At 66.7% G+C, this 113,972-nt stretch carries 101 protein-coding genes, 1 tRNA gene and 2 pseudogenes (1 of these 104 cut by a window edge); 51 read left to right on the top strand and 53 right to left on the bottom strand.

The window, feature by feature from the left end:
• From DSD19_RS04520 to DSD19_RS04465, 12 genes are all read left to right on the top strand, one after another.
• Positions 1–413, top strand: the end of a protein-coding gene (locus tag DSD19_RS04520; protein WP_113668668.1) for a hypothetical protein. Its footprint begins 1,345 nt before the window's first position; only the last 413 of its 1,758 coding nucleotides appear in the window; its start codon lies beyond the left edge, outside the window; its stop codon occupies positions 411–413.
• 142 nt (positions 414–555) lie between these two features.
• Complete coding sequence (locus tag DSD19_RS04515; protein ID WP_113668667.1) at positions 556–948, top strand: hypothetical protein; 393 nt, start codon at positions 556–558, stop codon at positions 946–948.
• Between the two features lie 325 nt (positions 949–1,273).
• Positions 1,274–1,534 carry a hypothetical protein gene (locus tag DSD19_RS04510; RefSeq protein ID WP_113668666.1) on the top strand — a complete coding sequence of 87 codons (261 nt, stop codon included), beginning with the start codon at positions 1,274–1,276 and terminating at the stop codon, positions 1,532–1,534.
• A 119-nt stretch (positions 1,535–1,653) separates the two neighbouring features.
• Positions 1,654–16,452, top strand: a complete 14,799-nt coding sequence (locus DSD19_RS04505) for a PLxRFG domain-containing protein (RefSeq protein ID WP_113668665.1) — start codon at positions 1,654–1,656, stop codon at positions 16,450–16,452.
• Between the two features lie 88 nt (positions 16,453–16,540).
• Positions 16,541–16,819: a hypothetical protein gene (locus DSD19_RS04500; RefSeq protein ID WP_113668664.1), complete on the top strand. Its 279-nt coding sequence runs from the start codon at positions 16,541–16,543 to the stop codon at positions 16,817–16,819.
• Positions 16,820–16,932: 113 nt separating this feature from the next.
• On the top strand, positions 16,933–18,642 hold the full coding sequence (locus DSD19_RS04495; protein WP_113668663.1) for a hypothetical protein: 1,710 nt from the start codon (positions 16,933–16,935) through the stop codon (positions 18,640–18,642).
• A 1-nt stretch (position 18,643) separates the two neighbouring features.
• The gene (locus DSD19_RS04490; RefSeq protein ID WP_133260352.1) at positions 18,644–21,613 is read left to right on the top strand and encodes a hypothetical protein; all 2,970 of its coding nucleotides are present in this window, start codon (positions 18,644–18,646) and stop codon (positions 21,611–21,613) included.
• 28 nt (positions 21,614–21,641) lie between these two features.
• Positions 21,642–21,953 carry a hypothetical protein gene (locus DSD19_RS04485; RefSeq protein WP_113668661.1) on the top strand — a complete coding sequence of 104 codons (312 nt, stop codon included), beginning with the start codon at positions 21,642–21,644 and terminating at the stop codon, positions 21,951–21,953.
• 113 nt (positions 21,954–22,066) lie between these two features.
• The gene (locus tag DSD19_RS04480) at positions 22,067–22,306 is read left to right on the top strand and encodes a hypothetical protein (RefSeq protein ID WP_113668660.1); all 240 of its coding nucleotides are present in this window, start codon (positions 22,067–22,069) and stop codon (positions 22,304–22,306) included.
• Complete coding sequence (locus DSD19_RS04475) at positions 22,299–22,868, top strand: lysozyme (RefSeq protein WP_113668659.1); 570 nt, start codon at positions 22,299–22,301, stop codon at positions 22,866–22,868. Before DSD19_RS04480 ends, DSD19_RS04475 begins: the two co-directional genes overlap by 8 nt.
• Positions 22,868–23,227, top strand: coding sequence for a hypothetical protein (locus DSD19_RS04470; protein ID WP_113668658.1), 360 nt, complete (start codon positions 22,868–22,870; stop codon positions 23,225–23,227). Before DSD19_RS04475 ends, DSD19_RS04470 begins: the two co-directional genes overlap by 1 nt.
• A gap of 75 nt (positions 23,228–23,302) precedes the next feature.
• Positions 23,303–23,566 carry a hypothetical protein gene (locus DSD19_RS04465; protein ID WP_165828038.1) on the top strand — a complete coding sequence of 88 codons (264 nt, stop codon included), beginning with the start codon at positions 23,303–23,305 and terminating at the stop codon, positions 23,564–23,566.
• Positions 23,567–23,577: 11 nt separating this feature from the next.
• On the opposite strand, the gene DSD19_RS04460 is transcribed toward DSD19_RS04465, so the two are convergent.
• On the bottom strand, positions 23,578–24,759 hold the full coding sequence (locus tag DSD19_RS04460) for a site-specific integrase (protein WP_243627677.1): 1,182 nt from the start codon (positions 24,757–24,759) through the stop codon (positions 23,578–23,580).
• A 131-nt stretch (positions 24,760–24,890) separates the two neighbouring features.
• Positions 24,891–24,974, bottom strand: a tRNA-Leu gene (locus DSD19_RS04455).
• A 317-nt stretch (positions 24,975–25,291) separates the two neighbouring features.
• Between DSD19_RS04455 and DSD19_RS04450 the strand changes: the two genes are divergently transcribed.
• A complete protein-coding gene (locus DSD19_RS04450; RefSeq protein ID WP_113668655.1) occupies positions 25,292–25,870 on the top strand; it encodes a YqaA family protein in 579 nt (192 codons plus the stop codon).
• Positions 25,867–26,343, top strand: a complete 477-nt coding sequence (locus DSD19_RS04445; RefSeq protein ID WP_075785875.1) for a disulfide bond formation protein B — start codon at positions 25,867–25,869, stop codon at positions 26,341–26,343. The genes DSD19_RS04450 and DSD19_RS04445 overlap by 4 nt, the downstream gene beginning before the upstream one ends.
• Before the next feature lie 22 nt (positions 26,344–26,365).
• On the opposite strand, the gene DSD19_RS04440 is transcribed toward DSD19_RS04445, so the two are convergent.
• Complete coding sequence (locus DSD19_RS04440; protein ID WP_113668654.1) at positions 26,366–26,635, bottom strand: usg protein; 270 nt, start codon at positions 26,633–26,635, stop codon at positions 26,366–26,368.
• Between the two features lie 195 nt (positions 26,636–26,830).
• On the opposite strand from DSD19_RS04440, the gene gyrA reads away from it, so the two are divergent.
• The 5 genes from gyrA (at position 26,831) to gluQRS (ending at position 32,768) form a co-directional block, all read left to right on the top strand.
• Positions 26,831–29,584 carry a DNA gyrase subunit A gene (gene gyrA, locus DSD19_RS04435; protein ID WP_113668653.1) on the top strand — a complete coding sequence of 918 codons (2,754 nt, stop codon included), beginning with the start codon at positions 26,831–26,833 and terminating at the stop codon, positions 29,582–29,584.
• A 191-nt stretch (positions 29,585–29,775) separates the two neighbouring features.
• The gene (locus tag DSD19_RS04430) at positions 29,776–30,246 is read left to right on the top strand and encodes a hypothetical protein (protein ID WP_133260350.1); all 471 of its coding nucleotides are present in this window, start codon (positions 29,776–29,778) and stop codon (positions 30,244–30,246) included.
• A gap of 46 nt (positions 30,247–30,292) precedes the next feature.
• Positions 30,293–31,636 carry a methylenetetrahydrofolate--tRNA-(uracil(54)-C(5))-methyltransferase (FADH(2)-oxidizing) TrmFO gene (trmFO, locus tag DSD19_RS04425; protein ID WP_113668651.1) on the top strand — a complete coding sequence of 448 codons (1,344 nt, stop codon included), beginning with the start codon at positions 30,293–30,295 and terminating at the stop codon, positions 31,634–31,636.
• Between the two features lie 64 nt (positions 31,637–31,700).
• Positions 31,701–31,895, top strand: a complete 195-nt coding sequence (locus DSD19_RS04420; RefSeq protein ID WP_113668650.1) for a hypothetical protein — start codon at positions 31,701–31,703, stop codon at positions 31,893–31,895.
• A 42-nt stretch (positions 31,896–31,937) separates the two neighbouring features.
• Entirely contained in the window at positions 31,938–32,768 is an 831-nt protein-coding gene (gene gluQRS / locus DSD19_RS04415) for a tRNA glutamyl-Q(34) synthetase GluQRS (RefSeq protein ID WP_075785869.1), read from the top strand.
• Here gluQRS and hisI read toward each other — a convergent pair.
• The gene (hisI, locus tag DSD19_RS04410; RefSeq protein ID WP_113668649.1) at positions 32,765–33,124 is read right to left on the bottom strand and encodes a phosphoribosyl-AMP cyclohydrolase; all 360 of its coding nucleotides are present in this window, start codon (positions 33,122–33,124) and stop codon (positions 32,765–32,767) included. The two genes, gluQRS and hisI, sit on opposite strands and share 4 nt — an antisense overlap.
• A 67-nt stretch (positions 33,125–33,191) precedes the next feature.
• Between hisI and DSD19_RS04405 the strand changes: the two genes are divergently transcribed.
• Positions 33,192–33,644, top strand: coding sequence for an iron-sulfur cluster assembly scaffold protein (locus tag DSD19_RS04405; protein ID WP_113668648.1), 453 nt, complete (start codon positions 33,192–33,194; stop codon positions 33,642–33,644).
• A 137-nt stretch (positions 33,645–33,781) separates the two neighbouring features.
• On the opposite strand, the gene DSD19_RS04400 is transcribed toward DSD19_RS04405, so the two are convergent.
• The 4 genes from DSD19_RS04400 to DSD19_RS04385 all read right to left on the bottom strand — a co-directional run bounded on the left by DSD19_RS04400 (position 33,782) and on the right by DSD19_RS04385 (position 37,690).
• Entirely contained in the window at positions 33,782–35,176 is a 1,395-nt protein-coding gene (locus tag DSD19_RS04400; RefSeq protein WP_075785866.1) for a TRAP transporter large permease, read from the bottom strand.
• 3 nt (positions 35,177–35,179) lie between these two features.
• Positions 35,180–35,875 (bottom strand): TRAP transporter small permease, encoded by a 696-nt coding sequence (locus DSD19_RS04395; RefSeq protein WP_075785865.1) that lies wholly within the window; start codon positions 35,873–35,875, stop codon positions 35,180–35,182.
• An 89-nt stretch (positions 35,876–35,964) separates the two neighbouring features.
• On the bottom strand, positions 35,965–36,963 hold the full coding sequence (locus tag DSD19_RS04390) for a TRAP transporter substrate-binding protein (RefSeq protein ID WP_113668647.1): 999 nt from the start codon (positions 36,961–36,963) through the stop codon (positions 35,965–35,967).
• A gap of 163 nt (positions 36,964–37,126) precedes the next feature.
• Positions 37,127–37,690: a Crp/Fnr family transcriptional regulator gene (locus DSD19_RS04385; protein WP_207802412.1), complete on the bottom strand. Its 564-nt coding sequence runs from the start codon at positions 37,688–37,690 to the stop codon at positions 37,127–37,129.
• Positions 37,691–37,711: 21 nt separating this feature from the next.
• On the opposite strand from DSD19_RS04385, the gene DSD19_RS22005 reads away from it, so the two are divergent.
• Together DSD19_RS22005 and DSD19_RS04380 are read left to right on the top strand one after the other, a co-directional pair.
• Positions 37,712–37,942 carry a hypothetical protein gene (locus DSD19_RS22005; RefSeq protein WP_207802411.1) on the top strand — a complete coding sequence of 77 codons (231 nt, stop codon included), beginning with the start codon at positions 37,712–37,714 and terminating at the stop codon, positions 37,940–37,942.
• Between the two features lie 290 nt (positions 37,943–38,232).
• The gene (locus DSD19_RS04380; protein WP_075785862.1) at positions 38,233–39,048 is read left to right on the top strand and encodes a ferredoxin--NADP reductase; all 816 of its coding nucleotides are present in this window, start codon (positions 38,233–38,235) and stop codon (positions 39,046–39,048) included.
• Between the two features lie 203 nt (positions 39,049–39,251).
• Here DSD19_RS04380 and DSD19_RS22535 read toward each other — a convergent pair whose 3' ends face one another.
• The 5 genes from DSD19_RS22535 to DSD19_RS04360 all read right to left on the bottom strand — a co-directional run bounded on the left by DSD19_RS22535 (position 39,252) and on the right by DSD19_RS04360 (position 44,897).
• Complete coding sequence (locus tag DSD19_RS22535; RefSeq protein WP_256359728.1) at positions 39,252–39,374, bottom strand: hypothetical protein; 123 nt, start codon at positions 39,372–39,374, stop codon at positions 39,252–39,254.
• A gap of 106 nt (positions 39,375–39,480) precedes the next feature.
• Positions 39,481–41,568, bottom strand: coding sequence for an ATP-dependent DNA helicase RecG (gene recG, locus DSD19_RS04375; protein WP_113668646.1), 2,088 nt, complete (start codon positions 41,566–41,568; stop codon positions 39,481–39,483).
• A complete protein-coding gene (gene ligA / locus DSD19_RS04370) occupies positions 41,565–43,685 on the bottom strand; it encodes an NAD-dependent DNA ligase LigA (protein WP_113668645.1) in 2,121 nt (706 codons plus the stop codon). Before ligA ends, recG begins: the two co-directional genes overlap by 4 nt.
• A 78-nt stretch (positions 43,686–43,763) precedes the next feature.
• The gene (ctrA, locus tag DSD19_RS04365) at positions 43,764–44,480 is read right to left on the bottom strand and encodes a response regulator transcription factor CtrA (RefSeq protein WP_113668644.1); all 717 of its coding nucleotides are present in this window, start codon (positions 44,478–44,480) and stop codon (positions 43,764–43,766) included.
• Positions 44,481–44,612: 132 nt separating this feature from the next.
• A complete protein-coding gene (locus DSD19_RS04360; protein WP_075785858.1) occupies positions 44,613–44,897 on the bottom strand; it encodes a DUF1153 domain-containing protein in 285 nt (94 codons plus the stop codon).
• 128 nt (positions 44,898–45,025) lie between these two features.
• On the opposite strand from DSD19_RS04360, the gene mnmA reads away from it, so the two are divergent.
• Both mnmA and DSD19_RS04350 read left to right on the top strand, forming a co-directional pair.
• Positions 45,026–46,183, top strand: coding sequence for a tRNA 2-thiouridine(34) synthase MnmA (gene mnmA / locus DSD19_RS04355; protein ID WP_075785857.1), 1,158 nt, complete (start codon positions 45,026–45,028; stop codon positions 46,181–46,183).
• 58 nt (positions 46,184–46,241) lie between these two features.
• Positions 46,242–46,718 carry a DUF2059 domain-containing protein gene (locus tag DSD19_RS04350; protein WP_075785856.1) on the top strand — a complete coding sequence of 159 codons (477 nt, stop codon included), beginning with the start codon at positions 46,242–46,244 and terminating at the stop codon, positions 46,716–46,718.
• Positions 46,719–46,724: 6 nt separating this feature from the next.
• On the opposite strand, the gene lpxB is transcribed toward DSD19_RS04350, so the two are convergent.
• From lpxB to pyrH, 13 genes are all read right to left on the bottom strand, one after another.
• Complete coding sequence (gene lpxB, locus DSD19_RS04345) at positions 46,725–47,906, bottom strand: lipid-A-disaccharide synthase (protein ID WP_075785855.1); 1,182 nt, start codon at positions 47,904–47,906, stop codon at positions 46,725–46,727.
• Positions 47,903–48,760 carry an LpxI family protein gene (locus DSD19_RS04340; protein WP_113668643.1) on the bottom strand — a complete coding sequence of 286 codons (858 nt, stop codon included), beginning with the start codon at positions 48,758–48,760 and terminating at the stop codon, positions 47,903–47,905. Before DSD19_RS04340 ends, lpxB begins: the two co-directional genes overlap by 4 nt.
• Positions 48,761–48,803: 43 nt before the next feature.
• Positions 48,804–49,604: an acyl-ACP--UDP-N-acetylglucosamine O-acyltransferase gene (gene lpxA, locus DSD19_RS04335; RefSeq protein ID WP_113668642.1), complete on the bottom strand. Its 801-nt coding sequence runs from the start codon at positions 49,602–49,604 to the stop codon at positions 48,804–48,806.
• Between the two features lie 6 nt (positions 49,605–49,610).
• Positions 49,611–50,081: a 3-hydroxyacyl-ACP dehydratase FabZ gene (gene fabZ, locus DSD19_RS04330; protein ID WP_113668641.1), complete on the bottom strand. Its 471-nt coding sequence runs from the start codon at positions 50,079–50,081 to the stop codon at positions 49,611–49,613.
• Between the two features lie 89 nt (positions 50,082–50,170).
• On the bottom strand, positions 50,171–50,821 hold the full coding sequence (locus DSD19_RS04325) for an OmpH family outer membrane protein (RefSeq protein WP_113668640.1): 651 nt from the start codon (positions 50,819–50,821) through the stop codon (positions 50,171–50,173).
• A 4-nt stretch (positions 50,822–50,825) separates the two neighbouring features.
• A complete protein-coding gene (bamA, locus tag DSD19_RS04320) occupies positions 50,826–53,150 on the bottom strand; it encodes an outer membrane protein assembly factor BamA (RefSeq protein WP_081382112.1) in 2,325 nt (774 codons plus the stop codon).
• A 276-nt stretch (positions 53,151–53,426) separates the two neighbouring features.
• Entirely contained in the window at positions 53,427–53,579 is a 153-nt protein-coding gene (locus tag DSD19_RS21625) for a hypothetical protein (RefSeq protein WP_165828036.1), read from the bottom strand.
• 131 nt (positions 53,580–53,710) lie between these two features.
• The gene (rseP, locus tag DSD19_RS04315) at positions 53,711–55,048 is read right to left on the bottom strand and encodes an RIP metalloprotease RseP (RefSeq protein ID WP_113668639.1); all 1,338 of its coding nucleotides are present in this window, start codon (positions 55,046–55,048) and stop codon (positions 53,711–53,713) included.
• Between the two features lie 21 nt (positions 55,049–55,069).
• Positions 55,070–56,254, bottom strand: a complete 1,185-nt coding sequence (gene dxr, locus DSD19_RS04310) for a 1-deoxy-D-xylulose-5-phosphate reductoisomerase (protein WP_113668638.1) — start codon at positions 56,252–56,254, stop codon at positions 55,070–55,072.
• Between the two features lie 5 nt (positions 56,255–56,259).
• A complete protein-coding gene (locus DSD19_RS04305; RefSeq protein WP_075785849.1) occupies positions 56,260–57,054 on the bottom strand; it encodes a phosphatidate cytidylyltransferase in 795 nt (264 codons plus the stop codon).
• On the bottom strand, positions 57,054–57,728 hold the full coding sequence (gene uppS, locus DSD19_RS04300; RefSeq protein WP_081382296.1) for a polyprenyl diphosphate synthase: 675 nt from the start codon (positions 57,726–57,728) through the stop codon (positions 57,054–57,056). Before uppS ends, DSD19_RS04305 begins: the two co-directional genes overlap by 1 nt.
• A gap of 87 nt (positions 57,729–57,815) precedes the next feature.
• Positions 57,816–58,382, bottom strand: a complete 567-nt coding sequence (frr, locus tag DSD19_RS04295) for a ribosome recycling factor (protein ID WP_075785847.1) — start codon at positions 58,380–58,382, stop codon at positions 57,816–57,818.
• 51 nt (positions 58,383–58,433) lie between these two features.
• A complete protein-coding gene (pyrH, locus tag DSD19_RS04290) occupies positions 58,434–59,171 on the bottom strand; it encodes a UMP kinase (protein WP_075785846.1) in 738 nt (245 codons plus the stop codon).
• Positions 59,172–59,213: 42 nt separating this feature from the next.
• Between pyrH and miaA the strand changes: the two genes are divergently transcribed.
• The 7 genes from miaA (at position 59,214) to DSD19_RS04255 (ending at position 68,262) form a co-directional block, all read left to right on the top strand.
• A complete protein-coding gene (miaA, locus tag DSD19_RS04285) occupies positions 59,214–60,137 on the top strand; it encodes a tRNA (adenosine(37)-N6)-dimethylallyltransferase MiaA (protein ID WP_113668637.1) in 924 nt (307 codons plus the stop codon).
• Positions 60,138–60,284: 147 nt separating this feature from the next.
• A complete protein-coding gene (locus tag DSD19_RS04280; protein ID WP_075785844.1) occupies positions 60,285–61,073 on the top strand; it encodes an AraC family transcriptional regulator in 789 nt (262 codons plus the stop codon).
• Between the two features lie 187 nt (positions 61,074–61,260).
• Entirely contained in the window at positions 61,261–62,925 is a 1,665-nt protein-coding gene (locus DSD19_RS04275; protein ID WP_113668636.1) for an ABC transporter substrate-binding protein, read from the top strand.
• Positions 62,926–62,973: 48 nt separating this feature from the next.
• Positions 62,974–64,029 (top strand): ABC transporter permease, encoded by a 1,056-nt coding sequence (locus DSD19_RS04270; protein ID WP_113668635.1) that lies wholly within the window; start codon positions 62,974–62,976, stop codon positions 64,027–64,029.
• Between the two features lie 10 nt (positions 64,030–64,039).
• A complete protein-coding gene (locus DSD19_RS04265) occupies positions 64,040–65,452 on the top strand; it encodes an ABC transporter permease (RefSeq protein WP_113668634.1) in 1,413 nt (470 codons plus the stop codon).
• 54 nt (positions 65,453–65,506) lie between these two features.
• Entirely contained in the window at positions 65,507–67,576 is a 2,070-nt protein-coding gene (locus DSD19_RS04260) for an ABC transporter ATP-binding protein (protein ID WP_113668633.1), read from the top strand.
• 56 nt (positions 67,577–67,632) lie between these two features.
• Positions 67,633–68,262, top strand: coding sequence for a glutathione S-transferase family protein (locus DSD19_RS04255; RefSeq protein WP_113668632.1), 630 nt, complete (start codon positions 67,633–67,635; stop codon positions 68,260–68,262).
• A 152-nt stretch (positions 68,263–68,414) separates the two neighbouring features.
• Here DSD19_RS04255 and rpsI read toward each other — a convergent pair whose 3' ends face one another.
• From rpsI to DSD19_RS04240, 3 genes are all read right to left on the bottom strand, one after another.
• Complete coding sequence (rpsI, locus tag DSD19_RS04250) at positions 68,415–68,906, bottom strand: 30S ribosomal protein S9 (protein WP_075785838.1); 492 nt, start codon at positions 68,904–68,906, stop codon at positions 68,415–68,417.
• Positions 68,906–69,370, bottom strand: a complete 465-nt coding sequence (gene rplM, locus DSD19_RS04245; RefSeq protein ID WP_075785837.1) for a 50S ribosomal protein L13 — start codon at positions 69,368–69,370, stop codon at positions 68,906–68,908. The genes rpsI and rplM overlap by 1 nt, the downstream gene beginning before the upstream one ends.
• A 243-nt stretch (positions 69,371–69,613) precedes the next feature.
• A complete protein-coding gene (locus tag DSD19_RS04240) occupies positions 69,614–70,642 on the bottom strand; it encodes a collagen-binding domain-containing protein (protein WP_165828035.1) in 1,029 nt (342 codons plus the stop codon).
• Positions 70,643–71,002: 360 nt separating this feature from the next.
• On the opposite strand from DSD19_RS04240, the gene speD reads away from it, so the two are divergent.
• The gene (gene speD, locus DSD19_RS04235; RefSeq protein ID WP_113668630.1) at positions 71,003–71,509 is read left to right on the top strand and encodes an adenosylmethionine decarboxylase; all 507 of its coding nucleotides are present in this window, start codon (positions 71,003–71,005) and stop codon (positions 71,507–71,509) included.
• 17 nt (positions 71,510–71,526) lie between these two features.
• Here the strand turns inward: speD and DSD19_RS04230 are convergent, their stop codons facing one another.
• A complete protein-coding gene (locus tag DSD19_RS04230) occupies positions 71,527–71,724 on the bottom strand; it encodes a DUF1127 domain-containing protein (protein WP_113668629.1) in 198 nt (65 codons plus the stop codon).
• A gap of 120 nt (positions 71,725–71,844) precedes the next feature.
• Between DSD19_RS04230 and DSD19_RS04225 the strand changes: the two genes are divergently transcribed.
• Complete coding sequence (locus DSD19_RS04225; protein ID WP_113668628.1) at positions 71,845–72,525, top strand: helix-turn-helix transcriptional regulator; 681 nt, start codon at positions 71,845–71,847, stop codon at positions 72,523–72,525.
• Positions 72,526–72,571: 46 nt separating this feature from the next.
• On the top strand, positions 72,572–73,432 hold the full coding sequence (speE, locus tag DSD19_RS04220; protein ID WP_113668627.1) for a polyamine aminopropyltransferase: 861 nt from the start codon (positions 72,572–72,574) through the stop codon (positions 73,430–73,432).
• Between the two features lie 165 nt (positions 73,433–73,597).
• Here the strand turns inward: speE and DSD19_RS04215 are convergent, their stop codons facing one another.
• A complete protein-coding gene (locus tag DSD19_RS04215) occupies positions 73,598–74,602 on the bottom strand; it encodes a DUF6456 domain-containing protein (protein ID WP_243627675.1) in 1,005 nt (334 codons plus the stop codon).
• 322 nt (positions 74,603–74,924) lie between these two features.
• On the opposite strand from DSD19_RS04215, the gene DSD19_RS04210 reads away from it, so the two are divergent.
• Entirely contained in the window at positions 74,925–75,227 is a 303-nt protein-coding gene (locus tag DSD19_RS04210; protein WP_075785830.1) for a DUF6477 family protein, read from the top strand.
• Between the two features lie 51 nt (positions 75,228–75,278).
• Here the strand turns inward: DSD19_RS04210 and DSD19_RS04205 are convergent, their stop codons facing one another.
• Positions 75,279–76,829 (bottom strand): trimethylamine methyltransferase family protein, encoded by a 1,551-nt coding sequence (locus DSD19_RS04205; protein ID WP_113668625.1) that lies wholly within the window; start codon positions 76,827–76,829, stop codon positions 75,279–75,281.
• 259 nt (positions 76,830–77,088) lie between these two features.
• Between DSD19_RS04205 and DSD19_RS04200 the strand changes: the two genes are divergently transcribed.
• From DSD19_RS04200 to DSD19_RS04175, 6 genes are all read left to right on the top strand, one after another.
• Complete coding sequence (locus DSD19_RS04200) at positions 77,089–78,144, top strand: delta-class carbonic anhydrase (protein ID WP_243627673.1); 1,056 nt, start codon at positions 77,089–77,091, stop codon at positions 78,142–78,144.
• Between the two features lie 67 nt (positions 78,145–78,211).
• Positions 78,212–79,768, top strand: a complete 1,557-nt coding sequence (gene guaA / locus DSD19_RS04195) for a glutamine-hydrolyzing GMP synthase (protein WP_113668624.1) — start codon at positions 78,212–78,214, stop codon at positions 79,766–79,768.
• On the top strand, positions 79,765–80,040 hold the full coding sequence (locus tag DSD19_RS04190) for a putative quinol monooxygenase (protein WP_165828034.1): 276 nt from the start codon (positions 79,765–79,767) through the stop codon (positions 80,038–80,040). The genes guaA and DSD19_RS04190 overlap by 4 nt, the downstream gene beginning before the upstream one ends.
• Before the next feature lie 10 nt (positions 80,041–80,050).
• On the top strand, positions 80,051–80,959 hold the full coding sequence (locus tag DSD19_RS04185; RefSeq protein ID WP_113668622.1) for a DMT family transporter: 909 nt from the start codon (positions 80,051–80,053) through the stop codon (positions 80,957–80,959).
• A 63-nt stretch (positions 80,960–81,022) separates the two neighbouring features.
• Positions 81,023–82,129 carry a hypothetical protein gene (locus DSD19_RS04180; protein ID WP_113668621.1) on the top strand — a complete coding sequence of 369 codons (1,107 nt, stop codon included), beginning with the start codon at positions 81,023–81,025 and terminating at the stop codon, positions 82,127–82,129.
• Between the two features lie 127 nt (positions 82,130–82,256).
• Positions 82,257–83,129 (top strand): ATPase, encoded by an 873-nt coding sequence (locus DSD19_RS04175; protein ID WP_113668620.1) that lies wholly within the window; start codon positions 82,257–82,259, stop codon positions 83,127–83,129.
• On the opposite strand, the gene DSD19_RS04170 is transcribed toward DSD19_RS04175, so the two are convergent.
• Positions 83,101–83,670 carry a hypothetical protein gene (locus DSD19_RS04170; RefSeq protein ID WP_133260349.1) on the bottom strand — a complete coding sequence of 190 codons (570 nt, stop codon included), beginning with the start codon at positions 83,668–83,670 and terminating at the stop codon, positions 83,101–83,103. The genes DSD19_RS04175 and DSD19_RS04170 overlap by 29 nt on opposite strands.
• A 166-nt stretch (positions 83,671–83,836) precedes the next feature.
• On the opposite strand from DSD19_RS04170, the gene metA reads away from it, so the two are divergent.
• From metA to ppk2, 3 genes are read left to right on the top strand one after another with little or no spacing between them, the layout of a single operon-like run.
• Positions 83,837–84,763 (top strand): homoserine O-succinyltransferase, encoded by a 927-nt coding sequence (gene metA, locus DSD19_RS04165; protein WP_075785822.1) that lies wholly within the window; start codon positions 83,837–83,839, stop codon positions 84,761–84,763.
• A 2-nt stretch (positions 84,764–84,765) separates the two neighbouring features.
• Positions 84,766–85,638: an alpha/beta fold hydrolase gene (locus tag DSD19_RS04160; RefSeq protein ID WP_113668618.1), complete on the top strand. Its 873-nt coding sequence runs from the start codon at positions 84,766–84,768 to the stop codon at positions 85,636–85,638.
• A gap of 35 nt (positions 85,639–85,673) precedes the next feature.
• Positions 85,674–86,549, top strand: coding sequence for a polyphosphate kinase 2 (ppk2, locus tag DSD19_RS04155; RefSeq protein ID WP_113668617.1), 876 nt, complete (start codon positions 85,674–85,676; stop codon positions 86,547–86,549).
• Between the two features lie 16 nt (positions 86,550–86,565).
• Here the strand turns inward: ppk2 and DSD19_RS04150 are convergent, their stop codons facing one another.
• From DSD19_RS04150 to DSD19_RS04135, 4 genes are all read right to left on the bottom strand, one after another.
• On the bottom strand, positions 86,566–87,675 hold the full coding sequence (locus DSD19_RS04150) for an ABC transporter ATP-binding protein (protein ID WP_243627672.1): 1,110 nt from the start codon (positions 87,673–87,675) through the stop codon (positions 86,566–86,568).
• Entirely contained in the window at positions 87,672–88,472 is an 801-nt protein-coding gene (locus DSD19_RS04145; RefSeq protein ID WP_108022969.1) for an ABC transporter permease, read from the bottom strand. The genes DSD19_RS04150 and DSD19_RS04145 overlap by 4 nt, the downstream gene beginning before the upstream one ends.
• Complete coding sequence (locus DSD19_RS04140; protein WP_075785817.1) at positions 88,469–89,356, bottom strand: ABC transporter permease; 888 nt, start codon at positions 89,354–89,356, stop codon at positions 88,469–88,471. Before DSD19_RS04140 ends, DSD19_RS04145 begins: the two co-directional genes overlap by 4 nt.
• Positions 89,357–89,512: 156 nt before the next feature.
• Positions 89,513–90,385, bottom strand: coding sequence for an NAD(P)-dependent oxidoreductase (locus tag DSD19_RS04135; protein ID WP_113668615.1), 873 nt, complete (start codon positions 90,383–90,385; stop codon positions 89,513–89,515).
• Between the two features lie 80 nt (positions 90,386–90,465).
• On the opposite strand from DSD19_RS04135, the gene DSD19_RS04130 reads away from it, so the two are divergent.
• Positions 90,466–92,934 (top strand): penicillin acylase family protein, encoded by a 2,469-nt coding sequence (locus tag DSD19_RS04130; protein WP_113668614.1) that lies wholly within the window; start codon positions 90,466–90,468, stop codon positions 92,932–92,934.
• Between the two features lie 299 nt (positions 92,935–93,233).
• On the opposite strand, the gene DSD19_RS04125 is transcribed toward DSD19_RS04130, so the two are convergent.
• From DSD19_RS04125 to dusB, 11 genes and pseudogenes are all read right to left on the bottom strand, one after another.
• Positions 93,234–94,070, bottom strand: a complete 837-nt coding sequence (locus DSD19_RS04125; protein WP_243627670.1) for a hypothetical protein — start codon at positions 94,068–94,070, stop codon at positions 93,234–93,236.
• A 90-nt stretch (positions 94,071–94,160) separates the two neighbouring features.
• On the bottom strand, positions 94,161–95,414 hold the full coding sequence (gene hflX / locus DSD19_RS04120; protein ID WP_081382294.1) for a GTPase HflX: 1,254 nt from the start codon (positions 95,412–95,414) through the stop codon (positions 94,161–94,163).
• 32 nt (positions 95,415–95,446) lie between these two features.
• A complete protein-coding gene (gene hfq / locus DSD19_RS04115; protein ID WP_042461931.1) occupies positions 95,447–95,680 on the bottom strand; it encodes an RNA chaperone Hfq in 234 nt (77 codons plus the stop codon).
• A 137-nt stretch (positions 95,681–95,817) separates the two neighbouring features.
• The gene (locus DSD19_RS04110) at positions 95,818–97,341 is read right to left on the bottom strand and encodes a TrkH family potassium uptake protein (RefSeq protein WP_075785813.1); all 1,524 of its coding nucleotides are present in this window, start codon (positions 97,339–97,341) and stop codon (positions 95,818–95,820) included.
• Between the two features lie 3 nt (positions 97,342–97,344).
• Positions 97,345–98,721: a Trk system potassium transporter TrkA gene (gene trkA / locus DSD19_RS04105; protein ID WP_075785812.1), complete on the bottom strand. Its 1,377-nt coding sequence runs from the start codon at positions 98,719–98,721 to the stop codon at positions 97,345–97,347.
• Positions 98,722–98,779: 58 nt separating this feature from the next.
• Positions 98,780–100,198: a sigma-54 dependent transcriptional regulator gene (locus tag DSD19_RS04100; protein WP_113668613.1), complete on the bottom strand. Its 1,419-nt coding sequence runs from the start codon at positions 100,196–100,198 to the stop codon at positions 98,780–98,782.
• 3 nt (positions 100,199–100,201) lie between these two features.
• A pseudogene (locus DSD19_RS22700) lies at positions 100,202–100,960 on the bottom strand (PAS domain-containing sensor histidine kinase); the annotation flags it as partial.
• Between the two features lie 84 nt (positions 100,961–101,044).
• Positions 101,045–102,370, bottom strand: a pseudogene (locus DSD19_RS22695) (HAMP domain-containing protein); the annotation flags it as partial.
• Between the two features lie 224 nt (positions 102,371–102,594).
• A complete protein-coding gene (locus tag DSD19_RS04090; protein WP_113668612.1) occupies positions 102,595–103,971 on the bottom strand; it encodes a response regulator in 1,377 nt (458 codons plus the stop codon).
• A complete protein-coding gene (locus DSD19_RS04085; protein WP_075785808.1) occupies positions 103,971–105,050 on the bottom strand; it encodes a nitrogen regulation protein NR(II) in 1,080 nt (359 codons plus the stop codon). Before DSD19_RS04085 ends, DSD19_RS04090 begins: the two co-directional genes overlap by 1 nt.
• Entirely contained in the window at positions 105,047–106,024 is a 978-nt protein-coding gene (gene dusB / locus DSD19_RS04080; RefSeq protein ID WP_371412529.1) for a tRNA dihydrouridine synthase DusB, read from the bottom strand. Before dusB ends, DSD19_RS04085 begins: the two co-directional genes overlap by 4 nt.
• 195 nt (positions 106,025–106,219) lie before the next feature.
• Here dusB and DSD19_RS04075 point away from each other — a divergent pair, with 195 nt between their 5' ends.
• From DSD19_RS04075 to DSD19_RS04065, 3 genes are read left to right on the top strand one after another with little or no spacing between them, the layout of a single operon-like run.
• Positions 106,220–107,365 (top strand): bifunctional 2-C-methyl-D-erythritol 4-phosphate cytidylyltransferase/2-C-methyl-D-erythritol 2,4-cyclodiphosphate synthase, encoded by a 1,146-nt coding sequence (locus DSD19_RS04075; protein WP_113668610.1) that lies wholly within the window; start codon positions 106,220–106,222, stop codon positions 107,363–107,365.
• Complete coding sequence (locus tag DSD19_RS04070) at positions 107,362–107,856, top strand: phosphatidylglycerophosphatase A (RefSeq protein WP_113668609.1); 495 nt, start codon at positions 107,362–107,364, stop codon at positions 107,854–107,856. Before DSD19_RS04075 ends, DSD19_RS04070 begins: the two co-directional genes overlap by 4 nt.
• Positions 107,853–108,338, top strand: coding sequence for a CinA family protein (locus tag DSD19_RS04065; RefSeq protein WP_113668608.1), 486 nt, complete (start codon positions 107,853–107,855; stop codon positions 108,336–108,338). The genes DSD19_RS04070 and DSD19_RS04065 overlap by 4 nt, the downstream gene beginning before the upstream one ends.
• Before the next feature lie 4 nt (positions 108,339–108,342).
• Here DSD19_RS04065 and DSD19_RS04060 read toward each other — a convergent pair whose 3' ends face one another.
• A complete protein-coding gene (locus DSD19_RS04060; protein ID WP_075785803.1) occupies positions 108,343–108,798 on the bottom strand; it encodes a type II toxin-antitoxin system RatA family toxin in 456 nt (151 codons plus the stop codon).
• 69 nt (positions 108,799–108,867) lie between these two features.
• On the opposite strand from DSD19_RS04060, the gene hpt reads away from it, so the two are divergent.
• On the top strand, positions 108,868–109,407 hold the full coding sequence (gene hpt, locus DSD19_RS04055; RefSeq protein ID WP_075785802.1) for a hypoxanthine phosphoribosyltransferase: 540 nt from the start codon (positions 108,868–108,870) through the stop codon (positions 109,405–109,407).
• A 6-nt stretch (positions 109,408–109,413) separates the two neighbouring features.
• Here hpt and DSD19_RS04050 read toward each other — a convergent pair whose 3' ends face one another.
• Entirely contained in the window at positions 109,414–109,845 is a 432-nt protein-coding gene (locus DSD19_RS04050) for a SufE family protein (protein ID WP_075785801.1), read from the bottom strand.
• 131 nt (positions 109,846–109,976) lie between these two features.
• Here DSD19_RS04050 and DSD19_RS04045 point away from each other — a divergent pair, with 131 nt between their 5' ends.
• Both DSD19_RS04045 and DSD19_RS04040 read left to right on the top strand, forming a co-directional pair.
• Positions 109,977–110,450, top strand: coding sequence for a hypothetical protein (locus tag DSD19_RS04045; RefSeq protein WP_075785800.1), 474 nt, complete (start codon positions 109,977–109,979; stop codon positions 110,448–110,450).
• Positions 110,451–110,561: 111 nt separating this feature from the next.
• Positions 110,562–110,861: a hypothetical protein gene (locus tag DSD19_RS04040; protein ID WP_113668607.1), complete on the top strand. Its 300-nt coding sequence runs from the start codon at positions 110,562–110,564 to the stop codon at positions 110,859–110,861.
• Positions 110,862–110,892: 31 nt separating this feature from the next.
• Here DSD19_RS04040 and rnd read toward each other — a convergent pair whose 3' ends face one another.
• The 3 genes from rnd to purM form a co-directional block, all read right to left on the bottom strand.
• Positions 110,893–112,056: a ribonuclease D gene (rnd, locus tag DSD19_RS04035; RefSeq protein WP_075785798.1), complete on the bottom strand. Its 1,164-nt coding sequence runs from the start codon at positions 112,054–112,056 to the stop codon at positions 110,893–110,895.
• 135 nt (positions 112,057–112,191) lie between these two features.
• Positions 112,192–112,791 (bottom strand): phosphoribosylglycinamide formyltransferase, encoded by a 600-nt coding sequence (gene purN / locus DSD19_RS04030; RefSeq protein WP_113668606.1) that lies wholly within the window; start codon positions 112,789–112,791, stop codon positions 112,192–112,194.
• The gene (purM, locus tag DSD19_RS04025; protein ID WP_113668605.1) at positions 112,788–113,834 is read right to left on the bottom strand and encodes a phosphoribosylformylglycinamidine cyclo-ligase; all 1,047 of its coding nucleotides are present in this window, start codon (positions 113,832–113,834) and stop codon (positions 112,788–112,790) included. Before purM ends, purN begins: the two co-directional genes overlap by 4 nt.
• Positions 113,835–113,972: the final 138 nt, after the last annotated feature.

The following is a 113,972-nucleotide window of genomic DNA, read 5'->3' as shown; positions in this document are numbered from 1 at the left end:
GCAACGTGACGGGGGCCGAACTCTCCTTCAAGGGAGAGGACGGCAAGGTATTCACGCGGCGCTACGAGAACATGGACGACGTCATCGAGGCAGGCATCTACGCTTTCTCGCCCGAACAGACCTTCGAATACCTCTGGGGGCTGAGCCAGCAGGCCCGCCAGATGCGGATCAACCGCACCAAGAGCGCGCTGCCCAGCCAGGGCGACATTCAGGCTGAGATCCGCCGAGAAGCACTGGAAATCCGCAAAGCGCAGCAGTTCGCGTCCGACCCGCTCTCCGAAGAGGACATCCAGCGGATGGCGGCCGAGAACGTGATGCGCCAACTGCAGAACGCGGGCTCGATCGTCTCCGGCGGGCTCAGCGTCGGCGGCAACGGGGCTGGCCCGAAGCCACCGGACTGGACGGGCCGGTAGTGAACATGTTACAAGATTTCCGCTAGGACCGATCTGCATCGCGCAATACCAGAGGGGTAGCGCCCCGACCCCCGACATGTGAACGCCGAAAGGCTGGGGGCGCCGAGCGGGTGAAAGGCCCGCAACGCCTCGGGGGAGAAGCATGCCGGCGCTGAATTTCAAGAAGCAGTTCGCAGATGACGTCGCCTACGGCATCAAGCGCCAGACCGTGCGGGCCCCCCGCAAGGATGGCCGCGCTCATTGCAAAGTTGGCGACACGATCAAGCTCTTTACCGGGATGCGGACCAAGTCCTGCCGTCTGCTTGGCGAGGCTCGCGTCACCTCGATCAAGACGATCTGGATGGATGGCGTGAGCATGAAGTTGAACGGCGAGGTGCTTCCTTCATGCATAGTCGACCGCGACGGCCCGATGACCGACAACGAATTTGCTAAAGCTGATGGATTTGAAGGCTTCACCGAAATGGCAAACTGGTTTGGAGAGGTCCATGGCTTGCCATTCGAAGGCGTCGTAATCCGCTGGTCAGAGCTCCGTTAGAAGGTCAGTATGAGCAGCAGCATAGTCTTTCACGCTCGGGCTCCGTGGGGAGTGCATGATTTCCAGGTTTCGGCACCTGACGATCTTCTTCTTCTGGAAAGCGACCAGGACGCCCTTGCTGCCAAGCTCTTTGGATGCTCGGTGTCTGATTATCTGGAATGGCTTCTTCTCGGTGGCGCCCCCTTATGCGGGGGCACAACGAGAAGAGGGAAGCCCTGCAAGAAACTGGTTGGCCCCACAAATCTGCCAGTCGCGGAATGGCGCAGCAGGCATAGGGCGCAGCTCTGCCATTGCCACTCGTGACGATCAGACCCATATTCCAGGAATGGACTCGCTCGATCGCTCCATCCGCCGCGAACGCCGCCTTATGGCGTTCCTCGTGTTCCCAGCTGCCGCCGCGACGCCGTTCGGCGTGATCTTCGCGCTGACCGGTTCATTCCCGGCCGCGCTCATTGGCGGCGCGCTGATCGGCTTCGGTCTCATGGTGCTCATGGAATATGTCGAGATCGGCGAGCGCCGGAGACGCTGGATTTCGGCGCTGCGCACGCGCGGAGCCCGGCATGACCGCGAGGATTTCGGGATTTGAAGGCCCGCCGCGCTTCCCGCCCCCAACCGCTTCTGGTATAACCGACCCACTTGGGTTTTCTGCCTGCGCTCTAGCGCGGCCTCTTTGCACTGAAACGAGACCGAGCAAAGAGGGCTGCCGTGAACCGCAACGTATTTGCGCTGAACCCCGTCGAGTATGAGATCAATCGCGGCCAGATCGAGGCGGATCGAAAGCGCCCTGATGGCCCGGATTTCGACGCACTGTCCCGTCAGCACCAGGTTCCGCAGAACGTCCTCGAGGCCCTGACCGAGGCGGCGGGCATTTCCGACCCCGCCCAAGTCGGCAAATTCGCGGATGAAGCCGCCGCCCGGATCGGCGCCCAGATGAAGAACGGCGCTGATGTGCCCGGCGCCCTGCGCAACGTGCTCGGCCAAGAGGCCCCGGTTCAGGAGGTTCTCGACCGCGCTCTGCAGATAGCGGGGGCCAGGCCGCAGGCGCAAGCTGGCCAGGAGGATCGCCCCGCCCCCACCATGTCGCGCGCGGCCTCGGCCGCCAACGCCGTGGCGCAGGGAGCGGCGGGCATCGGGGAAATGGGCCTCAAGGGCGTGGCGGCGGCCGACGAGCTGCGCGAGGGGCGTGAGCGTCGCCTCGATGCGGCCATGCAGGATCAGGCCGGAACCGGCGCGGGCTGGGCGGGCGCGCGGCGTGTCGCGCTGGAAGGCGCCCGCGAGATTGCAGCGCGCGACGGCAATGCGCAGGAAGTGGCGCAGATCGAGCAGCAACTCGCCGATCTCGCCAATTTCGAGCGGGACCGCGCTGCCCAGACCGCGCAGGACAGGCCCGCGTATCAGTCCGGCCAGCAGTTCGGCGACGCCGCGCGCGATCGGTTCAAGACCGATCCGGCTTATCAGGGCGACTTCTGGACCGACAAGGTGGCGCAGGGCGCGGGCTCCATGCTCGGGTTCATCGGCACGACCATCGCCACCGGCGGCACGGGGATTCTTCTCACCGGCGCGGCGGTCAATGCCGGATCGGTCTATGACGACGCGAAACAGAACGGCGCAACAGAAGATCAGGCGCTGCAAGCTTCTGGCCTCGGCGCCTATGTCGGAACCACTGAGGCCATCCCGATCCTCGAAGGCCTCAACCGCATCGCGCCAGGCGCCGGCGGCCGCCTTGTGTCTGCCCTTCGACACATTGCCATCACCGCCGGGGAAGAGGCCGCGCAGGAAGCGTTCACCGAGTTTTCGAACAACCTGATTGCCAAGGGTATCTATGACCCGGAGCGCGGCGTGTTGGAGAACGTCGGGGAATCCGCCCTGATCGGTGCCATTCTCGGCGCTGGAACGGGCGGCATCGGCGCGACCCGTCGCCCGGTCGGCCCGCGCGATGATGACGAGGGAGAAAAACCAGTCGGCTTCCTCCCCCACCCAGACCCTACGACTCCTTCCGAAACCGGCGCGGACGGTGGCAGCACCGCGCTGGAAGTCCCCGCCTCAGAGCAAGACACCCCCTCATTCGGCTCTGAGGCGGGGGCGCCTGACGTGCAGAACCAGCCCGAACATGGGCCGATTTCGCGCGCGGCGGCCCAGGCCCCGGCTTCCGTGGTGGGCAACTTTGAGGCGGGATCGGCCGTGACCATCGAGGGCGACGGCATCGACCCGCTGGACGCGACGTTCGTGGAAGAGACCGCGGGCGGCATCAAGGTCGAGGACGAAAACGGCCCCTACCTGATCCCCCGCGACGACATCGCCAGCGGGCGGTATCGGATCACGCGCCGAGGTGGTGACCCGCTGGCGCCGCTGGCCCCGGCGATAGAAGCGCAGCCGCCGCTCCCCGATCTTCCCCAGGGCGTTGATCGCGATGTCTACGACGAGCGCGTCGGGATCATGATGGATTCCGGTATGGATGAGGCCGAGGCGCAGAGGCGCGCTCTCGACGCGATCCTCGCCCAACAGAAAGCCGCCGCGCAGGCCCAGCAGCAAGAGCGCGCGCCGAAACAAGCGCCTGTCGAGCCGGTTTCGGATGCGGAGGCGATGGAGCAGGCGGACGCGGACGCGCAGGGCGCCTCTGCGCCTCAGGCCCAGGAAGACGACCGAACAATCAACCTCGACGGCATGGGCGAAGCCATGGCGGCGGGCGCTATCGGGGCGGTTCGGAAGCAAGCGGCATCCGATCGGCCGAATGCGGAAATCGAGACGGTCGCCCAGATGATCCGCGCCGCCGAAAAGCGCGGCTTCGAAGTGACCGATGACGACGTTCGGGAAATGGACCGCATCGCCAGCGAGGCATTCGGTGCTGACGATTTCGGACAGCAGATCCGGGCGGGATTGGGCCGCATTTTCGCCGGGCGGAAACCAGCCAAGGTCGAGCAGGAGACCCCGGTCGCGCAGCCCGTCAGCGATCCGGAACAAGCCATCTGGGACGCCCTGTCCCCGCGCCAGCGGCAGGTGTGGGCGCGCCGCGCCGGTCTGCCGGAAGAGGATATGGGGCTGGTCAAGGCGCGCTGGAGCGACGCCGGTGACGCGGGCCGCGCCAAGCTGCGCGCGCTCGCCGGATCAACGCCCCTGCCCGGCGCCCCGCGCGGCATGGAGCCCGATCGCGTGCCGCAGGATCCCGCCGCGCCGCCCGCGCCGCTGCCCCAGGAGCGCGGCCCGCGCTATCAGGAACCCGAAAAGCCGGTCGCGGCGCCCGATCCGGCACGGAGGCCGGAACCTCCCCTGCCCGGCCCCGAGCCGGTCGCGCCGCCGAAAAAGGCCTTGGCCGGTGATGATGCTGCCGCCCTGACCGAAGATCTGCGCGCCGCCTGGACGGCCCGCGAGGACATCCCCGACACCAAAGACCAGGTCGAGGCGTTCAAGAAAGCCAGCGAGCCGGTCAAGGAAGCCATGGAGCGCCTGCGCGCAGCGGTCGGGCAGAAAGAGGCCAACAAGATCCTCGAGCGGATCGAGAACGACTATGCGGCGGGGAAGAAAGATGCTGCGAAGGATCGTCCGCTTCCCAGCGGCGTGAAAGCCCGGCAGACCGGCCCGGATGTTGGCGAAATGACGGCCCGCCAAGCTTATGATGCCCTTCTGAAATGGATCGTGGACGGTCACCCGGAAAGCGGCGGCTTCTTCACGTTTGGAGGTGTGTCCTTCTCGCTGTCCTTCGACCAGTGGTGGGGCAAGAACCGGGTGAAGGAGCCCGAGGGAAAGGTCTTTGTCTCGGACGGTGACTCGCTGGATGCGATCTATTTCGATACGGCGGCAGTGAAAGCCTCGATCGAGAAGCCGTCCGAGCCTGCGGCCGAAGCCCGGCCTACGCAACAGCAGGAGGTCGAGGGCCGCGAGAAGATTGAGGACGTTGGCGAAAAGATCGGTGGCGCGCGCAAGGATCTCGCCAAGCGGTTCCGCGACAGCCTGACCGACCTGGACAGCACCGACGAGCTGCGCGGCTACACGCTCAACGAGCTCATTCCAGAGCCCGACTATGTGGCGCTGATCGAAGAGGGCATGGACCGCGAGACGGTCGCGGCAATCGCGTGGCTGCGCGGCCAGATCGGACGCAAGCCGGCGAAGGGATGGAAGCAGCTCGATTGGGCCAGCGACGTGAAGGCCGCCCGCAACGAGATCCGCCGCTTGATGGATGGCGAGATTTCGGCTGCGGAATGGGGCGTCGAGCTCGAGAGCGGCCCCAAGCGCGATGCGCGAGAGTCATTGACCCGCAAAATCGCGATGGCGACCATCTCCAAGATGCACGCAGTTGATTTCGCGATCGCCGGGCGCGCCATGTTCGGCGGGCGGTCGACGAAGAAGTCCGACAGCGACGAGGTGGACCTGTCCTATGAGGCGTGGCTGCGCATGCCGGGCGACCGCAACCGCTACGCCCGCGGCGCGAGCCCAACGGCTCTTTCCAATGATCTGGCCGACGCCATCCGCGAGTATCGCCGCCACCTTGAGGCCAAGCGCGCGGGCGAGAAGCCGTTCGATTTCCGCTTCCATCGCCGCTACCGCCGCAGCGGCGGGGAGCATTACATCTACGCGCGCAAGCCCAGGCTGGTGAAGATGCGCACCTTCCAGAGCAGCGAGGCCGCCCAGGCGTTCCTGAACGATCCCGAGAAGATGGCCGAGCTGCAGAAGGAAGCCGAGCGCATGCGCACCGGCGCCCGGGAGCGTCGTGACGAAAACCGTGATCGTGTCGGCCCGGAACGGCGCAAGGGCGATGTCTCGGCTGACGATTTCCGCAAGGCGTTCGGTTTTCGTGGGGTCGAGTTCGGCAACTATGTCAAGCAGGGTCAGCGCCAAGACCTCGTGAACGACGCCTATGATGCGCTCATGGACATGGCGGGCGCGCTCGGCATCCCGGCTGAGACCCTCTCGCTCAAGGGAAAGCTCGGCTTCGCCTTCGGTGCGCGAGGTCAGGGCCGCCGCGGCAACTTCGTCGCCGCCGCCCATTACGAACCGGCCAAGACCGTCATCAACCTCACGCGCGACGCGGGCGCTGGCTCCCTCGCTCACGAATGGTGGCATGCGGTCGACAACCACATCGCCGAGATCAACACCGGCGCCAGATCCTACGCGCTCTTCACCGAGGGGCAGATCAACCGACAGGTTCAGAACCTCGATGGGGATTTCGCCAAGGCGCTGCGCCGCCTGGTGCGCGAAATCGGCAAGACCGAGTGGCATCGCAAGATGCGCCAGCTCGACGCGATGCGCGAGAAACCCTACTGGTCGACCAACGTGGAAGAAACCGCGCGCCTCTTTGAGGCGATGGTGGTGGAGCGCCTCGAGGATCGGGGCATGTCAAACGACTTCCTCGCCAATATCGACAAGAGCGGCGGGGCCTACCCGAGCGAGAAGGTGATCGGCGAGCTCCGCGACCCGTTCAACAGCGTGATCGGCTTCGTGGAGGCCGAGTTCACGAAGGACGGGGGCACCGTCCCCGACATGCCCGACCTGTTGCCAATGGCGCGCTCCCGCCCGCCCGAGCCGGGCCGGGAATGGTCTTCGCCGCAAGGTCTGCGCCGGATCACGCGCGAGCGCGACATTGAAGGCACGCCCTATTTCGAGATCCTCACCGTCGATACTGGCGCCAAGACCACCGTGCCGAAGGACGAAGTGGCGCGGATCATCGCGCGCGACGAATACGACGCGACGCCCGAAGGCCAGAACGAGGCCAAGGATCTGCGCGATAAGAAAGAGGCCGCGCAGAAACGCCGCGACGAGTATGAGCGGGTGGAGCGCGAACTAGAGGCCCGGCGGGAGGCTTTCATCGCAGATGAGGTCAAGCGCCGGGGCACTCCCAATGGCAAGGACGAAACCAGCTTTGCCTATCGCATCCACGACACGCTCACCAAGCAGGTGCAGAACGGCCAGACCCGGCAGCAGATGGTGGACGATTTTGTCAGCCGCGGTGGTCGCGTGACCGATGAGGGTGTGAAGCTCGAAAATGGCGTGATCTTGCCGGCCGACTGGATCACGAAACAGATCGGCTTGGACTACGCCCGCTGGGCGGCGCGCGAGCACAACATACTCGGCGCGGCGGAAGGCTTGGGGGCCGCCGTCGAGAAGGCGCAGGCGCGCATGCCCAAGGGCTTCACCCTCACAGCGCAGCGCAACGAGGTTGTGGTGCGCGACGGCGACCGAAAGCTGGTTGGCTCTACCATTGCCGATCGCGCAGAAGAGGTCGATGCCGCGGTGGACCGGGCTGTCGCGATGGCGGGAGATAGCGCGGCTGAGAATAGCGCCATGAAAAATCCGGCGCCGAAATCGGTGAAAAAATCACCCGCGAAACGGCTCACGCCGAAGCAAATGCGCGAGGCAGAAGCTGCAAAAATCAAAGACTACTTCACGCCTGGGAACGTCGTAAGCCCCTATGGAGGCGGCGCAGACATTGTGATCTCCTACAGGGAGGATGAAAGCGGCAACCCGATTGTGCGGGTGCAGCGTGCCGTAAAAGATGGCGACACTTGGATTCCCGATCCGAAAGAAGGAATCCGCACTCATGGCACCAGACCAAATGCGAGAGAGCTTCAGCAGGGACCGATCTGGCGGGCCGACCCGACGCCGGAAGCGGAGAACGAGCCTGCGCCAAAACCCGATGCCGGGCCGAAGAAAGGGCTCGCAAACCTCTCGGAAGAAGAGAACGCCCAACTCGCCGATCTCGAGAAGCTGCTTGCCGGCAAGCTGCGCAACGAGGTCCGCTCGGGGCTCGACCCCGAGCTCGTCACCATCGCGTTCAAGATCGGGCACCTCTATGTCAAAGCGGGCATGCGCCGGTTCCGCCAGGTGCTCGAAACCATGATGGACCGCATGGGCCTGACGCTTGAAGAGGCCCAGCCCTACGCCCGGAACGCCTATGGTCAGATCCGCGACGATCTTGAGCTTGCGGGCGAAAACGTGGCCGACATGGACGGCGCCGCCGAGGTAATCGCCATCGTCCGCGCCATGCGGGAGGAGGAGAAAGCGGCCGAGGCGCAGAAGCCGAAGGCACAGGAGCCCCCGGCAGATGAGAGCGAGCCCGCGCTGCTGGCTGGTGCTTTCGCCCGCGCGTTCACGCTCAGACAGAACTTCAAAAACATCGTGGAGGCCCGCAAGTTCGCTGGCGAAACTCTTGAACGCGCCATCGAAAAGGGCGATCACAAGATGATCGAGGAGGCCTTGGAGATAGCCCTTGTGGCGCGGGCCCGCGCAATTGCCGCGACATCGGATAGCCATGCCGCCGCCTTCGACGCCCTTGTCGATCTCTACAAGGCGCAGCCGAAGCTCAACCAGCGCACATCGACCAGCATGGAGCAGCAGGCCTATTCCACGCCCGCGCCGCTGGCCTATCTCGCGTCCCGACTGGCCGGGATCGACGCCGGAAAGGCCGTCTACGAGCCCGCGGCCGGAAACGGCATGCTACTGATCGAGGCAGACCCGGAGCGCACAGCAGCCAATGAGCTCAACCCCGACCGCTTCGCCGGGCTAAAGCGCCTCTTCGGCGCCAAGGGGAGGATCACCAACGAAGACGCGCTCACGGTCAACCAGCCTTCTGGCCGCGATGTCGTGATCGGGAACCCGCCCTTCGGAAAGGTGAAGAGCGATACGGGCGAGACGCGGGAGTTCGCGGTGCCGCTCTTCGGCGCAGAGACCTTCAAGACCACGGAAATCGACCAGGCGATCATGCTGCGCGCCTTGGAAGCAATGAAGCCTGACGGGCGGGCGGTTTTCATCATCGGCAGCCATCAGGGCGATCAGGACACGCGCAAGTCGAAGTACCGCGCCAAGCGCAGCCGCATGTTCATGAACCGGCTCTACGAGAACTTCAATGTGACGGAGCATTTCACGATCGACGGAAAGCTCTATGATCGGCAGGGCGCAGGGTGGCCCGTCGATGTGATCGTGATCGAGGGGCATGGGAAGGCGAGCAAGCCCTTGCCCATGGCAGAGCCCCCCGTCGTTTATGACGATTGGGCGCAGTTGAAGGAGAGGCTCGATGGCCAAGACAGTCTGGACCCCCGCAGCGGCCGAAATGGGGATGGGGGCGATCTGGGTGACGGACCCGGCCGGTCCCCTGACGAAGGAGGCGTATCGCCTGGCGCTGAGCAGCAGGATCGACCGGCTGGTCAGGTTGGCGATGAGGGACGGCCTGGATCCTCTGGCGATGGCGGAAGAACCTATGTGGGAGAACGACAGGCTGACGCCGCCGAAGAGCCCGATGGCGCTGGGGCTTCTGCTCGCGGAGGACAGCGAGACGCTGGCAATGGCGAGCGGGATGGACGCGGAGACCTGGCCGGTGAAGGAGATCAGGCCCAACCCGCAGATGGCGGCGACTCTGGAAGCCGAAACCTGGGGGGAGTTCCTCGAGGCCTTGTACGGGTAGAGCGCCACAACACCGAGGCCGAGACAAGCCTGCAGGTCCAATATGCCCACCGGTCGAACGCGCAGTTCGCCGTTGGCACGGTGATGCCCAGGAACATGCAGGAAGCCATTGCCCGGGCGCTTGACGATTTGTCGTCCCGCGTCGGTGACATTGATGATTTCGTCGCCGCTGAACTTGGCTACAGCCGTGACGAGCTTCTCGGAACGCCCAAGAGCAAGGGGTATTTCTCTGCCGAGCAGGTGGATGCCATCGCGCTTGCGATCGACAATATCGGCAAGGGTGCGGGCTTCATTGTCGGTGATCAGACCGGCGTGGGTAAAGGTCGCGTGGTCGCGGCGATGCTGCGCTATGCCATGCGCAATGGAAAGATCCCGGTGTTCCTAACCAAGGAGCCGGGCCTCTACGCTGACATGATGCGCGACCTGCGCGACATCGGAATGGGGGATGTGCTGCCGCAGATCCTCGTTACCAACAACGACCTGCGCGGCAAGAAGGCGCTCGACGTCGGCAATGGCGAGGCCCTCACCTCGCGCCCGAAATCGCAGATCAACGATGCGCTGTCGACTATCATGCGCACCGGACGGCCCCCGCAGGATGTCGGCCTCATCTTCACGACCTACTCGCAAATGCAGCTTGTCAAGAAGCGGCCGACCCCGCGGATGAACGCGCTGGAGGCGCTGGCGCCGAATGCGATGTTCGTGCTGGACGAAAGTCATGAGGCGGGCGGCACAGCTGCGGGCGGGCGCGCTCCGTCCGACGAGATGAACCGGTCCACGTTCATTCGCGGGCTCCTGCGCAACAGTGGTGGGACGATGTTCAGTTCGGCCACCTATGCCAAGAACCCGCATGTGATGTCGCTCTACTTCAAGACCGACCTGTCGCTCGCCGTGGACAATATTGACACGCTGTCAACCGTGATTTCCGAGGGCGGCGTTCCGCTGCAGCAGGTGATTGCGAACATGCTGGTGGAAGCCCGCCAGTACGTGCGCCGCGAACGATCCTTCGAAGGCGTCGAAATGCAGCTCGAGCAGCTCGCGACGGATACCCAGGCGGGCAAGGACGGTGCGCGGGCGTTGCGCGAAGTGTTCGCGCTCGACCGCGATTTCATGCAGGACGTGCGGGAAGCCTTCGCCGAAGAACTCGCGGAGAAGGGCGAGATCGGAGCCAAGGATGGTGCCGTGGGCGAGGAATCGGCTTCGTCCGTCAACTTCGCTTCGATCATGCACAATGTCGTCTCGCAGCTCCTTCTGTCGCTCAAGGCGCAGTCCGCGGTGGACATGGCGGTCGAGGCCCACAAGCGCGGCGAGAAACCGATCATCGCCCTGTCGAATACCAATGCCAGCATCATGTCGGACTACGTGGACGATCACGGGATCGGCGAAGGCGATCCGCTCGACGTGCCGTTCAATGCGATCCTCGATCGGTATCTAGCGCGGCTGCGGCGGATCACGGTCAAGGATGCGCAAGACAACAAGCGCCATGAATGGCTGTCCGATACCGACATCGTGCGCCTCGGCGGCAAGAGCGCGCTCGATGCCTTCCAGAGGGTCGAGGCGTCGATCAGGGGCATGAAGTTGAAGGGGCTCAGCGGATCGCCCATCGACTTTATTCTTGAGGGTCTGCGCGCGGCAGGTGTCAGGGTTGCCGAGATCACCGGTCGCAGCCTGACAATCGAGAATGGAAAGCTGGCCAGGCGCGAGGCCAGCGCGGCGGCCAAGCGGCGCACGATGAACGCCTACAATTCGGGTGAGATCGATGCGCTGGTCATCAACAGGTCGGGCTCCACGGGGTTCTCGATGCACGCGACGGCTGCGCCCGACAATGATGGCAAGCCCCGGCACATGTTCATTCTCCAGCCCGAGCCGAACATCGACGTGTTCATGCAGATGCTCGGACGGATCCACCGCACCGGGCAGATCAAGCTGCCGCGCTACACCATCGCGGTCTCCGATCTTGCCGTGGAGAAGCGCCCGGCGGCCGTGCTCATGCGCAAGATGGCCTCGCTCAGCGCCAACACCACCGCGTCGAAGAAGTCGGCCGTCAATCTCGACAACGTGGTCGACTTCCTCAACATCTACGGCGATCGGGTTATGCGGAATTACCTGCGCGAAAACATGGATGTCGCGCAGGAACTTGACGTGATCCCGGGGAAGGAGATCGACGGGCTCGCGGCGCGGGCGACGGGGCGGATGGCCATCCTTGAGCCAGAACAGGCGGCCCGCATCTACGAGGACATCGAGACGATCTACACCGAGTATATCGAGACCCTGGACCGGCTGGGACAGAACGGGCTCGAGGCCAAGACGCTCGAACTGGACGCCAAGACGCTGCACAAGGCTGAAATCGAGCCCGGCATCGAGAATGGAAGCCCGTTCCAGCGCCCGGCCTATATCGAGCGCGTCGATGTGAAGGTGATGGGGCGCCCCTACAAGCCTGAAGAGCTGCAGGCCGAGCTTGACAAGGTTCTGGCCGGGCGCGCGCCGGGCGATGTCACGCGCGAAATCGTCCAGCAGCTTCGTGGCGACCTTCCGGCCGAGCTCGACAAGATTGCCGAGACCCGTTCCGCTGCGGTGAAGCGTCTGGATGCGGCCAAGACCGAAAAGCAGAAGGATAGCGCCCAGGACGCGATCAATCGGGCAGACACGCGGCGGCAGAACGCGCAGGAGTCGCTTCGGCAGATCGTCAGCATGGTCGAAACACACCTCGCGCCCGGAGAGCCGTTGCGGATCCGCACCGCGCCGCCGGAAGGCGGTGGCGCGGCCGGCGATCCGGTCGCGGCCGTGTCGCTTGGGGTCGACGTGTCCAGGGCGAAGGGAACGCCGCTCGCCCCGTCCCGCATGATGGTACGTCTTGCCATTGCGAACCCCGGCCGGGAGATCCGCGTGCCGCTGTCGCGCCTGATGGGGGATGATCGCGAATACGAGCTCGACAGCCTGTCGAGCTCGTGGGACGCAGTGATGAAGGCGTTTGAGGAAGGCAACGCCGAGACTCGCGAAACCCGGCAGATGGTGACGGGCAACCTCGTCTCCGGGTTTGCCAAGTTCAAGCAGGGCCAGATCGTCATGTTCACCCGCAAGGATGGCACGATCGACCAGGGCATCCTCATGCCGCAGAACTTCGATCCGAAGCGGAAGCTCGAGAGCCTTCCGGTGCGGTTCACCGACCCGGCCCATATGATCGAGTTCCTGCACGCCGAGGTCGACAGTTCGGCCCCGCCGATGCTCATGACCAGCGACGGCATCGTCGGCCTCGTGCGCAGCAACGGCGCCTATTCAATCACGATCAAGACCAGCGGCGGCCGGCCCTATGTTCTGAACCGCGCGGTGCGCGATCTTGTAGGTGATTTCGAGCAGCGCCGCGGGGCAAAGGTCTTCGCCAAGTCGATCACGAGCCCGTCCGACCTTCGGAAGCTAGTCGCGCTGTGGCAGGACAACATCGGCGCAGAGTTCCAGGCGGAAGCCTTCAAGGATGTAGCCCGAATGATCACCGGGGAAGAAATCCCAGACCTGGGCGAGGATGGCGATCAGGCTGGGCTCGACCTTGGACCGCGGGCAAAGCGTCGCGAGGGTCCGGCCCGGCCCGCGCCGAAGGCGGGCGCGCGGCGTCGGCTTGTCGCCGACCTCAAGCGCGAACTGCGCCAGCTCGTGCCCGGGCGCGACGTGAAGCTCGACGTGCGCGACGGCTCCATCGACATCGGCGGCGAAACCGATCTGGACGGCTATTTCCTCGACAACGTGATAGGGGTCTCGACCAGCGCCAAGGACGGGGCAAAGGGCGTGATGCGCCATGAGGTGATCCACATGCTGCGCAGCTCCGCGCTCTGGGGCGGCACGCATGGGCTCTTCACCCGCGACGAATGGCAAACGCTCGTCCGCGCGGCCCGGGCCGACCAGAAGACGCGCAAGAAGGTGCGCGATCTCTACCCGGATCTCGGAGAGAACGCCCAGATCGAAGAGGTGATCGCGGAAATGTTCCGCGAATGGTCCGAGAAGAAGGATGCGCAGCCGGCGGTCATGCGCGCTCTCGAGAAGGTCGGGAAACTGCTCAACGCCTTCATCCGCGTGCTGCGTCAGAACAAGGCCGACCAGGCGGCCGATGTGTTCCAGCGCGTCCGCTCGGGCGAGATTGGCGGTCGCGGCGGCCCTGATGGCCCGCGCGGCCCCGGCGGCGGGCTGAAAGCCAAGCGTCGAAAGGGCGAGAAACCGACAGCGGATTGGGGCCACGCGCCTGTGGTTCAGGCCGAGAGCATCGAAGCCGGGGAAAAATCCATCGTCAGCCACGCCCTGACGCAGGCGATGGATGGAATCGGCGGTTTGGGCCTCCTGTCCATGGTTCCGGGGCGCCCGCTCTTCACCGAGCTCGGCCGCGGCATACCATCGGCCAAGAAATATCTGCGCCTTAAGGAGCAGATGGACACGCTGCGCAACGAACTGCATGCCGAAAGCGACAAGATCGCGCAGAAATGGCGTCAGCTGGCCAAGCAGGACCGAAAGGCGAACAACCGCCTGATGGACTTGATGCACCGCTCGACCATCGAGGGAATCGACCCTTCCGAACCGTTCAAGCGGCGCGCCGAGCTGCGAGACAAGGATATTCTGGGCACCTCTGCGCAGTCATCCAAGACGTGGAAGGAGGCCAAGAAACGGCTGGACGAGGACGCCCGGCGGGAGCCGATCCATGCCGAGCTCAAGGCAGAATATCAGGCGCTGCCCGAGGATTACCGGGCGATGTATCGCACCGTGCGCGACGAATACGCCCGGCTGGCCGACGAGTTCGAACGCGCGATCGCGCAGAACGCGCAGAAGGCCATGGAGGTGGCGGTGCGGCGCGCTGAACGCGCCCATACCCGCGAGATGGAGCGGATCGAAGACGATGGCCTTGAGGGGCAGGAGCGCGCAGATGCCATCGAGGCGGCCGACCGCGCGCTCAAGACGGCAAAGGCCCGCGGCGGGTGGAGCAAGCAGGCTCGGCTCAACCAGCTCCGCGAGCGGTTCGAGAGCAATCGTCTGGAAGGCCCCTATTTCCCGCTGCAACGGTTCGGGAAATACTACCTGACGCTGCGCGATGAGAACGGGAAGGTCGAGAGTTTCTCGCTCTTCGAGAGCGAACGCGAGCTCGACAAGGCGGCCAAACAGGCGCGGCGCGAGGGATACGAGATCCGCTCCGGCGACATGGGGGTGCGCGATAAGGCCGAGTTTCGCGACATGGTTGACCCGAATTTCGTTGCCGATGTCGAGGCGTTGCTCGAAGAGATCGACGCCGATTCCACCGTCATGGACACAATCTGGCAGCGTTGGCTGGAAACCCTGCCCGATGCGTCCCTGCGCAAGAGCCGGATCCACCGGAAGGCCACGCCGGGATATTCCACCGACGCCCTGCGGGCGTTCGGCCACAAGATGTTCCATGGCGCGCACCAGCTCGCCCGCCTGAAATACGCGCTCGACATGAGCGAGGCGCTCGATGTGGCCCAGGAAGAGGTGAAGGCGACGGTCGATCCGGTGCGCAACGGCCTCATCCTCGAGGAAATGCGCCGCCGGCACGATTTCACCATGAACCCGACCGGCTCCGTCTTCGCCCAGGCGATGACCTCGGCGGCCTTCTTCTATTACCTCGGCATGTCCCCGGCCGCCGCCATCGTGAACCTGACGCAGACCACCATTGTCGGCGTTCCGGTGCTCGGGGCTTTCTACGGAAAGGGCGGCATCACGGCGGCCAGCCGCGCGGTGACAAGGGCGCTGGCCGATTTCACGCGCGGCAAGGGCCACGCGGCCGAGAGCGCGCGCCTGACGGCCGACGAGAAGGAGGCGATGCAAGCGGCCTACGACATGGGCGTGGTGGACAAGACGCAGGGCCATGACATCGCCGGAGTGGGCGAGACGGGCGTCGAATACAGCCCCACGCGCACCCGCGTCATGGCCTTCGTGTCCTGGTTCTTCCATCACGCCGAGCGCCTGAACCGCGAAGTCACCTTCCTCGCCGCCTATCGCCTGGCGCGCGACAAGGGACAGCCGCATGCCGATGCGGTGGACGCCGCGGCCGATCTCACCTGGAAAAGCCATTTCGATTATCAGAACACCAGCCGCCCGCGGATCATGCAAAGCGACTGGATGAAGGTGATCCTCGTCTTTCGCAACTTTCAGGTGAACATGCTGTGGCGCCTCTTCCGTGACACGCATCAGGCGTTCCACGGCGCCAGCCCGGAGGTCCGACAAGAGGCGCGCCGCCAGCTCGCCGGGATCACGACCATGATGCTCTTCCATGCGGGCGTGAAGGGCGTCTGGGGTTATTCCCTTCTGATGATGCTCATGGGCATGTTCTTCCCCGGCGGCGACGACGAGGCCGAGGAAAGCCTTGAGAAGATGCTGTTTTCCATCCTCCCCAAGGATGCGGTCGGCGCGCTGCTGAACGGCGTGCCCGGTCACCTCTCCGGTGTCGATCTGCGTGCCCGCGTTGGCATGCCAGATCTGTGGTTTCGCTCACCGGATCGTCAGCTCGAGGGCGAGGACGAGTATGCCTATTGGCTCCAGGAGCTCGTCGGCGCGGCCCCGGGAATGGTCGAGAACCTCTGGCGCGGCGGCGACATGATCCTCGATAGCCGGTTCTGGACCGATCTCGATGAACTTTTGCCCGGCGGCCATGCGTGGCGCGGGGCCGAAACGGCATCGCCGAAGTTCATCCGCGACCAGATGCGGACCATCCGCTATCTGCGCGAGGGTGCAGAGACCTATAACGGCGACCCGATCATCGAGCATTTCAAGCCGCTGGAGACGCTGTTGCAAGCCATTGGCTTCACCCCTGCCCGGCTGTCGGAGCGATATGACGCGAATACCCGCCTCAAGAACCGGGAACGCGCGATCCTGGACGAGCGGAAAAGCATCATGCAAGACGCTGCGGAAAGCGTGATGGCGGGCCGAGGCCTGTCCGATGCGGTGCGCGACGAGATCCGCCTCTTCAATGCCGAGAACAGAGACTATCCGATCACACATGAAAGCTTGATCCGCTCGATCCGCGGCCGACAGTCGCGCAGCGCGCGCAACGAGTTTGGGGTGCAGCTCAATCCGAAGCTGAACGAGAGGCTCCGGCGGGAAATGGCTCCCCTCGTCTACGACTAGCGGGCTACCTCTAGATGTGGTAGGGTTCCGCCAAATAGCGCGCATGATGCGCGGTCCCTTGGTGCCACGAGCGCAGGAGCCGCCCATCATGCCGACTAAACTCTACCCCCTGTCGAAGACCTGGACCCCCGTCGCCCGCATCACAGCGGTCGGGGATACCGGGGTTCTCATGACGAACCCGAGCCCGGCCTACCCGATCTTCTACGCGATCAGCGCGGACGACACTGCTCCCCTGCTCTCTGCGGAGCAGGGGCATTCGATTGAAACGAATGGTGAGCGGGCGTTGACGCTGCGGGATGGTGAGCGCCTCTGGGTCGCGGCGCGCGTCGCTGGCCAGGATGCCACGATCACGGACGGCCCGGCCTGATGTTCCGCGCCGGCATATCGGGCCGGCTCAAAGGGAGCCGGATGTCTGGGGCGCGAACCGCGGGTTCGCGTCTCATTGGCGATCCTGTCGAGACAGCGGATTCAACCACACCTATGCTGTCGATCGACAGCGCGCCGATCCTGGGCACCGCCGCAGCAGTCGAAGGCAATGAACTGAACGCGACAGCCGGATCGGTTTCGGGAGGGTCCTCGGTCAGAACTTGGCAATGGTATCGCGGCAGCGACGCGATTTCCGATGCAACCGAAGACAGCTATGTGCTGACCGAGGCCGACATCGGTCACCAGATCAAGGTCCGCCAGATCGAAACCCCAAGCGGCGGCAGCCCGGTCACCCGGGACAGTACGGCCAGCCCGGTGGTGGTGGCGCTGAACTTCCAGGCCCGGGACAATGGCGACGGCACCTTCGGTGTCAGCTATGCCGACGGGGCCCGGTCGACGGTCGAGTTCGTGCTGTCCCAGCCCATGGTCTATGCGGGCAGTTTCAGCCTCGATCTGGCCGCGCTCGAAACCGGTCCGGTCTGCCTTGTGCAGCCGGCGCTGTCGGGCACGCCCGCGCTGGGTGAGACGCTGAGCGGGCTACCGTTCCTGTGGGTCTATCAGCAGACGCTGGGCGCCCTGACCATTACGTCTCGCTGGCTGCGGAACGGCACGGTGATCACGGGCGAGACCGGGCCCACCCATGAAGTTGTCGCAGCTGATGTCGCGAACGGCCTCTCCTATGGCGAGGTAGGCACCCAATCCGGCGCGGCGGCCCCGGTGGCGGCGGCCACCGAAGGAATTCAGATTTCTGGGACCGTGGTCGCGAGCCTGACTGCGGTTTCCGGTGCCCGCACAGCGTCGGGGCAAGTCTCCGTTGCCGTGACCACGAACCGCTCCGCCGGGTCGATCTTCTATGTGATCACCAGCGGAGCCGCGCCCTCGGCCGCGCAAATCGTGGCCGGGCAAGATGCCGCTGGTGAAGCAGTCGCGGCGCCCTATGCGGGGTCTCGTGTGGTCTCGGCCGCGGGCCAGCAGACGCTAACGATCTCGGGACTGGCCGAGCCGATTTCGGCGACGGTCTATCTGGTGCAGAAGCAGGATGCTTCGGACGCTCTGTCGAACGTTGCTGCAACCGCTCAAATAGTGAGCCCCTCGTCCTCCGGCTACAGCCCGCGAAGCTCGGCCAGTGCTGTGGCCTGGTGGGATGCCTCGGACGAGGCGACCATCACCCATACCGCGGGTGCGATCGGTCAGATCAGCGACAAGATCGGCAGCGCGCATCTGACCGGGACCGGGACAACCGGCGTAGCGGCCAGCGATGTGAACGGGCTCAACACCGTCGTCATGGACGGGGTGATCGATCGCCTCGAAACGGATGCAATCGCTTTCCCTGACGATGGCAATTGGGTTCTGTCGCTCGTTGTCTATATCGGGGAGGTAGACAATATTTTGGACAGCCTGTTCCAGACTCTGGGCGCTGGAAGCACGGTCAATGCGTACATGAGCGCCGCGTCTGATGCGTATTTCAGGGGGCGGTTCTATTTCGGGCAGGAAAACGCGTTCCCCTCTGTCGAACCCGTCTCCGGGCTGCACTGCGTCCAGATCTTGGCAGACAAAAGCAATAGCGTAGCTCGGTTCATGCTGAACGGGGCGCAGGTCGCCGGGCTTGCATACCCAACTGCTTTGGATGCGACCATGCTTAGACTCTTCCGCTTTGGCGAGTCCCGAGGGCTTGGTGGACGTTTCTGCGAGGGCATTCTCGATGGAGATACGGCAACTCAATCCCCCGCCCATGACTACCTGAAATTGAAATGGGATTTGTGATATGCCCAAGATAGATTTTTCTGGAATTCCGACAGGGTCCGAGGTTGATTTGTCCGTCCGGAATTCCGCCGGGAATACCCTCGTTGCAGGGCGCAGCCCGGCATGGGCAGAATATACCCCTCCGACCGAGGTTCCCGATCAGGTTAACGAGGCTGCGGACCTCGGGATCGTCTCACGCATCCCGTTCGATGCCATCGCAGCCGACATCGAGTCCATCGAGGTGTTCTCCCAGCCCTCGGATTACGGGCATGTGTCGATTGTGGACGACGCGGTGATCGTGAACACCGTTGACATCCCCGAGACCCGGAAAGTCTCCGACGAGCCAACGGTTCTGTGGAACCCAGAGAACCCGCTGTCAAAGATGGTTACGGACCGAGTTCTGAGCACCAACCCTATCACGTTCACGCTGCGCGTGAAGCAGGTGGGCAAGGGCGCACAAGACACCACCATCTCAGCCCGTGTAGACGCCCATAGGACGTTGTGCGGCTGGTCCTGCGGGCGCGGGATCAAGCTGGCGGTCGACAGCAACGACGCGACCGTGCTGGAACCCGGCGAGACCCATGCCGACATCCATATCAGCCTCTCGGCCAGCGCCTATGAGCTTGCAGATGTGGTCTCCGAGGTGGGCTCATGGATGGCCACGGGCCGCGTGGACGATTACATCGCCGCGCAGCTTACCCCCGGGGGTGGCACCGTCCTCGACCATGCCGTGAGCTACGATCCGACGACTTATTTCGGATCACAGGCCAAGCCGCTCACACCTCTCGCGGCTAAAGGCGTCGTCTCCGCACTCGTCAATGATCACGGCTTTAAGACCGTCTATGTCTATTACGAGCGGGGCTACGACTACAGCGGTGAGAAGGGGGTCGCATTTCCGGGTGGAGATGGCCTGTTGCATCCGCATGCCGTCCTCACGTGGGGGGAAGGACCCCGTCCGATCTTGGGGCTCATGAAATTCAACGGTTCTATCAAGGTACATGGGCTGGTCATCCGTGGAGTAGATTTTCCGTTGGGGCAAGGCGTGGAAAGTGCTGCCGGGTCCAATGTCATCATCGAGGACTGCATCGTCCTCGGTAGCGTCTACTTCTACAATCAGGATACGTTTGGTTATCCGGCTAGGTTCACGGTCCGAAACAGTATCATCCCGCATGCGTTCAACCCGGATGATGTTAAGGAGGGGAGCCCAAACAGTTGGGCGGGCAACTACCGTCCATCTTGTGTCAAACCCGGCGGCGGCTGTAGCGGCATCATACTCCAAGGGAATTTCATCAGTTTCGGGGGTTTCGCTCCTGATTTCTCGATAGACAATAATGTTGACGGCTACCCGTTCATCGAGAATAGATCGGACGAAAGGTGGGGACTGGAAGGCTTTGCGCCCCCCGGCCCCAACCTGCTGACACACCCGATCTATTTCGACAGCTACACCCGTCATATCCTGCTGCGCGACAACTTCGTCTTCGGGTCGGGCGGGTCGCTGATCCAGCTTCGCGCGGGCGCGGTGATGCGTAACTGCGCATTCACTTGGGGCAATCAGGTGTTTGCGTTCGGAAAGGGCGTTTTCGACAACTATTCCGATCCGGTCTACCCGGGTTACGCGGATGGCCACCGGTCGCTGGGACAAGACGTGGTTGTGACCCATGCGGGCTACCACGACGGCCCCAAAGCGGGGAATGCACTCAGCGAGGGCGTCAAGGTCTCCGCGCCGTTGGTGGCGTTCGACCGGTTCCTTGTGCTGCACGATCTCAATCCGAACGACCCTGCTGACGCGGGTCGGCTGGTCAGCGACTGGAACGGAGATGTCCATGCTCGCAGGGACGGGCTGATCTATGTGGAAGACGAGTTCAGCGAGGGCGGCATCTTCGAACACTACAAGGGACGAGAGCGGCAGACGCTGGCCTATTGGGGGGCGAAAACCTACAACCCGGACGGTGTCGACCTGAGCAATGTCAACGATGCCACGATCTTCCGCTGGTACGATGCGCAGCGGGGCAACGCCCCCGACACCACGACCGACATCATGGACATCTACTGGTGGCTCCGCGAGCATCAGGGCCCCGAGATCAAGGCACTGGTGCGCAGTTTCATCGCCTTCATGCAGGCCCCTGTGGGAATCGCGCCGACCTGGCGGACGAAAGCCGCGGCCTGTTCCTTCGTGCCGGATCTGGCCGAGGACGGCTGCCGCTGGGACAATCCCAACAACTGGGGCGGCGACCTGATCCCGGGCAGCTTCGCGGGCGATACCGTGAAGCTCAACGGGCACAAGGTGTTCTTCCAGGACCACACCCTGACCGTGGCCGATCTGGATCTCGGCGCGGGCGGGCATCTGCAGGCGGTGAACGGACGGTTGAACGTCTCGGCTGGGCCGGTCTGCAGCGGAGGCGGGGCGCTTACTACCGACGAAAGCGGCCAGATCTGGATCAAGGGCTATCAGGGCGCGGCGCCGCTGGCGGTGACGGTCAAGGGTGGTCGGTTCGCCAATACCGGCACCTTCTCGGGACCGGCAGATATCCATGTGGACGGCTCGACCGATCCGCACGGCAAGGCCGAGTTCCTCTGTGCTTATGGCGCCGCCGCGATGACGGTCAGGTCCGGCCGGAAAATGGAGATCGTCGGCGGCGGCCCGCGCGTCGGGTTCGACGGGACCGGCGGCGAAGCCGCAGTGCTGACGGTGGAGGCCGGGGCGACACTCCGGTTCGTCGCTGGGGAAAACGGCGATCTGGCAACGATCCGCGAGTTCCGGTCCGGCGTGAACGGGACCGCGGCGCCCAATGTCGTCTCCTCGGTGATCCTTGAGGCCGGGTCCAACCTCGAAGCCGACTGCACTGGAAGGGGCCCAGGGACGCACACGTTCGTCAATGTCGATGCGCTTTCCAATGGCGCGACCTGCACCGCCATCAAGGTCGATCCCAACTTGGTCGCCTCGTGGGACACCAGCGGCACCGAACTGAAGCTCACGCTCGCCCCTGCGTAAGCACCGTCAAGGCCCGAAGGAGACGGGGATGATCGAAACGACAGAGAACGTGGTCAGAACTGCGCTGGCAGTATTCGCCGCGCTGGTGCTGGTCTGGATCCGCACCGATGGCATGGCGCTGATAGGCCGCCTCGGCGTCACCACCGCCTCGGCCGCCGCGGGGCTCGCGGTCGGCTCGGAGGTTTCCGAGTGGTTTGGCACGCCCGAGCGCCTGACCATTGTGGGCGTAACCGTGCTGGGGCCGCTGGCGCTCGAGGTCTGTGCCGCGACGCTTCTCGTCATCAAGAAGAACCCCGCCGCCGCGCTCGAATTGCTGCGCCAGTGGAGGGGCGGGAAATGAGCCCGGCCCTGTACCTCACCATCACTGCGGTCATCTGGCTCGCGCTGATCGTCTGGCCCTGAGGTCGGGGCCAGACGGCTTCACCATACCTGACAGAGCCCAAGGAGGGCCAAATGCTGAACTTCATCATGAAATACCTTCCCGCGTTGATTCCGAACTGGCGGGCGGTTCTGTGGCGGTCGCACTCGATGCGCGCGCTGATCCTCGGCGTGATCTGGACGGGCCTCGTCTCGATCATCGCCATGCTGCCCTGGCTGCCGATCCCGCCCATGCTGGTCGCCTGGATCTATCTGGGCCTGCTGGCCTACGGCGCGGTCGGTCGGCTTCTGGCGCAGGGGATCGGCGATGAATAAGATCCTGATCGCCGTCGCCGGTCTGGTGCTGATCGCCGTCTTCGCCTTCCCTCAACCCCAGCCCGATATCGGAATTCCGACCTCGGCCCCGGAAAGCGCCCAGACGCAGGAGGCCCGCGCGCTGGCGCTCGCCGTGCCGCTGATCGCGAAATGGGAAGGCAAGCGGAACGCGGCCTACCAGGACCTCGTGGGCGTCTGGACGATCTGCTACGGCCACACGCGCACCGCGCGGCCGGGCATGGTCCTGTCGGATGCGGACTGCGAGGCCCTGCTGCGCGCCGAGGTGCGCGAGTACCGCGCCCGGCTTCTGCCCCACTTCTCGGCCGAGACCCGTGCCCGGCGCCTGCCGCCGCCCCGGGATGCGGCCTTTACCAGCCTTGCCATCAACGTCGGCGTGGCCGGGGCGGGTCGATCCACCGCGACCCGGCGCCTGAACGAGGGCGACGTGCCGGGTGCCTGCGAGGCCCTGACCTGGTGGAACAAGGCGGGCGGGCGCGTCGTCGCGGGGCTCCGGAACCGCCGGACCGAGGAATACGGCTATTGCATGCGCGAGGCGTCGTGATGGGCTGGCTGGTGCAGATCCTCGGCGGCGGGCTGGCGGGCCAGCTGCGCGAGGCCTACGAGGCGCGGCTGCGCGCCGCCAACGATGCCGACCGGATCGCGGCCGAGATCCGCATCGCCGAGCTGCAGGAGCGCCAGGCGAACCGAGCGCTCGGCGGCCGCCTGACCGCCTGGGTGCAGGCCGCCTGGGCGGCGCCGTTCATCCTCTACAACGCCAAGCTGCTGATCTGGGACAAGGTGCTGGGGCTCGACGCCACCGACGCGCTGTCTGCCGACCTGCTGGACCTGCAGCTGAGGATCGTGACGTTCTATTTTGGCGGGGCCGCGGCCATCGGAGTGGTCCGGGAGCTCAGGCGGTAGCTGATGGGGGTCTGCAGCATGAGGAACCGGAGCGCGATCGCTGTCTGGACCGTCGCGGGCGGGCTCTTGTCCCTCGTGTCTCGATTTGCCAACGTCGTTCTCTTCGCTGGTTCACCTGATCAGACGCTTTCCGCCCGGGCCTATGCTGAGGCCGTTCTCGGCGCCGGAGACGGACGATGGGACTGGCGCTACCGTGCCATCAACGCCACCTTTCAGCCGCTCTCGGCTATCTGGCCAAGCCAGTCCGATCATTGCCGCTGGGCGTGGGAGGAAGAGGTGAGCCGCGCCATGGAGACGCTCAAGCAGAACGACGCGCTCGACAGGTCTATGGGAAGCTAGGCCACACTCCATCAGCCCGACAGCCGCACCACATTCTCTGCCTCGCCAGTGACGAACCGCGCCCATGCCTCCATCACCGGGCGGCGCCGCTCCAGCAGATCCGAGCGGGCATAGGTCCTCTCGATCCGTCCGCCGACAGTGTGTCCCAGGATCGTTTCGGCCACATCGAATGAGCAAGCATCGGTGTCTTGCACCCACATGCGGAACGACGACCGGAAGCCGTGTGGCCGACCATCCTCCTTGAGCACGCGCAGGGCCTTCTCTATCGCCGCGCTCGAGATCGGCGCACCGCGGCCGCCGGTGAACAGGACATCCCCAAACGCCTCTTTCTGCCGCTGCACGATCGCAAGGGCTGGATCGGTCAGCGGCACGCGAAATTCGCGAACGTGCTTCAGCGTCCCTTTCATCCGCTCCGGCGGGACGGTCCAGACATCGCCGTCCACCTCAGCCGCCCTCGCGCCGGCGCATCCCATGTACCTGACCAGCGTCAGCATCATGAAGCGCAGGCACTCGTGCCCCACGGTCCCTGCGCTGAGCTTGGCGTAGAGCGCTGGCATGTCCTCCCATGGGGTAGCGGGGATGTGCTTCGGCGTGTGGATGACTGCCCCGAGCATCCGCTGCGCCGCCTCGGCCGAGAACGGGTCGCAGCCGAATCCCATCAGCCGCCCCTCATGCAGCACAATCCTGGTGCGTTGCAGCGCCTTCTCGGCAGTCGGGAATTTCGTCCGCCAGATCGGGGCCAGGGCCCCCTTGATGTCCTGAGGGGTGATTTCGGAGACGCGCATCTTGCCGATGTGCGGTAGAACATGCCGCTGAAGCGGGGAGAACCATCGGCCACGCTCGCCGCCGCCGCGCAAGGTTGCCTTCCGCGCCTCGAAGACAATCTGCGCCATCTCTGCAAATGTGGGATCTGTCTTGTCGCGCTGTGCTTTCGTGGCGGCGCGCTCTTCGTTCCGCTCGGTGATCGGGTCTCGCCCGGCTCGCAGCACGGCCGCCCAGCGGTCTCTCTCCCGGCGCGCGTCGGATAGACCGACCTCAGGCCATGAGCCGAGCCCCATGTTGCGCCGCGTCCCAAGAAACGAATAGCGGAAGTTCCATTTCCCAGCGTCCGGGCTCGCCTTGATGAGGGACAGACCGCCCGCGTCCCCGTAGCGCCCCGCGGGCGCCGCCTTGATTTCCCTGACCGTCAGCATACCACCTAGCATACCATCTTGCAGCGTGTTCCCTTGAAATCCTGTGGGTCACTCTGGAACAGTCCGGCCCCTAACCCCCGGTAGGTATGCCTTATTCCCATGGCGGTCTGCAATGCCCTGAAACGCTAGTTTGGTGCGGGTGGTCGGACTCGAACCGACACTCCTTGCGGAAAGGGTGTTTGAGACCCTCGCGTCTACCATTCCGCCACACCCGCACTCTGCACCCCGCCGGTAGCCGCGGAGGCCGGAGCCCTGGTCGTTCCGCCATCCCGCCGGGCCCGGTCCGGGAAAGCGCGCTCGTGCGGGGCCGCGGGCGGATCGCTCGGCGCAAGGCCTTGGCAACGATTCGCGTATCGGGCGAGACCTCGGGGACGCGCGGTGGCGCCCCCCCCCCCGGCCCGCCTGTCGGGCCCCTCGCGTTCCTCTACCCCGACCGCCGCGGACGGTCAATCGTCCGTCACCGCCTGCGGCTCGGCTTGACGCAGGCGCCCCCGCATGGCTTCTAGGCGGCAGACGATGCCCGGGAGCCTTCATGATCCGACGCCTGTACGACTGGACGCTGTCGCTCGCCGACAGCCGCAATGCGATGTGGGCGCTTTTCATCGTGGCTTTCGTCGAAAGCTCGGTCTTCCCGATCCCGCCCGATGTGCTGATGGTGCCGATGATCCTGGCGCGCCCCTCGCGGGCCTTCGCCATTGCCGGGGTCGCACTGGCGGGGTCGGTGCTGGGCGGGCTTGCGGGCTACGGCATCGGCTGGGCCTTCTTCGAGCAGATCGGCCGCCCGGTTCTGGAATTCTACGGCAAGGACGCCTATTTCGACGAATTCGGCGCGCGCTATAACGATTATGGCGCCTGGGCCGTGCTGATCGCGGGCGTGACGCCCTTCCCCTACAAGGTGATCACCATCCTGTCAGGCTCGACCGGGCTCAATCTCTGGGTTTTCATGACGGCCAGCGTCATCGCCCGGGGCATCCGGTTCTTTCTGGTGGCGGCGCTTCTGTGGAAGTTCGGCGCCCCGGTGCGCCGGTTCATCGAGAAATATCTGGGACTTCTCTTCACGCTTTTCGTCCTGCTGCTGATTGGCGGCTTCTACGCTGTGAGGTACCTGTGACGGTCACGCGCAACCGGTTGATCCTTCTGGCGGCGGCAGGGTCCGCGGCCATCCTTCTGGCGGCCTTCGGGTTCCAGTATCTGGGCGATCTCGCGCCTTGCAAGCTGTGCATCTGGCAGCGCTGGCCGCACGCGGTCGCGGCGGTGCTGGGCCTGCTGGCGGTGGCCGTGGGCGGATTCATCCTGACCCTGAGCGGGCTGAGCGTGATGGCCGCCTCGACCGGGCTTGCGATCTATCATTCGGGGGTCGAGCGGCACTGGTGGGCGGGGCCGTCCTCCTGCACCGGCGACGGTCCGAGCCTGTCGCAGATGACGCCCGAGCAGATGCTGAACCCGAGCCTCGTCGAGCCCATCGTGCTGTGCGATCGCATCGCCTGGCAGCTGTTCGGCCTGACCATGGCCAATTACAACGTTCTGCTGTCGGCCGGTCTGGTCGCGGTCTGGGCGATGGCGCTGACCCGCGGCCGCAGCTGAGGGCTGCGGGCGCAACAAGGCCTCAATTCACGCGGAATTCACCCACGACATTGCGCCACTCGCCGGGCGAGATCAGCTTGCGATGGGTGAAGCGGACCGAATGCAGCGGCCCCTCAATCGAGTCCTGCCAGAACTCGATGAACTTGAAGAGCCGCGGATGATCCGGGGCAAGATCGTAGTCCTGCCATATGAAGCTGTTGAGAACGTTTCTGAAATCGGGCATGCGGTAATAGAGTTCGGCGGTGGTGAGGCCGTAGCCCCGGAGCATCAACTCGGTCTCGGACTGCTGCACGTCTGGTCTCTCCTGTCGCGTGGATCTTCGGAAAGCATGCCAAAGCTCGATTGATTTTCAATGAAAACAGGGTGTTGGCACTCTTTCCCGGGGGCTGCCAGATCCTGGGCCGGTCTGCGGTTGCACCCCATATGAAGGTTCTGATAAAGTTCGCTCAACAATATCTAGAATGACGCCGAAAGGCCGGGCCCCAAGTTGAACGACACGCCGGAAATCCCTGAAAACGAAGACGAAAACGGTTCTGGAAAAGGACCTGCGCGACCCTCGTATGACGGGCCGGTCATCGCAATCGAGAAGGAGATGCAGAAATCCTACCTCGATTACGCGATGAGCGTGATCGTGAGCCGGGCGATCCCGGATCTGCGGGATGGCCTGAAACCTGTGCACCGCAGAATCCTGTTCGCGATGCACGAGACCGGCAACACCCATGACAAGCCCTACCGCAAGTCGGCGCGGGCGGTGGGCGACACGATGGGGAAATACCACCCGCACGGCGATTCCGCGATCTACGATGCCCTGGTGCGGATGGCGCAGCCCTTCTCGATGTCGCTGCCGCTTCTGGACGGTCAGGGCAACTTCGGGTCCATGGACGGCGACAGCGCGGCGGCCATGCGTTATACCGAGGTCCGGATGGCCAAGGCGGCGCAGGCGCTGCTGACCGATATCGAAAAGGATACGGTCGACTTCCAGGACAACTATGACGGCAAGGACAAGGAACCGACGGTCCTGCCGGCGCGGTTCCCCAACATGCTGGTCAACGGCGCGGGCGGCATTGCCGTCGGCATGGCCACCAACATCCCGCCGCACAATCTGGGCGAGGTCGTCGATGCCACGCTGGCGCTGATCGAGGACCCCGACCTGACCAGCGAACAGCTGATGCAGTACGTCCCTGCCCCCGACTTTCCGACCGGCGGGCTGATCCTCGGCCGGTCCGGCGCGCGCAAGGCCTATCTCGAGGGGCGCGGGTCAGTCATCCTGCGGGCCAAGACCCGGGTCGAAGAGATCCGCAAGGACCGCCACGCCATCGTCATCGACGAGATCCCCTATCAGGTGAACAAGTCGACGATGATCGAGAAGATCGCCGAGGCCGCCCGCGACAAGCGGATCGAGGGCATCGCCCATGTGCAGGACGAATCCGACCGGGTCGGCGTCCGTGTGGTGATCGAGCTGAAACGCGACGCGACGCCGGATGTGGTGCTGAACCAGCTGTTCCGCTTCACGCCGATGCAGACGTCCTTCGGCTGCAACATGCTGGCGCTGAACGGCGGCCGGCCCGAGACCCTGACGCTGCGGGGCTTCCTGACCCATTTCATCGCCTTCCGCGAAGAGGTCGTGGCCCGGCGCACCGCCTTCGAACTGAGAAAGGCGCGCGAGCGCAGCCATATCCTGTGCGGTCTGGCGGTCGCGGTGTCGAATGTCGACGAGGTGGTGGCGACGATCCGCGCCTCGGCCGATGCCGCCGAGGCCCGCGTCAAGCTGATGGAGCGGCGCTGGCCCGCCCAGGACATTGCCGATTACATCCAGCTGATCGACGATCCGACCCACAAGATGAACGAGGACGGCACCTACAACCTCTCCGAGACCCAGGCCCGCGCGATCCTCGATCTCAGGCTTCAGCGCCTGACCCAGATCGGCGTCAAGGAGGTCACCGACGAGCTGGAAGAGCTGGCTGCCAAGATCAAGGACTATCTCGACATCCTGCGCTCGCGCGAACGGATCATGGCGATCATCGGCACCGAGCTGCGCGAGGTGCGCGACCAGTTCGCGGTGCCGCGCCGGACCGAAATCGCCGACTGGTCCGGCGACATGGAAGACGAGGACCTGATCGAGCGCGAGGACATGGTGGTGACCGTCACCCAGTCCGGCTATATCAAGCGCACGCCGCTGGCCGAATTCCGCAGTCAGAACCGCGGCGGCAAGGGGCTCGCCTCGATGGCGACCAAGGAAGACGACGTGGTCACCACGCTGTTCGTCGCCAACACCCATACCCAGCTGCTGTTCTTCACCACCGACGGCATGGTCTACGAGCTGAAATGCTGGCGCCTGCCCCAGGCGGGGCGCACCGCCAAGGGCAAGGCCATCGTCAATATCCTGCCCATTGCCACCGGCATCTCGATCGCCGCGCTGATGAAGATCGACGAGCCCGAGGACGAATGGGAGAACCTGCAGGTCGTGTTCGCCACCTCGGCCGGCGACGTGCGGCGCAACCGGCTGTCGGACTTCACCAATATCAAGCGCAACGGCAAGATCGCGATGAAGCTGCCCGAGGCGGTCAGCCTCGTAAATGTCTCGATCTGCGACGCCGAGGACGACGTCATGCTGGTCACCGCCATGGGCCGCGCGATCCGCTTCGCGACGACCGATGTGCGGGTCTTCTCGGGCCGTGATTCGACCGGCGTGCGCGGCATCCGGCTGGGCGAGAATGACCGCGTCGTCTCGATGTCGGTCATCCGCCATTTCGAGGCCGATCCGGCCGAACGCGTGGCCTATCTGAAACAGCGCCGCCTGATGGCGGGCGTCACCGACGAGAATGGCGAGGCCGACGAGGACGAAGAGGCGGTCGAGGCCGGCCAGCTTTCGCCCGCGCGCTATGCCGAGATGTCGGCGGCCGAGGACGTGATCCTGACGATCACCGCGCGCGGCCAGGGCAAGATCAGTTCCAGCCACGACTATCCGGTGCGCGGTCGCGGTGGCCAGGGCGTGCAGGCCATCGACAAGGCGCTGCGTGGCGGGCCGCTTGTGGCCTCCTTCCCGGTCGAGATGGACGATCAGGTGATGCTGGCCACCTCGCGCGGGCAATCGATCCGGGTGCCCGTGGATCAGATCAGCTTCCGGTCGCGCTCGGCGGGCGGTGTGCGGGTGCTCGATGCGGGCGCCGGCGAAGAGGTTGTCTCGGTCGCGCGGATCGCCGATCAGGGCGAGGACGCCCCGGAAGACCCGGCCACCTGAGGCTCGGCCCCTCGGTCAGGGACCCCGCGTGGACCGGGGTCCCGACAAGACGGCAAAAATCCGAAACATCTTCCTTTGTGCTGCCACAATTGAGGCGTGCACGGGTCAGACTTTGACGTCATTTCGGAAAGACGCCGTATCTCGAACGAGGAATGAGGGGCCTCGCCGTGATGTTTGGGCATCAAAATCTCATGGGGGTTTCCCCCAACCGTTTGCATGCGCTGTTGCGCGTGACCCTGGCGCTTTGCGTGATCGCAGCGTTCCGGACCGGTGCGCCGCACCTGCAGGTGCTGCCGCCCGATCCGCGCAGCGTTCTGGACTGGGCCGGGGCCACGATCATCTGGCTTTGCACCGCCGGGCTGCTGTCCGGCGTCGGAGCACGCCCCGCGGCGCTGCTGCTGGCCTTCTACCTGCTGACGACGGCGGTCGCGATCCGCCTCGGCATCGCCGCCCTGCCGCCCGATCCCGACCGCCTGTCGCTCGATATGGCGCTGGCCGCCGGGCTTCTGGCGGTCGCGCTGGGCGCCGAGCCCCGGTCCGGACGCGCGGCGGACGGGCCCGGATCGGCCGAGCGGGCGGCCTATCAGACCGCACTTGACCAAATCGTGGCCGATGAACGCGGTCTGGACGCTGCCGGGATGGGCCGGGCCCAGTCGGGCTGAACGGCCCCCCTTTCCTTCGCCCCGCCCGCCCGCTAGATCGGGCGCCATGACAGACACGCTTCATATCGTCGGCGGCGGCATGGCCGGGTCCGAGGCCGCCTGGCAGGCCGCCTCGGCCGGGATCGACGTGGTGATCCACGAAATGCGCCCCCAGACCGGCACCTTCGCGCACAAGACCGGCGATCTGGCCGAAATGGTCTGTTCGAACTCGTTCCGCTCGGACGATGACGAACAGAATGCCGTGGGCCTTCTTCATTGGGAGATGCGCGCGGCGGGCAGCCTGATCATGGACATGGCCGACACCCACCGCCTGCCCGCAGGCGGCGCACTGGCCGTCGATCGCGAGGCGTTTTCGCAAGGCGTCACCGAACGGCTGATGCGCCACCCGAAGATCCGGCGTGAAGGCTCTGAAATCACGTCGCTTCCAGAGGACGGCCACTGGATCTTCGCGACCGGCCCGCTGACCTCGGACGCGCTGGGTCAGGCGATCCGGGCCGAGACCGGGGCCGAGGCGCTGGCCTTCTTCGACGCCATCGCCCCCATCGTGCATTTCGACAGCATCGATCTGTCGAAGGCCTGGTTCCAGTCGCGCTATGACAAGGGCGAGACCGAAGAGGAACGCACCGCCTATCTGAACTGCCCGATGGACCGCGCGCAATATGAGGCCTTCATCGACGCCCTGCTGGCAGCCGAGAAGGCCGCCTTTCACGAGGGCGAGACGGCGGGCTATTTCGACGGCTGCCTGCCCATCGAGGTGATGGCCGAGCGCGGCCGCGAAACCCTGCGCCATGGTCCGATGAAGCCCGTGGGGCTGACCAATCCACATGCGCCCGACATCAAGGCCCATGCCATCGTCCAGTTGCGCCGCGACAATGCGCTGGGGACGCTCTACAACATCGTGGGCTTCCAGACCAAGATGAAGTATGGCGCGCAAGCCGATGTTTTTCGGATGATTCCGGGGCTGGAGAATGCCCGTTTCGCGCGGCTGGGCGGCATCCACCGCAACACCTTCCTGAATTCGCCGACCCTGCTTGACGCCGAATTGCGGCTGAGATCGAAGCCACATATCCGCTTTGCCGGACAGGTGACCGGGGTCGAGGGCTATGTCGAATCCTCGGCCATGGGACTGCTGGCCGGACGGCTGGCGGCGGCGGCGATAAAGGGCCGCAGCCTGCCTGCGGTGCCTGCCACCACGGCGACGGGCGCGCTCGTGACCCATATCACCGGCGGAGCCGAGGCCAAGACCTTCCAGCCGATGAACGTCAATTTCGGGCTCTTCCCGCCGGTCGAGGGGCTGAAGGGCGGGCGGCGCGGGCGGCGCGACCGTTACAAGGGCTATACCGACCGCGCCAAGGCAGACTGGACGGCCTGGCTTGGGGCCGAAGGCTGAGCGCTTCACATCCGCGTCGCACGCCCCATATAGGGCGGGACCGTTTCCGATGCGCCGAGGCCCGATGCTTTACATTCTCGCCCTCTTCCTGCCGCCGCTTTCGATCCTGCTGATCGGGCGCTGGTTCGTCGCGCTGGTGACGCTGGTGATCTGGATCCCGGCGATCATCTTCTCGGGCGGGCTGACCCATCCGATGTTCATCGTCCTGGCCTGGATTCTGATCTTTCAGCGCGGGGCGGACCGCCGGGCGGGGCTTTAGGCACTCTGGCCCTTCCCTCCGGCGCGCGCTAGCAAACGCGCCATGCGCACCCGCTTCGCCCCGTCTCCGACCGGCCCGCTGCATCTCGGCCATGCCTTCGCGGCGCTGACCGCCTTCGAGCGCGGCCGGATGCTGCTGAGGATCGAGGACATCGACACCGCCCGGTCGCGCCCCGACTGGGAGACGCAGATCTATAACGATCTGGCCTGGCTCGGGCTCGACTGGCCGCGCCCGGTGCTGCGCCAGTCCGGTCGGCTCTCGGCCTATCGCGCCGCGCTCGACCGGTTATGCGCCATGGGGCTGACCTACCCCTGCCGCTGCCGCCGTGCCGATATCCGCGCGGCCCTGTCGGCCCCGCAGGCGGGCGCGCCGGTCATCGGGCCCGACGGGCTCGTCTATCCCGGCACCTGCCGCGAACGGCCGCTGTCCGAGGCCGGACCCGAGGACGCGATCCGACTGGACATGGCGCGCGCGCTCGACCGGCTCGGCCCCCACCTGCCCGCCTTCACCGAGACCGGCCCAATGCACCCCGGCCCGCACCGTCTCGACGCCAGGGCGCTGATCGAAACCGTCGGCGATGTGGTGCTGGCCCGACGCGACCTGGGCACATCCTATCACCTGGCCGTGGTGGTCGATGACGCCTTCCAGGAGATCGACGAGGTCACGCGCGGCGAGGATCTTTTCGAGGCGACCCCGATCCATGTGCTGTTGCAGGCGCTGCTGGGCCTGCCGACCCCCGCCTATCACCACCACCGGCTGATCCTCGACGACGCGGGCAAGCGGCTGGCCAAGCGCGACGACGCCCGCGCCATCGCCCTCTATCGGGCCGAGGGGGCGAGCCCTGCCGACATCCGCCGCATGGTCGGGCTTTAATCCGCCATCGGCGACAGGATCTCGACCTCGGCGCCATCGCGGATCGCGGTATAGAAACAGCTGCGGCGGTTGGTGTGGCAGGCAGGGCCTTCCTGCTCGACCAGCACCAGCAGGCAGTCGCGGTCGCAATCGACGCGCATCTCGATCAGGCGCTGGACATGGCCGCTGGTCTCGCCCTTGACCCAGAACGCCTGGCGCGAGCGCGACCAGTAGGTTACCCGGCCGGTTTCCAGCGTCCGCGCCACCGCTTCGGCAGTCATCCAGGCCATCATCAGCACCGTTCCGGCTTCGTCCTGGGCAATGGCGGGGATCAACCCGGCCTCGTTGTAGCGAAGGCTCTCGGGATCGAAGGCCATTCTGGAACTCCTTTGAATTCGGACGCGCGCGGGTTATTTAGGACAGATGCGCGCGGAAGGAAACGCCATGAATGCCCAGAACGATCTGATCAAGCTCTACTCGCAGAAGATCCTGGCACTGGCCGCCGAGATCCCGCATCTCGACCGGCTCGAGGCGCCGATGGGGACCGCGCGCAAGCGCTCGCCGCTCTGCGGTTCGACGGTGACGGTCGATCTCGATGTCGAGGACGGGCGGATCGTACGATTCGGGCAGGATGTGAAGGCCTGCGCACTCGGCCAGGCCGCGGCCTCTGTCGTGGGCGCGGCCATTCTCGGGCGGACCCGCGCCGAGATCGAGACTGCGCGAAACCAGCTTCGGGCGATGCTGAAGGACGAGGGCCCGGCGCCGTCGGCGCCCTTCGAAGGGCTCGAAGTGCTGCTGCCCGCGCGCGATTACAGGAACCGCCACGCCTCGATCATGCTGTCGCTCGAAGCCACGCTTCACGCCTTCGACGCCGCCGAGGCCGCCGCCTGCGCCTGAGCCGCGGGCGCCCTTCCAGAAAATCCGACCGCTGCCTCCGACTCGGGCATGGCCCGAACCGGCCGGGCGACGCGCGCCAAGCGCGGCGCAACAGGTGAAAGCGTGCGCCGGGACCGAGGTCCCGGCGCTCCGCCGGATCAGTTGGTGATCAGTTCCGGTCCCATCAGCGACGTCGGCAGCCAGGTCGAGAGCCAGGGGACATAGGTCACCAGGATCAGGAAGACGAACAGCACCGCCAGGAACGGCAGCGCGGCGCGCACCACGCGCATCATCGACATGCCCGCCACGCCCGAGGTCACGAAGAGGTTCAGCCCGACCGGCGGCGTGATCATCCCGATTTCCATGTTCACCACCATGATGATGCCCAGATGGATCGGATCGACCCCCAGCTCGATCGCGATCGGGAAAACCAGCGGCGCCACGATCACGATCAGCCCCGAGGGCTCCATGAACTGCCCGCCGATCAGCAGGATCACGTTGACCACGATCAGGAAGACGATCTTGCCGAAGCCCGCCTCGAGCATCGCGCTGGCGATCTTCTGCGGGATCTGCTCGTCGGTCAGCACATGCTTGAGGATCAGCGCATTGGCGATGATGAACATCAGCATGATGGTCAACTTCGCCGCATCCAGAAGCGTGCGCCGGGTGTCGCGGTGGATGAACCCGGTCAGCAGCGCCTGCGGCCTCTGCCACAGCGCAACCGGCCCGCGCCCGTCCTGCGCCTTAAGGGGGCCCATGTCGCGATAGACGAAGATCGCGATCAGGAAGGCATAGACCGAGGCCACGGCGGCGGCTTCGGTCGGCGTGAAGACCGCCGAGGCGACGCCCGGAATGCCGTAGATCCCGCCCATGATGATGGCGATCAGCATCAGCCCCCAGAAGGCCTCGCGGAAGCTGGCCCAGATCTCGCCCCAGCCCAGCCATTCGCCCTTGGGCATGCCCTTCACATGGGCCATGACATAGATCGCGGTCATCAGCATCAGCCCGGCGACGGTGCCGGGGATGACGCCCGCCAGGAACATCCGGCCGACCGAGACATCGGTTGCCGAGGCATAGACCACCATCACGATGGAGGGCGGAATGAGGATGCCCAGCGTGCCCGCGTTGCAGATCACGCCCGCCGCGAAGTCGCGGGTATAGCCCACCTTCCGCATCGCCGCGATCACGATCGACCCGATGGCCACCACGGTCGCGGGGGACGAGCCCGAAAGGGCTGCAAACAGCATGCAGGCGAAGACGCCCGCAATGGCCAGCCCGCCCCGCAGATGCCCGACGCAGGCGATGGCAAAGCGGATGATCCGCCGCGCGACGCCGCCCGTCGACATGAAGCTCGAGGCAAGGATGAAGAATGGAATGGCGAGCAGCGTGTAATGCCCCGCCATCGACTGATAGAGCGACTGCGCCACCGCCGCCAGCGAGGTGTCGGAGAACAGCAGCAGGAAGATGATCGAGGCCATGCCCAGCGACACCGCGATCGGCACGCCGATCAGCAGGAACCCCACGACCATGACAAACAAAAGCACGACATGCATGGCTCAGGCGTCCTTCTCGCGGGCGGCTTCTTCGACCGCGTCCTCTGCCTCGTGGCTGACGATCAGCCCCTGCTGGCGGCCGGTGATGATCCGGAAAGCCGCCTCGATCAGCCGGTACAGCATCATCGCCACCCCGAACGGGATGATCGCGTAGGGCACGGCGATGGGCAGTTTTTCATAGGGGTCCTCGCCCTCGGGCAGGAACAGGTATTCCAGCGGCGCGCGCAGGAACTCGGGCAGCGGGATCCGCTCGGTCGGCACATAGCCGCGATAATCCCAGGGCTTCATCTCCTCGAAGCCGGTCGGAAACCAGTGCCCGGTCGTCGGCGCCAGGTTCGCGAAGGGCGCCCAGTAATCCCAAGCCCCTTTCATCATCAGCGCCGCATAGACCAGACAGATCGCCACCGCGACGAGAGAAAAGAGCCGCTGGGCCCGGGACGACAGCATGTTGAGGACCGCGTCCACCCCCAGATGCATGGTGATCTTGAACCCGTAGGCGATGCCGAACAGCACCAGCCAGGCGAACAGGATCAGCGTCAGCTCGAGGCTCCAGACGAGGCTCGCGTTGAAGACATAGCGCAGCACCACGTTGACGAAGGTGACCAGCACCATCAGCCCCAGCAGAAGCGCGATCACCGTCTCTTCGACGGCATGGACCGCGCGCCCCAGCGCGGTTTTTGGCCGATAGGCTCCACTCATCGTCCCAGGCCTCCCTCGGGCATGGCGAACAGGTGCCAGAAGCGGCGGTGCCCGTCAGAGCCACCGCCGCCCGGCGCCGGTACGGCGTCTTAGTACTGGTCGTTGATTTCCTGCGCCGCCGCGATGGCGTCGGCACCGACATCGCCCTCGAACTGGGCCCAGACCGGCTTCATGGCATCGACCCAGGCCTGACGCTGTTCGGGCGTCAGTTCGCGCACCGTGGTGCCCGCGTCGATGATCGCCTGCTTGGCCTGCTGGTTGACATTGGTCGACTCGGTGTTCCGCTCGACCGTCACCTCATGCAGGATGGTGGCCAGCTGGTCGCGGATCTCGGGGTCGAGCCCCTCCCACCATTCGACCGAGGTCACGACCATGTAGTCGATCACGCCATGGTTGGTCTCGGTGATGCCATCCTGCACCTCGAAGAACTTCTGGGTGTAGATGTTCGACCAGGTGTTTTCCTGCCCGTCGACGACGCCCGTCTGCAGCGCGCCATAGACCTCGGAGAAGGCCATCGGCTGCGGGCTGGCATCGAGCGCTTCCATCTGCGCCACCAGCACGTCCGAGGCCTGCACCCGGAATTTCAGCCCCTTGGCATCCTCGGGCAGCAGAAGCGGCTTGTCGGCCGAGAACTGCTTGAGCCCGTTATGCCAGAATTCCAGCCCCAGAAGGCCGCGGCGCATCATCGACTGTTTCATCGCCTGGCCGGTTTCGGAGTTCTGGAACGCGTCGATGGCGTCCATGTTCTTGAACATGAAGGGCAGATCGAAGATCCGCAGCTTCTTGGTATATTTCTCGAATTTCGACAGCGACGGCGCGGCCATCTGGACATCGCCGTTCAACATCGCCTCCAGCACCTTGTCGTCGTCGTAAAGCGTGGTGTTGGGATAGACTTCCATGCAGACCTTGCCGTCCATCTCGTCATTGACGCGGGCGGCCAGCAGGTCGGCGGCAAGGCCCTTGGGGCTGGTCGCACTGGTGACATGGCTGAACTTGATAACGGCTTCGCCCGGATCGCAGGCCGCGAAGGCGGCCCCGGCGGACAGGGTCAGGGCCACGGCCGTGGCGGTAGTGGTCAGAGCTTTCATGCGATCCTCCCAAGATCTGAGCATCCCCCCCTTCGGGGACGTAGCCTCGGTTTATCGCCGATGATCTTGCGTGTCTCAAGCAAAACCAAACTCTTCCCCATGGGGACTGCGCGCAATGGTCGCTCCGCGCGCGTCAGGCCGGGTCAGGCCGCGTCAGGCCGGGTCAGGCCTCCAGCCGTTCGCAACCGGCCCAGACCGGCAGATGCGACCGTTTCAAGATGTTCATGATCCGCGGCTGATCGACGATCCGCACCCAGCCATAGCCGGTCTCGATCAGCCCCTCCTCGACCAGGCGCCGCATCACCCGGTTGGCGGAATTCCGCGACAGCCCGGCCATTTCCGCAAGATCGGCCTGGGTCAGCGGAAACTCGGTGGCGCCATCGTTGAAATCGTAAAGGCGGCGCAGGGTAATGAGGATGCGAACCGAATTGTCGCGATGCACATTTGCATGCAGCAACTGGCCGAGGTTGTCGAAATGACTGACAATGTTCGCCGCAACGTGGCGCCAGGTGTCGGGATCGGACATTGCAACCGTCTCGATATGATGCGCCGAGACCGCCAGCACGGAGGCATCGCGCCGCGCAATCGCCGAGATGCGCCGCTGCGTCATGCCCGGCATGCCGACGGCGCCAAGCCAGTTTCCGGCCTTGGCGACAAAGCCAAGACGCGGGCCGTCGACTCCGGGCTCGAGCACCACGTCAACCACTCCGTCAACGATTCCAACCATGTCCGGCGACGGATCGGCCATGTGAAACAGCGCCTCGCCCCGGCGAAAGCTGCGCAGCCGGGCACCGGCAAGCAGCAGATCGACAAAATGCACCGGAAGAGACCGCAACCAGCCGACTTGACGGATTCGGAGTTTCGCCTGCTCGATTTTCATAAATTGTCAAATACCAGACGGCCCGGAGGCAATTGCATCGAGGACGACATTTCCCCGGGAGCAACGCAGCGTAACAGGTTTTTTGCATTTGCAAATTGAAACCGGCGGACAAGCCAATGCTCTGAAACTCCATGGCGTTGCGTGTCGGCCATCGGGTGTGCCGCCCGGCCGCGCCACCGTCAACCCTGCGCGCTGCGGCATAGCGCACGACAGCACCGCGGCATTTGCGCTTGATCTGAGTCATGGTCGCCGTTACCGCAATCGTCGAAAACCCGGCCCGCCGGGTGGTAACGGAATTGCGACCTGCTGAGGGGCGCGATGGGGGTTTTCCCGCCCGAGAAGGACACCTAGAAGGAGGAACGGGGCGCTCGCCCCGTCGCGTGACATTCATGAACCAGCAGACTGCCGTGACAGAGCCCGCCAAGAAGACCCTGCCCGATGCGCAGACCGTGACCGAGGTTCGCCACTATACCGACCGGCTGTTCTATTTCCGCACCTCGCGTCCGCAATCGCTGCGCTTCCGCTCGGGCGAATTCGTGATGATCGGGCTGCCGGGCGATGACGGCAAGCCGATCATGCGCGCCTATTCGATCGCCTCGCCCTCCTGGGACGAAGGGCTCGATTTCTACTCGATCAAGGTGCAGGACGGCCCGCTGACCTCGCGGCTTCAGCATATCCAGCCCGGCGACCAGATCATCCTGCGCCCCAAACCCGTGGGCACGCTGGTTCTGGACGCGCTGCTGCCCGGCAAGCGGCTTTGGTTCCTGGCGACCGGCACCGGCATCGCCCCCTTCGCCAGCCTGATGCGCGACCCCGATACCTACGAGCGGTATGACGAGGTCATCATGATGCATACCTGCCGCGAGGTGGCGGAACTGGAATTCGGCCGCCAGTTGATCGAAAGCCTGCCCGAGGACCCGCTGATCGGGGAATTCGTCGGCGACAAGCTGAAATACTATCCCACCACGACCCGCGAGACGTCGAAATGGATGGGCCGGGTGACCGACAACCTCGCCTCGGGCAAGGTCTTCGCAGATCTCGGCCTTGACGGCACCCAGATGGACCCTGCCATCGACCGCGCCATGGTCTGCGGATCGCTCGACTTCAACAAGGACGTGATGGCGATCATGGAAGGCTGGGGCCTGAACGAGGGCGCCAATTCCGAACCCGCCGAATATGTGGTCGAGAAAGCCTTCGTCGGCTGACATCCCTTCGCGCCCGTTTAAGACGCCCCGCCCGGCTTGCCCGGCGGGGCGTTTTGCTTTGGGCCCTGCCCCGTGCACAAAAAAGCCGCCGCACTCCCAGGGAGGAGGCGGCGGTCAGGAAGCGGTCCGGCGCGGCGGAAGAGGCAGGCTTCGCGTATACCCGGGGACGGGTCCGGCACAGGACAGCAGGCAGCGGATGGGGCTCAGACAAGCCCCGGAAGATGGAGCCCCGCGACCAGCAGCACCATCAGCGCGGCGGCGCCTGCGGCGTCCTGCCAAAGCGTGGCGCGGCAGCGGGTCAGGACGGATCTCAGCTCGGTCAGCATGGGTCGGGCTCCGGTGTCGATCAGTGTTGCTACTTTGTTCTCATTTCCGGCGCCACCTGTAAAGAACTTTTTAGGAACATTTAACAGATGCCGTCGGACCAGGGGCTTAGCCCGCCTTGATGAGACGAATCGCCTTGTCGCGTTCCATCAGCCACAGAAGCACCCGCGCCGCCTGCCCGCGCGGCCCGGCAAGGCCCGGATCGTCGGCCAGAAGCTTGCGGGCATCGCTTTGCGCCACGGCCATCAGCGCGGCCTGCCGTTCCAGATCGGCGATCCGAAAGCGCGGCAGCCCCGATTGCGCAGTGCCGATCAGATCGCCCGCGCCGCGCATCGCCAGGTCTTCCTCGGCGATGCGGAACCCGTCCTCGGTTTCGCGCAGGATCTCAAGCCGCCGCCGCCCGGCCTCGCCCAGGGGCGCCTGATACATCAGAAGGCAGGTCGAGGCCGCCGCTCCGCGCCCGACCCGGCCCCGAAGCTGGTGCAGTTGCGCCAGCCCGAACCCCTCGGCCCGCTCGATCAGCATGATCGAGGCATTGGGCACGTTCACCCCCACCTCGATCACCGTGGTCGCGACCAGAACCGAGGTTTCGCCCCGCTGGAAGGCGCGCATCGCGGCATCCTTCTCGGCGGGCGGCAGCTGGCCATGCACCAGCCCGACCTTGTCGCCGAAGACCGCGCGCAAGCGCTTGAAGCGCTCTTCGGCGGCCGTCAGATCCGAGACCTCGGATTCCTCGACCAGCGGGCAGACCCAATAGGCCTGCCGCCCCTCGGCCACTGCCTTTCGCAGATGGGCCACGACCTCTTCCATCCGCTCGACCGAGACCAGCGCGGTCTTGACCGGCGTCCGCCCCGGCGGCTTTTCATCCAGCACCGAGATGTCGAGATCGCCATAGGTCGCCAGCGCCAGACTGCGCGGAATGGGGGTTGCCGTCATCACCAGCATGTCGACGCCCCGCCCCTTGGCCGACAGCTCGACCCGCTGCGCGACGCCGAAGCGGTGCTGTTCGTCGACGATGGCCAGGCGCAGGTCGCGGAATTCGACATCCTTCTGAAAGACCGCATGGGTGCCGACCAGCACCTGGATATCGCCCGCCGCCAGCGCCGCCAGCTTGGCCGCGCGTTCGCGGCCCTTGTCGCGCCCGGTCAGGATCTCGATCACCACGCCCGCGCTTTCGGCCAGCGGTTGCAGGCTTTCCAGATGCTGGCGGGCGAGGATCTCGGTCGGGGCCATCATCACGCCCTGCCCGCCCGCCTCGACCGCCACCAGCAGCGCCATCCACGCGACCAGCGTCTTGCCCGAGCCCACATCGCCCTGCAAAAGCCGGGTCATCCGTGCCTCGGCGCCCATGTCCTCGGCGATCTCGTCCATCGCGCGGGCCTGCGCATCGGTCGGCCGGAAGGGCAGCGCCGCCAGCACCTTGCGCCGCAACCGCCCGTCGCCCTGGCTGGGCCGCCCTTTGGCGCGGCGCTGATCGGCCCGGGCCAGCGCCAGCGTCAGCTGATGGGCCAGCAATTCGTCATAGGCCAGCCGCTGGCGCGCGGGCGCCGTGGCGGCGATGTCGCGCGCGGATTGCGGCGCATGGGCAGCCTCCAGCGCCGCGCGCCATCCGGGCCAGCCCTCGCGCACCAGAAGCGCCGGGTCGATCCAGTCCGGCAGATCGGGCGCGCGGGTCAGCGCCGAGGCCACGGCCTTCGTCATCGTCTTCAGCGTAAGCCCGGCGGTCAGCGGATAGACCGGCTCGAAATCGGGGATCTCCGCGGCCTCGCCCGGCGGGAGGACGTGGTCGGGATGGACGATCTGGGCCATGCCGTCGAAGATCTCGACCCTGCCCGAAATCACCCGCCGCGCGCCTTCGGGCAGGATCTTCGACAGGTAATCGCCGCGGGCATGGAAGAAGACCAACTGGAATGCGGTTTCCGCATCCTGCACCTGAATCCGGTAAGGCCGGCCCTTGCCGGAGGCGGGCATATGGGCGCCGACCAGCACCTCGACAGTCGCGACCTCGCCCGGCGCGACGCTGGCGACGGTCTCGACCGGACGGCGGTCGATGCCGGTATGGGGCAGCGTGAAGATCAGATCGCGCGGCTTCTCGATGCCCGTCTGCGCCAATAGCTTGGCCGATTTCGGCCCGATGCCGTCGAGCTTTTCAAGCGCCCCGAAAAGCGGAAAGAGGATATCGGGCCGACCGCTCATGCGCCCCCGATCAGGGCCAGCCAGCCATCCTCGTCGACGGTCTCGATTCCCAGTTCCTCGGCCTTCTTGGCCTTCGACCCGGCGCCCGGCCCCAGCACCACCAGATCGGTTTTCTTCGAAACCGAGCCCGCGACCTTGGCCCCCAGCGCCTCGGCCCGCGCCTTGGCCTCGGCCCGGCTCATCTTTTCCAGCGTGCCGGTGAAGACCACCGTCTTGCCCGCGACCGGGCTGTCGGCCGTCCCCCTTGGCGCCACCGGTTCTACCGTCAGATGCGCGACCAGCCGGTCGATCGAGGCGCGCTCGGCCTCCTGATGGAAGGCGGTGATCAGCGAGCTGGCCATCACCGTGCCGATCCCGTCGATCGCCAAAAGCGCCTCCCAGTCCTGGCCCTCGCCAACCGTGGCATGGGTCACGGCCGCCTCGAACGCCTCCCAGGTCTGGAAGTTGCGGGCCAGAAGATCGGCCGCGGCCTCGCCCAGATGGCGGATGCCGAGCGCGAAGATCAGCCGGTCGAGCGGGATCGTCCGCCGCGCCGCGATGGCGGCGAAAAGGTTCGCCGCCGATTTCTCGCCCCAGCCTTCGCGGTTCTTCAACTGCTGAAGACCTTCGCCATAACGGGTCTCAAGCTCGAAGATGTCGGCGGGCTCCCTGATCCAGCCGTCCTTGCAGAGCGCCTCGACCTGTTTCGCGCCGAGCCCCTCGATGTCGAAGGCCCCGCGGCTGACGAAATGCTTGAGCCGCTCGACCGCCTGGGCCGGACAGATCAGCCCGCCCGAACAGCGGCGGACCGCATCGCCCTCTTCGCGGATCGCCTCGGACCCGCATTCGGGGCACCTGGTGGGAAAGCGGAACGGCTCGGTGCCCTCGGGGCGCTTGGCAAGGTCGACATCGGCCACCTTCGGGATCACGTCACCCGCGCGGTAAACCTGCACCCAGTCGCCCTCGCGGATATCCTTGCCGCCGCGGATCTCTTTGCCCTTCGAATCGCGGCCCGCGATGTAATCCTCGTTATGAAGCGTCGCGTTCGAGACGACAACGCCGCCCACCGTCACCGGATGCAGCCGCGCCACCGGCGACAGCGCGCCGGTGCGCCCGACCTGGATCTCGATCCGGTCGAGCCGGGTCCAGGCCAGCTCGGCCGGGAATTTATGGGCGATGGCCCAGCGGGGCGTGGTCGCGCGGAACCCCAGCCGCTCCTGCAGGGCGAGGTCGTTCACCTTGTAGACGACGCCGTCGATATCATAGCCGAGCGTCGCGCGGCGCTGTTCTATCCGGGCGTAATGGGCGGCGAGCGCCTGGGGGCCATCGCAGAGGACGGTCAGCGGATTGACCTGAAAGCCCAGCGCTTTCAGCCGCTCGATGGCGCCCATCTGGGTGTCGGCAAGGGGGGCCGAGACCTCGCCCCAGGCATAGGCGAAGAACTTCAGCGGACGGGCGGCGGTAATGGCGGGGTCGAGCTGGCGCAGCGATCCGGCGGCGGCATTCCTCAGATTCGCGAAGGTCTTGGCGCCGGTTTCGGCCTGGCGTTCGTTCAATGCCTCGAAATCGGCATGGGCCATGTAGACTTCGCCCCGCACCTCGAGGATGTCGGGGGCACCGTCCAGCACCCGGGGGATGTCGGCGATGGTGCGGGCATTGGCGGTGACGTTCTCGCCGACCTCGCCATCGCCCCGGGTCGCGGCCTGCACCAGTTGACCCGCCTCATAGCGCAGCGACAGGGACAGACCGTCGATCTTGGGCTCGGCCGTGTAGAGAAGCGGCGCCTCATCGGCGAGCCCCAGATAGCGGCGGATGCGGGCGTCGAACTCGGTCACGTCGGCGCCGTCGAAGGCATTGGCCAGCGACAGCATGCGCCGCACATGGGCGATCTTGGCGAACCCTTCGGCGGGCGCGGCCCCGACCCGGTCGGACGGGCTGTCGGCCCGCTTCAGTGCGGGAAACCGGGCCTCGATCGCCGTATTGCGCCGCTTGAGCGCATCATAAGCCGCATCCGAAAGAGTGGGCGCGTCTTCCTGGTGATAGGCGGCATCGGCCTCGGCAATGGCCTTGGCCAGCCGGGCCAGTTCGGCCCGCGCCTCGGTCTCCGACAGCGCTTCGACAGAACGTTCGTCGGTCATTCCGGCCCCCCGCATTGCCCCTGGCAGAGTGATAGGGGGGCTGAGGCCGGATTTCCAGCGGGTGCGTTCGGCGCCGCCTCAGGCGCCGATAGCGAAGGACCCCGGCATGGCCTGACCCGGCTCGGGGTCGCGCAGGACATAGCCCCGGCCCCAGACCGTCTCGATATAGGTTTCGCCGCCCGTGGCCTGGGCGAGCTTCTTGCGCAGCTTGCAGATGAAGACGTCGATGATCTTCAGCTCGGGCTCGTCCATGCCGCCATAGAGATGGTTCAGGAACATCTCCTTGGTCAGGGTCGTCCCCTTGCGAAGCGACAGAAGCTCGAGCATCTGATATTCCTTGCCGGTCAGATGCACCGGCTTGCCTTCGACCTCGACCGTCTTGGCGTCCAGGTTGACCTCGATCTTGCCGGTGCGAATCACCGACTGAGAGTGCCCCTTGGACCGGCGGATGATGGCGTGGATCCGCGCCACAAGTTCCTCGCGGTGGAACGGCTTGGTCATGTAATCGTCCGCGCCGAAGCCGAAGCCCTTGATCTTGTTCTCGGTATCGGCTGCGCCCGAGAGGATCAGGATCGGCGTGTCGATGCGTGCCAGACGCAGCTGACGCAGGACCTCATGCCCGTTCATGTCGGGCAGGTTGAGGTCAAGAAGAATCAAATCGTAGTCATAGAGCTTTGCAAGATCTATGCCCTCTTCCCCAAGGTCTGTGGTATAGACGTTGAGGTTGGCATGGGTCAGCATAAGCTCGATGCTCTTCGCTGTGGTCGGATCGTCTTCCACCAACAGAACGCGCATGGCTAGGTCTCCGCTAAGTACCGTCGAACTTTGTCGCACCCTGACGAACAATGGTTAATTGCACGTTACCTTAACATTTACCCTAGCATTTACAATTTGAGGTTGTCTATAAGCAATTCGACTCGACCGTCCTCAAAGCTCTGTCCGGCGGTTGGATTTGAGCGACGTGACCTTGAGCCCGGCGATCCCGAACTCGCGTACTGCCTTCTTCCAGCTGGAAAATTCCTCGGCGGACAGGGTGTAGCGATCAAGCGCCTCCTCCTCGGAGATCAGGCCCGCGGCGACGGCCTTGACCACGGCCGCCTTGCGGCTGGCCACCCAGCGGCGGGTGTCGACCGGGGGAAGGTCGGCCCGGCTCATGGTGGTGCCGTCAGGCAAGTTAACGGTGCGAGGCCCGTCGATACGTTTCAGGAACATGGCTACTTATCCCTTGCAAATCCGGCGCGAGGGTGGCGTTTTCCTGCTTAAAGGTGGGTGAAGGCGGGTCTTGAGAGTATCTCGCATTTTCCTATATTGCCCGAGACTTGTTCCCTGGAGTTCCCACGATGCCACGCGACGGCGCCCCGCGCGCTCTGAACTCGCTGGGCTTTGCAAAGCCCGAATCCGAAACCCGCGTGCTGGTCGCCATGTCCGGCGGCGTGGACAGTTCGGTCGTGGCCGCGATGCTGGCCGAGGAAGGCTATGACGTGGTGGGAATCACCTTGCAGCTTTACGACCACGGCGCGGCGCTGGCCAAGAAGGGCGCCTGTTGCGCGGGCCGCGACATCCACGACGCCCGCCGGGTGGCCGAAAGCGTGGGCTTTCCGCATTACGTGCTCGACTATGAAAACCTCTTCCGCGACGCGGTGATCGAGGAATTCGCCGACAGCTATCTGGCGGGCGCGACGCCGGTGCCCTGCATCCGCTGCAACGAGCGGGTCAAGTTCCGCGACCTGCTGGCGACTGCCAAGGATCTGGACGCCGACTGCATGGCGACCGGCCACTACATCCAGCGCAAGCTGGGGCCGAACGGGGCCGAGCTGCATTGCGCGGCCGATCCGGCGCGCGATCAGTCCTATTTCCTGTTCTCGACCACGCCCGACCAGCTTGATTACCTGCGATTCCCGCTGGGGCATCTGCCCAACAAGGACGCGACCCGGGCGCTGGCCGCGAAATACGGGCTGCCGGTCGCGGACAAGCCCGACAGTCAGGACATCTGCTTCGTGCCCGAGGGCAACTATGCCTCGGTGATCGAAAAGCTGCGCCCGGGTGCCGCCGAACCGGGCGAGATCGTCCATGCCGATGGCCGCGTGCTGGGGACCCACAAGGGCGTGATCCATTACACCATCGGCCAGCGCCGCGGGCTGGGGATCGGCGGGCTCGACGAACCGCTTTATGTCGTGCGGCTCGATGTCGATGCGCGGCAGGTCGTGGTCGGCCCGAAAGAGATGCTGTCGACCCGCATCGTTCCGGTCCGCGAAATCAACTGGCTGGGCGATGCGCCCCTGACCTCGCGGCCCGAATGGGAGGTCTCGGTCAAGGTGCGCTCGACCCGGCCGCCGCGCGCGGCGATCCTGCGGCCGCTGTCCGAGACCGAGGCCGAGGTCGAGCTGCTGACCCCCGAAGAGGGTGTGAGCCCCGGTCAGGCCTGCGTGCTTTATGAGACCGGGGGCAGCCGGGTGCTGGGCGGCGGCTGGATCTGGCGCGGCGCGAATCGGGGTTGAGCCGCCCGCGCCCGGCCTGCATCCTGAGCGCGAACCGGATCGAACGGAGAACGCCCGGATGCGCCCTGCCCTTGCCGTTGCCCTTGCCGGGCTTCTACTCGCCGCGCCGCTTTGGGCCGACGAAACCCGCCAAGACCGGCTGGAGGCGGCCCATGACTATGTCCAGCGCGCCGTGGCCGACATGGATCTCGAGGAAATCGTGCGCTCGATGTGGCGCCCGGCGGTGTCCAGCATCGAGGCCGGCGGCACCCGCCTGACCGCCTCGCAACTGTCGCGGATCGAGGCGCTTTATGCCGAGATCTATACCGACCGGCTGCGCGCGCTGATGCTGTCGCAGGACGAGCTGATGGCCGATCTGATGACGCTGGACGAAATCGAGGCGCTGCGCGACTTCTACGCCACGCCCGAGGGCCGGTCGGTCATGCAGAAGCTGCCCAAGGTGCTGAACGCGCAGCAGCCGCAGATCATCGAGCTGGTGCAAAGCACGATGCCCGAGGTTCTGACCCGGATGCAGGGGATCGTCGAGGCGCCCTGAGCCCCGCTAGTTTCGCCGCGCCGTCGCCAGACCGTCCAGCACCGCGCGCGCGGCGCGCCGCCCCGGCGCCTCGCCGCCCTGGCCAAGCCGGTCCATGGTGACGCGCATCGCCTCGATCTGGGGCGCGCGGTAGCCCGGGTCCTCCAGCAGCAGGCACAGCGCCGCGGCGATCGGGCCGGGCTGGCAGGCCTCGCCCAGAAATTCGGGGACCGCGCGGGTTTCGCTGACGATATTGACCAGTGTCACGGTATCGAGCCGCACCATCCGCCAGATGATCTGGCGGCTGAGCCAGTTCATGTCATAGGCGATGACCATGGGCGTTTCGGACGCGGCCAGTTCCAGCGACACGGTACCCGAGGCCGCCAGCGCCAGATCGGCCGCGGCGAAGGCGGCGCGCTTGGCGGCCGCCGCGGCAGTGCCGTCGGCGCGCGGGTCGATCAGCACCGGCGCGCCGGGCCAGGCGGCGGTCAGGCCCGCGACCCTCTCGGCCACGCCCGCCGTCGTCGGCACCACGACGCGCAGCCCCGGATGCTGGGACGCGACCGTCTGCAGCGCCGTGCCGAAGACCGGCGCCAGCCGGTCGACCTCGCCCGCGCGCGACCCCGGCAACACGAGGCAGAGCGGCGCGTCGGCCGCGATGCCGTGGCGGTCGCGGAAGGCGCGGGCCTCCTCGGGCGTGGCGCGGGGCTGGGCCACCACCGGATGCCCGACGAAATCGCAGCGCATCCCGGCGGCTTCCATATAGGGCGGCTCGAACGGGAACAGCGCCAGCACCTGATCGACCGCCTCGGCCATCCGCGCGGCCCGGCCCGGCCGCCAGGCCCAGACCGTGGGGGCCACGTAATGGACCGTGCGCACATGGCTTTGCGCCTTGACCCGGCGCGCGACCCGCAGGCAGAAATCCGGGCTGTCGATGGTCACCAGCGCATCGGGCGACAGCCGCACCACCTCGGCCGCGCATTCCTTGATCCGCCGCATCAGCGCCGCATAGCGCGGCAGCACCTCGGCGATTCCCATCACCGACAGCTCGTCCATCGGAAAAAGGCTTTCCAACCCCTCGGCCTGCATGAGAGGTCCGCCCACCCCATGCACCTCGAGCCCCGGATCGAGCTCTTTCAGCCCGGCGATCAGCGCCGCCCCGAGCGCATCGCCCGAAGGCTCGCCCGCGATGAAGAAAAGCCGCGTCACGGCTCCCGGACCCAGATGAAGACCCCCAGCGCGTCGGCCCGGGCCACGGTTTCGGCGCGATCCAGCACCATGACGCCGCCCGCCTCCAGCACGATCCCCGCAAGCCCCGCGCGGTGGGCCGCCTCGACGGTCGCAGGCCCGATGGCAGGCAGATCGACCCGGCGGTCCTGCCCGGGTTTGGGCGCCTTGTAGACCACGCCCCGCGCGCCCCTGGGGTCGGGACGGCAACCGGCCGCCGTCTCGGCGACGAAGGCCAGCATCGCATCGGTCCCGGGCAGCGTCTCGACCGCCAGACACAGGCCCTGCGCCACCACCGCGCCCTGCCCGACATCGACCGCGCCGATCCCCTCGACGATGGCGGCGGCGCGTGCCGCATCCTTCTCGTCGGCTTTCGAGGGCGCGACCCCGGTCAGAACGCCCGGCGCGGGCAGCAGATCGGGGGCGACCGCATCGGCGCCGACGACGGCAAACCCGTCTTCCTCGAACAGCGCGATCACGGCGCGCAAGAGACCGTCATCGCCCTGCGCCAGATAGGGCAGGATGCGCGGCAGAAGCTGGGCGGTGCGCGGGTCGATCCGCTCGGGGTCGAGGCGGGGCCGCCGGATCGTTCCGGCCAGCACCACCCGGGTCACGCCGCGACCGTGCAGCAGATCGAACAGCACCGCGAGCCGTTCCAGCGCGAAGGTCTCGACCGGCCAGCGGTCGGCCTCGTCCATCGCGAAGCCCTCGATCTGGGCGATCAGGAAGGGCATTCCCGCAGCCTCCATGGCGCGGGCAAGATGCGCAGGCAGCGCGCCGCCCCCGGCGATCAGGGCCGTGGTGCCGACAACGGTCTCAGGGGAAGTCTCGGGCATCGGGTCGGTCCTCGCTCCGGTCTGGGCCTCGATAGGCGCGTCGTCAGGGTTTCGGCGTCAGGAAGGACCGGTCGGTATCGGCCAGCACGAACTCGACCATCTGGCGCACATAGGCGCTGTCGGCGGTCTCGGCGAGGTGCCGCGCGCGCTGATGGAAGGTGCCTTCGCCCTCGGCCAGATGCTGGAAAGCGGCCCGGAGCGCCGCAATATCCTCGCGCGCGACGCCGCGGCGCTTGAGCCCGACAAGGTTCAGCCCGTCCAGCACGCCGCGCGGCCCCTGCACCAGCCCGAAGGGGATCACGTCATTGGTGACCATGGTCAGCGCGCCGACGATCGCACCCTGCCCGATCCGCACCCATTGGTGGATACCGGCAAGCCCGCCGATGACGACATTGTCGCCGATGATGCAATGCCCGGCAAAGGCCGCGTGATTGGCCACGATCACGCCATTGCCGACCTGAACGTCATGACCGACATGGCTGCCGGTCATGAACAGGCAATCGTCGCCGACCCGGGTGATGCCGCCGCCGCCCTCGGTGCCGGTATTCATGGTCACCGCCTCGCGGATGCGGTTGCGCTTGCCCACGATCAGCCGGGTTTCCTCGCCGCGGTATTTCAGGTCCTGCGGGATGTCGCCGATATTGGCGAAGGGAAAGATCACCGTCCCGTCGCCGATCTCGGTCAGCCCGGTCACCACCGCGTGGCTTTTGACCACCACATCCGGCCCGAGCCGGACCTTCGGACCGATCACCGAGAACGGGCCGACCGTGGCCCCGGGGCCGATCTCGGCACCGTCCTCGACAAGGGCCGAGGGGTGGATCTTGGCGCTGGGGTCGATCGCCATGGCGGCTTACTCCGGGTTGATGTCCATCATCGCGGTGAATTCGGCTTCGGCCGCGATCTCGCCGCCGACCTTCGCCACACCTTCGAACTTCCAGATCTTGACCTTCTTCGAGCCGCCGCGCTTGACCGTCACATGCAGCTCGAGCACGTCGCCGGGAACAACCATCCGACGGAACTTGCACTTGTCCATCGCCATGAAATAGACCAGCAGGTCATCCTCGGACAGATCCACCGACTTGCCAACGAGAACCCCGCCGGTCTGGCCCATGGCCTCGACGATCAGCACCCCGGGCATGATCGGCTTCGACGGGAAATGCCCCTGGAAATGCGGCTCGTTGATCGAGACGTTCTTGATCCCGACGGCGCTGTGGCCCGGCACGATGTCCGTCACCCGGTCGATCATCAGAAACGGATAGCGGTGCGGCAAAATCTTCTGGATTTCGTCGATATCGGCCTCAAGGACCTGACTGTCGGACATCGAGCCTGTCTCCTTGCACATTGCGAATATGCTTTCATCACGCGGTACGGAGCGCAGTATCAACTCGTCCGTGCCGAGACAAGCGACGCCTAGTCGCCGCTCTGGCCCGTTCCTTCCGGCGCTGCGGGCCCCAAAGAAGATGGCTCCGGAGGATCGGCCGGGGCGCCCTCGGCGGCGTCCGGCACTGCCTCGCCGTCCGGGTCGATGACCACCCGCTCGTCCAAAAGAGCGATGGCGTCGGCGGTAATGTCGACCTGACCGGCCGACAGGATCACCGCCTCGCGCGCCAGAACCGCGACGGCGCCGCGGTCTCGCACGATCTCGGCAAGAACCGGCAGTGCCTTGCGGAAGAAATCCTGCCGGTCCTCCTCGCGGCGCTGGGTCAGCTCGCGCGCCTTGCGCTCCTGCGTGGCGCGGATCGTTTCGACCTTGCTGTCGAAGGCCTCGGCCAGCGGCCGGAACTGGTCGGGCGGCACCGTGGCGCGCTGTTCGGTCAGCGCGCGTTCCTCGGCCACAAGCTCGCTCTCGATCCGCCGGTTCTCGGCGGCCAGGGCGGCGGCTTCGGCCTCGAGCGCCTGCTCGATCGCCTGACCGGCCTTGCTGTCCTGGAACAGACGGTCCTGATCGAGCGTCAGGATCGGGCTGAGAAAGACCGGACGCCCGTCCTGCGCAAGCGCCGGACCGGCAAGGCCAAGCGCCGCCGCGGCGGCCAGCGCCCATCCGCTACCCGCCCGGCGCATCGGCTCAGAACCTCGTCGAGATCGTGAAGTCGAAGTTCTGCTCTTCGTCGTAGTCCTCTTTCATGACCGCCTTCGAGAAGTTGAAGCGCAGCGGACCGAGCGGGGTCTTCCAGAAAAGCGACACCCCCACCGCGGACCGCAGATGGAAGTCGTCATCGACAGGCCCCGAGGAGGTGCCGGTGTTGTCCAGCCCCCAGACCGTGCCGAAATCGGCGAAGACGCCGCCGGTGATGCCGTATTCGGCGGGCAGGCCCAGCGGGAATTCGGCCTCGAACCGGGCCACGGCATACATGTTGCCCCCGAGCGCCTCGTCGCCTTCGCGCGGACCGAGGCCGTTGCCGTCGAAACCGCGCATCTTGCCGTTCAGGAAGTAGCGTTCGGTCACCCGGCTTTCGGAATCGCCCAGCATGGTCAGCGCCCCGCCCTCAAGCTCGGCGCGCAGCGTCACCTCTTCGTTCCAGACCATCCTCTGGACGCCCGCCAGGGCCGTGGTCTCGATGAATTCAAGATCGCCGCCAAGCCCGGCATAGTCCTGGTTGAACTTCAGCACGATCCCGGAATTGGGATCGAGCCCGGTGCGGCGGGTGTCGTAGGTGAACCCGTAGCCGACCTTCGAAAAGGTCTGACCCGGGTCTTCGGCCTCGCGGGCCAGCACCTCGGAATCGCCCTCGTAATTCTTGAAGGTGTTTTCGCCGATGGCATAGCGCAGCTCGAACCGGCCGTTCTCCGAAATCGGGAATTCCAGCGACGGCGAGATCTCGATCTTCTGGGTCTCGTATTCGCTGTCGTATTTGCCGGTATCGGTCTGCGAATAGGTCGCCCCGAAGCGGAACCGCACGTCGCGCCCGAGGAAGGCCGGCTCGACGAAGACCAGCCGCGAGGTCGCGTTGTCGGTGCCGGTATCGATCCGGGCGCTCAGGTACTGGCCACGGCCCAAGAAGTTGTTTTCGCTGAAGGACAGCGCGGCGCCCGCTCCGTCGGTCTGCGAATAGCTCAGGCCGAAGGACAGCGTCCCGGTCGGCTGTTCCTCGACATTGACGTCGATGATCATCTGGTCGGGGCTGGTGCCCTCGCGCGCCGAGACATCGGCGGTCGAGAAGAAGCCGAGCGCGCGGATGCGGTCGGCGGTCTGCCGGATCTCGCGCGGGTTGAAGGGGTCGCCCTCGACGGTGTTGAACTGCCGCCGGACCACGCGGTCGAGCGTGGTGGCGTTGCCCTCGATGTCGATGCGCTCGACGAAAAGCCGCGGGCCGCGTTCGACGACGAACTCGACATCCAGCGTCAGGTCGCGGTCGTTGCGGGTGATCCGCGGGGTGATACGGATGAAGTTCAGCCCCTTCTGCACCGCCAGCCGTTCCATCCGGGCGACCGTGGTCTCGATCGCCATGGGCGTGTAGGTATCGCCTTCCCTGACCCGGGCCGCCTGCTGGAACTCGTCGGGATCGACCTCGGTCAGGTCCGACGAGGTGGTGATCTTGCCGAAATTGAACTTCTGCCCCTCGCGGATATTGAAGGTCAGCAGATAGGCGTCGCGGTTGCGGGTCAGTTCGGGCGTGACCGACAGCACCTGGAAATCGACATAGCCGCGCGAGGTGTAGAAGTCCTTCAGCACCTGCTTGTCGAACTCGATCCGGTCGGCGACGAAGGTATCCGAACGGATCAGACGGCGCAGCAGGCCCGCCTGCTTGGTCCCCAGCGCCCGGCGCAGGCGGCCTTCGGAATAGGCACGGTTGCCGACAAAGGAAATGCGCTCGATCTCGACCACGGCGCCTTCGGCGATCTCGAAGACCAGATCGACGCGGTTGTCGGAGCGTTCGATGATGCGGGGCGTGACCGTGGCGGCAATGCGGCCGGATTGTTCATAGGCGGCGGCGATGGCCGAGGCGTCGGCTTCGGCGGTGGACGGCGAATAGACCCGGCGCGACTGGGACTGGACGATCTTCTGCAGATCCTCGTCCTTGATCCGGGCATTGCCCTCGAAGCCGATGCGGTTGACGGTCGGGTATTCGGTGACCTTGATGACCAGCGTCCCGCCCTGCGGCACCAGCTCGACGGATTCGAAAAGGCCGCTGTCGACAACGGCCTGATAGGCATCGTTCAAACGGGCCGCCGAGACCGTCTCGCCGCGCGAGATGTTGGCATAGCTCGCCACGGTCGAGGCATCGACCCGCTCGTTGCCCTCGACGCGCACATTGGAAAAGCTGTAGCTCTGCGCCATGGCCAGCTGCGGCACGCCCGCGCCGAGCCCCACGGCGACCGCGACGGCCGACAAGGCGAGGTTGCGCGCCCCCGGCCGGGTGCCGAGAAATCCCTGCGAAGATTTGGTCATGTGCCCGTCCCAAGGTGACGTTTTCTTTCCGCCTTGCTAGCTTGCGGGCTGGGCTTTGTCAAAAGGCCGAAGCCAGGAAAATCGCCGATCGTTGCCGCGCTTCCTCACAGGGTCGTGCCGCGGGACGGCCGCCGGTCCGGCGAGAGCCGGACGCAGCCGGGGCTGCGGGGGCAGGCACTCTCCCGGAAGCGGCGCCATCCGCCACCGAAGCGCGCCCCCGGCGGGCAACCTGACAGCACTACCGGGCATGACGCCCTGACCGTCCCTCACGGGCGGTCAGAGCGGGGCGAAACTGGCCAGATAGCTGCCCGCGATCAGCGCCAGCGCGATCCCGGCGGGAAAGATCACCCGATCCCAGTTCAGATCGAACAGCAGTACCAGCGTGCCTTGCCCCTCGCCCCTTCCGTTCAGACCGGTTGCCTGTGTCATGTCCGTCCTGCCTTTGCATTCGACCGTTGCGCCGGAGGCTAGACGGGGAATGGGGCATCAATTTGGCGACGGGGCACGGCTCGCGCCCCGGACACGGCCCAGCTGCAGGCGGTGGCGTCCCTTCGCCGGGCTCAGGGACAGAAGATGTCGTTGGTAAGCGCGAAGACCATCAACCCGATCAGCAGGGCGAAACCGGTGGCCATCAGCATCCTCAGGGCCTTGTCGCTGGGCGGGCGCCCCACCACGGCCTCATAGGCGTAGAACACCAGATGCCCGCCATCGAGCACCGGGATCGGAAAGAGGTTCAGAAGCCCGACCGCCGTCGAGAGCATGGCGATGAACCATACGAAGCTCTCCAGCCCCTGGCTGGCGGCCGCGCCCGAGGATTCGGCGATGCCGAGCGGCCCCGAGAGGTTGCAGGAACTGATCTTGCCCGCGATCATGTGATACAGGCCCGAGAGGCTCGATTTCACGATGAAACCCAACTGGTCCGCACCATAGGACACGGCCTCCAGCGGTCCGGCCATCCGGGTCGCGGGCTCGAAGGCCAGCCCCCCGGTCATGCCGATCAGCCAGCGCGTCTCGAACCCGCCATCGGGATTGGGCATGTCCATCCGTTTGGGGGTCAGCGAAAAGCTCAGCGTCTCGCCGTCGCGCCAGACGGTCAGGGCGATGGGCGCGCCTTCCGAGGCGGTCACCACGTCCTGCAACTGACGGAAAGCGCGGATCGGCTGGCCGTCGATGGCGGTGATCACGTCGCCTTCCTTCAGCCCGACCTCCATCGCCGCCGATTTCGGCTGGATCGCCGAGACCACCGGTGGGAAGGGATAGGGCCCGGCGACCTCCTGCTCGACCCCGTCGCGGCGCACCAGATAGGCGGTCTCGCTGTCGACCGGCAGGGCCGCCACGGCATCGTAGAAGGCGGTGTAATCGGGGGTTTCGCGGCCATCGAGCGCGAGGATGGCGTCGCCCTCGCGCAGCGCCGATTGCGCGGCGGGCAAGGGGTGCAGTTTGCCCACGGTCGGCGGTTCGATCGCGACGCCGCTGACCACCGCCAGAAACGCGAAGACCGCAATCGACAGCACGAAGTTGAAAACCGGCCCCGCCGCCACCGTCAGGACCCGCGCCCAGAGCGGCGCGCCATGCATGCTGTGGCGCTTCTCGTCCGCATCCATCCCGGCCATGGCGGCGGCGTCCTTGCCGCTGGCCCCGTCGGAATCGCCCAGAAACCGCACATAGCCGCCCAGCGGCAGCGCCGCGATCTGCCAGCGCGTGCCGCGCCGGTCGACCCGAGAGACCAGCACCGGCCCGAAGCCGAGCGAGAACACCTCGGCCCGGATCCCGGTCCAGCGGCCGACGATGTAATGCCCGTATTCATGGACGGTGACGATGATCGACAGCGCCACCACGAAGGCAACGACGGTGAAGGCGGCATTCCCGAACGAGGGAATCAGCGAAGCGATATCCAAGACTTCCAGCCTTATTGTTGTTCAGTGCTGCATCGACCGGACGATCCGCGCGGCCTCTTCCCGTGCGAGATGGTCCACATGCAGCACTTTCTCAAGGCTGAGGTCCGATTTCATCAGATCGGAATCGACCGAAAGCCGATCAAGAACCGCCGCAACCACGTCCGACATCTGCGTGAACCCGATCTCGCGTGCCAGAAACGCATCAAGCGCGGCCTCCTTGCCCGCGTTGAAGGCCGCACCGGCATAGCCGCCCGCCTCCATCACCTCGCGGGCGATCCGGAGCGCAGGCCAGCGCGTCTCGCAGGCCGGCCGGAAGGTCATCTGGCCGATCCTGGCCAGATCCAGCCGCGCGACCGGCAGCGCCGCGCGCTCGGGCCAGTTCAGCGCATAGCCGATGGCATGGCGCATGTCATGCGGGCCGACATGGGCCATGATCGCGCCGTCGCGATAGCCCACCATGGCGTGGATCAGGGATTCCGGATGGACCAGAGCCTCGATCTTCGAAGGCGCGATCCCGAAATACTCCTTGGTCTCGATCAGCTCCATGCCCTTGTTGAACATGGAGGCGGAATCGATGGTGATGCGCTGGCCCATGGCCCAGTTCGGGTGCGACGAGGCCTGTTCGGGCGTGGCCCGGGCCAGATCCTCGATCGGCCAGTCGCGGAAGGCGCCGCCCGAGGCGGTGATGATGACCCGCTCGACCGCCGCCATATCCTCGCCCACCAGCGCCTGAAAGACCGCCGAATGTTCGCTGTCGACCGGCAGCACCCGCGCGCCGTGTTTCGCGGCGGCGCCCAGCAGCAGCGGCCCGGCGGCGACCAGGCTTTCCTTGTTCGCCAGCGCCAGCGTCGTGCCATGCTCCAGCGCCTTCAGCCCCGGCGCGAGCCCGGCAAAGCCCACTATGGCCGACATGATCCAGTCGGCGGGACGGGCCGCAGCCTCGATCAGAGCGGCCTGCCCCGCCGCCGCCTCGACCCCCGATCCGGCCAGCGCGGCCCGAAGATCGTCCAGACACTCGTCGAAGGCGGTCACGGCCAGGTCGGCCTTCAGCGCGATGGCCTGCTCGGACAGTCGCTTGACGTTTCGCCCGCCGGTCAGCGCCACCACGTCATAGCGGTCGGCCCCGCCCTGCCGGGTCAGAAGGTCGATGGTGTTTTCGCCGATAGACCCGGTCGCACCGAATACGGTGATCCGCCGTCGTTGCATGCCGTTCAGAACCTCACTTCAGGGACATAGACGAGCTGAGCCACCAGAAGCATGAAGAGGGAAGCGCCCAGCAGACCGTCGAACCTGTCGAACAATCCGCCATGGCCGGGCAAGAGCGACGAGCTGTCTTTCACGCCGACGCGGCGTTTTAGCGCGCTTTCGGCGGCGTCGCCCATCTGGCTGGCGAAAGACAGAAGCATGGAAATCCAGGGCAGATCCGGCCCCGCATTGGTGAAGGTCAGAAAGATCAGACCGATCAGCATCGCCGCGAACCAGCCACCGAGGATGCCGGACCAGGTCTTCTTGGGGCTGACCTTCGGCCAGAACTTGGGTCCGCCGATGAAGCGGCCCGCGAAATAGCCCGCCACATCGGTCGCGATCACCACGAGGATCAGCCACACCAGCCAGACGACGCCGTGATCGGCGCGGAAGGTCGCCAGCCCGTAGCCCGTGACCAGCATCGCCATGGCGAAGGCCAGATAAAGCCCGCGGTCGCGCGGCAACTGCCAGGCGCCGATCACACAGGGCACCAGCAAAAGCGGAAAGGCCGCATAGCCCGGCAGCACCGAGGCCACCAGCACCGCCGCCCCCGAGACCAGCGCCATCTGGATCGGCAGCCGCCCGGCCGCGCCCGGCACCATCATCCGCGTCAGTTCCCAGACCATCGTGCCCGAGACCAGCGCGGCGAGCCCGGTGAACCAGACCCCGCCCAGCCAGACCGCCAGAATCCCGACCGCCGCCATCACCACTGCCGACCCCAGACGGGGCAGCAGGTCTTCCCAGGACCCACCCGAAGACATCAGCTCAGCACCGCTCCATAGCGCCGCTCGCGCGCGCTGTAATTCCCGACGATCTCGGCGAAATGGGCCGCCGTGAAATCGGGCCAGAGCACGGGCGTGAATTCATATTCCGCATAGGCCGACTGCCACAGCAGAAAGTTCGAGATCCGCGCCTCGCCGGAGGTGCGGATCACCAGATCGGGGTCGGGCAGCAGGCAGGTGTCAAGGAAATGGGCCAGCGTTTCCGCATCCACGTCCTCGGGGTCGAGCCGCCCGGCCGCCACCTCGCGCGCCAGCCGCTTGGTGGCGCGGGCCACCTCGTCGCGGCCGCCATAATTGATGGCGACCGTCAGGTTCACCAGATCGTTGCCGCTGGTGATCTCTTCCAGCGCGTGCATCATGCCGACGAGCTTGGGGTCGAGCCGGTCGCGGTCGCCGATGAACCGCACCCGCACGCCCTTGTCCAGAAGTGCGGTCGCCTCTTTCTGGATATAGCGCCGGAACAGCGTCATCAGCCCGGCCACCTCGACCTGGGTCCGGCGCCAGTTCTCGGTCGAGAAGGCGAAGATCGTCAGGTAGCGGATGCCGAGATCGGGACAGGCCTCGACGATCTCGCGCACCCGCCGCGCGCCCGCCTGATGGCCGAAAAGGCGCGGCCGCCCGCGCATCTGCGCCCAGCGGCCGTTGCCGTCCATGATGACGGCGACATGGGCGGGTCCGCTCTGGTTGTTGTCCTTCGCGGCCACGCCGCCCCCTTTCCGATCCTGCGGGTCCGACCGGCGTCAGACCTGCATGATCTCCTGCTGCTTGGACTCGAGCGCCTTGTCGACCTGGGCGATGTACTTGTCGGTCAGGGTCTGGATCTCGTCATGCCAGATCTTGTTGTCATCCTCGCTCATGCCGGCGGCCTTGGCCTTCTTGAGCTGCTCCATGCCGTCGCGGCGCACGTTGCGCACGGCCACGCGGGCCTGTTCGGCATATTGCGCGGCGACCTTGGTCAGCTCGCGGCGGCGCTCCTCGTTCAGCTCGGGGATCGGCAGCATGATGATGGTGCCGTTGGTCTGCGGGTTGATCCCGAGACCCGATTCCATGATCGCCTTCTCGACCTTGTTCACCATCGACTTGTCCCAGATGTTGATGGTGACCATGCGCGGCTCGGGCACGTTGACGGTGCCGAGCTGGTTGATCGGGGTCGGCGAGCCATAGGCATCGACCATGATCGGATCCAGCATGCTGGCAGACGCACGTCCGGTCCTGAGCGAGGAAAACTCGTGCTTGAGCGACGCCATCGCGCCGTCCATCCGGCGGGTCAGGTCGTCAAGGTCGATGTCCAGCTCGTCTTCCGCCATGGTCTTTCTTCCCGTTGCCTCGTGAAGTCGTGTGTTTTGGTTGCTATACCGCTATCCGTGCACGATTGTATAGGTGCCTTGCCCGGCAAGGATGCCGCGGAAGCCGCCCGGCTCGTCCAGACTGAAGACGATGATCGGCAGGTCGTTGTCACGCGCGAGCGCAATCGCCGAGGCGTCCATCACCTTGAGATTCTTCACCAGGCAGTCGTCATAGGTGATCTCGTCATAGCGCACGGCATCGTCATGCTTGACCGGGTCCTTGTCATAGACCCCGTCGACCTTGGTGCCCTTGAAGATCGCCTCGCAGGCCATCTCGTTGGCGCGCAGCGTCGCGGCGGTATCGGTCGTGAAATAGGGGTTCCCGGTGCCCGCCGCGAAGATGATGACGCGCTTCTTTTCCAGGTGCCGCACGGCGCGGCGGCGGATATAGGGCTCGGCCACCTCGTCCATGCGGATCGCGGTAATGACCCGGCAGAAGACGCCCAGGCCCTCCAGCGCCGATTGCATCGCCAGCGCGTTCATCACGGTCGCCAGCATGCCCATATAGTCGGCGGTCGTGCGCTCCATCCCCTGGGCCGACCCCTGAAGCCCGCGGAAGATGTTGCCGCCGCCGATCACCATGCAGATCTCGACGCCCAGATCGCGCACCGCCTTGACCTCGCGCGCGATGCGCTCGACCGTCGGCGGGTGAAGGCCGAAGCCCTGATCGCCCATCAGCGCTTCGCCCGAGATTTTCAGAAGCACGCGGTTATAGGCCGGCTTCGGTTGATCGGCGCTGCCGTCGCTCATATGGTCTGCCTCTGTTTTCAGGAATGTCAGTCGGGCGGCACAATGTCGGAAAAGCAGGTCGGGTTCAACGCCCATCGGACCGGAACCGGGGCGGCGGGGCTGCCGGATCTCGACCCCGACCGGCCGGTTCTGATCGCGGGGCCGACCGCCAGCGGCAAGTCGGCGCTGGCGCTGGCCATCGCCGAGGCCCGGGGCGGCGTCATCGTCAATGCCGATGCGTTGCAGGTCTTCGAAGGCTGGCGGGTGCTGACCGCCCGCCCCACGCCCGATGAAGAGGCGCGCGTTTCGCATGCGCTTTACGGACATGTGCCTTTCGCGGCGGACTATTCCGTCGGCCACTGGCTGCGCGATCTGGCGCCGCTGCTGGATGGCCCCGACCGGCCCATCGTCGTCGGCGGCACCGGGCTTTACTTCACCGCGCTGACCGAGGGGTTGGCCGAGATCCCGGCGACCCCGCCCGAGATCCGCGCCGAGGCCGACCGGCGTCTGGCCGCCGAGGGGGTCGAGGCGCTGCTGGCCGGGCTCGATCCCGCCACGCTCGACCGGATCGACCGGCGCAATCCGGCCCGCGTCCAGCGCGCCTGGGAGGTGCAGCGCGCCACCGGCCGCGGACTTGCCGCCTGGCAGGACGAGACCCCGCCCCCGCTGCTGCCATTGGGCGCCACGCAGCCTCTGGTGATCGAGGCCGGGCGCGACTGGCTGAACGCCCGGATCGACGCGCGCTTCGAGCGGATGATCGCGGAAGGCGCGCTGGACGAGGTGCGGGCCAACCTGCCCCGCTGGGATGCGGGCCTCCTGTCGGCCAAGGCCATCGGCGCCCCCGATCTGGTGGCGCATCTGCGGGGCGAGATGCCGCTTGCCGGGGCCGTGGCGGCCGCCAAGACCGCCTCGCGCCAATATGCCAAGCGCCAGCGGACGTGGTTCCGGTCGCGACTGGGGCACTGGCCGCGCTGGCCCGCTGGCTGAGCCGGGGACAAGACGCGCGGCAGCCGCGCCACAGGGCAGCAGGCTTCACTTTTGCAGCACCAGCGGCGCTTTACCCAAGGTCCGAATCGTCCCAGGGTTCTCGAGTTCGAACCTCCATGACCCGACGCCTGCCCGGGGTTTTCCTGAATGTCGCTTTTTTCCGAACTTCGCCTGGTTCCGTTCTCGCGTCTGACCAATGGAAGCCGGTGGCGGGTGGAAGCGATGCGCAGCTACTCGGCCCCGCAGCTTTTGTGGATCACCAAGGGCCAGGGCCGGATCACCGTGGGCGGCGTCACGCGCGGCTATGGCGCGCATAACGCGGTCTTCATCCCGGCGCACACCATGCACGGCTTCGAGATGACAACCCAGGTCTACGGCACAGCCATCGTGTTCTCGGGGATGCCGGACATGGACCTTCCGGACGGGCCGCATCATCTGCGCATCCGCGACGGGGCGGTGCAGGCCGAGCTGACGATCCTGGTCGAAAGCCTGCAACGTGAGATTGACGGCCGACGCCCCGAAGCCAAGCGCGCGATCCGCCATCTGGCCGGGCTGGTCTCGGTCTGGCTCGACCGCCAGATCCTGCTGGAGGAAGACGGACCCCGCCGCCCGGATTCGGCCCGCCGCCTGGCCTCGGGCTTTGCCGCGCTGGTCGAAAAGGACTTCCGCTCGGCCAAGTCGGTGTCGGATTACGCGGCCGAGCTGGGGGTCACGCCGACCCACCTGACCCGGGTCTGCAACCGCACCTGCGGGCGCACCGCCTCGGACCTGCTGGCCGAACGCAAGATCAGCGAGGCGCAGCGGCTGCTGGCCGATACCCGCGCCCCGATCAAGGAGATCGCCTCGGCCCTGGGCTATGCCTCACCCGCCTATTTCACCCGCGCCTTCCAGGCCCGCGCCGGTGCCTCGCCCACCACCTTCCGGAAGGGCCATTAGGCGAGGGCGGCGGCTGCGTCGGCCCATACGGCGACCGGGCCAAGGGTTGCATCGCGAAGGGATGTCGTCTTTCCTGCAAGAAGCGATCGCGACACGCCCCGCCGGGACAGGCCCCGGCAGGACGCAGGAAAAGCCGGGATCGGCGCCGCACGACCGGCCCGAAGCCACTGACAGGGAGATCCGAGCCATGACCACGCCTTCCGACCGCGCCGACGCCCGGTCCGACCGGACCCACCCGGCCGCGCGGATGTATGCCCGCGAGCATCGGGCGGGTCTGATGGACCGGCGCGAGTTTCTGGGCCGGGCGACGGCTCTGGGCCTGACATCGGCCGCCGCCTATGCGCTGATCGGCCAGCCCGAACCCGCCCGCGCCCAGACCGTGCCCCAGCGGGGCGGCACACTGAGGATCCAGATGGATTGCCGCGAACTGGCCGACCCGCGCACCTATGACTGGTCGGAAAAGGCCAATGAAACCCGTGGCATCATCGAATACCTGGCCGAACTAAAGCGCGACGGGACGCTGCGCCCGATGCTGCTGGAACGCTGGCAGGCCAATGAGGACGCGACCGAATACACCCTGCACATCCGCCCCGGCGTGACCTGGAACACCGGCGAGCCCTTCACCGCGAAGGATGTTGCCGCGAACCTCGACGGCTGGTGCGACACCTCGGTCGAGGGAAATTCCATGCCCTCCCGGATGGCCGCGATGGTCGAGGATGGCAAGGCGGCCGAAGGCGCCATCGAGATCGTCGACGACCTGACCGTCCGGCTGCACCTCTTGCGGCCCGACGGCACGCTGATGTTCGGCATGGCCGACTATCCGGCGGCGGTGATGCATCGCGACAAGATCGGCACCTCGGTCGCCGATCACGGCATCGGCACCGGCGCCTACATGTTCGAGGAGTTCAAGGTCGGCGAGCGCATCGTGCTGGCGCGCAATCCCGACCATGCCTATTGGGGCGACGGCGCCTGGCTCGACCGGATCGAGTTTCTCGACTACGGCACCGATCCCTCGGCCTGGCTGGCCGGGGCCGATGCCGACGAGTTCGACGTGACCCACGAGACGGTGTCGGATTTCATCGACATCTTTTCCGCGCTCGGCTGGGTCGAAAGCTCGGTCGGCACGTCTTCGACCGTGGTGATCCGCCCCAACCAGGAGGCCGAGGTCGACGGCGTGCGCCCCTATGCCGACGTGCGCGTGCGCCGGGCGCTGGCGCTGGCCATCGACAATTCGGTGCCGCTGGAGCTGGGCATTTCGGGCCGCGGCCGGGAATCGCGCAACAACTTCCACGTCGCGCCGGACGTGCACCCCGACTATGCCGAGATCGAGGCGCATCGGCAGGACATCCCCGAGGCGCTCCGGCTGATGGAAGAGGCCGGGATGATGGACTACGAGCACGAGCTGGTGTCGATCGACGACGATTATCGCAAGAACACCACCGACGCGGTGGCGGCCCAGCTGCGCGACGCGGGCTTCAAGGTGCGCCGGACGGTTCTGCCGGGGTCCACCTTCTGGAACGACTGGACCAAATACCCGTTCTCCTCGACCAACTGGGCGCATCGCGAAACCGGCATCCAGCTGCTGAACCTCGCCTATCGCTCGACCGCCGCCTGGAACGAATGCGGCTTTCGCAACGCCGAGTTCGACGCGCTCCTGGATCAGGCGACCGCCATCGCCGACGATACCGAGCGGCGCGCGGTGATGGCCAGGCTGGAACGGATCATGGTCGACGAGGGCGTCGCCATCATCCCCTATTTCCGCGCGCTGTACCGCCATGCCAAACCGGGCGTGCTGAATATCGAGATGCACCCGAAATACGAAATCAACGTCCACCATCTGGGCTGGGCCTGATCCGGGCCGCGGGCCGGACAGGGCGGCAGGCGAAGGACGGGGGACGGCATGGCCGGGTTCATCATCAGGCGGCTGGGGGTCATGGCGCTGACGGCGCTGTGCATGACCTTTATCGTCTTCCTGCTGACCAACCTGCAGCCGAACCTGGAAAAGCTGGCCAAGACCCAGGCGGGCGCGCGGATCACCGATGCCGAGGTCGCGAGCTGGATCGACCGGAACGGCTATGGCGCGCCGATGCTGACGCGCTATGGCGAATGGCTGGGGGTGCTGCCCGCGCCCCTGGCCACCGACGCGGACGGGCGGGCGGTGGGCGGGCGCTGTCTGCGCGGCCATCCCGGGCTTGCCGCGGACGAGGTGCCGCGCTTTTGCGGCGTGTTGCAGGGCGACTGGGGCTATTCGACCAAGTTCCGCCGCCCGGTGAGCGAGGTAATTGCCGAGCGGCTGCAGCGCACGGGTCTGCTGATGGCCTGGGCCTTCGCGACGATGGTGCCGCTGGCGCTGATCGTGGGCGTGCTGGCCGGGATGCGCGAGGGCTCGGCGCTCGACCGCGGGCTCTCGACGCTCTCGATCGCGACGACATCGACGCCCGAATATGTCTCGGGCGTGATCTTCGTCGCGCTCTTCGCCTCGTCGATGGTCGGGCTGAAATGGTTCACGGGTTCGGCGAAATCGGCGGTCGAGGGGGCGACCTTCCAGAACTTCACCCTGCCTGTCGCGACCGTGGCGCTTTACGGCATGGGCTATATCGCCCGGATGACGCGGGCCTCGATGGCCGAGGTGATGACAGCGCAATACATCCGCACCGCCCGGCTGAAGGGTCTGAGCTTTCGTGCCGTGGTGCTGCGCCATGCGCTGCGGAACGCGCTGATCGCGCCCTTCACGGTGATCATGCTGCAATTCCCCTGGCTCCTGACCGGGGTGGTGATCGTCGAGGCGCTGTTCGTTTATCCGGGCTTCGGCGACGCGCTGGTGCAGGGCGCACAGAACAATGACATAGACCTGCTGCTGGCGGTCTCGGTGGTGGCCGTGATCGTCGTGCTGGCGACGCAACTCCTGTCCGATATCGGCTATGCGCTGCTGAACCCGCGGATCCGCGTCGCATGAGGGGGCCGGGATGGAACGGCTGAGCTGGACCGGCGCGCTGGGTCCCTGGCTGGTCCCCGCGCTCGAGGCCGCGCTGATCGCCCTGGCCCTGGCCGCGCTCGCCCATCCGCTGGCGCTGCTGGCCGGATACCGCCTGGGCCCGGGCCCCGAGGCGGCGCGGTCCGGCCCCGGCAGGGCCGCGCGGCTGACGGGCGGGCTCCTGCGCCTGTCGCTCTGGGCACTGGCGGCGGTGCTGGCGGCCTTCCTGATCGGCGGGCTGCTGGTGCCGCCAGAGGCGAAGGGCATCCTCGGGCGGATTGCGACCCGGCTCTGGCCGGTCTGGCTGTCGCTGGGGGCGAGCTTCGCGCTTGTCGCGCTTTTCCGCCGGCGGCTGGGGCTGCTCGGTCACCTGCTTGGCAACCCGGCTGGCGCCGTGGGCCTTGCGCTGGTGATGTTCTGGGTCTTTGCCGCGCTCTTCGCCGACCAGATCGCGCCCTTCGATCCGGTCACCGACGTGATTGCGGGCATGAAGAACAAGCCCCCCGGCACGCCCCTGCCCGCCCCCGAAGGAACCTACGGCTACTATCTTCTCGGCGGCGACGCGCTTGCGCGCGACGTCTTCTCGCGCGCGGTCGCCGGGGCGCGGGTCGTTCTGGCCATCGCCCCCGCCGCAACCCTCTTCGCCTTCATGGTTGGGATCACGCTTGGGCTGCCCGCGGGTTATCTGGGCGGGCGGCTCGACTTGCTGCTGTCGTTTCTCGCCAACCTCGTGCTGGCCTTTCCGGTGATCCTGCTGTTCTTTCTGCTGGTGACACCCGAGATCGTGGCGATGGGCGTGCCGACCTACATGGCGGGGGCGCTTTTCCTCTTTCCGCTGATCTTCCTCACGATCCTCTGGAACTCGCGCTTCCGAACCCACCCGCCCCTGCGCGCGGCCCTGATCGGGGCAACGCTGGTCCTTGGCGGCTGGCTCTATGCCGGGCTTGCCTGGAATGCCGATCCGTTCGGGGTCGTATCGATGCCTGCGGGTGTGCTGATCGTCTTCGTCTCGGTCGTCTTCGTCAACGCCCCGTCGGTCTTCCGGATCGTGCGCGGGCTGACGCTGGATATCCGCACCCGCGACTACGTGGCCGCGGCCCAGACACGCGGCGAAGGCCCGTGGTACATCATGCTGTGGGAGATCCTGCCCAATGCGCGGGGGCCACTGCTGGTGGATTTCTGCCTGCGCATCGGTTATACGACCATCCTGCTTGGAACGCTCGGTTTCTTCGGCCTGGGCCTTGCGCCCGAAAGCCCCGACTGGGGCACTTCGATCAATGCCGGTCGCGGGCTTCTGCAATTCGTGCCGTTTCCGCCGCTGGTGCCGGCCATTGCGATCATGAGCCTCGTACTGGGGATGAACCTTCTGGCGGACGGTCTCCGCGAGGAAAGCCTCAGGGAATGACGCGATGACGAATTTTCGCAGAAAATTCGCGCCCCGCCCCGACGGGACCGCCCGATGACCGCGCCGCTGCTGGAGATCGACCGGCTTTCGATTGCCTTTGCCACCCGCCGGGGCGACATCCCGGCCGTCGCCGATTTCTCTCTCTCCGTCGCCGCTGGCGAAGCGGTGGGGCTGGTGGGCGAATCCGGCTGCGGCAAATCCACCGTGGCGCTCGGCATCATGCGGGATCTCGGCCGCGCCGGCCGAATCAGCGGCGGCACGATCCGCTTTCGCGGCCGCGATCTCGCCACCCTCTCCGGCTCCGAACTGCGCCGGATCCGCGGCAACGACATCGCGATGGTCTATCAGGAGCCGATGGCCAGCCTCAATCCGGCGCTGCGGATCGGGCGCCAGCTGATGGAAGTGCCTCGACTGCATCGCGGCGCCTCGCGCGCCGAGGCGCGGGAGCTGGCGCGCGAGATGGTCGCCGATGTCGGCCTGCCCGACCCCGACCGCATCCTGGACGCCCACCCGCACCAGTTGTCGGGCGGTCAGCAGCAGCGGATCGTGATCGCCATGGCGCTGATGTCGCGCCCCGCGCTGCTGATCCTCGACGAACCCACAACCGCGCTCGACGTGACCGTCGAGGCCGCCATTGTCGATCTGGTGAAGGGCCTCGGCCGCAAATACGGCACCGCGCTGCTGTTCATCTCGCACAATCTCGGCCTGGTGCTCGAGGTCTGCGACCGGATCTGCGTGATGTATTCGGGCGAGGCCGTCGAACAGGGCCCGGTCCGCCACGTCTTCGACCGGATGCGCCATCCCTATACCCAGGCGCTTTTCCGGTCGATCCCGCTGCCCGGGGCCGACAAGACCACGCGCCCGCTTGAAACCATTCCGGGCAATTTCCTGATGCCGCAGAACCGTCCCAGGGGGTGCAATTTCGGCCCGCGCTGCACCCATTTCGAGGCCGGGCTTTGCGATACCGCCGAGATTGCAATGCGGCCGGTGCCCGGAGCCAGCGACCACGAGGCGCGCTGTCTGCGGTTCGAGAAGATCGACTGGCAGAGCCGCCCGCCCGTCCCCAAGGCCGCAGCCCCCGGCGAGGTGGGCGCGCCGGTCCTGACCGTCTCGGGGCTGAGGAAGTACTACGAGGTCTCCTCGGGCGGGCTCTTCGGGCACCGCCGCCGCAAGCTGGTGCGCGCCAACGAAACGCTCAGCTTCGAGGCCCGGCAATCCGAGACCCTCGCCATCGTGGGGGAATCCGGTTGCGGCAAGTCCACGCTGGCCAAGGTTCTGCTTGGACTGGAAACCGCAACCGCCGGACAGGTGCTTCTGGACGATCGCGAGGTGCAGGAAACCCCGATCCAAAAGCGCGGGCCCCGCGCCGTGGCCGATCTGCAGATGGTGTTCCAGAACCCGTTCGACACGCTGAACCCTTCCAAGCGGGTGGGCGGCCAGATCCTGCGCGCGCTCGAGGTCTTCGGCGTCGGCGCGACCCGCCGCGCGCGGCGCGAGCGGATGTTCGAACTGCTCGATCTGGTCCGGCTGCCGCGCGATTTCGCCGACCGCATGCCGCACCAGCTCTCGGGCGGGCAGAAACAGCGGGTGGGCATCGCCCGCGCCTTTGCGGGCGGGGCCCGGATCGTGGTGGCGGACGAGCCGGTCTCGGCGCTCGATGTCAGCGTGCAGGCGGCGGTGGCCGATCTGCTGATGGACATCCAGCGGACCCGCCGCACGACGCTGATCTTCATCTCGCACGACCTGTCGATCGTGCGCTATCTGGCCGATCGGGTGATGGTGATGTATCTGGGCCATGCGGTCGAGATCGGCAGCACCGCCCAGGTCTTCGCGCCGCCCTATCACCCCTATACCGAGGCCCTGCTGTCGGCGGTACCGGTCCCCGATACCCGGGTCGAGAAGACCCGGATCGTACTGGAAGGCGACGTCCCCTCGGCCATCGACCCGCCGCCGGGCTGCCCGTTCCAGACCCGCTGCCACTGGAAGGACCGGGTGCCGAACGGGCGCTGCGCACGCGAGTTGCCGCCGATGGTCGAGCTTGGCTCCGGCCACCGGATCCTTTGTCACCTCTCGGCCGAGGCGCTCGGCGAAATGGAGCCGGTCTTCCGCGTCGCCGCCGAATGACCCGCGCGAGGCGACCGGGTCCATGATAGGCTCGGGGCAGCCGAGGAGGTCGCCCCATGCTGACACTTTATCACGCCCCGCTGACGCGCTCGACCCGGGTGGTGCAGCTGATCGCCGAGATGCGGATCGAAGACAGCGTCGAGGTGCGCCTGACCGACATTCCCCGTATCGACGGCAGCGGCGCGCGCGATCCCGCCAACCCGCATCCCGAAGGCAAGGTCCCGTTCCTGGTCCACGGCTCGGTCGGCATCCGCGAAACCAACGCGATCCTGCTGTACCTGACGGATCTCTACCCCGAGACGCCGCTTGGCCGGCCGGTCGGGCATCCGGGGCGCGGCAGCTACCTGTCCTGGCTCTTCTGGTATGGCAACGTGATGGAGCCGGTCTATCTGGCCGAGCGCCTGGGCCTCAGCGATCCCGCCATCGCCAGAACCTGGCGCGGAACCGACGAGGCCGCGGCGACGCTGGGGGCCGCGCTGACACAGCATCCCTATCTGGTCGACGAGATGTTCTCGGCCGCCGACCTGCTGATCGCCTCGACCTATGGCTGGTTCCGCGACCTGATCCCCGACGATCCGGCGGTCCGGGCCTGGGTGGACCGCTGTCTCGACCGTCCGGCGCTGACCGGGGTTCTGGAGCGCGACCGGGCCGCGATGGCCGACCGGACCGAGCGGGCACCGGCCTGACCCCGCGCACGCCCCCTGCCCCGGCACGCCTCCGGCACAGGGTGCTTTCCCCGACGACCCCACAGAGCCCGCGGAACCCGCAGAACCCGCACCCCGCATGCGAAAGGGCCGCGCCTTGCGGCACGGCCCTTCGAAACCCGATGAAACGCCGATCAGCGTTTCGAGAACTGGAAGCTCCGGCGGGCCTTGCGGCGGCCGTATTTCTTCCGTTCGACGACGCGGCTGTCACGGGTCAGGAAGCCCGCAGCCTTCAGCGCCCCGCGCAGCGAGGGATCGTAAAGCTGCAGCGCCTTCGAGATGCCGTGCTTGACCGCACCGGCCTGGCCCGAAAGACCGCCGCCGGCAACCGTCGCCATCACGTCGAACTGGTCCTCGACACCGGCCACGGTGAACGGCTGGCGCAGGATCATCTGCAGCACCGGACGGGCGAAGTACGCCTTGATGTCCTTGCCGTTGACGGTGACCTTGCCCGAACCCGGCTTGATCCAGACGCGGGCGACCGCGTCCTTCCGCTTGCCGGTGGCATAGGACCGGCCCAGCGAGTCGCGGACGGGTTCGCGGGGCGCGCTATCGTCCGCCGAGACGGCGGGCTTGCCGGAAACGACCGACTGCAGCTCGTCGAGAGATTTGATTTCTTCGGCCATCACGCGCTCCGGGTGTTCTTCGAGTTCATGGACTTGACGTCCAGCACTTCGGGGTTCTGGGCCTCGTGGGGATGCTCGGCCCCGGCATAGACGCGCAGATTGGTCATCTGCTGGCGGCTGAGACGGTTGCCCGGCAGCATCCGCTTGACCGCAGCGACCACGACGCGCTCGGGATGGGCGCCTTCGAGGATCTGCTCGGCGGTGCGGTGCTTGATCCCGCCCGGATGGCCGGTATGCCAGTAGTATTTCTTGTCGGTGCGCTTCTTGCCCGTCATCTGCACCTTGTCGGCGTTGATGATGATGACGTTGTCGCCCATGTCCATGTGAGGCGTGAAGGACGGCTTGTGCTTGCCGCGCAGACGCATGGCGACGATCGAGGCGAGACGGCCGAGAACGACGCCCTCGGCGTCGATCAAGATCCATTTCTTCTCGATATCCGCCGGGGTAGCGGTAAAGGTTTTCATTGGCTCTGCCCTGTATCGGCTGAAAGGTCGGCCCGGGAACGGCGCGTCCGCCCCGAAACTCGGATGGGGGCTTTCTAAGCATTTCCCCACACAGGTCAAGGGCCTTGCGCGCAGGTTTATTGCGTAAATACAATGACTTAGAAAAACGGTATTGAGATACCCCAATATTCGCGGCCGCAAGGGGCAAAACTGCGAAACGCCGACCGTTTCCGGCCGGCGTCAAAAGGAACCGGACGGGTGCGGTCAGGCGCGACGGCGGCGCATCAAGGCCACCGCCCCCACCGCCGCCCCCAGCAGCGGCAGCGTCGCCGGCAGCGGTACCGGCGCCGGATCGTCCGGGGGCAGCTCGCCCGCGAAGGCCTGCGCATGAACCTGCCCGCGCAGAACGGCCGAGCCCGCGAAGATGTTGCCCTCGACGGCGGTCGAGTTGGTCAGCGCCGCGTTCCCGGCCAGGATCGAGCCGTACATCTGCCGACCGAGCGTGACCGAGGTCGCCTCGTAGAAGTTCCAGATGATGCGCTGGCCGTCGCTGGCCTGCAGGCCCAGCATGTTGTCCTCGATCAGGATCGAAGACCCCGCGACGTTCAGGATCAGCGTGTCGGCCGCGCCAAGGTTGAAGTCGATCTGACCGATCGAGCCGCCGAAATCGGAGATGTCGAAGTTGTAGACGCTGATGCCGCCGCCGGTCGCCGCGATGTTCAGCGTGTTGCCGCCACCGCTGACCGTCGCCGTTCCGGTGGCCGCCAGTTTCGACAGATCCTCGGACGCCTGGTTCAGCGTGTCGACGACATCGGTCGGAAACAGCGCCTCGAACGCGGTGTTGCCCGCAAGCCCGTCTTCGACCCGAACACCGTCAAAGGAGGGCGTTTCCCTGTTGTTGATGTTGGTCGTCGGCGACAGCGTGCCACCGGCCAGCACCTCGCCGGTCCGCTCGACACCGAACTGCACGGTATCGACAGAGACGTCGCCCCGGACCGCCAGGGTGGTGCCGTTGCTTCCGATGCGAACGCCGCCGGATCCGGTCACGTTGCCTTCGACGATCACGTCGGCATAGTCCGAGGCCGGAAGCGGGCGATTGGCGAAATCCGCCTTGCCGGCCGAAGCCACCAGATTGCCGCCCACATAGGCGCGGCCGTAATTGTCCTGGTTGGTGTCGAGATTGCCTGCGGTGACGATCGAGAACTGGGCAAGGATCTCGGAGGCCGAAAGGGTCGCCGCGGGCGCAGCCGCTCCGAGCGAGACCGCCATCGCGGTCGCAAGCAGGAATTCCATTTTCATTTCAAGTATTCCCCCAAAAAGAACTCGCACAGGGATCTCCGCAGCGGCCCCCACCGGCACGGCCCCCAATGGATAGGCTTTTAATTGTTCCAGCTCGACACGGCAAGAACCGCATTCCGGACCTCGCCGAAAGCGCGCGATCACGCGACGTCACCGAACGAGGCGCGCCGCAACGCGGCAGGTTTTGGTGCGACATGGGGCACTTTCTGGGCCTTTTCGCGAGTTTTCTATTGATCGAATCCGAAACCTTCCCTAGGTGAGCCGGACGATCGGACCCGATCCCAACTTCGGATCTTCCCGGGGGGGCGCTAAGGGACCGGCTGGATTCAATCTGCTGGTAAGAAGGGGCGCGCCATGACTGACGCCAACCTCTTCCGACTGGGGATCGGTCTGGAGACAGGCGCCCATGCGGAAGATCACCGCGGCCACTCGGCCGTCAACGCCACTCGCGACGTCTTCGACGACGCGCGTGACGATCATTTCATACGTCGTGACGGCCGGATCTTCGCCGGAACCCATCTCATCATCGAGGTGGTCGACGGCGAGGGGCTTGACGACGAGGCCCGGATCCAGAAGGCGTTTCGCGACTGTGTCGATGAATGCGGCGCGACGCTTCTGCACATCCACACCCACAAGTTCAGCCCCCAGGGCGTGAGCGGGGTGGCCGTGTTGGCCGAAAGCCATATCTCGGTGCACACCTGGCCCGAGATCGGCTATGGCGCCTTCGACGTCTTCATGTGCGGCGATGCCGAGCCGTGGCGGGCGGTCGAGGTGCTGCGTGCGGCCTTCGACGCGGGCGATATCCGGGTCAAGGAGCTGCTGCGCGGCGAGGACGTGGTGGCCGCGCGCGTCGCGGCCTGACACGGACGCATCGCCGGTCAGCCGCGCCAGAACGGTCGCGCCGCCTCGCGGCGCGCCGTCTTGGCGTCGATGCCGATATCCTGCAACAGGGGCGGTGCCAGCCGGGCCAGATCCGCCCGGGTGCGATGGTTTCTGAGCCAGCGCGCGAAAAGCCGCGCAAGCGGCCCGGTGCTGGCCCTGCGGATCGGGAACAGGACGGTTTGGCGGACGGTCATGGCGGTCTCCCAGGGATGTGCACCGGGGCCGATCCTGCCCGCATTGCGCGCCCCGGTGTTTCGGCCCCGACCGAAGGGTTTCGACTTGACCCCGATGACGAGCCCCGGAAGGCTGGCCCCATGAAGGACGGTCCCGACATTTCCCGCATTGCCGCGCTGATCGGCGACCCGGCCCGCGCGTCGATCCTGACGGCGCTTTTGTCGGGCCGGGCGCCGAGCGCGGGCGAACTGGCCTGCGAGGCCGGGATCGCGCCTGCTACCGCCTCGGGGCATCTGGCGCAGCTGACCGAGGCCGGGCTGATCTGGCCGCGCAAGCAGGGCCGTCACCGCTATTTCGCGCTGGCCGGAGACGAGGTCGCAAGCGCACTCGAGACGCTGAGCGGGCTTGCCGCCGCCAAGGGCCATCTGCGCAGCCGCCCCGGCCCGCGCGATGCAGCCCTCCGCGAAATCCGGGTCTGTTACGACCATATGGCGGGCGCCCGCGCGGTCGCGATCTTCGACAGCCTCGCGGCGCGCGGGTATCTGACCGTCACGCGCGAGGACGTGGCCCCGACCGACCGGGGCGCGGCCTTCTTCGCCGGGCTCGGCATCCCCCTGCCCCGGACCGGACCCGGGCGGCGCCCGCTCTGCCGTGCCTGTCTGGACTGGAGCGAGCGACGCTCGCATCTCGCGGGCGCGCTGGGCGCGGCGCTTCTGACCCGCTGTCTCGAGGCCGACTGGCTGCGCCGTCCGGCCCGGGGGCGCCATCTTCATCTGACCCCGGCGGGCGCGCAGGCCCTGGCCGAGGCCTTTCCGACCTGACCCGCGCGGCCGGGTCCCCATCCGACAGATCTCAAGGAGCGACGCGATGACCGACACCCCGATCCCGGGCTGGACCCTCGAACGCCTGCACAAGGGCTATGGCCAGGCGCTGGAGGAAACCGAGGTGCTGTATGACAGCCAGACCGACCACCAGCGGCTGCGGGTCTTCGAAAACCCGCGCTTCGGGCGGGTGATGACGCTCGACGGCGTGGTGCAGGTGACCGAGGCCGACAACTTCATCTATCACGAGATGCTGACCCATGTGCCGATCCTCGCCCATGGCGCGGCCAGGCGGGTGCTGATCATCGGCGGCGGCGATGGCGGCATGGCGCGAGAGGCGATGCGGCATGCTTCGGTCGAGAGCGTGACAATGGTCGAGATCGACGCGGGCGTGGTCGAATTCTGCAAGACCTATCTGCCCGGCATCAGCAAGGGCGCCTTCGACGACCCGCGGCTGACCCTCGTGATCGACGACGGGGCCGCCTTCATGCGCAAGACCGACCAGAAATTCGATGTGATCGTCGTCGATTCCACCGACCCGGTCGGCCCGGGCGAGGTGCTCTTCACCGACACCTTCTACGGCCATGCCAAGCGCGCGCTGACCGAGGGAGGCATTCTGGTCACCCAGAACGGCGTGCCCTTCGTGCAGGGCGAGGAACTGACCAATTCGATGCGCGCCTTCAAGGCGCTCTTTGCCGACTGGGGCTGCTATATGGCGACGGTGCCCACCTATGCCGGCGGGCCGATGGCCTTCGGCTGGGGCACCGACGGGCCGGGGCGCGGGGCGACGCTGGCCGAGATCGAGGCGCGGTTCGCGGCGGCGGCCATCGAGACCGACTATTACACGCCCGAGATCCACAAGGCGGCTTTCGCGTTGCCGGGCTATGTCCGGCGGCTGATGCCCTGAGGCACGGAGCCGGACAGCCGTGAGGGCGGGCGCGCCGCCCGGGGCCAGCGGCCCCCGGGCGGCACCTGACGGCCCATGCGGAGGGACTGTTTGCCACCGCCGTATGGGCCGGTTCGGCGTCGGGGGGCGGTTCGCACCCCGCCCCCCCCCACACGCCGGCTGCGCCTAGCCGATCAAGCCCGACCGGTCGCCCAGCGTGTCGTAGTGCCGTTTCAGGCGTTGCAGAGCGATCCGCAGCACGATCTTGCCCGAGCGCGCCGACCAGCCCATGCGCTGCTCGGCCTGCTCCAGCCCTTCGAGAAAGCAGCAGCAGCGCAGCGCCACGTCGCCAAGCCCCGGACCCAGCTCGCGCAGCGCCGCGGCCACGCGGTCCCGGGCCGCGGCCGAGCCTCCGGATGCTCCATCCGCGCCGAAGAACGTCCCGCGATCGCCCCCGGTGAGGAACCGGTCCCAGTTCTGGGCCACCCGCGGCCCCAGCTGCGCTACCTCGAAATCCTCGCGCAGCCGTTCGCCTGCCGCCACCAGGTCGTGGCTCAGGAACGGGTGGCCGTCCTTCTCCTTTCGCCGTGCCAGAATGGCCAGCGGCGACTCGGCGCGGTTGAAACGGATCCGCTCGGCGCGGGCGTTCTTCTGCACCTCCCAGTCGCGATGCTGGGCGGCAAAGGGTGTCGGCGCCTCGCCGAAGCCTTCGCGCCGCTCGATCTCTTCGGCCTGCAGCCGCTTGAACGCGGCGCGCCCGGCGGTGCTGATGTCGTAGATCGTTACCCGGCCACGGTTGCGGCAGGTGATCCAGTCCTTCAGGGCGAAGGCCTCGGCAACCGAGCGATCCACCACGGCGGTCCGGGTGGTCTGGCCATCGGCGCTTTCGCGCAGAATGGCAGCCTTCTCCATGTCGCGGGCGACCGCCATGAAGGCACCGGGTTCGTTCAGGCGCCGCAGCAGGCGCAGAGCCTCGCGGTCGATCGTGGACTCGTCCGCTGCCGGGGGCCGCGGGCGCGTTGTCGGAGACATATGGGGGCTCTCCTTCTGGGGGGCGGACGCATCGGACTGGCCGCCAAGCCGGTTCAGCGCGTCGTCGATGAGGGGGTCGTCCCGCCGGGTTTCGACCCGGCGCACCTGACGCATGACCGTCGAGGGATGGCACCCCTCGATCCGGGCTAGTTCGCGCAATGAAACGCCTGCCTCGGTATGCGCCAGATATAGCCGCGCCGCCTGCGGGAGCCAGGCCGGAGCGGACTGATTTGGGCACTGCGTTCCCACAACAAACCTCTCTTGAGCTTTTTGGAGAGGCGGTCCCATGGAGCACCAGGCGACCGCACAATACAATCCAAGGTTGTTTTGGTTACCGTTTGGTTAAGAATAAATCCACACGTTCATTCTTGTTTCCAAATCATAAAAATTCCTGTGGATAACGCGCGCCCAAAATGCCGGATGCGCAACACCCGCTCAGGTTGTGCGAGGATGCCTCCTGTCATCACTCGGAGATCGCGCCATGAACATGCTTCCCGCCACGCTCGCCACGCTGCGCCGCCCTCGCCTGCTGGTCCGTGCGGCCAGGTTCGGCCTTGGCGATTATCGCCGCGAACGCGACCTCGCGCGGCTCATGCAGGGGCGGCTGCCGGACAACGCCCAGACGGTGCTGGCCTGGCTGATCGATCAGGAACAACGAATGGAAGCCATCCGGCAGTCGGGAGACGCCGGGTACTCGACCGCGCGGCATATCGAGCTGCTGATCGCCCTGATGGCCGAAGCCCGGCTGATCTGCGATTTCGAAAGCCAGCGGACGACAGAGTGAGGGGCGGGCCCGGCCAGGGCCGAGCCGCCCCTCACCGGGGCAGGTCTCCGGTCAGACGAAGGCGTCTGGCATGTCCGCCTTGCGCCGGGCCACGTAATCCTCGACCGCCTCGCGTCGCGCCGGATCGAGCGGTGGCGCCTCGTAGCGCGCCAGAAGCCGGGTGACCCGGTCGGCCGCAAGCGTGGCCGTGTCGCGCGCGCCTTCCTCGTCCCAGGTCTCGAAGGGCTTGTAGTCCAGAAGGTCGGTGCGCCAGAACGCGTCGCGAAAATGCGCCTGGGTATGGGCGCAGCCAAGGAAGTGCCCGCCGGGGCCCACCTCGCGCAGCGCGTCCATCGCCTGCGCCGCCGGGTCGGTGGCAATGCCCGCCGCCATCCGGTGCAGCGCGCCAAGCTGGTCGGCATCCATCACGTATTTCTCATAGCTCGCGACCAGCCCGCCTTCCAGCCAGCCCGCCGCGTGCAGCATGAAGTTGACCCCAGCCAGCAGCGCCGCGTTCAGCGTGGCGGCGGTTTCGTAGGCGGCCTGCGCGTCTGGCAGTTTGGACCCGCAAAGCGCGCCCCCCGACCGGAACGGCAGCCCCAGGCGCCGCGCAAGCTGGCCCGCGCCGTAAAGGATCTGGCTCGCCTCGGGCGTGCCGAAGGTCGGCGCGCCGGAATTCATGTCGATCGAGGTCACGAAGGCCCCGAAGATCACCGGCGCGCCGGGCCGCACGAGCTGCGAATAGGCCACGCCCGCCAGAACCTCGGCCAGCACCTGGGTCAGCGTTCCCGCCACCGTCACCGGCGCCATCGCGCCGCCCACGATGAAGGGCGAGACGATGCAGGCCTGGTTCGCCGCGGCATAGACCTCGAGCGCGCCCATCATCGTCGCATCGAAGGTCAGCGGCGAGTTGATGTTGATGAGCGAGGTCATCACCGTGTTCTCGGCCACGACGTCCTTGCCGAACAGCAATTCGCACATCGCCACCGAATCCCGCGCCCGCGAGGGTTCGGTGACCGAGCCCATGAACGGCTTGTCGGACAGGGTCATGTGGGCATGGATCATGTCGAGATGGCGCTTGTTCACCGGCACGTCGGTCGGTTCGCAGACGGTGCCGCCCGAATGGTGCATCCATTTCGACATCTGGCCCAGCTGCACGAAGCGGCGGAAATCCTCCATAGTCGCATAGCGCCGGCCGCCGTCGATATCGCGCACGAAGGGCGGTCCGTAGACCGGCGCCAGCACCAGGTTGCGCCCGCCGATCTCGACATTGCGCTCGGGGTTGCGGGCATGCTGGACAAAGCGGGCGGGCGCGGTCGCGCAAAGCTTGCGCGCGAGGCCCCGCGGGATGCGGACCCGTTCGCCCTCGATCTCGGCGCCCGCCTCGCGCCAGCGCGCCAGCGCGCCCGGGTTGTCGACGAAATTGACCCCGATCTCGGCCAGCACGGTTTCCGCATTGGCCTCGATCAGTTCCAGCGCCTCGGCGTTCAGGATCTCGAAATCGGGAATGTTGCGGGTGATGAAGCGCGCGGTCTCGATGCCCACATTGGTGCGCGCGGCCCGGCGCGCGGCGCCGCCGCCCCCTCGGGCGCGGCGCCCTGCGTTCCCCTCAGCCTCGGACATGCACGTCTCCCGTCGATCTGGTCCAGCCTTTCCCGGTTCTAGCGCCGATGCCGCGCCAAGGGCCGCGCGGTTTGCGCCCTTTCCTTCGCCGTCCGCGACATCGGCCCGCGCCGTCGCCAAGGTTCCGCCCCATTCGCGCGGACAGGCGCCCAAGCACGTCCAGAAATTTCCCGAAGGCCGCCCATGACCGGCCCTGCGGGAGCCGCGTTTTGACGGCAGGCCTGAAAGCGTCGCGTCCGCGCGCGATGCCGCCCGGGAAATGCCCGCCGAGCCGGCGAAAACCGGCCCGACCTACACCTGCCTGCCCTCCGGCGACCGGGCGGGCCACAGCCAGCCGCTTTGCCCGGTTGCGACCTCGCATCCGCGCCCGATCCGCACGACAGAGAGGACCGAGATGTCGAACCCCCTGCCCACCCTTCTTGCCGCGACCGCCCTTGCGATTGCCGGAGGCATCCTGGCCACGCCCGTTCCGGCCGACGGCACCGCTCACGCCACCCGGATGGCCGCCGCAGATCCCGCGGCGCATGGGGATGCGGACGGGCATGGGGGTGGACATCATGGGGCCGCGCGCGGCACCCACGCCCTGGCTGACGGGCTTTGCCACGGCTTCGGACCGCAGGCGCCGCGCGACATCTCGATGACCCGCGGCAGCAACGGGCGGATCTTCAACATGGCCCCGCCCGCCTCCGAGCTGAACCTCTGCAACATCCACACCCATACCAATGCCGAACATTCCGGCCCCGGCTTCTCGATCAGCGCGGGCACGGGCGAACATGGCGGCTTCAGGTGCAACGAGACCGCCAGCCTGACCGAACAGGAGCTGAAAGACCCAGCTGCCGGGCAAGGCGCCTTCCACGGCGCGAAGCCGGGCGACACAATCGAGGTCCACTGGGTCTACAGCTCGTGCGACGTGGCCCCGGGCAATGGGCTGGGCTCGTGCATGTCGGAAACCTGCCAGAACCCGCAACTGCGGGTCGAGGCGCAGGTCTTCCTTCTGGTCAACGATCATAATGCGCTCGACTTCAAGGACTTCATCTATCGCGGCACCCAGGTGAACGGGCTGCACCAGCCGCGCGCCCTGCCCCAGGGCACCGGCACGCCGGTCCTCTACGCCGGTTCGACCACCGGCCCGAAATACACCGAAGCCACCTGTTCGCCGCTGCAGGTGACCTGGTCGGTGCGCCCGTCCTGCGCCAAGCTCGATATCAATTCGCTTTACGAATGGGCCGCCGTTGGCAACGTCTTCCAAGAGGATCACAGCCACGGCGTGCGTCCGCTCGTGACCGCCGAAGAACTCTTGTCGCCGATCCGCTGACCGCCCCCGCCGGGGGGCCGGTTCCGGCGGGATTGCCACGGCGCATGGGGTCGCATATTGAGACCCCATGAGCACCCATGACCGCCTTCTCATCGTCGATTTCGGAAGCCAGGTGACGCAGCTGATCGCGCGCCGCCTGCGCGAGCTGAACGTCTATTGCGAAATCCATCCCTACCAGAATGTCACCGACGCCTTCCTGGCCGACTTCGCGCCCAAGGCGGTGATCTTCTCGGGCGGGCCTGCCTCCGTGCTGGACGAAGGTTCGCCGCGTCCGCCCGAGAGCGTCTTCGCCCTTGGCGTGCCGATCCTCGGCATCTGCTACGGCCAGCAGGTGATGATGCAGATGCTGGGCGGCCGGGTCGAACGGGGCCATGGCACCGCCGAATTCGGCCGCGCCTATGTCACCCCCTTGGCCGAGCGGATCGACCTGCTGAAGGGCTGGTTCGCGCAGGACCGCGAACAGGTCTGGATGAGCCATGGCGACCATGTGGCCGAAATCGCGCCGGGATTCACCGTCTACGGCACCTCGCCCAACGCGCCCTTCGCCATCACCGCGGACCTCTCGCGCAACTTCTTCGCCGTGCAGTTCCACCCCGAGGTGCACCACACGCCGAACGGCAAGACGCTTTACGAGAATTTCGTGCGCCTTGCGGGCTTCACCGGCGACTGGACCATGGGCGCCTATCGCGAGGAGGCGATCCGCAAGATCCGCGAACAGGTCGGCGATGCCAAGGTCATCTGCGGACTTTCGGGCGGCGTCGACAGCTCGGTGGCGGCGGTGCTGATCCACGAGGCGATCGGCGATCAGCTGACCTGCGTCTTTGTCGATCACGGCCTGCTGCGGCTGAACGAGGCCGAAGAAGTCGTGGCAATGTTCCGCGACAACTACAACATCCCGCTGATCCATGCCGATGAATCGGACCTGTTCCTGGGCGCGCTCGAAGGCGTCAGCGACCCCGAGGTCAAGCGCAAGACCATCGGCAAGCTCTTCATCGACGTCTTCCAGAAGCACGCGGCCGAGGTCGGCGGGGCCGAATTCCTGGCCCAGGGCACGCTTTACCCCGACGTGATCGAATCCGTCAGCTTCTCGGGCGGGCCATCGGTCACCATCAAGTCCCACCACAATGTGGGCGGTCTGCCCGAGAAGATGGGCCTCAAGCTGGTCGAGCCGCTGCGCGAGCTCTTCAAGGACGAGGTCCGCGCGCTGGGCCAAGAACTGGGCCTGCCTGCCAGCTTCATCGGCCGCCACCCCTTCCCCGGTCCGGGCCTCGCGATCCGCTGCCCTGGCGAGATCAGCCGCGAGAAGCTCGAGATCCTCAGGAAGGCCGATGCCGTCTATATCGACCAGATCCGCCGCCACGGGCTTTACGACGAGATCTGGCAGGCCTTCGTCGCGATCCTGCCGGTGCGTACCGTGGGCGTGATGGGCGACGGGCGCACCTATGACTATGCCTGCGCGCTGCGCGCCGTGACCTCGGTCGACGGGATGACGGCGGACTATTATCCCTTCACCCACGATTTCCTGGGCGAAACCGCGACGCGGATCATCAACGAGGTCAAGGGCATCAACCGGGTCACCTACGACATCACCTCAAAACCCCCGGGCACCATCGAATGGGAGTGACCGTCACCGGTTGGATCGAGGCCCCGCCCGAACGCCGTGCGCAGCTGCGCGCGGCCGCCGCCGAGCATCTGCGCCTGACCCATGCCGAGCCCGGCCGCGTGCGGTTCGAGATGCACGAAGATCCCGACCGGCCGGGACGGTTCCTGCCGGACGAGGAATTCACCGATGCCGCGGCCTTCGACGCCCACCGCGCCCGCAAGGCGGGCACCGCCCGTGACAGTGCCGCCGACGGCCCCCCCAGAGACCTGAAGATCGCGGGTCTGCCCGAATGAGCGCGCCGTCATGACCCCTGTGCTCCGGGCGGCCCTGTGGATGACCGGAGCGATCACCGCCTTCTCCTCGATGGCGGTTGCGGGGCGAATGGTCTCGGTCGAGCTCGATACGTTCGAGCTGATGCTCTACCGCTCGCTGATCGGCCTCGGGCTGGTGCTGGCGGTCGGCGGGACCTTGGGGCGGCTGGGCGAGATTTCGCGCCGCCAGCTCGGTTTGCATGCGCTGCGCAATGTCTGCCATTTCACCGGACAGAACCTGTGGTTCCTGGCGCTGGGCCTGATCCCGATGGCACAGGTCTTCGCCCTGGAATTCACCTCGCCGATCTGGGTCGCGCTGCTGGCCCCCGCCATTCTGGGCGAGAGGCTGACCCCGACCCGGGCGCTGGCGGCCTTCATCGGCTTTCTCGGCATTCTCCTCGTGGCCCGGCCGAACCCGGCCGCGCTGGAACCCGGGGCGATGGCCGCCGCGGCCGCCGCGATCTGCTTTGCCGGATCGGCGCTGTTCACCAAACGGCTGACGCGCAGCCAGTCGATCGTCTCGATCATCTTCTGGCTGACGGCCATGCAGACCGTGCTCGGCCTTGCCTGCGCGGGCATCGACGGCCAGATCGCCTGGCCCTCGCCCGCCGCCTGGGTCCCGCTGACCGTGATCGGGCTGGCCGGGCTCACCGCGCATTTCTGCCTGACCAGTGCGCTGGCGGTCGCGCCCGCCAGCATCGTCATGCCGCTCGACTTCCTGCGCCTGCCCGTGATCGCGCTGGTCGGCATGATGCTTTACGACGAACCCCTCGATCCGATGGTCCTTGTCGGTGCGGCAATTATTCTCGGGGCCAATTTCCTCAATTTGCGCGGAGAAGTGGGACGCCCGCGACACGCTGGTCAGGAAAACCGGATGGCCCCCCGGCGAACGTCGCGTTAGCAATTGACCGGTGAAGCCCGCGCCCGCTAGCCTTTTGTAAAAGTCAAAAAGTGGGAGGAAAGAATGAAATATGCCGTTGGGGCGGCCGTTTTGGCTGCTGTGACGACAGGCCCGGCCTATGCGGGCGGGATCGAGAGATCGGTGCCCTCGGTCGGGATCCTTTTCGAACAGGGCACCTATGTCGAACTCAGCTTCAGCCGGTTCAGTCCGGATGTGAGCGGCAAGTCGCGGAGCGCCCCCGGGCTTGGCTCTGGCGACATGGCGCCGGGCTATAACAGCTATGCGCTGGCCTTCAAACAGGACCTTGGCGAGTCCGTCGATGTCGCGCTGATCCTCGACGAACCGATCGGTGCGGATGTCGCCTATCCGAGCGGAACGAACTATCCCTATGGCGTGCCCTCCCCAGGCCTCGCGAATGCCCGTGCCGACATCAACTCAACCGGCTTGACGGCACTTCTGCGGTATGAACTGCCGTCGAATATCAGCCTGATCGGCGGGGTGAGGGCTCTGAAGACATCGGGCACGGTCGCGCTTCCGGGCATCGGCAGCTATTCGATGACCTCCTCGACCGAGACGGATTTCGGCTATGTTCTCGGCATTGCCTGGGAAAAACCCGAAATCGCGGCGCGCGTCGCCCTGACCTACAATTCCTCGATAACCCACGACTTCAATACTTGGGAGGAAAGCCTCGTCAACCCGGGCGGGTCGGCCACCAAGCTCGAGACCGAAATCCCGCAATCGCTGATGCTGGAATTTCAGACCGGCGTTGCGGCCGATACGCTTCTGTTCGGCTCGATCCGCTGGGTCGACTGGACCGCCTTCGAGATCGATCCCACGGTTTATGGCCAGATCCCGGGGATCACCGACGCGCTGGTCTCCTACAGTAACGACGTTATCACCTACAACCTCGGGCTCGGACGCAAGTTCAACGACAACTGGTCCGGTGCGATCCTGGTGGGCTATGAAAAGCACGAGGGCGATGAGGTCGGAAACCTCGGCCCGACCGACGGCTTCCGGTCGATCGGGCTGGCTGCGACCTATACCCGGGGCGCGATGGAGGTTACCGGCGGCGTCCGCTATGTTGAAATCGGCGACGCCACGACCTCGCTCGGCAAGTTCGACGGCAATGATGGCCTCGGCTTCGGGGTTCGGGTCGGCTACCGGTTCTAGGCTGCGCCGCGGCGCAACAGCGACGCCCCGGCCCCGGCCGGGGCGTTCGCGTTTCGCGGGCGGCGATTGGGTTTGACCGCCCCGCAGCGGCGGGATAGGACGCGGCGCGGATCGAAGGGGTGGTCGGATGATCTATGAGACGTCAGAAGCCTGGCGGCAGGCAAAGACGCGGCAGGTGCTGCTGTTCGGCATGTCGGGGCTGGGCAAGACCCATGTGTCGAACATGCTGCGCGCCGAGGGCGGCTGGTTTCACTACTCGGTCGATTACCGCATCGGCACCCGCTACATGGGCGAGTTCATCGCCGACAATTTCAAGCGCGAGGCCATGAAGGTGCCGCTGTTGCGCGAGCTTCTGCGCACCGACAGCGTGTTCATCGCCTCGAACATCACCTTCGACAATCTCGCGCCGCTCTCGACCTATCTGGGCAAACCCGGCGCGCGCGACAGGGGCGGGCTGCCCTTCGACGAATACATGAACCGCCAGGCCCAGCACCGCGAGGCGGAAATCTCGGCTCTGCTCGACACCCCGCGCTTCATCGACCGCGCGGCCCAGCTTTACGGCTATTCCGATTTCGTCTGCGATTCCGGCGGCTCGATCTGCGAGGTCGTGGACCCCGAGAACCCCGAGGACCCGGTGCTGTCAGCGCTGTCCTCGCATCTGCTGCTGGTCTGGATCGAGGGCAGCGACGCCCATACCGCCGAACTGGTGCGCCGCTTCGACCGCGCGCCGAAGCCGATGTATTACCAGCCCGAATTCCTGCATGCCGCCTGGGCCGATTATCTGTCCCAGACCGGCCTGACCGAAGACGCTGTCGATCCCGACGCCTTCGTGCGCTGGACCTATGCGCGCGCGCTGGCCCACCGCCAGCCGCGCTATGCCGCGATGGCGCGGAACTGGGGCGTCAAGGTCAGTGCCGAAGAGGTCGCGAAACTGCGCAGCCCCGAGGATTTCGCCGACCTCATCGCCCGGGCTATCGACACAGCGCCAGCGCGCCGCTGATCGCCGGGCCCGCGCCAGCCAGCCCGAACCGGCCCAGCGTGTAGCCCGCCCCGTTGCGGATCTCGAGGCTTCGCCCGCGCATCAGCGCCCCCAGCAGCGGCGCCCCGGGCGGAAGGCTCGCCAGCGCGCTGAGATCGCCCGCCCCGGTGAAGCTCACCGGAAATCCCTGCCCGTCCACGGCCAGCATCAGGATGTTCGGCCCCGGGCTGCCCTCGACGCCTGCCAGTTGCAGGATGCGCTGGCCGCCCGGCGCGCAGAAGAGATAGAACAGCACATCCGGATCGGCCTCGGAGCGGGTCCCGGCGAAGGCCCCGCGTCCGTCCGCTGTCGGACCGCTGGCCCAGGGGACCGGCGCGGGCGCAGCTTCCGAGGGACATCTTTGCGCCACGCAGGCGGCATAGGCCGGAGTGTCGGCCGGGCCGAAGGCCGAGAGACAGCTCCAGATGCACCGCTGCAACTCCCATTCGGGACCCTCCTGGGCCGCGGCCGGGCGCGGCATCCCCGCCGCCAGCATCCCGGCACAGGCCAGAATCGGCAGCACTCTTCGTGATCTCGGCCTTGTCCCGCGCACGCTTTCCCCTCCGGTTTCGCCGATTGTTCCATGTGATGAAACCGTGCAGGGTCCCTTCTGTCAATTGACCCGCCTCTCCCTTGAGAGACGGCCCCAACTGACCTATGTTCACGCGCCGTTCGAGTGGAGATGTCCGATGCCCATCAAGATCCCGACCGACCTTCCCGCCTTCGACGTTCTGGCGCGCGAGGGGGTCATGGTGATGGGCGAGGATGCGGCGCTGCGTCAGGACATCCGGCCCCTGAAGATCGCGCTTCTGAACCTGATGCCGAAGAAGATCCAGACCGAGACGCAATTCGCCCGGCTGATCGGCGCGACGCCCCTGCAGATCGAATTCAGCCTCGTGCGGATGACCGAGCACAAGACCAAGAACACCGCCGCCGAGCATATGGAGACCTTCTACCGCCCCTTTGCCGAAGTGGCGGACAGCGGCGAGAAATTCGACGGGCTTCTGATCACCGGCGCCCCGATCGAGCATCTGCCTTTCACCGAAGTCACCTATTGGAACGAGCTTACCCAGGTCTTCGACTGGACCCAAAGCCATGTGCATTCGACCTTCGGCATCTGCTGGGGCGGCATGGCGATGATCTATCATTTTCATGGCGTCCAGAAGCACATGCTGCCAAGGAAGGCCTTCGGCTGCTTCCGGCACAGCAACCTTGCCCCCGCCTCGCAATATCTGCGCGGTTTTTCCGACGATTGCGTGATCCCGGTCAGCCGCTGGACCGAAATGCGCCAGGACGAGATCGACGCGGCCCCCGGGCTGGTCACACTGCTGGGAAGCGACGAAAGCGGCCCCTGCCTGGTCGAGGACGCCGCGCATCGCGCTCTCTATATCTTCAACCATTTCGAATATGACAGCGACACGCTGAAACAGGAATACGACCGCGACGTGGCCAACGGTACCCCGATCAACGTCCCGCAGAACTATTATCCGGGCGACGACCCCGCCCTGCCGCCGCAGAACCGCTGGCGCAGCCACGCGCATCTGCTTTACGGCAACTGGATCAACCAGATCTACCAGACCACCCCCTTCGACCAGACCCTGATCGGAACCCGCTGAGCATGCCCGAGGACTACGCCCCCACCGGACGGATGATCGAGATCGACGGGCTTCAGGTCCATGCCCATCAGGAGGGCGCCGGGCCCGACGTGATCCTGCTGCATGGCGCGGGCGGCAATACCCGCGACTTCACCTTCGACCTGCTCGGGCGACTGTCGGGCCAGTTCCGCGTGACCGCCTTCGACCGGCCGGGGCTCGGCCATACCGACCCGCTGCACCCGAATGGCGAAAGCCCCGCCGAACAGGCCGCCGTGCTCGAGGCCGCCAGCCTCCGGCTGGGGCTTGGCCCGGCGGTGCTGGTCGGCCATTCCTTCGGGGGGGCCGTGGCGCTTGCCTGGGCGCTCGACCATCCGGCGCGGGCGGCAGCCATCGTGTCGCTCGCGGGCGCTGCGATGCCCTGGCCCGGCGGGCTCGGCCCCTATTACGAACTGGTCTCGTCGGATTTCGGGTCGATGTTCATGGTGCCGCTGATCTCGGCCTTCGTGCCGCGCTTCGTCGCCGACCAGACCATCGCCCGGATCTTCGAACCCGACCCCGTGCCCGACGGCTATGCCGACCATATCGGCATCGCGCTCAGCCTGCGCCCGGACACGCTGCGCGCCAATACCCGGCAGGTGAACGGGCTGAAGCCCCATATCCGCGCCATGGCCGCGCGCTATGGCGAGTTGCGGATGCCGGTCGAGATCCTGCATGGCACCGCCGACCGGATCGTGCCGATCGAGGTCCATTCCCGGCCGCTGGCCGAACGCCTGCCCAACGTCCACCTGACCGAACTCGACGGCGTCGGCCACATGCCCCACCACGCCGATCCCGAGGCCGCTGTCGCGGCGATCCGCCGGGCGGCGACGCGGGCCGGATTGCGTCCCGCCGCCTGATCGCCATACTGCCCGGGACCGTCCCGGAGCATGCGATGACAGATGATCTTCCCTTCGACGGCGCGATCACCCGCTTCTACGAGCACGACGCGCCCCACGAGATCCGCAAGGCCATTGCCGACAGCCGCAAGCACGACATCCTGTCCGACAGCTATCCCTATGACCGGCTGCTGGACAAGCACACCTATGCCGAGGATCTTGAGGCGCTGCAGATCGAGCTGGCCAAGCTGCAGGCCGATGTGAAGGCCACCGGCAAGCGCATCGCGGTCCTTTTCGAGGGCCGTGATGCGGCCGGCAAGGGCGGTACCATCAAGCGGTTTCGCGAGAACATGAACCCGCGCGTCGCCCGGCTGGTGGCGCTGCCCGCGCCCTCGGACCGCGAGAAAAGCGAATGGTACTTCCAGCGCTATGTCGAAGAGCTGCCCGCCGGCGGCGAGATCGTGCTGTTCGACCGGTCCTGGTACAATCGCGCCGTGGTCGAGCATGTCTTCGAGTTCTGCACCGACGCCGAGCGCGAACGCTTCTTCGATCAGGTTCCCCGCTTCGAGGAGATGCTGGTCGACGAGGGCGTGCTGCTGGTCAAGATCTGGCTGAACGTGGGCCAGACCGAGCAGCTGCGCCGCTTTCTGCAGCGCGAAGGCGACCCGCTCAAGCAATGGAAACTGTCCTGGATCGACGTCGAGGGACTTAGGCGCTGGGACGCCTATTCGGCGGCGATCCGCGAAACCTTCATGCGCACCCATACCGGGCCCGCCCCCTGGACGGTGATCCGGTCGGACGACAAGCGCCGGGCGCGGCTGGCCGCGATCCGGCGTGTCCTGTCGCTGGTCGATTACAAGGGCAAGAAGGACAAGATCGTGGGCGACCCCGACCCGCGGGTCTGCGGCGGTCCCGAAATCTGGACGCTCTAGCCCCCGACCCCGGGCCTCAGGCGAACAGCACCAGCGACCGCGCATCCCAGGCGACCCGCGCCTCGGTGCCCCGGTCCAGCACCGGCCGCCCGACGAGGTTCTTCATCGAGATCGTCATCGGCCGGTCGACCCCGTCAAGCCGGACCACGTAATAGGTCATGTCCCCGTAATAGGACAGATCCTCGACCGTCCCGATCGCGACGCGGCGGTCGGTGGTTTCGCCGGGAAACAGGATCGACATGGTCTCTGGGCGGATGCCCACGCTTTGGGTCTGGCCCGGATGCCAGCCGCCGGGCAGCTGGTCGGGGGCGATCACCGCGCGGCCAAGCCCGGCCGCCTCGACCTCGATATGGGTCTCGTCGCTGACCGTGGCGGTCGCGGGCAGGAAGTTCATCACCCCGATGAATTCGCCCACCTGACGCGTGTTGGGCCGCCGATACAGCTGTTGCGGGGTGTCGAGCTGGGCAATCTGGCCCTCGAACATCACCGCGATCCGGTCGGACATGATCAGCGCCTCTTCCTGGTCGTGGGTGACCAGAATGAAGGTGATGCCCACCTGCCGCTGCAACCGCCGCAGCTCGGTCTGCATCTGTTCGCGCATCTTCTTGTCAAGCGCCGACAACGGCTCGTCCAGCAGCAGCACCTTGGGTTCCAGGATCAGCGCGCGGGCCAGGGCCACGCGCTGGCGCTGGCCGCCCGACAGCGCATGGGCGGCGCGAGCGCCATAGCCCCTGAGCCCCACCATCTCCAGCGCCTCGGCCACCTTGCGGGCCTTCTCGTCGCGGCTCAGCGGCTCGCGCCGGAGACCGAAGCCCACATTCTCGGCCACCGTCAGATGCGGGAAGATCGCGTAGGACTGAAACACCATGTTGGTGGGCCGCACATTCGCCGGCACCCGTTTCATGTCCTTGCCGTCGATCATCAACCGGCCGCCCGACAGTTCCTCGAAGCCTGCGATGGTGCGCAGAAGCGTGGTCTTGCCACAGCCCGACGGCCCCAGCAGGGAAAAGAACTCGCCCTGCCGGATCTCGGCACTGATCCCCCTCAGCGCGTAATACTCGCCGTAGTATTTCTCGACATTCTCGAGCGCGATGATGGGGCGTTCGACGCCCAGCGTGTCTTTCACAGGAAACCTCCGGCGTCGGCCTGTCCGGTGCGCGCGACGCCCCGGCGGCGGAAATATTCGGCAATGGCAAGCAGGATCACCGAGGCCAGCACCAGGATCGTGCCCAGCGCCATGATCACGGGGATCTTCTGCGGAAAGCGGAGCTGGCCCCAGATATAGACCGGCAGGGTCGGGTTGGTCCCGGTCAGGAAGAAGGCGATGATGAACTCGTCCAGCGAGATCGTGAAGGCGATCAACAGCGACGAGATGATGCCCGGCATCACCAGCGGCAGCGTGATGAGCCGGAAGCTGGACCAGCGGGTTTCACCCAGATCGATGGCGGCCTCTTCCAGCGAGACGTCGAGGCTTTGAAAGGCCGAGTTCAGGATCGCGATGGAAAACGGCGTGCACATCAGCACATGGCCCAGCACCACCGTCCAGGACCCGAGCGGCAGGCCGAGTTGCAGAAGCACCACCAGCAGCGAGACCGCCACGATGATTTCTGGCAGCACCAGCGGCAGCATGATCAGCCCGAGGATGCCCTTCTTGCCCGGAAAGGCAAAGCGCGTGCCCGCCCGGGCGGCGCAAATCCCCAGACAGGTGGCGATCAGCGCTGACGAAACCGCGATGATCAGGCTGTTCAGCACCGCCGCATGCAGCGCCGGGATGGTCAGAAGCTCCTTGAACCATTCCAGCGTGAAGCCCTTCAGCGGAAAGGCGATCACCGTGCCGTCGTTGAAGGCAAAGATCGGCAAGAGCGCGATCGGCGCATAAAGGAAGATCAGATAGAGGATGGCGTAAAGCCTGAGGCTCTTCATTTCTGCCCCTTCAGGTACCGGCGATTGAGGAACAGGAAGATCAGCGAGACCGCCGTGACCATGGCCATCGCCAGCACCGCCAGCGCAGCCCCCATCGGCGCGTTGTTCAGCTTCAGGAACTGGGTCTGGATCATGTTGGCGATCATCAGCCCGTTCGGCCCGCCGACGAGGCGCGGTGTGACATAATCGCCGATAGTCGGGATGAAGACGATCAGCACGGCCGCCACGACGCCCGGCATCGCCAGCGGCAGCGTCACCCTCAGGAAGGTCATGACCCGGCTTTCGCCCAGGTCCCGGCTGGCCTCCAGCAGCGAGCGGTCGATCTTTTCAAGCGCCACATAGATCGGCAGGATCGCGAAGGGCGCATAGGCATGGGCCAGCGTGATCACCACCGCATTGGCGTTGTAGAGAATAAAGCTCAGCGGCTCGTCGATGATCCCGAGCCCGGTCAGCGTGGTGTTCAGCACGCCGTTATAGCCAAGGATCACCTTCCACAGAAAGACCCGCATCAGGTAGGACGACCAGAACGGGATGGTGATCAGAAAGATCCACATCGACTTTCTGGACGGCGGCACGCTGAACGAGATGAAATAGGCGATGGGAAAGGCGGTCAGCACCGTCGCCGCCGTCACCGCCAGCGAGATCACCAGCGAGCGCAGCAGAAGCTCGCCATAAAGCGGATCCGACAACGCCTCGCGATAGTTCTTCAGCGTCAGCGTGGTATCGAGCGTCAGGTAGTCCTGCGTCCAGAAGCTGAACAGCACGATGGCCGCCAGCGGCGCCGCCAGCAGCAGCAGCGCGTAAAGGAAAGGCGGCGCCACCAGGAAATACCCCTGTGTCGCCTCGCTTCGGCCCAGCCGGGGCCTTGCCTTGGTCTCGGTCATTGGAATCGCGCCACTCCCGCTGTCGGACGCGATCATGGAAACAGACGCCGCCCTGTGCAAGGGCACCCGGGCCGTCCCGGGCAAGTTCCTTGGGCACCTGCCCGAAATTTCGGCAAAACCCCGCGGATGCCCGGTGCGGCCCGGTTCGGGCCGGGCCTAACCCATCGCCCGCAAGCGCTTGATCAGGCTCGAGGTATCCCAGCGCGCCCCGCCCAGCTTCTGTACGTCCTTGTAAAACTGGTCGACCAGCGCGGTGACCGGCAGACTGGCGCCGGTCCGGTCGGCGGTGGCCAGACAGATGCCCAGATCCTTGCGCATCCAGTCGACCGCAAAGCCATGGTCGAACTCGTCGTCCAGCATGGTCTGATAGCGGTTCATCATCTGCCAGCTGCCGGCCGCGCCGCCGCCGATCACCTCGACCACCGCGCGTCCGTCAAGCCCGGCCTTCTCGGCGAAATGCAGCCCCTCGGACAGGCCCTGCACCAGCCCCGCGATGCAGATCTGGTTGACCATCTTGGTCAGCTGCCCGGAACCGGTGCCGCCCATCCGCTTGGACAGCTTGGCATAGGCGCCCATCACCGGCTCGGCCGCCGCATAGGCCGCCTCGGGGCCGCCGCACATGATCACGAGCTGGCCGTTCTGCGCGCCCGCCTGCCCGCCCGAGACCGGCGCATCGACGAAGGCAATGCCCCGCGTCTCGGCCAGCGCCGCCATCTCTTCGGTGACCATCGACGACACCGTGGTGTGATCGACAAAGACCGCGCCCGAAGCCATGCCGGCAAAGGCCCCGGTGTCGCCGTCGCAGACCGCGCGCAGATCGTCGTCATTGCCGACGCAGGCCATCACGAATTCGGCCCCCTCGGCCGCAGCGGCAGGCGTCGGCGCGGCGCGGCCGCCATGCTCGGCCACCCAGGCCTCGGCCTTGGCGGCGGTGCGGTTGTAAACGGAGACCTCATGGCCCGCGGCGGCAAGATGCCCCGCCATCGGATAGCCCATCACCCCAAGCCCCAGAAACGCAACCCGTGCCATGCGGCTCCTCCCCTCGTTGCATGAAACGCCATTTGCCCTTACCTAACGGCCTCATCCGAGGCGTCAACAACGGGTGCGCCATGCCCAATCTCTTCCGCTGGCTGTTGCGGATCTTCACCGCCGTCGTGGTTCTGGCCGGTCTGGGGATCGGCGGCGCCTATTACCTCGCCGCGCGGTCCCTGCCCGAGTATAGCGGGACGCACGAGGTCACGGGGCTGAGCGCCCCGGTCGAGATCGTGCGCGACCACACCAGTGTGCCGCATATCTTCGGCAAGACCGACGAGGACGTGTTCTTCGGACTGGGCTATGCCCATGCCCAGGACCGTCTCTGGCAGATGACGGTGCTGCGCCGGACGGTGCAGGGGCGGCTGTCCGAACTGTTCGGCGCCCGGACGCTGAAGATCGACGAGCTGATGCGGCGGCTCGACCTCTACGGGCTCGCGCAGAAGTCGGTTGCGGCCCAGGACCCGCAGACCCGCGCCGCGCTCGAGGCCTATTCGCGCGGCGTCAACGCCTGGATCGAGACCGTCAACACCGAGGCGCGCGGCCGCGGCGCGCCGGAATTCTTCCTGTTCCGGCCGGAAGTCGCCTATTGGCAGCCGGCCGATTCGATTGCGCTCGTCAAGCTGATGGGGGTGCGGCTGTCCTCCCATCTCGACGCCGAGGTGCTGCGCGCGCGCGTCTCGCTGCTGCTCGAGCCCGAGCGGGTGATGGACCTGCTGCCCGACGCGCCCGGGCCGGGGCTTGCCGCCCTGCCCGACTATGCCGAGCTTGCCCCCGGGGTCGTGCCCTCCTCGGCGCCGCTCGCGCGCTATGCCGAAGGCCAGCTGTCGCCCTTCCTCGGACCGGATCTCGCGGGCGCCTCGAACGCCTGGGCGGCGGCGCCGAAACGCTCGGCCGCGGGCGGCACGCTGCTGGCCAACGACCCGCATCTGGGCTTGGCCGCGCCCTCGATCTGGTACCTCGCGCGGCTGGAACTTTCGACCGGAGGCGTGATCGGTGGCACCATCCCCGGGATTCCGACGATCCTTTCGGGCCGCTCGGCCAAGCTGGGCTGGGGGCTCACCACCTCCTATCTCGACGATCAGGACGTGTTCCTCGAACAGCTGAACCCCGACGATCCCGAGGAATACCGCACCCCCGACGGCTTTCGCCCCTTCGAGACCCGGCGCAGCATCATCAAGGTCGCCGATGCCGAACCGGTCACGATCACGCTGCGCTGGACCGAGAACGGGCCGGTGCTGCCCGGCACCCATTACGATCTGGCCTCGATCACCCCGCCCGGCCATGTCGCGGCGGTGAGCTGGACGCTCTTGAACGGCGCCGACACCTCGATGAGCGCGGCGATGCGGGTCATGCGGTCGCAGACTGTCGACGAGGCGATCGAGGCCGGGCGGTTCTTCGTCGCGCCTTCGCTGAACCTGACACTGGTCGACGAGGACAATATCGCGCTGCAGATGATCGGGGCGATGCCGCGCCGCACCGCCGCCAACCAGAGCCAGGGCCGCCTGCCCCAGCCCGGCTGGAAGGAGGAAAACCGCTGGCAGGGCTGGCTGAACTATGCCGCCAATCCCAGCTTCAGAGACCCGGCAGGCGGTATCCTCGGCAACACCAACAACAAGCTCGTCGACCGGCCCTTCCCGCTGCATGTCAGTTTCGACTGGGGCGACACCCAGCGGATCCAGCGCTGGAAGCGGCTGATGGAGACGCGCAAGGTCCATACCCGCGAAAGCTTCATCGAGGCCCAGCTGGACACCGTGTCCTTCACAGCGCGCTCGCTTCTGCCGCTGGTGGGCAGGGATCTGTGGTTCACCGGCGAGCCCGCACCCGCGGGCAGCCCGGAACGGCGGCGCCACCGGGCGCTGGAACTGCTGGCGGGCTGGAACGGCGAGATGAACGAACACCTGCCGGAACCGCTGATCTATGCGGCCTGGATGCGGTTCTTGCAGCGCGACCTGATCGAGGACGACCTGGGCCCGCTTGCACGCGAAATCACCCATGTCGAGCCGCTGTTCATCGAGCGGGTGTTCCGCGACATCGACGGCGCCTCGGTCTGGTGCGACATCCGCCAGTCGGCCGCGCAGGAGACCTGCACCGAGATTGCCCGCAAGTCGCTGGACGAGGCGCTTCTGTATCTGTCGGAAACCTACGGCGGCTCGCTCGAATCGCTGCGCTGGGGGCAGGCGCATCAGGCCTGGCACGATCATCCGGTGCTGGGCGAGACGCCGCTTCTGAAATGGATCGTGAACATCCGCCAGCCGACCTCGGGCGGCGACAACACGCTGAACCGGGGCCTGACCAAGGGGACCGACCCGTTCCCCTTCGCCAATGTCCATGGCGCAGGCTATCGCGGGGTCTATGATTTCGCCGATCCCGACAGCTCGGTCTTCATTATCTCGACCGGGCAATCGGGCCATCCGCTCAGCCGCCATTACGACGATCTGGGCGAGTTGTGGCGCCGGGGCGAGTACATCCCGATGTCGCTCGACCCCGATCTGGCCCGCGCTGCGGCGGTGGGTATCACCGATCTGGTGCCGAAAGCCGAGTGACCCTGTGTCCTCCGTCGCCGCGCACTCACCACCGCAGGGGGGCGGCCCGGCTTTTGGCACGTGACGAAGGGTTCGAGCCCGCCACCGGCTCCGGGACCCGGTGGCGGGCTCTCTCCCGGATCGGGGCGCGACACACGGTCCAGCGGGGTATTTCGGGGTCCGCGCGGCGCCATCCGGCGCGGGGCAAGGGCGGCACATCCGGCGTTCGCCGGCCCCAGGGCGACGGCGCAGGCCCGCGAAGCCGGCTCGCCCGCGTGCCTCAGGACATCGCCCCCGGAACGCGGCGACCTGCAGCCGCCTCAGCCGTCCTTCGGAGGACGGGGGTGCGCCGGGGCGATGCGGGTCATCGCATCCTCGAACTGGGCCCAGGTCATCGTCGCACGGTTGCCCGCAACGCCATGGTAGTAGGACCGGCCGCTGGCGGTCGGCAGACCGGCCCAGATCTGCGCCAGATTGTGCATGAAATCCTTGCGCTTCAGATCGCCCGCGCCGAAGGCGCTGAGCCCGGCCTCTTCCAGCAGCAGATCGGCCAGCCGATCCTGAACCGGCGCCGAGAACCGGGTGCGCTCGCTCAGCCCCAGTTCGGCCACCAGACGGCGCAGCGTCTCGGGGATGAACTGATAGCGGCCGATGGCATGGGGCTGACCGGGGGTGTCGGCGATCCATTTGTAGATCTGGCCGATGGTCAGTTGCGTGGGCCGCCCCGGCGGCAGGATCTTCGCGCCGTGCTGAACCGCGTCATAGCCCATACGCCCGGCCTCGGCCCGGCCGATCAGAAGCCGGATGCCTTCGGCCAGCGCCGCAGTCGTGCCACCCGGACGGAGCGGCGTAAAGACCGACACCGGGCCAGACGGCGCCGCCCGTTGCGGCCGGTCGGGAGAGGGGGCGAACAGGCTCGACCCCTCGCGTCCGGCGAAAAGACTGGCGCCGGACGGACCCGGCCCCGAGGCAGGCATCTGGGTCAGCAACGGCCCAGAAGCGCCGCCCGCTGCGCCAAGAAACCCGCCCCCCGCAATCAGCGAGACCGGCTCGGCCAGCGCGGGGCGCAGGACAGAGGCCAGGGCAAGCCCGAGTCCGAGGATAAGGGCAAGGGCCAGTTCGACAGCCAGCATCGGCACGCGGTTTCGCGGGGGCATCGGCACCTCGTTCTGAGTGCGTGAATTGCCCGCGACCCTGCCAGCCAGAAGTTCAGATTTCGTTGCTGGCGGCCCGAACCGCCCGGCGCCTCAGAGGCTGCGAAACCGCTGTTCCTGCCGCGCCGTCCAGTTGACGGTCAGGGTCGAGCCGTCATCGTCGGGCGCCTCGCCCTCGACCACGCCCTGATCGTAAAGCCAGGCACGGCGGCGTCCATCGCCATGATCGAGATACAGCTCGCGCCGCTGCCGGGTTTCGTCGAGAATCCCGGTCACCGCCGCCAGCAGCGGCTCGATCCCCTGCCCGGTCCAGGCCGAGATTGCCTCGACCCGCTCGTGCCGCGCCGCCGCCGCCTCGACCGCCGCGCGCCTCTCGGGGTCCAGAAGGTCGGTCTTGTTCCAGACCTCGATCTGCGGCGTCTCGCGCGCCACACCCAGATCCGCAAGGATCGTGCGCACGTCCTCGGCCTGGGCCTCGCTGTCGGGATGGGCGATGTCGCGGACATGCAGGACCAGATCGGCCTCCAGCACCTCTTCGAGCGTCGCGCGGAAGGCCGCGACCAGCTGCGTCGGCAGATCCGAGATGAACCCCACCGTGTCCGACAGGATCACCTTCAGCCCGGTCGGCAGCGCCACCGCCCGCATCGTCGGGTCGAGCGTGGCGAACAGCATGTCCTTGGCCAGCACCTCGGCCCCGGTCAACCGGTTGAACAGCGTCGACTTGCCGGCGTTGGTATAGCCCACCAGCGCCACGATCGGGAACGGCACCTTGCGCCGGGCGGCGCGGTGCAGATCGCGGGTCTTGACGACCTTCGACAGCTGCCGCCGGATCCGGGTGATCGCCTCGTCGATGGCGCGGCGGTCGGCCTCGATCTGGGTCTCGCCGGGGCCGCCGACGAATCCCAGACCGCCCCGCTGGCGTTCGAGGTGGGTCCAGGCCCGCACCAGCCGCGTGCGCTGGTAGCTGAGCGCGGCCAGCTCGACCTGCAACACGCCCTCGCGGGTCCGCGCCCGGTCGGCGAAGATCTCGAGGATCAGCCCGGTCCGGTCAAGGATCTTGACCTTCCAGGCCTTTTCCAGATTGCGCTGCTGCACCGGGCTGACCGGCCCGTCGATCAGCACCAGCTCGACCTCGGCCCCGGTCAGCCTCTCTTTCAACTCGTCGATCTTGCCCGACCCGAACAGATAGCCCGCCCGGGGCCTCGCCAGCGGCACGACCTCGGCGCCCGCGACCTCAAGCCCGGGCAAGGCCCCGGCCAGCGCCACGGCCTCCTCAAGCGCGGGGCCAGACGCCCGGCGCTCGCGGTCGGACGATATGTCCGGATGCAACACCCAGGCGCGGGTGATGCGAGGCGCGGACCCTGCCGGTTCGGCCGGGCTCAATCCTCACCTTCGTAAAGGTTGATCGGCTGCGAGGGCATGATGGTCGAGATTGCATGCTTGTAGACCAGCTGGGACTGCCCGTCCCGGCGCAGCAGCACGCAGAAATTGTCGAACCAGGTGATCACGCCCTGCAGCTTGACCCCGTTGATCAGAAAGATCGTGACCGGGACCTTCGTCTTGCGAACATGGTTAAGAAACGCGTCTTGCAGGTTTTGCTTATCGGCAGCCATTTTTTCTTTGCCTTGTTGTCTATTCTGCCCCTCGGCGGACAGCCGTCTCCCTCTGGGGGCGAGTATGAAGCGAGGTTTACTCAGATTCCAGCCCTGTTCAACGTGTTCCACAGGTGAATTTTGCATCGCCCCGAGGATCACTTGCGCCAGAATTCGGGATTCAGCAGCGCAATGATCGCCAGCGTCTCGAGCCGCCCGAGGATCATCGCGCTTGCCAGGACCATCTTCGCGGCATCGCCGAGCGCCGAATAGGACAGCGGCGGGTCGGTCGCGGCGGCGGCCAGCGGGCCGGTCGTGGTCAGCGCCGCGACCGTCAGCACCATCGAGGCCTCGAAATCGAGCCCCAGAAGCCCCAGCGCGACCATGACCACCGCCACCGACAGCGCGAAGAGCATGAAGAAGACAAAGGCGATCTGCGCGCCCTGACGGCGGATGCGGCGGGCGAAGGCGCCCGCGCCCCCGACCGAGGACGGATGCACCAGCTTTTCCATCTCGCGGATGCCGTGCTTGTAAAGCGCGTAGATCCGCAAAAGCTTGACGCCCCCCGCCGTGGTCGCGACGCCGCCGCCGAAAACCGCAAGCCCCACAAGAATCAGCCCCGGCGTCGCCAGCCCGGACCATTGCCGGGCGTCGATCCATTCGACCGAGGCAAAGCCGGTGGTGGTCAGGTAAGATGTCACCGTGAAAATCGCGCCCCAGAGCGCGCCAAGCGCCGCCAGCCCGTTTTCCTCGGCGGCGACCTCATAGGCGCCGACCCAGTGCCGGGCGAACAGGAAGACCGTCACCACCCAGGCGATGCCGACCCCCATCCGCAATTCCAGATCGTCCTTCAGCCGGCGCCAGCTTTCGGGGCGGAAATCGAACATGAACATCTGCCGCGAAATCGCGAAGAGCATGAAGCCCCACAGCATGATCTCGCCCGCGATGCCGCTTTGACCGCCCGCAACCCCGCCGACCGGCGAGATCCCGGAGGTCGAGAGCACCGACATCGCATGGCAGGCCGCCACCAGCGGCCCCTCGCCCGCCACCAGCATCAGCACCCAGAGGCAGGCGGTCAGACCGACATAGACCGGCGCCAGCTGCTCGGCGAAACGCATCAGCCGTTCGCGCGGATCGTGGGCCGGGTGAACCGCGCCGCGCTCGGGGCCGACACGACCGGCGATGCTGCCCGCTCCGGCCGTCACCTCGAAGCCGCCGAGGTTCATCGGCGCCAGGATCGCGATGGCGGTCACCCAGACGAAGAACCCGCCCAGCCAGCCGACCAGCGCGCGCCACAGATGCACGCCCGCGGTCAACCGTTCGGGACTGTCGAACAGCGTCGCCCCGGTCGTGGTCAGGCACGAGATCATCTCGAAATAGGCGTTGAGAAAGCTCGTGTCGCGCACCGCCTCGGAAAACGGCACCGCCAGCATCACCGGCAACAGCGCATAGAAGCCCAGCATCGCCAGCAGATGGCTGCGGGCCTGGTTGCGGACCGGCCGGTTGATGGTCGACAGGCCGATCAGCACGGTCAGGACGGAAAACAGCAGCCCGGAATTGAAGAAGGCCCGCGCCGTCGTCCAGTCGCGTTCGGCCAGCGCAAGGCCCACCGGCGGAAACATCGCCAGCGCCCCGATCCCCATCAGGATCACCAGGAAGGGAAGATCGGCCAGCCGTCGCATGGCTCAGAAGAAGTCGATGGACACCTGCAGCAGGCGCTCCACCTCGGGGACATCGGCACTGAGGGCGAAGATGACCACCATGTCGCCCTCCTCGATCCGGGTATCGCCGCGCGGCAGGATCACCTTGCCGGCCTTCATCACCGCGCCGACCAGCGCGCCTTCGGGAAAGTCGATATCCTGCACCCGCTTGCCCGACATGGGCGAGGTCGACAGCACCTGCGCCTCCAGCACCTCGGCCTCGGCATCGCCGATCGAATAGACGCCGCGCACCCGGCCATGGCGCACATGGCGCAGGATCGAGCTGACGGTGGTGGCGCGCGGGTTGATATAGGCGTCGACCTCTAGCGCGCCCATCAGCGACACGAGCGAGGGATCGTTGACCAGACAGATCGCCATCGGACAGCCCGCCATCTTGGCGCGCACCGCGGCCAGCAGGTTGGTCTTGTCGTCGTCGGTCACCGCCAGCACCGCGTCGGCGCGCTCGATATTGGCTTCGGCCAGCAGGTTGATGTCGAGCCCGTCGCCGTTCAGCACGATGGTCCGTTCCAGCGCATCGGCCGCGATCTCGGCCTGGCGGCGGTCCTTCTCGATCACCTTGGCGCGGATCCGGTCCTCATGCGCCTCCAGAGCCTTGGCCACCGACAACCCGACATTGCCGCCGCCGATGATGACCACGCGCTCCTGTTTCTTGGTCGACTTGCCGAAGATCTCCAGCGTCCGGTTCACGTCGTCGACATGGGAGAAGACATAGATCTGGTCGTCGGGGAACAGCTGGTCGCCCGGCTCGGGCGCGAACAGCGTGCCCTCGCGGCGCACCCCCACCACCAGCGCGCGCAGCGTCGAGAACAGGTCGGTCAGCTGGCGCAGCGGCGTGCGCAGGACCGGGCAATCCTCATCGAGCGCGATCCCCAGAAGCTGCGCCTTGCCATGCAGGAAGCTTTCCGTGTCGAAGGCGGCAGGCGCTGCCAGACGCTGCAGCGCGGCCTCGGCCACCTCGCGTTCGGGGCTGATCACCACGTCGATGGGCATGTGATCGCGGCGGTAGAGATCGGAATAGATCGCGGTCAGGTAGGACTGCGCCCGAAGCCGCGCGATCTTGCGCGGCACGGCAAAGATCGAATGGGCCACCTGACAGGTCACCATGTTGACCTCGTCGGACTGGGTGGCGGCGATGATCATGTCGGCATCGCGCGCGCCCGCGCGTTCCAGCACGTCCGGATAAGAGGCATGGCCCGCGATGCCCTGCACGTCCAGCGCGTCGGTGGCGCGCCGGATCAGGTCCGCGTTCATGTCGACGATGGTGACGTCGTTCTTCTCGCCCGAGAGGTGGCGGGCGATCTGCCAGCCGACCTGGCCCGCGCCGCAGATGATGACCTTCATGCGCCCCGTATCCGTCAGGCAAATCTGGCTCAATCCATCGCAGAAGCGGCCCGGAGGGTCAATCGGCGGCGGAGGGCTCCTCTTCCTCCTCCAGATGCGCGATCCGGCCGCCCGCCCGTGCCGTCGTCACCACGCCCAGCGACTTGAGCTTGCGGTGCAGCGCCGAGCGTTCCATGCCGACGAAATTGGCGGTCCGCGAGATGTTGCCGCCAAAGCGGTTGATCTGGGTCAGCAGGTATTCGCGTTCGAACAGCTCGCGCGCCTCGCGCAGCGGCAGCGTCGCCAGCGCGCCCGCCAGCACGATCCGCCCCTCCTCGGCCGGCCCCTCGGCCTGCATCGGCAGCTCGGCCGCAAGGATCGGGTCCGTGCCCTCGCCGAGGATCAGCACCCGTTCGATCACGTTCTTCAGCTGGCGCACGTTGCCGGGCCAGGACATGGTCTGCAACAGCGCCTCGGCCTCGTCCGCCAGCGCGCGCAGCGGCAGACCCTGCAACCGGTTGAAGGTGGCGATGAAATGGCGCGCCAGTTCGGGGATGTCCTCGCGGCGTTCGTCCAGCGAGGGCACGTCGATCGGCACCACGTTCAGCCGGTGATAAAGCTCCTCGCGGAAGGTGCCGCCCTGGATCCCGGCGGTCAGATCGCGCGTGGTCGAGGAAATCACCCTTATGTCGACCCGCACCTTGTCGGTGCCGCCCGCGCGCTGGAACTGCTGGTCGACCAGCACCCGCAGGATCTTCGACTGGGTGCCCAGCGGCATGTCGGCCACCTCGTCGAAATAAAGGATACCGCCATGGGCCTGTTCCAGCAGACCCTTTTCGACCCCGCGCGCAGCGCTTTCGCGCCCGAACAGGACCTCTTCCATCCGCTCGGGCTCGATCGAGGCGGAATTGACCACGACAAACGGCCCCGAGGCGCGGCCGGAATTGGCATGGATATAGCGCGCCGCGACTTCCTTGCCGCAGCCGGACGGCCCCTTCAGCATCACCCGCCCGTTCGACCGGGTGACCTTGTCCAGCTGCGATTTCAAGGCCTTGAAGGCCGGACTTTCGCCGATCATCTCGGCCTGGACCACGTCCTTGCGGCGCAGCTCCTGGTTTTCGCGCCTCAGCCGCGACGCTTCCATCGCCCTGCGAATGACGACCAGCAACTGGTCGATATTGAACGGTTTTTCGATGAAGTCATAGGCGCCCTGCTTGATCGCCGCGACCGCGATCTCGATATTGCCATGGCCCGAGATGATGACGATCGGAATGTCGGGATTGTCGCGCTTGACCTTCGACAGGATGTCGATCCCGTCCATGGTGCTGTCCTTCAGCCAGATATCGAGGATCATCAGCGCCGGAGCGGCAGCGTTGATCTCGGCCATGCAGGCATCGGAATTGGCGGCCAGCCGCGTCGTGTAGCCCTCGTCCTGCAGAATGTCCGAGATAAGCTCGCGAATGTCGCGCTCGTCGTCGACGATGAGGATGTCACCCATGTCCTACTCCCCGGTTGCCGCTGTTTCTGGTGTCGTGTCGCGGGTGGCGGCCCGTGCCGGGCCGTCCGCCATGCCCTCTGCCGGATCGACCGGCAGTGTGATTTGGGCCAGAGCGCCGCAATGGGCGCCCTCGGCGAAAGGCTCGGCGTCGCGCAGGTCGAGCCGCCCGCCATGTTCCTCGATGATCTTCTTGACGATGGGCAGGCCCAGCCCGGTGCCGTGATCGCGCGTGGTCACATAGGGCTCGAAAAGCCGCGCCCGGTCCTGCGGCAGGCCGACGCCATTGTCGGCAATCCGGATCGTCGCGCTGCCCTCGTCGACGTCAAGCCGCACCCGGATCTCGGGGGCATAGCCTTCGGGCTCGCCCTTTGTCCGAAGACTGTCAATGGCTTCGCCCGCGTTCTTCATGATGTTCGTCAGCGCCTGAGAAATCATGGTCGCGTCCAGTTCCGCCGGAACCGGCGTCCGGGGGATCTCGGCCGTGAAGGCCACGCCGGGCTGGCCTGCCTCCTGCAACAGCACCGCGTCGCGCAGAAGGGCCGCCAGATCGACCGGCTTGCGGTCGGGCTCGGGCATCCGGGCGAATTTGGAAAACTCGTCAACGATGCGCCGCAAGTCATTGGTTTGCCGCACGATCACGTCGGTCATCTGGTCCAGCGCCTCGGCCTGATCGCCGACCGCAGCGCGGAACTTGCGCTTGATCCGCTCGGCCGACAGCTGGATCGGCGTCAGCGGGTTCTTGATCTCATGCGCGATCCGGCGCGCGACGTCGCCCCAGGCTGCCATCCGCTGCGCCGTCACCAGATCGGTCACGTCGTCGAAGGCCACCACAAAGCCCTCGGCCCCGCCATCGGAGCGCTTGCGCATGGCCATCCTGACCAAAAGATGTTCCATGTTGCCGCCGCGCAGCAGCCGGATCTCTTCCTGGGCGGTGCCCCGGCGGCTGGCTTTCAGCTTTTCCAGAAGCTCGGCGAATTCGGGAACCGCGACACACAGCTCCTGCCCCTCGGCCTCGGCCGCGTCGAGCCGCAGAAGCAGCAGCGCAGAGCGGTTTATCACCTCGACCCGCCCCTCGGCATCCAGCCCCATCACCCCCGCCGTGACCGAGGACAGCACGGAATCGAACAGCCGCCGCCGCTTTTCGATCTGGCGGGTATTGTCGAGAAGCGCGTCGCGTTGCAGCTTAAGCTGCCGGATCATCTGGTTGAACATCCGCCCCAGCATCGCGATCTCGTCATCGCCGGTCTCTTCGGGTACCCGCACGTCGAGATCGCCCGCCCCCACCTGCTGCGCCGCACCCGCAAGCCGTCCCACGGGCCGCGACAGCCGTTCGGCAAACCAGAGGCCCAGCCAGACCGCAGCAAGGATCAGGATGACCGCGAAGCCCAGATAGAGCAGCCCGAATTCGAACAGCACCCGCCCGCGTTCCTGTTCGAGCTGCTGATACAGCCGGACCGATTGCTGGGTGTCGTCCAGCAGGTTCAGGATGTCGCCATCGACCGTGCGCGAGATGTAGAGATAACGGTCGAGATAGCCGTCGAGCTTTTGCAGCGCGCGGAACTCGTTGTTGTCCCAGTCCTGAATGACCACCGTCTCGCCCGCTCCGGCGCGAGCGATCGCGTCGGGGCCGGGACGTTCGTAGTTGAACAGGTAGGACCGCTCGCCCCGCGCCCGGATCTCGGCCGAGCCGTCGATCACATAGGCTTCCTTCAGCCCGCGCTGCACCCGGGCCTGGGCCTGGGTCAGAAGCTGGCGCATGTCGCCGTCCGACAGGAACACGGTCGCCTGCCGCGCCACCGCCAGATAGCCCGCAAGCGTATGCGCATCGGCCACCAGGTCGCGGCGGTGTTCGTCCTCATAGGCCTCGGCCGCGGCCAGCGAGGCCCCGACCACGTTGCGCACCCGTTCCGAGAACCAGCCCTCAAGCCCGATATTGATGGTGAGCCCGGCAAAGATCGCGACCGACACCGTGGGGATCAGCGCGATCAGCGCGAACACCCCGGTCAGCCTCAGATGCAGCCGCGAACCCGCCGAATGACGCCGCCGCGCCGCCACCATCCGCGCGATGCGCTGCACCACCAGCGATGCGACGACCAGCGCATAGACAAGATCGACCAGCAGGACGATCCTCAGACCGTGCGACGAGGCGCCCTGATCCAGAGGCCCCAGCATCAGGAAAGTGAAGATCGCCAGAAGCGGGCCAAGGACCACGACGCTCAGCGTGGCGGCATTGGTCGCCTGACGCGATCTGCGCAGGCGCAAGAACCGTTCCAGGGCCAGCAGGCCCTTGGCATGTGTCACCGCTCGCCTCGCGTCGCTGCACCGCCCGAAGACGGTCCTGACCTCATGGCTGGGCCGCCGGTGTTATGTCCGGTCGGCCACGCCTTGTTGCCAATTTACATCAACTTCCGGCGCCGTGTCACGCGAATATCGAGATCGGTGATCTTCTTTCGCAAGGTATTGCGGTTGATCCCCAGAAGATCGGCACATTTGGCCTGATTGCCGCCGGTCGCATCCAGCGCGATCTCGATCAGCGGCATCTCGACCTCGCGCAGGATGCGGGCATAAAGCCCGGGCGGCGGCAACACGCCGCCATGCAGGTCGAAATAGCGCCTCAGATGCTTGGCGACCGAGGCCGACAGCTTTTCGCCATCCCCGCCCCCGACCAGCGGCTCGATCTCGGGCTGGTTGCCCAGAACCGCCTCGACCTCGGCGCGGGCGATGACCTCTTCCGAGCTTGTCACCACCAGACGGCGGATGGTGTGTTCCAGCTGCCGCACGTTGCCGGGCCAGCTATAGGCGCGGATCAGGTCCATCGCATCCTCGGCCAGACGCCGGGTCGCGGTGCCGTCGCGGTCGGTCCGGCCCAGAAAATGCTCGGCCAGCAGCGGAATATCGTCGACCCGCTCGCGCAGCGAGGGCACCGCCACGGTGACGCCGCCAAGCCGGTAGAACAGGTCCTGCCGGAACAGCCCCGCCTCCATCCGGCCCATCAGATCGGTCTGGCTGGTGGCCATGATGCGCGGCGCGCTGTCGCCGAAGCTGTCCAGCATCCGCACGATCCGACCCTGCGCCTCTTCGGTCAGGTCGGCCACCTCGTCGAACAGGATCGAGCCGCCGCGCGCCCGCGCGACCAGAGCCGAGGGACCGTCGACGCCCTCCATGTCGGCGGCGGTCGCGATCACGAAGGGCAGCGAGCGGCGGTCGGAAAAGTCGTGGATCGCACGGGCGATCAGCGATTTGCCGGTGCCGGATTCGCCGGTGATCAGCACCGGCAGATCGGCATTCATCACCCGCGCCACCAGCCGGTACAGCGCCTGCATCTGCGGCGTGCGGCCGACCAGCGGCAGGTCGTCCTGGGTATCGCCCCCGGTCGGCGGCGCCATCTCGCGCGGACGGCCGACCCGACGCTTGGCCTCCAGCGCGCGGGCCGCCCGCTTCATCAGGTCGGGCAGGTCGAAGGGCTTGGGCAGGTAATCATAGGCCTCGGCCTCGGCCGCCTGGATCGCGGTCATGATGGTGTTCTGGGCCGAAATCACGATCACCGGCAGGCCGGGCCGCTCCTGCCCGATCTTCGGCAGCATCTCGAGCCCGTTGCCATCGGGCATGATCACGTCCGAGATCACCAGATCGCCCTTTCCCTCGCCGACCCAGCGCATCAGCGTGGTCAGGGACGAGGTGGCATGCACCTTGCAGCCCGCCCGGGTCAGGGCCTGGGTCAAAACGGTGCGGATCGTGCGGTCGTCATCGGCGACAAGTACGGTTCCGTCCATCAGCTCTCATCCTCTTCGGGTTTCGGGGCGACCGGCAGCGAGACGCGGAACACGGTGCGCCCGGGCACCGAGTCGACCGCGATCCAGCCGCCATGATCGCCGATGATCTTCGAGACCAGCGCAAGCCCCAGCCCGGTGCCGTTCTCGCGGCCAGAAACGAAGGGCTCGAAGATGTCGGCGGCGATCTCGGGGGGCAGGCCCGGCCCGTCATCGGTGATTTCCACCTGCAGCGGCACGGGCACGCCGGACCCGTCGGGGTGGCGCAGCCTCAGCGACAGGTCATAGAAGCTGCGCAGCCGGATCGTGCCGCCGCGCGGACCGGCCGCCTGGGCGGCATTGGTGATGAGGTTGGTGAAGACCTGCATCAGCTGGTCGGGATCGGCCCAGGTCGGCGGCAGCGAGGGGTCGTATTCCTCGACGATCTTCATGTTGGCCGCGAACCCCACCGCCGCCGAGCGCCGGACCCGGTCCAGCACGTCATGGATATTGACCGCCTTGCAGGCCGGAGGGCGCAGATTGCCGAACTGCTCGACCTGATCGAGCAGCTTCACGATCCGGCGGCTTTCCTCGACGATGAGGTCGGTCATTTCCAGATCGCCATTCGTCAGGTTCATCGACAGAAGCTGCGCCGCCCCGGTGATGCCCGCGAGCGGGTTCTTGATTTCATGGGCCAGCATTTCGGCCATGCCGATCGCCGACTTGGCCGCCGACTTCACCGAATGCGCCCGCCCGAGCCGCCCGGCGATCTCGCGCGGACTGACCAGCAGCAGCAGGTGTTCCTCGCCGTCGTTCATCGGCGCCACCTGCACGTTGCACAGCACCGGCGGCTTGTTGCCCGCGCTGACATCGACATCGTTGATGAACAGCGGCGCGCGATTGGCGCGGACCCGGGCAAAGGCCTCGTCAAGCGGCGCATCGACCGCCAGCCGGTCGAAGACCGGCACGCCGCTGAGCGTCTTGATCGTGGCGTTGACGAACAGCTCCGAGGCCGGGTTGATCGCGGCGATCCTGTCGCCCGCATCCAGCAGGAAGGCCGGGATCGGCAGCGCGGTCCAGATCGCGTCCTGATCGAGCGTCATGCCGCGGCCCTCCCTTCGGTCGCCAGCGCCTCGGGCAGAAGCGACAGCACCGCCGCCCCGGCCGGCGCCGTCAGCACCCGGCGGCGCAGGGGCGCGGGCGTGCCGACGCGGTCCATGTACCAGCCCAGATGCTTGCGCGCGACGCGCCCGCCCAGATCCGCGCCGTAAAATCCCAGCATGTCCTCGTAATGGCGCGCGACCATGTCGGTCAGCGCGGCGCCCTCGGGCACCTTGGGCGCCGGGCGCCCCGCGATCCAGGCGCCGATCTCGGCCAGCAGCCAGGGCCGCCCCTGCGCGCCGCGCCCGACCATCACCCCGTCGGCACCCGACTGATCGAGCGCCGCGGCCGCGGTCTCGCCGCAGACGATGTCGCCATTGGCCACCACCGGCACGGTGACCGCCTCCTTGACCTCGCGGATCGCGCGCCAGTCGGCCCGGCCCTTGTAGAACTGACAGCGGGTGCGGCCATGGATGGTGATCATCCGCACCCCCGCCGCCTCGGCCCGGCGCGCCAGCGCGGGCGCGTTGCGCAGATCGTCATCCCAGCCCAGCCGGGTCTTCAGCGTGACCGGCACGGACACCGCCGCCACCACCGCCTCGATCAGCCGCAACGCCCGGTCGGGATCGCGCATCAGTGCCGAGCCCGACAGCCCGCCGACCACCTTCTTGGCCGGACAGCCCATGTTGATGTCGATGATCCTGGCCCCCTGCTCTTCCACCATCCGCGCCGCCCGCGCCATCCACTCCGCATCCCGTCCGGCCAGCTGGACCGCCGTCGCCTCTTCGCCAAAGCCCAGCGCCGCCCGTTCGCGCACCCCCGGCTTGGCCTGCACCATTTCCTGGCTTGCGACCATCTCGGACACCACCAAGCCTGCGCCGAAGGACGCAACCAGCCGTCGAAACGGCAAGTCCGTGATTCCCGCCATCGGAGCAAGGAGAACCGGAGGATCCAGCGCGATATCTGCCACGCGAATGGCCAATTGATTAATCCTTGTGCAGCCGGAACTGATCTAGCCCCCCCGCCCGGCAATGGCAATCACCCTGACACTCTTTGTCTGCCCGGAAACGATCTTTGCACAACAATTGGGCAGACCTGCCCGCCAGTTTGCCCCATTGCCCCGCAGCAACGCCCCGCCTAAAACCTCGACGGGCAGCAGGGGGGGCGACACATGACTGTCACGGCGATCATCGTGGCCGCGGGCCGCGGCACCCGGGTGGGGGGCGACAAGCCCAAGCAATATCAGGATCTTGCCGGGCGTGCCGTTCTGGCCCGCACGATCGAGGCCTTTGCCGGCCACCCCCGGATCGGCGCCATCGTGGCGGTGCTGCACCCCGAGGACGGCGCGCTGTTCGAGCTTGCCCTTGCCGACAGCGCCGCCGAGGTCGCGACCGTGCCGGGCGGCGCCAGCCGCGACGCCTCGGTGATGGCGGGCCTCAAAGCCGCGCCCGAGGGCACGACGCGCGTGCTGATCCATGACGGCGCCCGGCCGATGGTCTCTGCCGCGCTGATCGACCGGGTGATCGACGCGCTGGACGATGCCCCCGGCGCCGCCCCCGCCCTGCCGGTGACCGATGCGCTGTGGCGCGGCCGGGACGGCAAGGTCGCGGCCCCGCATCCGCGCGAGGGGCTTTACCGCGCGCAGACGCCGCAAGGGTTTCACCTGCGCGCCATCCTCGCCGCCCATCAGGCCCATCCGGGCGGGGCGGCCGACGATGTCGAGGTGGCGCTGGCGGCAGGCCTTGACGTGGCCATCGTCGAGGGCGACGAAGACAATCTCAAGATCACCCACAAGGTGGATTTCGCCCGCGCCGAGCGGGTCCTGCGGGAGAGAAACATGGACATTCGCACCGGAAACGGGTTCGACGTGCACGCCTTCTGCGAGGGCGACGGGGTGATCCTCTGCGGCATCAAGGTGCCGCATGACAAGGCGCTGAAAGGCCATTCCGACGCCGATGTCGGGATGCACACCGTCACCGACGCCATCTATGGCGCGCTGGCCGAAGGCGATATCGGCCAGCATTTCCCGCCCTCCGATCCGCAATGGAAGGGCGCGGCCAGCGAGATCTTCCTGAAACACGCGGTCGCGCTGGCGGCCGAGCGCGGTTTCCGCATCGCCAATGTCGATCTGACGCTGATCTGCGAGCGACCCAAGATCGGCCCCGTCGCGGGCGCGATGCGCACCGAGATGGCGCGTCTGATGGGGATGGACGAGGCCCGCGTCAGCGTCAAGGCGACGACCTCGGAGCGGCTGGGCTTCACCGGGCGCGAGGAAGGGATCGCGGCGCTGGCCACCGTGACGCTGGTGGCGCCATGAGCCTCGCCATCAACATCGCCACCGTCTTCGGGGTCGGCCGCCTGCGCCCCGCCCCGGGCACCTGGGGCTCGCTGGTGGCGATGCCCGCCTTCTGGGCGCTCGACGTGACCGGCGGGGTCGTCCTGACCGCCCTGGCCACGCTTGCAGTGATCCCGCTCGGCATCTGGGCGGTGCGCGAGGCGGCGGCGGGCGCCCCCGACCCGGACCGCTCGGAATATGTGATCGACGAGGTCGCGGGGATGTGGATCGCGCTGCTGCCGGTCTCGATCGGGGCGGCCGCGGCCGGGGTCGATGCGACCGCGCTGTATCCGGGCTGGATCGCGGCCTTTCTGGGCTTCCGGCTGTTCGACATCTGGAAACCCGGCCCCATCGGCCGCGCCGACCGGATGAAGACGCCGATCGGGGTCATGCTCGACGACGTGCTGGCGGGCGTCGCCACGGCGGTGCTGGTGCTTGCGCTGGCCGCACTCTCGCATATCTTCCTGATGTGACCGAAACAGCCGACCCCCTCGTCTCCGGGGCCCGTGCCGCGGGCCTCGTGATCGCCACCGCCGAAAGCTGCACCGGCGGGATGATCTCGGCTGCCATCACCGACATTCCGGGCTCGTCCGCCGTCTTCGACCGGGGCTTCGTGACCTATTCGAACGCCGCCAAGCAGGCCATGCTGGGGGTTCTGGCCGAAACGCTGGACGCCCATGGCGCGGTCTCGGAAGAGGTCGCGGCCGAAATGGCCGCCGGAGCGCTGGCCCGGTCAGAGGCCGATCTGGCCGTTGCCGTCACCGGCATCGCGGGCCCCGGCGGGTCCGAGTTCAAGCCCGAAGGCCGGGTCTGTTTCGGGCTCGCCCGGCGCGGCGCGGAAACCCGCACCGAGACCGTCGAATTCGGCGCGCTCGGGCGCGACCGGGTGCGGGCCGCGACCCGCGATCATGCCCTGGCGCTTTTGCTGGGGGCGCTCGGCGCGCCGCGAACCTAGGCTCTCAGGGCCGCGCGCCGTAAAGCGCCCGCGCCCGATCCTCGAAGGCGCGCACGATCCGCAGCATCGCCTCGTTGAAGACCGCGCCGATCACGCCCTGCAGCACCCGGTTCCTGAATTCGAAATCGACGAAGAACTCGACCTTGCAGCGGCCCTCGGCCACGTCCTCGAACTGCCAGTGCGATTTCAGATAGCGAAACGGGCCGTCGAGATATTCGGTATCGATCCGCATGCGCCCGGGCCAAAGCGTCACCCGGCTGCCGAAGCGTTCGCGGAACACCTTGAACGAGATCACCAGATCGGCCTCCATCAGTTCGCGGTCGCCGTAATCGGTGCGCGAGCGGATTCGGGCCGCCGCGGTCCAGGGCAGGAATTGCGGATAGGACCCGACATCGGCCACCAGATCGTACATCTGCTGGGCGGTGTATGGCATCTCGCGGTTTTCCGAATGGCGCGGCATGGGTTCCGGTTCGCTGCTGACAATGGGACGCCATGTCTGCTAGAAACCCGGCAAAATCAAGGGGGACCCATGGCCGAGAGACCATATGTCATAGACGAGTTGCTGTCGGCCAAGACCATCGCGGCCCGCGTCGAATCGCTGGCCGGAGAGATCACCGCGCATTTCGCCGATACCGAAAAGCTGGTCGTCGTCGGCCTGTTGCGGGGCTCGTTCATCTTCATCGCCGATCTGGTGCGCGAGCTGAACCTGCCGGTCGAGGTCGATTTCATCGAGACCTCGTCCTACGGAAATTCCACGACCTCGTCGCGCGAGGTGCGGATCCTGAAGGACCTGCGCGGCCAGATCGAGGGCCGCGACGTGCTGGTGGTCGAGGATATCGTCGATACCGGCCACACGCTGAAACACGTGCTGCACCTTCTGGGCGGACGCAAGCCCGCGCGGCTGGAATGCTGCGCGCTGCTCGACAAGCCGTCGCGGCGCGAGGTCGACGTGCGCGCGCGCTGGGTCGGCTTCGAGATCCCCGACCGCTTCGTGGTGGGCTTCGGCATCGACTATGCCCAGCGCAACCGCAACCTGCCCTATATCGGCGCGGTGCGGTTCACCGGCTGAGCCCCGTCAGACCCCTTCGGCGACGCCCGCGGCCTGGGTGCGGATACGCTCGACCATGGCCCGCAGCCCGTTCGAGCGTTGCGAGGACAGGTGCTCGTCGAGGCCCAGCCGCGCCAGCTGGGCGCCTGCGTCGGTCTCAAGCACCTGAACCACGGTCAGCCCGTCGTAAAGCGCCCGCAGCACCGCGATCAGCCCCTTGACGATCATCGCGTCGCTGTCGCCCTTGAAGTGATAGATCGCCTCGGGCCCGGCGCCCTCGACATCGGCCATCAGCCAGACCTGGCTGGCGCAGCCGTCGACCTTGGTCGCCGGGACCTTGAACGCCTCGGACAGCGGCTCCATCGCCTTGCCCATCTCGATCACATGGCGATAGCGGTCCTCCCAGTCCTCCAGGAACTCGAAAGTGTCCACGATCTCCTCGAAGGCCTCACTTGCCACGTCGTTTCTCCTTGCCTGACCGGTCCTGACTAGCCCCGGCCCGGCCAAAGGTCCAGCTTCGGGGCCGGACCGGCTTTTCAACGGCGCCGGTTTCGGCTAACCGATTGGACGAAGCAACCGGGGGCCTGCCCATGAAATCATCGCTTTCGGCCGTGCTCTGCGCGGCGCTCGCCCTCTCCGCCTGCGGGACCGTGCGCGAGTCGCGGATCAACCCGTTCAACTGGTTCCGCAGCTCGACCGAGGCCGAGACCACCGAAACGCAGGTCCGGACGGCCAAGGACGAGGACCCGCGCGCGCTGGTCGATCAGGTGGTCGAGATGAGCGTCGACCGCGCGCCGGGCGGCGCCATCGTGACCGCGACCGGTCTGCCGGTCCGTCAGGGGTTCTGGAATGCCGAACTGGTGCGGGCCGAAACCGATGCCGACGCCCCGACCGACACGCTGGTCTACGACTTCCGCATCGCAAGCCCCGGCACCGCGACTCCGGTCGGCACCGAACCGTCGCGACTGGTTACCGCCGCGCTGTTCCTGTCGGATCAGGATCTCGAAGGCATCCGCACCATTATGGTGCGCGGCGCCCAGAACCAGCGCCAGGCCCGCCGCTAAGGCGACAGACCGCGACACCGGGGCCTCAGGCATGATTGCAACGCGGTCCCGCGCGGTGACGCGGGGCTCCGCAAAGAAACCGACCAGACAGTCACGGTGACGGAGAAAACCATGAAGATCGGGCTCGTTTCACTCGTCCTCTGCGGCACGACCGTTCTTGCGGCCTGCCAGCCCAACGACACGACCCTGACGACCGCAGCCGGCATGTCGGCCGGGTCGCAGGCGCGGCTCATCGAAACCGAAACGCCCCCCGAATACATCCCTTGCAGCGAGCTGGAACGGAAGCTCGCCGTCAGCGATGCGAAGGTGAGGGCGTTCAGCTCCCGCAACACGTCGAGCGAGGCGATCTATTGGCGCGACCGGAACAAGCGCCTCATCGCCCGCGCCTACGAATGCCAGCGGCCCAGGTGAGCCCCGCGGACGGGGCCGTCCCGCTCTTGGGCTAGAGCGGGACCACCACCACGTTGCTGCCCTTGGCGGCCAGAGCGATCTTGCCCGCGCAAAGTTGCAGCGCGTCATCGCCGAAGACCTCGGCCCGCCAGCCGCGCAGCGCCGGGCCGTCGCGCCGCCCGGCGGCGATGGCGTCAAGCTCGGAGGCGGTCGCGATCAGCTTCTGCGCCACCCCGGCCTCTTCAGACTTGGCCTTCAGCAGCACCCGCAGAAGATCGGCCAGCGCCGGGTTCACCTGCAGCTTGTCGTCGGCGTCGGGCATTGTCGGATAGTCGGCCTGGGGCGTCTCGGCGGCCGCGGCGATGGCCGCGATGATGCCTTCGGCAATCTCGCCCCGCCGCGCCTCGCGCAGCAACAGCCGCGAGCGCGACAGATCCTCGAAGCTTTGCGGCTTGGTCGAGGCCAGCTCCAGCAGCGCGTCGTCCTTGTAGACCCGGTTGCGCGGGATGTTGCGGGCCTGGGCATAGGTTTCGCGGAACCGCGCCAGTTCCTTGACCGCAACGAGGAACTTGCCCGAATGGGTGCGGGTCTTGACCCGGCGCCAGGCCTCCTCGGGGTGGACGATATAGGTCGCGGGGTCGGTCAGGACGCTCAGCTCTTCCTGCAACCACTTGGCCCGGCCGGTCTTTTCCAGCTCGGCCGCGAGATATTCGTAGATCACCCGCAGATGGGTGACATCGGCCAGCGCATAGGATTTCTGCGCGTCCGACAGCGGCCGGCGCGACCAGTCGGTAAAGCGCGAGGTCTTGTCGAGATTCGCCCGGGCGATCTTGCGGACCAGGGTCTCGTAGCCCACCTGCTCGCCGAAGCCGCAGACCATGGCCGCGACCTGGGTGTCGAAAAGGGGTTCGGGGAAGACCTTGCCTTCGGTGAAGAAGATCTCCAGATCCTGCCGGGCGGCGTGGAACACCTTGACCACGGAGGGATTGCGGAAAAGCCCGTAAAGCGGCTCGAGCGAGAGATCGCCCGCCAGCGGGTCGACCAGCACGGCCGCGCCCTCGGTGCCGTCGCGCGCGGGCAGCGCCAGCTGCACCAGGCAGAGCTTGGCGTAATAGGTGCGCTCGCGCAGGAATTCGGTGTCGATGGTGATATAGGGGGCGCTCGCGGCCTCCTCGCAGAAGGCGGCCAGCGCCTCGGTCGTGGTCAGTGTCTTCATCTCAGCCCGCATTAAACCGATAGCACCTCGCAAGAACCCCGACCCGTTCGTGATAGTGAAACCGCCGGAGAATGGAAAGGCCGCATCGCCTTGACTGTCCGCCTCCGCAGCATTGCCCGCGTGTCCCGGTCGGGGTCAGGACAGCAGAACCGGCGTCCGGTCGCCCGCCGCAAAGCGGCGCAGGACCGCCGGATACAGCGCGTGTTCCTGCACCAGCACCCGCGCGGCCAGCGTGTCGGCGGTGTCGCCCGCCAGCACCGGCACCCGCGCCTGGCCGAGGATCGGCCCGCCATCGAGCTCGGCCGTCACCTCGTGGACGGTACAGCCCGCCTCGGCATCGCCCGCCTCGAGCGCGCGCGCATGGGTGTGAAGCCCGCGATAGTTGGGCAGCAGCGAGGGGTGGATGTTCAGCATCCGTCCGGCCCAGGCCTCGGTAAAGCCCGGGGTCAGCACCCGCATGAACCCGGCAAGGCACAGGATGTCGGGACGCGCCTCGGCCAGCCGGTCCATCAAGGCCGCCTCGAAGGCCGCGCGGTCCTTGCCGAAGGGGCGATGATCGACCGCCGCGACCGGAATGCCCAGCGCCCGCGCCCGGTCGAGCCCCTCGGCGCCCGGATCGTTCGACAGCACCAGAACGGGGCGCGCCGGATGATCGCCGGTCATGCTTTCGGCAAGCGCCACCATGTTCGACCCCGATCCCGAGATCAGGATCGCAACGCGCTTGGGGTCGGTCACAGCAGGCGTCCCTCGTAGGCGACCCCCTGCCCCGGCCCGACCCGGCCGATCCGGGCCACGGTCTCGCCCGCCTCGGCCAGAAGCGCCGTCAGCGCCTCGGCCCGGTCCTCGGCCACGACCAGCACCATGCCGATCCCGGCATTGAAGGTCTTCAGCAGTTCGGCCTCGGCCAGCCCGGCGGTCTCGGCCAGCCAGCGGAACACCGGCGGCAGATCCCAGGCCCCCAGATCGACCGTCGCGCCCAGGCCCTCGGGCAGCACGCGCGGCAGGTTCTCGGTCAGCCCGCCGCCGGTGATATGGGCAAGCCCGTGCACGCCGCCCGCCCGGATCGCGGCCAGCGCCGGTTTGACGTACAGCCGGGTCGGCGCCAGCAGCGCCGCCCCCAGCGGACCGTCGGCGAAGGGCGCGGGCGCGTCCCAGCCCAGCCCCGCGACCTCGACCACCTTGCGGACCAGCGAATAGCCGTTCGAATGCACCCCGTCCGAGGCCAGCCCCAGAAGCACGTCGCCCTCGGCCACATTGGCGGGCAAATCGTGGCCGCGTTCCATCGCGCCGACGGCAAAGCCCGCCAGATCGAAATCGCCGCCATGATACATGCCCGGCATCTCGGCGGTCTCGCCCCCGATCAGCGCACAGCCAGACCGCAGACAGCCCTCGGCGATGCCCTCGATCACCCGCGCGGCCTCGTCGATCTCAAGCTTGCCGGTCGCGAAATAGTCCAGGAAGAACAGCGGCTCGGCGCCCTGGCAGACCAGATCGTTGACGCACATGGCGACAAGGTCGATCCCCACGCCGTCAAGGTGGCCGGTGTCGATGGCGATCCGAAGCTTGGTGCCCACCCCGTCGGTCGCGGCGACCAGAACCGGGTCGAGATAGCCCGCGGCCTTCAGATCGAACAGCGCGCCGAACCCGCCCAGCCCCGCAACGGTCCCGGCCCGCCCGGTCCGCTTGGCGGCCGGCTTGATCCGCTCGACGAGCGCATTGCCTGCGTCGATATCCACGCCCGCCTCGGCATAGGTCAGGCCGTTCTTCCGCTCGCTCATGGGGCTCTCCCGTCTGGTTGGCTGCGCTTTAGCGCAACGCCCGCACGAAGGAAAGCCGGAGCCGCGGCCGCGCGGAAAGAGAAACCCCGCCACGGCACGGGGGCCGGGCGGGGTCCGATGAGGTCAGGCGATCCGGGG

The sequence above is a fragment of the Rhodovulum sp. BSW8 genome, from assembly GCF_003314725.1.
Taxonomy (GTDB): Bacteria; Pseudomonadota; Alphaproteobacteria; order Rhodobacterales; family Rhodobacteraceae; genus Rhodovulum; species Rhodovulum visakhapatnamense.
This window is presented reverse-complemented; position numbering and strand designations above follow the sequence as displayed.

Excerpts from the sequence above, each read along its gene's own strand:
- DSD19_RS21625 (WP_165828036.1), bottom strand. The coding sequence starts at position 53,579 with ATGACACAGGCAACCGGTCTGAACGGAAGGGGCGAGGGGCAAGGCACG.
- DSD19_RS04110 (WP_075785813.1), bottom strand. The coding sequence starts at position 97,341 with ATGCGACGGCTGGCCGATCTTCCCTTCCTGGTGATCCTGATGGGGATC.
- speD (WP_113668630.1), top strand. The coding sequence starts at position 71,003 with ATGACTGACGCCAACCTCTTCCGACTGGGGATCGGTCTGGAGACAGGC.
- DSD19_RS04500 (WP_113668664.1), top strand. The coding sequence starts at position 16,541 with ATGCCGACTAAACTCTACCCCCTGTCGAAGACCTGGACCCCCGTCGCC.
- fabZ (WP_113668641.1), bottom strand. The coding sequence starts at position 50,081 with ATGTCCGACAGTCAGGTCCTTGAGGCCGATATCGACGAAATCCAGAAG.
- DSD19_RS04385 (WP_207802412.1), bottom strand. The coding sequence starts at position 37,690 with ATGGTTGGAATCGTTGACGGAGTGGTTGACGTGGTGCTCGAGCCCGGA.
- speE (WP_113668627.1), top strand. The coding sequence starts at position 72,572 with ATGACCGACACCCCGATCCCGGGCTGGACCCTCGAACGCCTGCACAAG.
- ppk2 (WP_113668617.1), top strand. The coding sequence starts at position 85,674 with ATGACAGATGATCTTCCCTTCGACGGCGCGATCACCCGCTTCTACGAG.
- DSD19_RS04160 (WP_113668618.1), top strand. The coding sequence starts at position 84,766 with ATGCCCGAGGACTACGCCCCCACCGGACGGATGATCGAGATCGACGGG.
- miaA (WP_113668637.1), top strand. The coding sequence starts at position 59,214 with ATGTCGGAAAAGCAGGTCGGGTTCAACGCCCATCGGACCGGAACCGGG.
- DSD19_RS04175 (WP_113668620.1), top strand. The coding sequence starts at position 82,257 with ATGATCTATGAGACGTCAGAAGCCTGGCGGCAGGCAAAGACGCGGCAG.
- DSD19_RS04230 (WP_113668629.1), bottom strand. The coding sequence starts at position 71,724 with ATGACCGTCCGCCAAACCGTCCTGTTCCCGATCCGCAGGGCCAGCACC.
- bamA (WP_081382112.1), bottom strand. The coding sequence starts at position 53,150 with ATGACCAAATCTTCGCAGGGATTTCTCGGCACCCGGCCGGGGGCGCGC.
- DSD19_RS04275 (WP_113668636.1), top strand. The coding sequence starts at position 61,261 with ATGACCACGCCTTCCGACCGCGCCGACGCCCGGTCCGACCGGACCCAC.
- DSD19_RS04125 (WP_243627670.1), bottom strand. The coding sequence starts at position 94,070 with ATGCCCCCGCGAAACCGCGTGCCGATGCTGGCTGTCGAACTGGCCCTT.
- DSD19_RS04130 (WP_113668614.1), top strand. The coding sequence starts at position 90,466 with ATGCCCAATCTCTTCCGCTGGCTGTTGCGGATCTTCACCGCCGTCGTG.
- frr (WP_075785847.1), bottom strand. The coding sequence starts at position 58,382 with ATGGCGGAAGACGAGCTGGACATCGACCTTGACGACCTGACCCGCCGG.
- DSD19_RS04325 (WP_113668640.1), bottom strand. The coding sequence starts at position 50,821 with ATGCGCCGGGCGGGTAGCGGATGGGCGCTGGCCGCCGCGGCGGCGCTT.
- hfq (WP_042461931.1), bottom strand. The coding sequence starts at position 95,680 with ATGGCTGCCGATAAGCAAAACCTGCAAGACGCGTTTCTTAACCATGTT.
- lpxA (WP_113668642.1), bottom strand. The coding sequence starts at position 49,604 with ATGGCGATCGACCCCAGCGCCAAGATCCACCCCTCGGCCCTTGTCGAG.
- DSD19_RS04205 (WP_113668625.1), bottom strand. The coding sequence starts at position 76,829 with ATGTCCGAGGCTGAGGGGAACGCAGGGCGCCGCGCCCGAGGGGGCGGC.
- DSD19_RS04390 (WP_113668647.1), bottom strand. The coding sequence starts at position 36,963 with ATGAAAGCTCTGACCACTACCGCCACGGCCGTGGCCCTGACCCTGTCC.
- DSD19_RS04490 (WP_133260352.1), top strand. The coding sequence starts at position 18,644 with ATGCCCAAGATAGATTTTTCTGGAATTCCGACAGGGTCCGAGGTTGAT.
- metA (WP_075785822.1), top strand. The coding sequence starts at position 83,837 with ATGCCCATCAAGATCCCGACCGACCTTCCCGCCTTCGACGTTCTGGCG.
- DSD19_RS04100 (WP_113668613.1), bottom strand. The coding sequence starts at position 100,198 with ATGGGTGACATCCTCATCGTCGACGACGAGCGCGACATTCGCGAGCTT.
- DSD19_RS04145 (WP_108022969.1), bottom strand. The coding sequence starts at position 88,472 with ATGAAGAGCCTCAGGCTTTACGCCATCCTCTATCTGATCTTCCTTTAT.
- DSD19_RS04480 (WP_113668660.1), top strand. The coding sequence starts at position 22,067 with ATGCTGAACTTCATCATGAAATACCTTCCCGCGTTGATTCCGAACTGG.
- DSD19_RS04225 (WP_113668628.1), top strand. The coding sequence starts at position 71,845 with ATGAAGGACGGTCCCGACATTTCCCGCATTGCCGCGCTGATCGGCGAC.
- DSD19_RS04240 (WP_165828035.1), bottom strand. The coding sequence starts at position 70,642 with ATGGAATTCCTGCTTGCGACCGCGATGGCGGTCTCGCTCGGAGCGGCT.
- DSD19_RS04090 (WP_113668612.1), bottom strand. The coding sequence starts at position 103,971 with ATGGACGGAACCGTACTTGTCGCCGATGACGACCGCACGATCCGCACC.
- DSD19_RS04380 (WP_075785862.1), top strand. The coding sequence starts at position 38,233 with ATGAACCAGCAGACTGCCGTGACAGAGCCCGCCAAGAAGACCCTGCCC.
- DSD19_RS04210 (WP_075785830.1), top strand. The coding sequence starts at position 74,925 with ATGAACATGCTTCCCGCCACGCTCGCCACGCTGCGCCGCCCTCGCCTG.
- DSD19_RS04340 (WP_113668643.1), bottom strand. The coding sequence starts at position 48,760 with ATGCCCGAGACTTCCCCTGAGACCGTTGTCGGCACCACGGCCCTGATC.
- gluQRS (WP_075785869.1), top strand. The coding sequence starts at position 31,938 with ATGCGCACCCGCTTCGCCCCGTCTCCGACCGGCCCGCTGCATCTCGGC.
- DSD19_RS04260 (WP_113668633.1), top strand. The coding sequence starts at position 65,507 with ATGACCGCGCCGCTGCTGGAGATCGACCGGCTTTCGATTGCCTTTGCC.
- DSD19_RS04060 (WP_075785803.1), bottom strand. The coding sequence starts at position 108,798 with ATGCCGCGCCATTCGGAAAACCGCGAGATGCCATACACCGCCCAGCAG.
- DSD19_RS04400 (WP_075785866.1), bottom strand. The coding sequence starts at position 35,176 with ATGCATGTCGTGCTTTTGTTTGTCATGGTCGTGGGGTTCCTGCTGATC.
- DSD19_RS04450 (WP_113668655.1), top strand. The coding sequence starts at position 25,292 with ATGATCCGACGCCTGTACGACTGGACGCTGTCGCTCGCCGACAGCCGC.
- DSD19_RS04475 (WP_113668659.1), top strand. The coding sequence starts at position 22,299 with ATGAATAAGATCCTGATCGCCGTCGCCGGTCTGGTGCTGATCGCCGTC.
- rpsI (WP_075785838.1), bottom strand. The coding sequence starts at position 68,906 with ATGGCCGAAGAAATCAAATCTCTCGACGAGCTGCAGTCGGTCGTTTCC.
- DSD19_RS04420 (WP_113668650.1), top strand. The coding sequence starts at position 31,701 with ATGCTTTACATTCTCGCCCTCTTCCTGCCGCCGCTTTCGATCCTGCTG.
- guaA (WP_113668624.1), top strand. The coding sequence starts at position 78,212 with ATGAGCACCCATGACCGCCTTCTCATCGTCGATTTCGGAAGCCAGGTG.
- DSD19_RS04045 (WP_075785800.1), top strand. The coding sequence starts at position 109,977 with ATGAAATCATCGCTTTCGGCCGTGCTCTGCGCGGCGCTCGCCCTCTCC.
- ctrA (WP_113668644.1), bottom strand. The coding sequence starts at position 44,480 with ATGCGCGTTCTGTTGGTGGAAGACGATCCGACCACAGCGAAGAGCATC.
- trkA (WP_075785812.1), bottom strand. The coding sequence starts at position 98,721 with ATGAAGGTCATCATCTGCGGCGCGGGCCAGGTCGGCTGGCAGATCGCC.
- DSD19_RS04280 (WP_075785844.1), top strand. The coding sequence starts at position 60,285 with ATGTCGCTTTTTTCCGAACTTCGCCTGGTTCCGTTCTCGCGTCTGACC.
- DSD19_RS04430 (WP_133260350.1), top strand. The coding sequence starts at position 29,776 with ATGGGGGTTTCCCCCAACCGTTTGCATGCGCTGTTGCGCGTGACCCTG.
- DSD19_RS04140 (WP_075785817.1), bottom strand. The coding sequence starts at position 89,356 with ATGACCGAGACCAAGGCAAGGCCCCGGCTGGGCCGAAGCGAGGCGACA.
- DSD19_RS04185 (WP_113668622.1), top strand. The coding sequence starts at position 80,051 with ATGACCCCTGTGCTCCGGGCGGCCCTGTGGATGACCGGAGCGATCACC.
- DSD19_RS04485 (WP_113668661.1), top strand. The coding sequence starts at position 21,642 with ATGATCGAAACGACAGAGAACGTGGTCAGAACTGCGCTGGCAGTATTC.
- DSD19_RS04135 (WP_113668615.1), bottom strand. The coding sequence starts at position 90,385 with ATGGCACGGGTTGCGTTTCTGGGGCTTGGGGTGATGGGCTATCCGATG.
- DSD19_RS04265 (WP_113668634.1), top strand. The coding sequence starts at position 64,040 with ATGGAACGGCTGAGCTGGACCGGCGCGCTGGGTCCCTGGCTGGTCCCC.
- dxr (WP_113668638.1), bottom strand. The coding sequence starts at position 56,254 with ATGCAACGACGGCGGATCACCGTATTCGGTGCGACCGGGTCTATCGGC.
- DSD19_RS04510 (WP_113668666.1), top strand. The coding sequence starts at position 1,274 with ATGGACTCGCTCGATCGCTCCATCCGCCGCGAACGCCGCCTTATGGCG.
- rplM (WP_075785837.1), bottom strand. The coding sequence starts at position 69,370 with ATGAAAACCTTTACCGCTACCCCGGCGGATATCGAGAAGAAATGGATC.
- DSD19_RS04470 (WP_113668658.1), top strand. The coding sequence starts at position 22,868 with ATGGGCTGGCTGGTGCAGATCCTCGGCGGCGGGCTGGCGGGCCAGCTG.
- trmFO (WP_113668651.1), top strand. The coding sequence starts at position 30,293 with ATGACAGACACGCTTCATATCGTCGGCGGCGGCATGGCCGGGTCCGAG.
- DSD19_RS22535 (WP_256359728.1), bottom strand. The coding sequence starts at position 39,374 with ATGCTGACCGAGCTGAGATCCGTCCTGACCCGCTGCCGCGCCACGCTT.
- purM (WP_113668605.1), bottom strand. The coding sequence starts at position 113,834 with ATGAGCGAGCGGAAGAACGGCCTGACCTATGCCGAGGCGGGCGTGGAT.
- mnmA (WP_075785857.1), top strand. The coding sequence starts at position 45,026 with ATGCCACGCGACGGCGCCCCGCGCGCTCTGAACTCGCTGGGCTTTGCA.
- ligA (WP_113668645.1), bottom strand. The coding sequence starts at position 43,685 with ATGACCGACGAACGTTCTGTCGAAGCGCTGTCGGAGACCGAGGCGCGG.
- pyrH (WP_075785846.1), bottom strand. The coding sequence starts at position 59,171 with ATGAGCGACGGCAGCGCCGATCAACCGAAGCCGGCCTATAACCGCGTG.
- hisI (WP_113668649.1), bottom strand. The coding sequence starts at position 33,124 with ATGGCCTTCGATCCCGAGAGCCTTCGCTACAACGAGGCCGGGTTGATC.
- DSD19_RS04495 (WP_113668663.1), top strand. The coding sequence starts at position 16,933 with ATGCTGTCGATCGACAGCGCGCCGATCCTGGGCACCGCCGCAGCAGTC.
- recG (WP_113668646.1), bottom strand. The coding sequence starts at position 41,568 with ATGAGCGGTCGGCCCGATATCCTCTTTCCGCTTTTCGGGGCGCTTGAA.
- DSD19_RS04350 (WP_075785856.1), top strand. The coding sequence starts at position 46,242 with ATGCGCCCTGCCCTTGCCGTTGCCCTTGCCGGGCTTCTACTCGCCGCG.
- DSD19_RS04070 (WP_113668609.1), top strand. The coding sequence starts at position 107,362 with ATGAGCCTCGCCATCAACATCGCCACCGTCTTCGGGGTCGGCCGCCTG.
- DSD19_RS04075 (WP_113668610.1), top strand. The coding sequence starts at position 106,220 with ATGACTGTCACGGCGATCATCGTGGCCGCGGGCCGCGGCACCCGGGTG.
- rnd (WP_075785798.1), bottom strand. The coding sequence starts at position 112,056 with ATGAAGACACTGACCACGACCGAGGCGCTGGCCGCCTTCTGCGAGGAG.
- DSD19_RS04180 (WP_113668621.1), top strand. The coding sequence starts at position 81,023 with ATGAAATATGCCGTTGGGGCGGCCGTTTTGGCTGCTGTGACGACAGGC.
- DSD19_RS04360 (WP_075785858.1), bottom strand. The coding sequence starts at position 44,897 with ATGTTCCTGAAACGTATCGACGGGCCTCGCACCGTTAACTTGCCTGAC.
- DSD19_RS04515 (WP_113668667.1), top strand. The coding sequence starts at position 556 with ATGCCGGCGCTGAATTTCAAGAAGCAGTTCGCAGATGACGTCGCCTAC.
- DSD19_RS04305 (WP_075785849.1), bottom strand. The coding sequence starts at position 57,054 with ATGTCTTCGGGTGGGTCCTGGGAAGACCTGCTGCCCCGTCTGGGGTCG.
- DSD19_RS04085 (WP_075785808.1), bottom strand. The coding sequence starts at position 105,050 with ATGACGCTCGATCAGGACGCGATCTGGACCGCGCTGCCGATCCCGGCC.
- DSD19_RS04200 (WP_243627673.1), top strand. The coding sequence starts at position 77,089 with ATGCCCGCCGAGCCGGCGAAAACCGGCCCGACCTACACCTGCCTGCCC.
- DSD19_RS04040 (WP_113668607.1), top strand. The coding sequence starts at position 110,562 with ATGAAGATCGGGCTCGTTTCACTCGTCCTCTGCGGCACGACCGTTCTT.
- DSD19_RS04270 (WP_113668635.1), top strand. The coding sequence starts at position 62,974 with ATGGCCGGGTTCATCATCAGGCGGCTGGGGGTCATGGCGCTGACGGCG.
- uppS (WP_081382296.1), bottom strand. The coding sequence starts at position 57,728 with ATGGACGGCAACGGCCGCTGGGCGCAGATGCGCGGGCGGCCGCGCCTT.
- DSD19_RS04405 (WP_113668648.1), top strand. The coding sequence starts at position 33,192 with ATGAATGCCCAGAACGATCTGATCAAGCTCTACTCGCAGAAGATCCTG.
- hpt (WP_075785802.1), top strand. The coding sequence starts at position 108,868 with ATGGCCGAGAGACCATATGTCATAGACGAGTTGCTGTCGGCCAAGACC.
- DSD19_RS04460 (WP_243627677.1), bottom strand. The coding sequence starts at position 24,759 with ATGCTGACGGTCAGGGAAATCAAGGCGGCGCCCGCGGGGCGCTACGGG.
- DSD19_RS04395 (WP_075785865.1), bottom strand. The coding sequence starts at position 35,875 with ATGAGTGGAGCCTATCGGCCAAAAACCGCGCTGGGGCGCGCGGTCCAT.
- DSD19_RS04255 (WP_113668632.1), top strand. The coding sequence starts at position 67,633 with ATGCTGACACTTTATCACGCCCCGCTGACGCGCTCGACCCGGGTGGTG.